We start from the raw sequence: 114025 nt of genomic DNA, 5'->3' as shown, positions 1-114025 counted from the left end.
GGATGGGGAATGGAAGAAGGTGTTTGGACTTTAGTTCTGCCGTATTTTAAAGAATATTCTGTTCAATGTATCAATTGGCGTAATGTGAAAGAACAAAGTGAATTTGCGGGGCGAATAATAGATGTAGCAAAAGATGAAAATGTAATTTTAGTTGGATGGTCACTAGGAGCGTTAGCAGCAGTTCAAGCTCATAAAAAGGTTAAGGCAAAAGGTATCGTACTAATTGGTGGTACTGCCAAATTTACAAGTACGAACGATTATACGAGTGGATGGAATACTCTGCATGTAGAACGGCTAAAAAAGAATTTAGTGAGAAAAAAAGAAGATACGCTCAAGCGGTTTTATGAAAATATGTTTACAAAAGATGAGCTGAAAGAGAATAAAAGGTTTGAAGATATGATAAAACGCTTTAAAGGTGATTCTATTCAGTCTTTGCAATTAGGTTTGGAGTATTTAATAGAAGCAGATATGAGAGAAGAACTGAAAGAAATTAAAGTCCCTATACTACTTATTCACGGAGAGCAGGATGTAATTTGTCCATTGTCTGCAGCGCGTAGTATGGCTGAGAATGAGACTGCCACGCTCAAGGTAGTAAGTGAGGCTGGACACGCATTATGTGTAACGAATTTCGAATATTGCGGAAATGAGATAATTCAATTTGTAGAGGGGATACGACATGATCAACAAAACGTTACTTCAAAAACGGTTTAACGCGGCATCTGTATCCTACGATCAATATGCAAATGTACAAAAAAAGATGGCACATTCATTACTGTCTACATTGAATCGGCGATATAGTGCAAATTCATCGATACGTATTTTAGAACTTGGATGCGGAACAGGATATGTTACAGAGCAATTATCAAACTTATTTCCGAAAGCACATATTACAGCCATTGATTTTGCTGAAAGTATGATTGCAGTTGCGAAAACTAGACAAAATGTGAAAAATGTAACGTTTTACTGTGAGGATATCGAAAGATTACGACTAGAAGAAACATATGATGTCATTATTTCAAATGCCACATTTCAATGGCTAAATGATTTAAAACAAGTGATAAGAAATTTATTTCATCATTTGTCTATAGATGGGATATTACTCTTTTCAACGTTTGGACATGAAACATTTCAAGAATTGCATGCTTCGTTCCAGCGGGCGAAAGAAGAAAAAAATATACAAAATGAAACATCGATTGGGCAACTTTTTTATTCGAAAAATCAGTTGCGCCATATGTGTGAAATAGAAACAGGGGATGTGCATGTTTCTGAAACATGTTACATAGAGAGATTTACAGAAGTTAGGGAGTTTCTACACTCTATTCGAAAAGTAGGAGCGACCAATAGTAATGAAGAATCATATTGTCAAAGTCCCTCACTCTTTCGTGCGATGCTTCGCATATACGAAAGAGACTTCACGGAAAATGAAGGGATAATGGCGACGTATCATGCTTTATTTATGCATATAACAAAAGAGGGGAAGAGATGAAATGAAACAAGTACAAACAAAAAGGGATTGGAAAAAACTTGCACATGACGTAGTAGAAGAGAAAATGATTACGAAAGAGGATGCAATTGCAATATTAGAAGCTGATGATACAGAAGTGTTAGAAATTATGAATGCAGCTTACATCATTCGCCATCATCACTTTGGTAAGAAAGTAAAATTGAATATGATTATTAATACGAAATCTGGATTATGTCCTGAAGATTGCGGATATTGTTCACAGTCTATTATTTCAGAGGCGCCGATTGATAAATATGCATGGCTAACGCAGGAAAAGATTGTAGAAGGAGCACACGAAGCAATTCGACGTAAAGCGGGTACATATTGTATTGTAGCATCTGGTCGTCGCCCGACGGATAAAGAGGTGAATCACGTAATTGGAGCAGTTAAGGAGATTCGTGAAACGACAGATTTGAAGATTTGTTGTTGTTTAGGTTTCTTAAACGAAGATCAAGCAGGACGTTTAGCAGAAGCGGGTGTACATCGTTATAACCACAACTTAAATACACATGCAAATAATTACGAAAGTATTTGCTCCACTCATACGTATGATGATCGTGTTGATACAGTTCAAAAAGCGAAACAAGCAGGCATTTCACCATGCTCTGGGGCGATTTTTGGAATGGGAGAGACAATAGAAGAACGTGCTGAAATTGCATTTGAATTACAACGTATAGATGCAGATTCAATTCCATGTAATTTTCTTGTTGCTGTAAAGGGTACGCCGCTTGAAGGACAAAAAGAATTAACGCCGATAGAATGTTTAAAAGTGCTGGCGATGATGCGTTTTGTAAACCCAACGAAAGAAATTCGCATTTCAGGGGGACGTGAAATCAATTTACGTTCTGTACAGCCAATTGGATTATTTGCAGCAAACTCTATTTTTGTTGGAGATTACTTAACGACAGCTGGACAAGAACCGACTGCAGACTGGGGTATGATTGAAGATTTAGGGTTTGAGATTGAAGAATGTGCATTATAAGATAGATAAAAAGCAAACTTGTAAAAGAGTTTGCTTTTTTTGTAAATAAAATGTAATAAATAGTTGTGAAAGCTTGATACTATTGGTTTTTGAGCGGAAAAAAGAGTTTTGGTGGACGAATTTTCCAAGCCCCAATTGTACATAGTAAATATGTAATTTATATTGGGTTGGAGGATTTTACATGCACAAATATATATTAGCGATTATGACTTGTCTAATTTTACTAAAAGCAATAAGTGCTGATCCAGTTAAGGCTACCGAAAATCCTGAACAAAAAGAAATGCAACAACGAATTGAACAACATTTTCGAACGAAAGCTGAACATTTTGGATTGAAAACAGAAGGGAAAGATTTAAAGGAAGTGCGAAAAGAAATTACTATTATAGAAGAAGCGAAGAAAAGAGAGAATGTATGGAGAACAGCACAAACGCTTCGTATACAAACAGAAGGAAAAACAATGGATGAATTAATAAAAGATGTACGGAAAAAAGTAAAAAAATAAAAAAGAGGCTACGGCCTCTTTTTTATTTTTTATGCCCATTGTTTTGATAAATGAGCCATTTCAATCGCAGCAACGGCGGATTCATAGCCTTTATTACCTGCTTTCGTGCCCGCGCGTTCAATCGCTTGCTCGATCGTTTCAGTCGTTAATACACCGAAAATAACTGGGATGTCTGTTTGTAGTGATAAAGATGCAACTCCTTTTGCTACTTCATTACAAACGTAATCGTAATGTGTTGTAGCACCACGAATTACAGTACCTAACGTAATTACAGCATCATACTTTCCGCTATTAGCCATCTTTTTAGCGATTAAAGGAATTTCGAATGCGCCAGGAACCCAAGCAACATCGATATCAGTCTCTTCTACACCGTGACGCTTTAATCCATCTAAAGCTCCGCCGAGTAACTTACTTGTAATAAATTCATTAAAACGTCCAACAACAACCCCAACTTTTAAGCCTGTACCAACTAAATGACCTTCGAATACCATAATAAATCTCTCCCTTAATTATAAGTTTAGTAAATGTCCTAATTTGTTTACTTTCGTTTGTAAATACGTTTTATTCTCTTCTTTTGTTGGCATTTGCAATGGTACACGCTCGATTACTTCTAAATCGTAACCTTGTAAGCCAGCAATTTTTCGTGGATTATTCGTTAATAATCGTAAATGTTGTAAACCTAAATCTTTTAAAATTTGAGCGCCAATACCGTAATCACGCAAATCAGCTGGGAACCCAAGTTTTTCGTTTGCTTCTACAGTATCGAATCCTTCTTCTTGTAACTTATAAGCGCGAAGCTTATTAAGAAGGCCAATGCCTCGTCCTTCTTGTCTCATATAGAGAAGAACGCCTTTTCCTTCACGCTCAATTTGAGCAAGTGCAGCATGGAGTTGTGGTCCGCAATCACAGCGGCACGAGCCAAATACATCTCCTGTTAAGCACTCTGAATGAACGCGTACAAGTACAGGCTCTCCTGTTGAAATATCACCTTTTACGAGTGCGATATGTTCTTTCGTATCTAATGAATTAGAATAGCCAATTGCATGGAAAGTACCGAAATCTGTAGGTAATGTAATTTCCACTTCTCTCGTCACTAGTGTTTCATGGTGGCGGCGATAAGCAATTAAATCTTCTATTGTAATCATTTTTATATCAAATTGTTTTGCGCACTGTAGTAAATCAGGTACGCGTGCCATCGTACCGTCCTCATTAATAATCTCGCAAATAACTCCAGCTGGTTCTGCTCCGCAAAGCTGTGCTAAATCGACGGCAGCTTCTGTATGACCAGCACGGCGCAAGACACCGCCTTCTTTCGCAATTAATGGAAAGATATGTCCAGGACGATTGAAATCAGCACCTTTTGATGCAGGGTTTAATAATTCTTGTATCGTAGTTGCCCGTTCGTGAGCGCTAATTCCTGTTGTTGTAGAAACATGATCAATACTCACTGTAAATGCAGTATGATGCGAATCTGTATTATGAGCTACCATTGGTTCTAATTGTAGACGTTCTGCGTATTCTTCCGTAATCGGTACACAAACGAGACCACGCCCATGTGTAATCATAAAGTTAATCGTTTCTGGCGTAATATACTCTGCTAAAGCGATAAAGTCGCCTTCATTTTCACGGTTTTCATCATCGCATACGATAACGACTTTTCCTTGTTTTAAATCTTCTAGAGCTTCTTCAATACGATGAAACATAATGCTTCCCCCTTATAGAAATCCGTTTTCTTGTAAAAAGCTTTCGCTCATTGAACCTGTTCGTTTTACAGGTTTAGAAATAAAGCGTTCGATATATTTACCGATCATGTCACACTCAATATTTACGATGTCACCGGCATTCTTTTCTCCGATAACAGATTCACTTACTGTGTGTGGGATGAGTGAGATTGTGATGGAAGATTCGTCTATATCAAATATCGTTAAACTCGTTCCATCAACAGCAACGGATCCTTTATGCAAACAATAGCGCAGCAATTTATCAGCAATAGCTATTTTGTAATAGACGGCATTATAGTGCTGTTTTTTGTTTAATATCGTTCCGATGCCATCAATATGTCCTGAAACGAAATGCCCACCGAATCGTCCGTTTGCAGCCATCGCCCGCTCTAAATTTACTTTAGAGTGTGGTTTAAGCATGCGAAGTGATGTTGATTGCATCGTTTCAGGCATTGCATCCACTGTGAATGAAGCTGTTGTGAAACTCGTTACAGTTAAGCAAATACCGTTAACCGCGATACTATCACCTAAGTGAACATCTGATAAAATTTTATTCGCATGGATCGTTAACTTCATCGCTTCTCCGCTTTGTTGCATGTTTGCAATCGTTCCTAACTCCTCTACAATTCCTGTAAACATTCCGTCACCTCACTTCGGGCATTCGCAACGATTTTTATATCATCACCAACTTGTTTCATCTCTTGAATTTCCAAGGAAAGTGCATCATGTAATGCTGCGAAACCATTTCCCCCAAATAAAGTAGGGGCATCTTTCCCGCCAATTAATTTGGGGCTTATATAAGTTACAATTTCATTGAGATGTTTTGTTTGTAAGAAGCTTGCATGAACTGTTTGACCACCTTCAACGAATAGAGAAAGAATTTGCTTCTCGCCAAGAAAGAAAAGGAGGTCCTTGATTTCTATATGTTTTGTTTTCATTTGGAATATAGCTATATTTTCAGATTCATAAGAAGCTATTTTCTCTTTATTTACATCCTTACCGACAATAATCCATGTCGGTGCTAAACCATCTGTTATGACATGAGAAGATGGTGGCGTTCGTAAATGAGTATCTAAAATAACACGAATAGGATTTTTACCCCCGTTAGGAATTCTTGTCGTTAAATGCGGATTATCAGCTATAACTGTATTCACTCCAACGAGAATCGCATCATGTGTATGACGATATTGGTGAACATCAGCTCGTGCTTCTTCACCTGTAATCCACTTACTTTCACCCGTGACAGTTGCTGTTTTTCCATCTAAGCTCATCGCTGTTTTTATTGTTACAAATGGACGCTTCGTTTTCATGTAGTGAAAAAAGAAACGATTTAATAAGGTGGCTTCTGTTTCAAGAACACCGGTAGCTACTTCGATGCCAGCTTCTTCTAATCTCCTTTTTCCAGTACCAGAAACGAGAGGATTGCAATCAAGAGTAGCAATTACAACCCGTTTGACTCCTTTTTTGATGAGCAATTCACAGCAAGGTGGTGTTTTTCCAAAATGGCTACACGGTTCAAGTGTTACATAAACGGTAGCTCCTTTTGCTTTTTCACCAGCCATATGAAGCGCGTGAACTTCTGCGTGTTCTTCACCAGCACGTAAATGAGCGCCAATACCGACGATGTTTCCTTCTTTTACAACAACAGCACCAACCATAGGATTTGGACTTGTTTGTCCAGATGTCCCTTCTGCTAACTGCAGGGCAATCCTCATATATTCTTGATCTGTCATTCTCTTCACCTCTCCTGAAAAAATCAAAAAACCCCAAGGATTTTATATCCTTGGGGTTTGGGAGACGTGATTTCTAGAAATATAGTTCGAATACGAAAGTACAGGAAAGAAACCTAACGATGATTGGTATTTTTGCATAAGGAAAAAACCTAGCAAAAATATCGAATTTTTCAAACGCTAGTCGTATCTTTTTATTTCAGTATAGAAACATAAGTATACAAAATAAAACATATATAAAGATTCAAAACGAAACTTTAAAAATATGCATACTGAAATAAAAGTGTATTCGCTATATAAAATTACTAGAAAACATATCCTTCTCCCATCCAGACTATACTGTCGGCTCTAGAGTTTCACTAGATCCACCGTTTTCGAGTTGAAAACGGGTCACGGACTTAGAAGTTTGCACTTCATCACCGCCGGTTGGGAATTTCACCCGACCCCGAAGGATGTTGTTTGCTCAAATTATAGCACAAAAAAAATAAAAGGCTAGAAAAAAATATTCGAATGTGAAGAATTGTGTGAAAATATATGTAAGTTGGAATGAGGACAAAAGTACGAGGAATGTTGTAAGGAAAAGGGGGACGAGAGTTAATGAAAAGAAAAAACATGCACAAAAAAATGTGCATGTCACATGTAAAATTATTCTGCCTCTGGTGCTCTAACGACAGACTCGAATTTCCCTTTATGCGAAGCATCGCAATAAGGCATATTTTTTGATAAACCACAACGGCATAAAGAAAATGCCGGTTTTGCTGGGAATACATTCCCTTGTGAATCGACTAATTCCACGTCCCCTGTAACGCGAAAAGAGCCATTATCATTTACTTTAATTTGTACTTTCGCCAACGCTATCCCTCCTTCCCAAACGCTTAATTTCATCATATAATTAAGAGAAGTACTTGACAATATAAAATGAGCACTTTCTTTGGGAGAGAAGAGAGTGTTATAATGTTTTTTATAACTGACTAGAGTAAGGTGACGAGAGATGGATAAACAATTACATACATTACGAAACATTGCAAATGAGCGCACGTGGGCATCATTTTTGAATGATAATCATCCATATAGTTTGTTACATTGGTCCATTGCAGGTGTAGGGCAAGAGGCAAAGGATGTTTGGTTACTTCAAGATGAAGTAACATTTCAAACGACAGAATTTCCAACGTTAGATGATGCAATGCAATGGATTTCTGTAAATATGGAACAAGTTACAGACGTTTTAGCGCAATAAAAAAACAGGCTTATGCAAGCCTGTTTTTTGTTTCTTTTACATATGAGTTTAAAAATTGATCAACGGCTGCTTCATACTCTTCTTTATTTTCGTTATAAGAGCAAGCGTGTGCACCGCGTTCTGCAATATAAAGTTGTTTATTGTTTTCTTTTGCTTCATATAGTGATTTCGTCATATCAGCTAAAATATAATCATCATCTTTACTATGAATAAAGAGGACGGGATTATTAATATTTTTTATACAATCGATTGGTGAAACTTCGCGAATCGTATAACCGTCACGTACTTTTAAAAAAGCATTTGCTAAAGGTAATAAAGGCCATTTAGGTAAATGGAATTCAACCTTTAAACGGTGTTGTAATTGCCCGTAGAAATCAGAAAAAGGACAATCTGCAATATAGAAATCAGCACCATCTTCTACAAGTCCTGCGTATTGAAGAAGTGTTGCAGCTCCCATAGATTCACCATGAATACCGAGTGTTATATTTGTTCCAAAGCGACTTTTTAGCCAGTCAACTACAGATTTTAAATCATGTTTTTCATAGTATCCATAGCTTGTTGTTTTTCCGCCAGTTTTACCATGACGACGATGATCATAAATAACGACATTATACCCTCTGTTTAAAAATAACCTTGCATATTTTACAGAGTTCATTTTATTTACAGTTACGCCGTGACAAAAAATCATAAACTTATTGGAATGACCAGCAGGAATGTAATATCCGTGAAGATCATATCCGAATTGCGAAGGAATATGAATTTCTTCTTTATGAAGAGCATCAAAATCCTCTAAACGAAAATGTTTTTTCGTTTCTCTTTCGAGTACTTCTTCCTCTGTTTTTTTCTTTAAGTACATCACTTTATTTGTAAAGAAAATCCCAAGGGCAGTTATCGCACCTAGTATAGTAAACAATGCTGCAAAAAAACGTTTCATACTTTACCTCATCCTCCAAATACCGTTACATGTGATACACTTACATTGTATCACAATGATAGAAAAGGGGAGAAATAGGAAATGGTGTATATACAAAAAATTACGCCAGCGATGAAAGAAACAATCCGAATGTTCATGTGTGAGAACTGGGGGAGTTCATTGATGGTTTCACGTGGTAAGGGGCATCAGTTAGAAGAGTTGCCAGGATTTGTTGCGCTCTCGGATGACAGAATAATCGGAATTATAACGTATGAAGTGACCGGAAATATGTGTGAAATTGTATCGTTAGATAGCTTTGAAGAAAGAAAAGGAATAGGGACGAAACTTGTAGATTGTGTATTACAAGTTGCAGAAGAAGAACGGTGCGGGCGGGTTTGGCTCATAACAACAAATGATAATATGAATGCGTTACGTTTTTACCAAAAACGTAATTTTGTGATGACTAATTTATATGTGAATGCAGTGGAAGAGGCACGAAAAATAAAGAAAGAAATTCCACGTATCGGATATGATAACATCCCAATTTTACATGAAATACAGTTGGAGTATCGTTTAATAAATTGATGTAACAATTTTCAGAAATATAAGTTATTAACCTTGACGAATATTGTAATTTAGGTTACCGTAAAATTGTAATCTATTACCATATTAAGGGGTGACGATGTGGCAACTATACGTGATGTTGCAAAATTGGCAGGTGTTTCAGTCGCAACCGTTTCACGAGTTATTAATGAAAAAGGATACGTTCATGAGGACACAGTAAAACAAGTAAAGGAAGCAATTGAGGAATTACGTTATAGGCCAAATAATGCAGCAAAGCCATTATTTAAAGAGAATTCAACGATAATTGCATTACTTGTAGATAATCTATATGACCCATCAAACATCACTTTGCTACATTGTATTGAGGAAATAGCATATAAAGAAGGATATCAAATCATTGTTTGTAATATAGAGAATAAAGATAGATACATATATATGTTGAAGGAAAATAACGTTGCAGGTGTTATTTTAACAAGATCCGTTTTTAAAAGTATAGGAGAAATTCCACTTCCGTTTGTTGTAATTGATGAAAAAAAATCCCATGCAAATTATTATGAAAGTGGACAAAGAACGGTTTCTTTATTAAAAGAAAAAGGCTGTCAATTTCTTGCTTATTTCGATGAGGGAGAAGATAGTGAAGAAATGGAAGAGCGCATATCAGGATTTTTAGACGCTGTTTGGGAGGAAGGGATCTCTTATCGAGAAGTATGTGTACAAGGGTATACGAATAAACAGTTTATTACATTCTTGCAAACCTACCCGTATATAGATGGAATTGTAACTTCAAGTGAAAAGGTTACTTTTGAGTTAATTCAAGCAGCGAAAAATTTCAATATCCGTATACCGGATAAGTTGAAAATTATTGGACCGAACGGGAGCATAGACAGTGAATGGATAGGCCCGTCACTCATGAAAATTGAAAGTTGCGCCGAAGAAAATGGGAAAATAGCTTTACAACAATTAAAAGAAAAAATAAAAAAGTAAAAGGTGCGTATAAAACGCACCTTTTATAATGTAATTGCGGCAATAAAGCCGAATATAAGTAACGGTATATTATAATGCAGAAAAGTTGGTACACATGTATCCCATATATGATGGTGTTGACCATCAGCATTTAAACCGGATGTTGGCCCAAGTGTACTATCTGATGCTGGAGATCCCGCATCGCCTAGCGCTCCAGCTGTACCGATAATTGCAATTGTGGCCATTGGACTAAATCCAAGCTGCATGCAAAGAGGCACAAAAATTGTTGTTAAAATAGGGATGGTTGAAAAGGATGAACCAATTCCCATCGTAACGAGAAGTCCAATCACAAGCATAAGAAATGCAGCGAGTGGTTTGTTATTTCCAATTATATGTGCACTCGTTTGCACAAGAGATTCAACATGTCCTGTTTTTCGAAGAACAGCGCCAAATCCAGCGGCAGCGATCATAACAAAACCGATAAAGGACATCATGCGCATTCCGCTTGTTAATATCGCATCTGCTTCTTTAAGAGGTAGACTACCACTTACTGATAAGACGATAATCCCCGCTAAAGCACCGAAAATCATTGATTCTGTTGCTAATTGAACAGTTAATGTGGCTATGATAGATAACAATCCGAAAGTAATGCTACGTTTTGTATAGGGAACGATTTCATTTGCGGTAGTATGAACTTGTTCTGTTTCATACGTACGAGGTTTCCGGTACGTAATGAATACCGCTACACATAATCCAATAATCATACCGATTGCTGGAATAGTCATTGCTTTTGGAATAAGTGCGACATCAAATGTAAGACCACTTTGCGCAGCATTTGTTTGCAATACGTCATGATAAATTTTTCCGAACCCTGCTGGAATCCACATATAAGGAGTAATCAATCCGAATGTAATAATACATGTAACAAGTCTGCGATCCACTTTCAGCTCATTTAATACTTTTAAAAGTGCTGGAATTAAGATGGGGATGAAAGCGATATGAACAGGAATCACATTTTGTGAGAAACAAGCCATTGTTAAAATGATGAATAAAATAAGTATTTTAGAATAAACTTGTTTTTTCGTGTCTTGTTCATTGCCAATCCATTTTAGTGCAGTTTGAATCATGGCATCTGGAAGTCCTGTTTTGGAAAGGGAAATAGCGAAACCGCCAAGCATTGCATAACTTAAAGCGATTGGAGCACTGTTTCCAAGGCCAGTTGTAAAAGTGTTAATAGTTTCTGAAATACCGAGTCCGCCGATAATTCCGCCTGTTAAAGCTCCAACAATGATGGCGACAATGACCTGGACACGTAACAAACTAAGCAATAGCATAACTGCTACTGCGACGAGTACAGCATTCATAATAAATGTAATCTCCCTAAAATTTTATTGTGCTAAGGCAAGTAAATATGAAGCACTTTGCTATATTTATACATAGTTGCGACATATTATTATAAATTGTTTTCTATGAAATGTAAAAGAGCCTTTTGTTACTAATGTTGAAAAGCTAGCTCTTGTTTAATTGATTGTAAAGAATTGGCGAATAATTCTGGTTCTTCTAAATCAGGAGAATGTGCTGAATTTGGGAACCAAATCATCTTTTTTATGGGGGCTTCTATTACATCACAATATTCCTGAACGAGTGCATAAGGAGTTTGATAATCATAGCGACCAGAACAAAAATAAACCGGAATAGATAAGCATGAAATAGAAGAAAAGAAATCGATTGTCAACATTTCTTCCCATAAAACGCCAGATTTTAAATTTCCTGCGAGAAACTTGAACCAATCGAATAGCGTATATTCAGGAGAAAAGAAGCCTTTTCGTATGAAAGAAAAGGAAGATCCGTTTTGGATTGCTCCGCCGAATGTGCCAAGCCACTTTCTTTGAATAATAAGGCGTCTCGTATCTAAAAATGGTGGTTTGCCTAATTTTAAAAGGGACGCTAATGCTTTTTTATGATCATGTTTTTTTGCAGAACGAATTAAATGCTGATATAGCAATTCTTCGTTTTGTTTCATATGTACAATCTGCCCAATACCGATGTAAGCCTCGATATACTGTGGATATTGATGTGCTATGTTAAGCCCAATAATGCTTCCCCAAGAATGACCAGCGAGAAATAGTTTCTGTTTATTGAACTTTTTAAGTACATATTGAATCACTTCTTTTGCATCGGAAACGAATTGTTCGATTGTAAAATTTGCTCCGAAATCTTTCATTGAAAAGGATTTACCTGCCCCGCGCTGATCCCAATTAATAACGATGAAGTGTTTCTCCAATTCTTTTTGAAAATGACGAATAAATCCAATTTGTGCCATGCCAGGTCCGCCATGACAGCATAATAAAATTGGCTGCTCTATGTTTTGCCCGCGCATAAGGAGAGTTTGTTTTCGATTATGAATCATAACGCTTTCCATCGTAGCAATACTATTAGGAATGAGTTGTTTATTTTCATTATAAAACTGTGGGGTATAGCTACGAAAAAGCATATGGAAATCCTCCTTTTCTGAAATCGTATGAATCGCACAGGCTATTCGTTTTGCATATACTGTTAGAAAATCATTGTAACATACCATACTAGTGTTATTTCAACACGGGAGGAGGGAAATTGTGACGATTGGAGAAATTATAGATTGCTTAAATAGACGTGAATCCATCGCTATTATAGCAAAACGTCTTGAAATAAGCCCATATACATTATCAAAGAAATTAAGATTGATTGGATACGAATATGATGGGGAACAGAAGAAACGTATTTTTGTAGGAGATGGAGAAGAACCGCGTCACTTACAACTCCAAGAAGCGACAGCCCTTCAATATGCGAAAACGGATTATCAATTATTAATTTATGAGCAATTACAAAGTATTTATGATTTATTAAGAAAGAGAGAAGAAGTAATTGTGCCCATTATGAGTATAAGTACAGAGAAAAAGAAACGTACCTTTACTATTAATAAAGAAATATTAGCAAAACTAGACGTTATATCAGAAGCGAAAGGAATTCAAAAATCTAAACTTGTAGAAGAGGCGTTACAACAATTTTTACAACAATATGATTTTAACAAAACATCATATTTTGATAACTAAAGAAAAGGATACTATGTTCATTGTAAGAACGAGTATCCTTTTTAGGTTTTACTAATATTGTGGATTAAGTATAAGTGCGTATCCTTTACAATAAAAATCTGGATCGCATATGAGGGAAATACTTAATTTATCTTTTGAATTCTTCCATCAATAACTGGCTGAATTGGTTCTTTTAATTGTTTTACATAATCGACTAGCGCTCCAAAGTCGTTTGGACCAGTTTCTGAATTCTTCCCATTTTTAAATGATACGAATCCGTCACCGCCAGAAGCTAAGAAAGCATTCGCAACTACGCTATACGTTTTAGATGGAGATAACTCTTCGCCATTTGTTAAGCGTATATTCGTAACCTTTTCACCGCTTGGTTTATTTGCATCCCACGTATATTGAATACCTGAAATTTGAAGCATTCTTGTTGTTCCTTTTTGCCATTGTTGATTTAAAATGTCGCGAATATCTTGACCTGTTAAATCTACTTTAATCAATTGGTTTCCAAAAGGCTGAATGCCATATAATTCGCCCCAAGTAATATCGCCAGCATCTAAGTCATTACGAATGCCACCAGGATTCATAAGTGCGATTTGAGCTTGCATCGTTTGACTCTGTGCGTCGGCAATTACATTCCCAAGAGTAGATTCACCAGCATCATTTTGTTTACGGTCGATAGGTGCTGTAGATTTTCCTACAACTTCATTTACAAGTGGTGCGATTGTTTCTTTATATTGATCTATTTTTTGTTTTACTTGTTTATCAGGTTCCACACCTTCATGATATGTTGTAATCACTTCAGCTTTTTTCTTTACAATATCTTTTGTTTTACGATCAATTGTTACATCTACGTCTGAGAAAGCTGTTCCATAAGAGTTCGCTTGGACGATTAGTTTATTATTTACAGTACCATTTACATACGTGTGACTATGTCCACCGAAAATAACATCAACTTCCGAGTCTGTTTCATTTGCAATTCGAGTAAGGTCTCCATTTGTCACGCCAGACTCATCAGTTGTTCCGCCGACATGGGCAAGGACGACGATGGATTTAACACCGAGACGCTTTAATTGTTGCGCTGATTTATTAATTGCTTCTACTTCGTCAGTGATCTGTACATTTTTAAGCATAGTAGGCATCACGACATTTGGCGTATCGGTTGTAACAACGCCAATGAATCCTACAGGAACACCATCTACCATTTTTACAGTAAATGGTGGTAAAAATAAGCGACCAGTTGATTTGTTATAGAAGTTAGCAGCGACATAAGGGAAGTTAGCACCTTTGAAATTACCTGTTTTCTCGTGATATCCACCGTAAATGAGGCGTTTCATTTCATCGATACCTTCATCAAATTCATGGTTTCCGATTGTACCAACATCGAATTTTAAGTCATTTAAAAATTCAATTGTTGGTTCATCTTGTAACAACGCTGAAACTGGTGGACTAGCTCCGACGATATCGCCAGCATGTACGAGAAGTGTATTAGGGTTTTGTTTTTTACGTTCTTTTAAATAAGTAGCTAAGTACTCAGCGCCACCAGCTTCTTTGTTATTAATTTTTTTAACAGTATCTAGTTGTCCATGGAAATCATTAATACCAAGCATTTGTACGTCTACGTAGCGGTTTTGTTCAGCTGGAGTCTGGGATGGGGGAGCGGCAAATACGCTTGAAAAAGTAATGGTGCTTAAAACGGCAACAGCAGGAATGATTTTTTTCCACATAATTTAATTCTCCTTTTTTATAATCTGACATCATACGACATAATTTTAATAGATTCATAGGATTATATCTATATAAAAATTTAGTTTTTTCGAAAAATTAACATATTTACAAAAAGTGAATAATAGAGTAACGAACCTTTTTTATTGTCGAGTTCATTGTGTATCTACTATAATGGAGAAAAAAGTAAAAGGTGAGTAGCATGAAGAAAAAGAAACAAAGACAAATGCAAAGACAATCGCAAGTGAATAGACCAGAGAAAGAGTCGCTTACATTAGGCGATCAATTAAATGATTCACTCATGCAGCAATTAAAGAATAAGAAGAAAGAATTGCAAGTGAGAGAAGAAGAAAAAGAGGCAGCTGAACTGGAAAGAAAGCGCCGAGAACAAAAAGAACGTGAAAAAAATAAATCATTTGAAGAACTGTTAAGTGAAAGTAGCCTTACTTGGAAAGACTTTAAATAATATAAAAAATGATCAGTGCATACCGCTGATCATTTTTTTGACGAGCTTGTAAGAAAAGGGGAGTTTTAATGAGAAAAATTGTAGTCGTTCCGCATGAAAATCATTGGAATGAAAAATTTCAAATAGAGGCCGAACGATTAAAATCGGCGATGCCAGAAATGGTGAAAGTCCATCATATTGGAAGTACATCAGTGCCAGGACTGGCAGCTAAACCAATTATAGATATGATTATGGAAGTAGAGTGTATCGACAGAGTAGATCATTGGAATGAACGTTTTGAAGAGCTTGGTTATATCGTAAAAGGGGAAAATGGTATTTCAAGACGTCGTTATTTTATTCATGGAACTGAGGAAAAACGCTCGTATCACTTACACGTTTTTGAAAAAGGAAATCCTGAGATAGTAAGGCATTTAGCGTTTCGTGATTATATGATGGCTCATTGTGAAGAAGCAGAGGCATATGCAACCTTAAAGAAAGAATTAGCCGAAAAATATACATATGATGGCACGTTATATACGGAAGGAAAAAATGAGTTTGTGCGTAGTGTTGATGAAAAAGCGAAAGAATGGAGAGAAGGAAATATGAATAATTGAGTTTGCGTTTTAGTGTATAAAATTATTATGTAAACTGTACATATGTTTTGACTTTTTGGTTGAATCTTGTTGAAATAAAGTGGTAGCTTATAAAAAATGTAAGAATGAAAGGGAGACGACTGTGCACATTCCAACAACTACACTTCATAATGGCGTAAAAATGCCGATGATTGGTCTAGGCGTTTATAAAGCGAAAGAAGGCGATGAAGTAAAACAAGCAGTAAAAACAGCGTTAGAAGTTGGATATCGTTCGATTGATACAGCAACTGTATATGAAAATGAAAGCGGTGTCGGAGAAGCGGTTCGTGAATCAGGGATTCCGAGAGAAGACATATTTATTACAACAAAAGTTTGGAACGACGATCAAGGATACGAGGAAACACTTGAGGCGTTTGAAAAAAGCTTAAAGAAATTACAAATGGACTATGTAGATTTATATTTAATACATTGGCCAATAAGAGGGAAGTATGTCGATACGTACCGAGCGCTAGAAAAACTGTATGAAGAAGGTAAAGTGCGCGCAATTGGTGTTTCAAATTTTCATAAACATCATTTAGAACTGTTATTACCAAATTGTAAAGTGAAGCCGATGGTCAACCAAGTGGAACTTCATCCGATGTTAGCGCAATTTGAATTGCGTAATTTCTGTCAAGGTGAGCAAATTCAAATGGAAGCATGGAGCCCATTAATGAGAGGCGGGGAAGTATTCGAGAACCCGATTATTCAGGCCATTGCTACGAAATATGAAAAAACACCTGCGCAAGTTATATTAAGATGGGATATTCAGAGCGGGGTAGTGACGATTCCTAAATCTGTTACACCATCTCGCATTAAGGAGAATTTTTCTATCTTTGATTTTTCATTAACGGAAGAAGAGATGACTCAAATTAATACGTTAAATCGTAATTTACATGTAGGAACGAATCCGGATAAATATGATACGCTATAAAAAGACGCTACCAGTATGGTAGCGTCTTTTTAACGATGTAAAGCGTAAGTATCACATTTAGCAATTTGCTGAAGTTGTATATATTGAGCTATTGTTAACTGTGTTTGTTTACTAGCCTGGGCATTTTCTTTCAATTGCCCAATAGAGCTTGCACCAGGTATAACAGCTGCAACAGTTTCGTTATGTAAGCAATATTGAATAGCTGTTCCTGTTAAAGAGCTTTCTCCGATTATTTCTTTTACATTCGCAAGTGTCGCATATAATTCATCGTAAGAATAAGAAAGATAATTCTTTTCTTTTACTCTTTCTATCTTTCTTGCATTATTATCAGTTAAAATTCCTTTTGCAAGTGGCCCACGAGCAATAATGCTAATTTGATGTTCACTTAGAAGTGGGAACCATTCTTCAGGGCGACGATTTAAAAGGCTATATTCCATTAGCACACTAACGATATTGGAACGTTTAGCATATTCACGGATAACATTTGGACGTATAGAAGAAATACCGTAATGACGAATAATACCTTCTTTTTTTAATTCTTCAAAGGCTTCAATTGTTTCATCTATTGGATCTTCAATCGTCCCGCCGTGAAGTTGATAAAGATCAATATAATCAGTTTGAAGTCTACGTAAACTTTCTTTCACTTCAGCCTTTATGTAACTTTTAGAAGGATCCCAAGACCACCCGTTTTTTTCTTCTGTCCATCGATTTCCAACTTTTGTTGTAAGAACAATTTGGTCTCGTTTCCCTTTTAAGGCTTTTCCAACAAATTCTTCGTTTAATCCATAAGCATATAAATCCGCTGTATCAAAAAAATTGATTCCTAAATCGATTGCTTCATCGATAATACGCATAGCTTCTGTTTCAGATGTACCGAGAGACATACAGCCAAGTCCCATTTCTGTCACAAACAAATCTGAGTTTCCTAATTGACGTTTTTTCATAGGTCAACCTCCTTACCTTTATTGTACGCAAGGGAAAAGAGGTTGACAAACGTTTACTTTTTATTTGCTGTAATCCACTCTTGTACAGTTGTATACTCTTTTCCATATTGTTTTAGCTTATGGCGAATTTGCCATGCTTTTCCGACTAAAGTGACGCGATTTGGTAAAATATAAACTTTCATTTCTATCACGCTCCTTTCAATGTGGTAAAATGTATGAGGAAAGAATAGGAAATAGAACAGGGAGATGAAGTAGTATGAGTAATCTTGCAGAGAGAACAGTAAAAACTGAACCGATTTTTGATGGTAGAGTTATAAAAGTTCGTGTTGATGATGTAGTATTACCAAATGGAGCAATGAGTAAACGTGAAATTGTAAATCACCCTGGTGCAGTTGCTATTATTGCTATTACTGATGAGGGGAAAATTGTGCTTGTCGAGCAGTATCGTAAAGCGCTTGAAAAGGCGATTATAGAAATTCCGGCCGGCAAGTTAGAACCTGGTGAAAAACCTGAGGTGACAGCAGTTCGTGAATTAGAAGAGGAAACAGGATATGTATGTGAAAATATGGAGCTTATTACTTCTTTCTATACATCTCCAGGATTTGCAGATGAAATTTTATATGTATATAAAGCGACAGGTTTGACGAAAAAAGAAAATAAAGCCGAGTTAGATGAAGATGAATTCGTAGAATTGATGGAAGTATCGTTAGAAGAAGCGATTATTCTTATGAAAGATCTTCGTATTCATGATGCGAAGACGATGTTTGCAGTACAATATTTACAACTACAAAAATAAACACTCGCCAAAGGCGAGTGTTTTTTAATTGATTTTTGCGTATACGCGTGCATTACGTAAGCTACCATCTGGTGCTATGAAATCATTTTCCATTGTACCTTCTAGAATAAATTCTAAACGTTCTGCTAGGTTACATGCATTTGCATTTGTTGCATCAGTACGAATTTCAATTCTTCTAGCACTTAGCTTATCAAAGGCAAATTGAATGGCACCTTTAATGGCTTCAGTCATATAGCCTTGTTTTGTATAAGCACTATGCAGCCAGAAGTGAAGTGAAAACTTTGGAATATCCCAGTTTTCAGGCTTGAGCGTTATAGCTCCGATGAATGTACCAGATACTTTATCGTATAAGTGAAAATCAAGTGTTTCACGAAGTAAAAACTGCCCGTGAGCGTTACGAACGATTTCTTCAGCACTTTCTTCTGTTTCAGCGTTAATTGGCATCCACGGTACTAAGTCTTCTAGAGAAGCTTGGATTGCTTCATACACTTCTGCACCATCACCTGGAAATGGCTTACGAACTTGTAAGCGTTCAGTTTGAAATAATGTTGGAAAATCTAATAATAATGGTTTCAAGAGAAATCCCTCCTATTCTCTACTTTTTAGTTTAGCAAAGTAGAGCGGAATTTCAATGTTAATTCGTCATACTTTTTTCTTTCTTTCATACATTTTTAGTAAGAGTGTGAACGGAGGGAAGAAAAATGTGGAGAAAAACTTGGCAAGACCGTGTAATGTCTCACATACAGGAAAACTCTTCATTATATATATTTAACGCTGTTTTATTATTGATGGGAGTAATATTTGGGGCCATTCTTGTAAATAGTTTACAATTAAATCAAAAACAAGATTTATCATTTTATTTACAACGTTTTTTTGGACAAGTTTCTAAAGGAGAATTTGCTATTGCAAGCGAAATGTTTCGAGAAAGTTACTTTTCACAATTAAAATACATTGGATTTATTTGGATTTTAGGGATTTCAATTATTGGATTGCCACTTATTTTTATTTTATTGTTTGTAAAAGGAGTAGTTGTCGGATTTACAGTAGGTTTTTTAGTAAGTCAGCATGGATGGAATGGATTATTATTAGCATTCGTTTCTGTATTGCCGCAAAATCTCATTATCATTCCAGTATTTCTCGTTATGACAACAATTGCTGCAAGCTTTTCCTTACGAATGATTAGACATCAATTTATACGGAAAATAACCGAGCCGCTATTCCCATTATTAATTCGTTATACATGCTTCTTTCTTATCATTGGAGCGGTGCTCGCTCTCGCTTCTAGTGTAGAAGCTTATGCATCACCAGTTTTAATGAAAGAAGTCGTTGAGGCTATTAATAAACAATAAATACTTTTTGAGAATAATTATCAATTTGTTTTTATTGTTTTTCTTTTGACAGAAGCCCTTCTTCTGATATAATGGTGTAAGAGTGGCGAGGAGGGAGTAGTACCGAATGGAAGAAAGAATTGAACGAATTAAGAAGCAATTACATGCAGCGAGCTACAAATTAACACCGCAACGTGAAGCAACAGTTCGTGTGCTGCTAGAAAATGAAGAAGATCATTTAAGCGCAGAAGATGTTTACCTCCTTGTAAAAGAAAAGTCGCCAGAGATCGGATTAGCAACCGTCTATCGAACTTTAGAACTATTATCTGAGTTAAAAGTTGTCGATAAGATTAACTTCGGAGACGGTGTTTCACGCTATGACTTACGCCAAGAAGGTGCGCAGCGTTTCCACCATCATTTGATTTGTACACAATGTGGTGCTGTACAAGAAATACAAGAAGATTTACTTGGTGAAGTGGAAAGGAAAGTAGAACATGACTGGAGCTTTAAGGTGAAGGATCATCGTTTAACATTCCATGGGATTTGTAAAAATTGTCAAGAAAATGAAACGGATGAAAAATAACCTTTTCCTATTTAACTAGGAAGAGGTTTTTTATTTGAATAAGGTATAAATTGGTGAAAGCTTGGCATATGTTGTAATAACTTATATTTTGGAGGAATTTACAATGCGCCGAGCTTTAAAATTAACTTTTGATGGGATAAAAGTATTTTTATTATTTACAAGTTGTACGATTTTGTTTTATTTCGCTATACTATGGATAAATGAAGAATATGAAAGCTATCATCGTTATGAAAAGCCAAAAGAAGAGACTGTAGAAAAAGTATCAGGGAATGAAGAGCCAGCAAAGGATGCTTTCGTAAATAGAATGATGTTTTTCTATGAAAATGGGGAGTAGTGTAGATTGGAAGATCAATTAAAAGATTTTATTCATTATATGGTTGTCGAAAAAGGGCTAGCGAAAAATACAGTAGTATCTTATGAACGTGATTTAAAAAGTTATGTAAAGTATTTGCAAAATGTAGAACAGGCGAAAAGCTTTCATGAAGTAACACGCTTGCACATTGTTAATTTTCTGCAGCACTTAAAAGAAAACGGAAAATCTTCGAAAACATTAGCACGTCATATTGCATCGATTCGTTCGTTTCACCAATTTTTACTTCGTGAACGGGCGGTAGAGCACGACCCATCCGTACATATTGAAACGCCGCAAGGAGAACGGAAATTACCGAAAGTACTATCAATCGATGAAGTAGAGGCGTTACTTCAGACACCAAAAATGACGAGTGCTTTTGGGGTTCGTGACAAAGCGATGCTAGAGTTATTGTATGCAACAGGACTTCGTGTTTCGGAATTAATTGCCTTAAATTTAGAAGATGTACATTTAACGATGGGATTTGTTCGTTGCATAGGGAAAGGGAATAAAGAAAGAATTATTCCACTAGGAAGTTTAGCGACGGAAGCGATTCAAAAGTATATTGAAAAGGGAAGAAGAGAATTGATGGGTAAAAAAGTAGTAGATGCACTCTTTTTAAACCATCATGGGAATCGATTATCAAGACAAGGATTTTGGAAAATTTTAAAACGATTGGCGAAAGAAGCAAATATTGAAAAAGAGCTTACACCGCATACGTTGCGCCATTCTTTTGCTACGCATTTATTAGAAAATGGGGCAGACTTGCGTGCTGTGCAAGAAATGCTTGGACATGCAGATATTTCAACGACGCAAATTTATACGCATGTTTCAAAAGCTAGATTAAAAGATGTATATAAACAGTTTCATCCGAGAGCATAGTTACTATGCTCTTTTTTCATAGATTCAAAAGGCTACAGTACTTCACAAAAACTTCACAAACATTTCGTACATTGTTTTCAGCAGAAGACTAGAATATTACAATGTATTTCCTCTATACTAAATAAGGTATGAAGGAGGAAATGATGATGAAAAAACTTATTATGACTGTATTTATCGCGATGCTAGCATTGGCTGGCTGTAATACAAACAAAGAAGAACCGAAAAAAGAACAGAAACTAGAAGCTGTAAAAGTAGCAGTTCAAACAAATCCGAAAGAAATTAAACCTGGTGAAAAAACAGAAGTACAAGCACTTGTTACACAAGGAAAAGAAAAAGTAACAGATGCTGATGATGTAAAGTTTGAAATTTGGAAAGCTGGCGACGAAAAGCACGAGATGTTAGATGGGAAGCATAAAGGAAAAGGTGTTTATGCAGTGGAGAAAACGTTCGAGACGGATGGAGTATACCATATTATCGCTCACACAAATGCACGTGAAATGCATGTTATGCCAGAAGTAAAAGTGGCTGTAGGAAATGCGAAAGTAGAAGATGCGAAAAAAGAAAATAGTGATCACGGTGCAGGGCATGGCGATCATAAAAGCGATACAATGATCCATCTTATGGCTGGTGATATAAAAGCAAATGCTGAATCGACTATGAAAGTTCATTTAAAACAAAAAGAAGAAGCGTTAACTGGTGCTGAAGTACAACTTGAGATTTGGAAAGATGGTGTTGAAAAACACGAATTTATTCCAGCGAAAGAAGGAAATAAAGGAGAGTATGAAACGAAACATACTTTCAAAGAAAATGGTTCTTACAAAGTGAAAGTTCATGTTAAAAAAGGCGAACTACATGAACATAAAGAAGAAACAGTAGAAGTAAAATAAAAAGCAGCTCTTTAGAGCTGCTTTTTATTTTTATTCCGTAAACGTCAAATTGATGAGGGCTTATAATCAGTGGAGAAGAACTAAACTCCTACTAATCAAAGTTTCACTTTATATGAAGAAATAAATCATAAAATAATTAGCACTTATTTGCATAATGGATTACAATAGAAGTGTGAAGAAAATGAGAAATTCTACGAAAATGTATTAAAAAGAAAGCGTAAACATGTTATGATATCTGTATCAGATGTCTGACATCTGACTTAGAAAAAACTAGAAATGTTTTTGAGTCGTTTCGAAGTAAACGAAATAGGTTAGAGAATCAATTAAAGAAGTACTGTTTGACAATGAGAACGAAAGAGAATTCTTATGGAGAACAGTTTCACTTTATAGCGTTTTGAACATACTACAAGAAGTAGAACTGAACTTATAGGAGGTCGCAGTTATGAATAAATATAAACGTATATTCCTAGTCGTAATGGATTCTGTTGGAATCGGTGAAGCACCAGATGCTGAACAATTTGGTGATTTAGGATCTGACACAATTGGTCACATTGCTGAACATATGAATGGGTTACAAATGCCTAACATGGTGAAATTAGGCCTTGGTAACATTCGTGAAATGAAAGGTATCTCTAAAGTAGAAAAACCGCTTGGATATTATACAAAAATGCAAGAAAAATCTACTGGTAAAGATACAATGACAGGACACTGGGAAATCATGGGCCTTTACATTGATACACCATTCCAAGTGTTCCCTGAAGGATTCCCGAAAGAATTACTTGATGAATTAGAAGAAAAAACAGGCCGTAAAATTATCGGTAATAAGCCAGCTTCTGGAACTGAAATTCTTGATGAACTTGGTCAAGAGCAAATGGAAACAGGATCTTTAATCGTTTACACTTCTGCTGATAGCGTATTACAAATCGCAGCACACGAAGAAGTAGTGCCGCTTGATGAGTTATATAAAATTTGTAAAATTGCACGTGAATTAACGTTAGATGAGAAATACATGGTAGGACGTGTTATCGCTCGTCCGTTCGTTGGAGAGCCAGGAAACTTCAAACGTACACCAAATCGTCATGACTATGCGTTAAAACCATTTGGTCGCACAGTAATGAATGAACTAAAAGATAGCGATTATGATGTAATTGCTATTGGTAAAATCTCTGACATTTATGATGGAGAAGGGGTAACTGAATCACTTCGTACGAAATCAAATATGGATGGAATGGACAAGCTTGTAGATACATTAAACATGGACTTTACAGGTCTTAGCTTCTTAAACTTAGTTGACTTTGATGCATTATTCGGTCACCGTCGTGATCCACAAGGATATGGAGAAGCTCTGCAAGAATATGATGCACGTCTTCCAGAAGTATTCGAAAAACTACAAGAAGATGATTTATTATTAATTACAGCAGACCATGGTAATGATCCAGTACATCCTGGTACTGATCATACACGTGAATATGTACCGTTATTAGCATATAGCCCAAGCATGAAAGATGGCGGACAAGAATTATCAATTCGCCAAACATTTGCTGATATTGGTGCAACGGTAGCAGAAAACTTCGGCGTGAAAATGCCAGAACACGGAACAAGCTTCTTAAACGAGCTAAAGAAATAGGGGGATAAACAAATGAATCGTGAACTTATTACAAAATCAGCTTCATACTTAAAAGAGAAATTTCAAGAAACGCCACAAGTAGGACTAATCCTTGGATCTGGACTAGGTGTATTAGCAGATGAAATCGAGAACGCAGTAACAGTACCTTACAGTGAAATCCCTGAATTCCCAGTATCAACTGTAGAAGGTCATGCAGGTCAACTAATATTCGGTACACTTCAAGGTGTAACAGTAGTAGCAATGCAAGGACGTTTCCACTTCTATGAAGGATACGACATGCAAAAAGTAACATTCCCAGTTCGTGTTATGAAAGAACTAGGTGTAGAAACAGTTGTTGTAACAAATGCAGCTGGTGGTGTAAATACATCATTTGAGCCAGGCGATCTTATGTTAATTTCAGACCACATTAACTTCATGGGTACAAATCCATTAATCGGACCGAATGATTCTGAAATGGGCGTACGTTTCCCTGATATGTCTACATCATATACGACAGAACTTCGTGAAATGGCGAAACAAGTTGCAGCGGACTTAAATATTAAAGTACAAGAAGGTGTATACGTTGGAATGACAGGTCCTGTATATGAAACACCTGCTGAAATTCGTATGCTTCGTACACTTGGCGGAGATGCAGTTGGTATGTCAACAGTACCTGAAGTAATTGTAGCGCGTCATGCTGGTATGAAAGTACTTGGTATTTCTTGTATTTCAAATATGGCAGCTGGTATTTTAGATCAGCCACTTCATCACGATGAAGTAATCGAAACGACAGAACGTGTTAAAGCTAACTTCTTAGCATTAGTAAAAGCAATCGTAAAACAAATGAAGGGGTGACCTCACAATGAGAATGGTGGACCTAATTGCAAAAAAACGTGACGGACATGCATTAACGACAGAAGAAATTAACTTTATTGTTGAAGGATATACGAATGGTGATATTCCTGATTACCAAGTAAGTTCACTTGCAATGGCAATTTTCTTCCAAGATATGAACGATCAAGAACGTGCTGATTTAACTATGGCAATGGTAAATAGCGGTGATACAATCGACTTATCAGCTATTGAAGGGGTAAAAGTAGATAAGCACTCAACAGGTGGTGTTGGTGATACAACAACACTTGTGTTAGGTCCATTAGTAGCCGCTTTAGGTGTACCGGTTGCAAAAATGTCTGGACGTGGGTTAGGACATACTGGTGGTACAATTGATAAATTAGAAGCAGTTCCAGGATTCCATGTTGAAATCGAAAATGATGAATTCATGCGACTTGTAAATGAAAACAAAATCGCAGTTATTGGTCAAAGTGGAAACTTAACACCTGCGGATAAAAAGTTATATGCACTTCGTGATGTAACGGCAACAGTAAACTCAATTCCGCTTATTGCAAGTTCGATTATGAGTAAAAAAATTGCTGCTGGTGCAGATGCAATTGTTCTTGATGTAAAAACTGGAGCAGGTGCATTTATGAAAACAGATGAAGATGCAAAACGTTTAGCAGAAGCAATGGTGCGCATTGGTAATAACGTTGGTCGTAATACGATGGCTGTTATTTCTGATATGAGTCAACCACTTGGTGAGGCGATTGGTAACGCACTTGAAGTACAAGAAGCAATTGATACATTACAAGGTAAGGGGCCGAAAGATTTAGAAGAGTTATGTTTAACACTTGGAAGTCAAATGGTATACCTTGCTGGACAAGCTTCATCTTTAGAAGATGCACGTGAGAAATTAATTGAAGTAATGAACAACGGTAAAGCGCTAGAATCATTTAAAACGTTCTTATCAGCGCAAGGCGGCGATGCTTCTGTTGTTGATGATCCTTCTAAATTACCACAAGCACAGTTTAAAATTGAAGTAGAAGCGAAGGAAGACGGTTATGTATCAGAAATCGTTGCAGATGAAATCGGAACAGCAGCAATGCTTTTAGGAGCAGGACGTGCGACGAAGGAATCTGAAATTGATTTAGCAGTTGGCTTAATGCTTCGCAAAAAAGTAGGGGACAGCGTGAAAAAAGGTGAATCCCTTGTTACAATTTACGCAAACCGTGAAAATGTGGACGATGTAAAAGCAAAAATTTATGAGAACATGAAGATTGCTAACGAACATGTAGATGCACCAACATTAGTGCACGGCATCGTTACCGAATAATAAAAAAGGGCCAAGGAGTATTTCTCCTTGGCTTTTTTTGCTATTTTTTGTTTATAATAATAATGGGTGAAATTATGATTAGAATTTGTGCAATAACAAAAACAGATGAAGTATTATATGATGTTTCGCTAGAAGAAACAACGAAAGACCATATTGTATGGTATTGGCTAGATTTATATAAGCCAACGAAAGAAGAGTATACATACATTTTGCAAGATCATTTTAAGTTCCATCCCCTTGCAATTGAAGACTGTATAGAATATGTACAGAGACCAAAAGTTGATTTTTATGATGGATATAACTTTTTAGTTCTTCATGCATTTGGTGAGGATGGATTAGAACCGCACGAGATTGATTTATTTATTAGTGATCGTTTTATTGTTTCTTTCCACTTTTCTCATAACAATGCAATCGAAAGAGTATGGAAAACACTTGGGGAAAAGAAGCGTATTAAAAATAGTCCTTTACACGTAGCGCATACAATTATCGACCAAATTGTAGATGACTATTTTGCGCCTGTATATTACATTGAGGATCATTTAAATGCAATTGATGATAATTTAACGGGTGAGACAGCAGGAAGTGTATTAGAAGAAGTATTTGATATACGTACAGATTTATCGAAGCTAAGGCGCACAATCATTCCGATGCGTGATTTATTGTATCGTATTTTAAATTCGACTCGTTTTTACGGTATAAGTGATCATGAGATTTACTTTAAAGATATACATGACCATTTGCTTAAACTGACAGAAATGATTGAAGCAAGCCGCGAGTTAACGGCAGATATTCGGGATAGCTATTTTTCATTAAACTCACATCATATGAATAACATTATGAAAACATTAACTGTATTCTCGACTATTTTCATGCCATTAACATTTATTGCGGGAGTATACGGAATGAACTTTACGCATATGCCAGAGCTTGGTGGACAATATAGTTATTTTATTTGTCTACTTCTTATGGCGCTAATTGGCGGTGGGATGATGGCTTGGTTTTATAAAAAAGGATGGTTTAAGTAAAAAAACACCGAGGAAAATTCCTCGGTGTTTTTACTTAACCAATAGCATGTAATACGAACATGGCTAAGAATAAGCATGTAACGATATACATAGACGGTGCGACTTCTTTACGCTTTCCAAGAGCAACTTTTAAGATAGGATAAGCAATAAATCCGAACGCAATGCCATCAGCGATACTATATGTGAGCGGGATCATGACGATAATTAAGAACGCTGGAAATCCTTCTGAAAAATCGTTCAGAGGAATTTGCTGAATGCTTGTAATCATCAGGCCGCCAATAATAATTAAGATTGGTGCAATGGCACTATCAGGAATTAGTTTCACAAACGGAAGTGCAAACAGTGATGCGAAGAATAACAATCCTGTAACGATAGACGTCAGACCTGTCTTTCCGCCTGCAGTAATACCTGCAGCACTCTCTACTGTTGATACGGTAGGGCTTGTGCCAAATAGACCACATGTCATTGCTGAAATTGCATTGGCTTGGTAAGCACGTGGGAATTTACGGTCATCTTCTAATAAACCGTGCAGAAGTCCCATGTTCTCAAAAATAAGCACCATGCTTAAGGAGAATGTTGCAATCCAAAACGGTAAGGAAGAAAGTTTGCCAAATGACATAGCTCCAAACACATCGCCGTAATTAGCGAATGAGAATGAACTATTTCTGATTTGACTTGTATCAACAAGACCAAATAGCCATGCAATACCAGTTCCTATTGCAATCGTCCATAAAAAGCTTCCACGTACGTTACGAATAAATAGTACAAGTGCAACGATAAGAGTAAGTAGTGTCGCAAGAACGACAGGGTTACTTAATTTACCCATTGCAACAGCAGTATTTGGATTCGAAACGACTAAACCACCTTTTTGCAATCCGATAAATGCTAAAAATAATCCGATGCCGACAGTAATAGCTTCCTTTAATGACTTTGGAATCGATACTGAAAGCAAGCGAGCGATTGGTGTAAACGCAGCAATTGCAAAAATAATACCAGAGATGAAGACAGCTGCTAATGCTTCCTGCCAAGCTAATCCGAGCGTATGCACAGCAGTGTACGTGAAGAATGCATTTACGCCCATACCAGGGACAAGAATAGCAGGTGCATTTGCCCAAAATGCCATGAGCAGACATCCGACAAATGAACTGAAAACAGTTGCTAAAATTCCAGCTTCAAGAGGAATGCCAGCATCCGATAAAATTGATGCATTTACAATCATAATATATACGATTGTGAAAAATGACGTAACTCCAGCTAAAACTTCTTGTTTTGGTGATGTTTCGTGTAAACCTAATTTAAATGTTCTTTCAAGTATTCCTTTCATGTTAAACCTTCTTTTTCATATCCCTCTCCCACCCGTGATATCTCTTTTGTAAGAGCTCACCGTCCTTTATTATATCAGAACATCATGTTTTTACAACAAGGAAAATGATAACGTTTACTTATAAAAGAAATTATTTATAAATACGTAAAAATGGCTCGTATTGTTGAAATGATTTCTAATTCTCCCGATTGAATGGGTGGAGCTGCTTGCGCATGTAAAGTAGCATAGGACGTCACTTCCCTTGGTAATTGGGCGGATTCTTCAACGAATGAGAGTGGAACTGGATTAATGTTTAAATTGTATGTACTCGCAATAGCACGAGCTTTTTCTACCGCTTGTTGCAGAGCTTGAATGAGAGCTTGCTCATAATATTTATTTGGATGAGATATTCGAAAACGTAACCCTTTTGCTAAGTTTGCTCCATTTGAAACGGCTATATCATATACTTCCCCTGCTTTTTGTACATTTAAAACGGTAATTTCATACAAATGTTCCACACGATATCCTTGTAGTAATGCTTTATCATTTACATATTCGTACTGGGGCGTAATCGTATATGAAATGGTTTCTATATTTTTGTCGGCAATACCTAGTTGTTTTAGTGCATCTAATAATTGTTTTGATTGCATTGCATTCTCTTCTTGTGCCTGTTTTACATTTTTATGATCTGTACGAATACCAATCGTTAATATAACAACATTTGGTTTTGCTTTTACAACGCCTTCACCTTGTACCGTAATGGTAGCTTCTTTACCAGTATTAGCTGTACGTACGTTGTGTAAATAAGGATTCATTCCACCTTGCATCTTCCATCACCATCCTTATTTATATGTATATGTGTGAACAAAAAAGAAATTTGTATGAAAAAGTTACATAAATGAGAATGTTAAAGGAAGAAAGCATATACAATAAGGGTATTTATAGATTATAATATGTGTAAATATGATAAAAAAGGGACGAGGCTAGTGAACGAAAAAAGAGAAACACTGATTTTAGAGTTATCCGGATCATTTCGAAAGATGATACGTTTATTACAAAATGATATTAATACACGTTTTGCAGAACATATGCCATACAATGAATTTTCTGTATTACGCGCGTTATTTTTAAAGAGTCCACAGATGGCTTCGCAAATTGCGAGTGAAGTAAACGTAACCTCTAGTCATATTACAGCTGTTACTGATCGTCTCGTACGAAAAGGGTTTGTAGAAAGAAAGCGTTCAAATTCAGACCGTCGTATCGTGTACCTAGAAATTACAGAACACGGAAGAGAAGTAACTGAAAAACTTGAAGCTGTGCGTAAAGAATATTATAAAGAGAAATTTAAAGGTTGGAGCGACCAAGAAATCGAAATGGTGTTAGAGCTATTTGGCCGCGTATTATAATAAATGAGGATAGGAAGCGAAAGCTTTCCTATCCTTTTTCTTTTGAATAAAAACATTTTGAAACTCCAATACTTTAATTAAAAAGAATCGGAGTGAAAAATTATGAAACGTATTTGTACGCTTTTCATTATGATTGGAAGTTTTTTCTGCTTTAATCAGTTCGCGGATGCGGCTACGCCTCTTCAAGTCGTTCAAAAAGAATTACAACATATTTCAAATAAGCAACCTGTTTTATATTCAAAGCTATGGATTCGTTCAATGCAGAATGCTATTTTATTTCATCATAGTGATAACATTCGGCATGAAGATACGATAAGCAATGTGACAAAGTCTTCTCTTATAAAAGTAAAACAGCTTCCACTTCAGAAAGCATCGCAGTATATCCCGAGATTATCGCAATATATTTCTAAGTTTGAAGCTGAGAATGTGCAAGTGTACTATGTTGCAGCTCGTTATGAAGTGAAAAAAGAAAATCCGTATCAGTTAAATGGAATGAATTATTTTATGCAAGTGTTTATTCAACAAGGGGGAGAATGGAGAATTGCTGAAAGCATAGTCGCTCCAACAGATCAAATTGTAGCAAATGGTGACGGGTTTGGAACGAAGCAAGAAAAAGAGTATGGGAAAAGAAGAGAGAATGTGAAATAACCTCCTCATCGAGAGGAGGTTATTTTATTTAAAATTCCAAGAGACTTTCCATTTTAATATTTTAGGTAGGAAGAAATACGTAATGAAACTAGTCACCAAAAATCCGATGTAAAAGCTGGACAATGAATGCGCGCGACTTAGCATTAAGCCTCCAACGATTCCACCAAAGAAAATCGCACAAGCCATAACTACTTTTTGTAGTTTCGGATATAATAAGTAGTTACCATTTCGCTCATTGACTGAACGGACATATAAATATATACCGAGTGATAATAAAATAATAATATGTGCAATAGGTGCAATCAATGTTTTTGCCGGCGGAATCTTTGTAAAGTTCGGTTCATTATGACGTACTCCATCCTCATCGGTATAAGCATTTTGAGGATCGTAATCAAAGCGAATAGTAAACTCTTCTGTTGGACCAGAAATACGTATGTTTTCCATAATATCATGTATACTGCCATTGTTTTCATGAAAGTCGGCATTCGAGTGAACAGCAATGACTCCTGAGATAAGTGATGGAAGTAAAGCTGGGAAGATTAATATAACTGCAGTGAGAAATCCTTGCGATATAATATTCCCTGCAATTGTACCTACACATAAGGTAAGTGTATAAATAGCGATTAATACAATTAACATGTATATAAAATAACTATGAAAGGGGGAAAATACTTGATATTTATTATGAAAAGTTACCTTTTTCATAATAGCAAATAGTCCCCAGTTTAAAACGACAACAGCGGCGATATTACAGATTCCAAACAACCACTTTGTTATATAAAGTTGTGAACGTTTAAAGGGCATAGACCATAACAAGTCGCTAGAGTTATTTTGTCTTTCCCATCCAATTAACGTACAAGCTAGAACGATCAGTACGCTACCTAACAGCATGACAGGATCTAGAAGTTTTAAATCAAAGTGATAATGATATACATAGTTCCATTTTTTATTGTCATTTAGAAAGTGTTGCTGTTGAATAGAAGTCATATAGTATTTATATGACAAAGTATAGAAGCTGACGAGCCAAAATAACCATACAACATATTTACTTTGTTGATATGTTCTTAGCCATAGTGCTTTTTGAAACATAGGATCTCTCCTTTAAAAAACTTTATAATTTGTTAGGCGTGATAATATAACATAAGTAATGATTCCAGTTAGAAACAAACCGATATAGTAGCTAGGTAAGAAATTAAAATTGTTTATTTTATAGCCGCCTAGTAATGCAAAGTAAATGGTTGTCCCCCATATCCATATTTTTAAATGCTTTTGGAAAATAAATATCTTTTGACCGTTTTCATTTGGCGATCGTGTATATAAATATGTCCCAAGTAGTAAATAAAATATCGTATAGAAAATAGGGACTAACATTGACTTGGCTGAATAATATATATGAGATGCTGGATCTCTTAAAGCAGTTGGATTGTTTTCGATCTTACGGGATTCCGGATCATAGTAATAAGTGATAGAAAAGTGATTAATTGGTGCAACTATATTTGTTTTTTGATTGATTTCATAAAGTTGTCGATATAAGTTTTCATTTTTAATATCTGCAGCGTACAAATGGTTTGTTGTAAAAGTGTATAGTAATGTAATAAATGTAACCCCTGCTAGTAACCACGGAATACAAAAAACAATCTGTGAAACAACACTGCCAGTAAAAGTACCGATACATAGAGCAGCTGTATAGACTGCAACATAAGAAACAATTGCATAAAGAAAGTATCGATGAAACGGACTGAATGATTGGTAATCAAAATGAATGGTTGTTCTATAAATAACATACATAAGAATCCAATTTATAAGTAACGAGCTTACAATACAAAAGGAACCGAAAGCCCATTTAGATAAGAAAACATGTTTTCTTTTAATCGGCATCGTCATAAGTAGTGTATTAGATTGGTTGCTACGTTCCCATCCTATCAATAAGCAGGCTAAAGCAATGATAAGAACAGTTAACAAAAAACTATTACCTTCTCCTGAAGAAAAGGTATAAAAATAATAATACTGTTTCCCTTTTTCTTGTAATTCGTAATATTTATCGAGTTCCATCTGAGCGCTTCTATAGTATCCGAAAGATAAAAGGTAAAGCGAACTAAAGAAGAATAGCAACACAGCATATTTCCCGCGCTTCCAATTCCACATCCACAACGCCTTATGAAACATACCCATCCTCCTCTAGTGTCGTAACGAAGACATCTTCAAGTGACATTGTTAATTCTTCAATGAGTATAGGTTGTTCTTTATAAAACTTCTCCAGTGTTGCAGCCACATTTCCCTCAATTAAGATTGTATATACTTTTCCTGTTTGATTTAATATTTTAATATTGCTTAAGTTTTCTAGTTTTTGAGGTAATGAACGTTCGTAAGCTACTTGTATTTTTGCAAATCGTGATTTGGCATCGTCTAGTGATGTAATAGAAGATATAGTATGGCCTTTTAATATAATAATTGTATCTGCAATTTGTTCCACTTCATCTAAATGGTGAGTTGAGATGAAAATGGTAATCTCTTTTTCTGCAACTTCTCCAACGAGAAACTGCAAAATCTGCCTTTTAACGATAGGATCAAGTCCGTTTGTCGGTTCATCCAAAATGATATATTCTGCTTTTGTAGAAACGGCTAAAATGATGGCAAGTAATGCTTTCATCCCTTTTGAATAACTACGAATTCGTTTGTTTGGTAAGTTAAAACGTTCTAACAGTTCATAGAAATATGCTTCATCAAATGCGGTATAAACTTCTTTATAAAACTTTACAATTTCTTTTACCGTATATCCGTTCAGTATGTTAGTAGAATCCGGAACATATACGATTTTTTGCTTTATTTCAGGACACTGATGAATGTTTGTATCCTCATATGTAACAGTCCCTGCATCAGGGTCTAAAATGCCGACCATCGTTCGTAATAAAGTTGTTTTCCCCGCACCGTTTCTTCCAAGTAATCCGATGATACTTCCTTTTTGTAATGTGAAAGAAACATCGTCTAAAATTGTTTGATTATCAATTGTTTTCTTGAGGCTTGTCACTTTCAGCATCCGTATTTCCTCCAATCTCTTTATAGTATGAATCTATCCAATCATGAATTTTATCTTTCGTAATACCAAGATAAGAGGCTTCTAATAGTAATTGATGAAATTGCTTTTCAACCATAGCGATTTTCCTTTCGTCTAATGTTGGGGTAATCGATTGGGATACAAATGTTCCTTTTCCTCGTAATGTTTCAATAATCCCTTGTCGCTCTAACTCTTGATACGCTTTACTTACTGTATTTGGATTTATAACGAGTAAAGAAGCGAGTTCGCGTACAGAAGGAAGTTTATCACTTGGAGCTAACATGTTTTTCAATACGAGTTCTTTTATATTTTGAACAATTTGTTCCCATATCGGAGTGTTGCTTCTTGGATCAAGTTGAATATGCAAGAGCAATGTCTCCTTTCTGACTTGTATTAAGTGTACTACTGTATGTAATACACTTAATACAATATAGGTGATGAATATATTTGTCAACTGAAAATATTAGAAAAATATGGTATTAAAAAATAATAAATTGGAAAAAATAGGTTTGATATAGAATGGAGGGTTAGTCATGAAGCGAGTTTTTGGAATACTTGTTTGTTTCATGTTATTGCTTTCTGGTACTTCAGTTAGTTTCGCACAATCTGAGAAGACGAAGCAGGAAAAAACAGAAGAAACAACGCCGAAGTTAGCGGAACAAGCGTCATCAGCAATTGTAATTGAACAAGATACAGGTAAAGTTTTGTTTGATAAAAATCCAAATGAGAAGTTACCACCTGCTAGTATGACGAAGATTATGACAATGCTATTAATTATGGAACAAGTTGAAAAAGGAAAACTAAAGCTGACCGATAAAGTTAGAGCAAGTGAGCATGCAGCTTCAATGGGTGGATCACAAATCTTTTTAGAGCCTGGAGAAGAGATGACTGTAAATGAAATGCTAAAAGGTATTGCTATTGCATCTGGAAATGATGCGTCTGTTGCAGTAGCGGAGCATATCGCGGGTTCAGAAGAAGGTTTTGTAAATATGATGAACAAAAAAGCGAAAGATTTAGGACTGAAAAATACTCATTTTCAAAATCCAACAGGTCTTCCGGCTAAAGACCATTATTCCACAGCAAATGATATGGCTATAATGGCAAAAGAATTGATGAAGTACCCACTTATTCGCAAATATACAGGTAAATACGAAGACTATTTACGTGAAGATACGGATAAGAAGTTTTGGCTTGTGAATACGAATAAGTTAGTACGTTTTTATCCTGGAGTAGATGGTGTGAAAACGGGCTTTACGACAGAAGCAAAATATTGTTTAACAGCATCGGCTGAAAAGAATGGGATGCGTGTTATTTCAGTTGTTATGGGAGCACCTACATCGAAAGAACGGAATAATCAAGTAACAAAGCTTCTTGACTATGCATTTGGACAATATATGACAAAGAAATTGTATACACGAGGAGAAAAAATTAAGACTGTACAAGTAGGAAAAGGGAAAAAAGAAAAAGTAGATTTAGTTGCGTCAGACAATGTGTCTCTTCTTATGAAGAAGGGTGAAAATATGGATAAAGTAAAGCAAGAAGTAATTGCTGAAAAGAAAGTGAAAGCGCCGATTAAAAAAGGTGACGCGCTTGGTACACTTGTTATTAAAAAAGATAAAGATGTTTTATTAAAACAAACAATTGTAGCAAAAGAAGATGTTGCTGCAGCAAGCTGGTGGGAGTTATTTAAAAGAAGTTTTGGGATGTTTTCAACATCAAAATAGCGGCAAATATTTTCCCGCTTTTCTATTCGTATGAAAGTAAATAATTGCCGAATGGTTTCACTTTATGGCGAAATAGTTCTTCTTTTGTCAGTAGGAAGGATTCTTATGTTGTATCACGAAAATCTTTATGTATGTAAATGAGTAAAGTTTGAGCATAAGGAGGAAATCGTGTGAGTCTTTCCATGCAATTAGAAGTAAAGCGTGACGTCCTATGTGTGAGACTAGCGGGTGAATTAGATCATCATACTGCTGAAGAGTTGCGAACGAAAGTAACAGATATGATTGAGACACATGGTGTTCATCATATTGTTTTGAGCCTAGAGAACTTATCGTTTATGGATAGTTCTGGTTTAGGTGTTATATTAGGCCGATATAAGCATGTAAAGGGATTAGGTGGAGAAATGGTTGTTTGTGCAATTTCACCGCCTGTTAAACGTTTATTTGAAATGTCGGGCTTATTTAAAATTGTTCGCTTAGAAGAAAGTGAAGCGCATGCGCTCGCGACGTTGGGGGTGGCATAAATGAGAAATGAAATGAACCTTCAATTTTCAGCATTAAGTCAAAATGAATCGTTCGCTCGCGTTACAGTAGCTGCTTTCATTGCGCAACTAGACCCAACGATGGAAGAACTTACGGAGATTAAAACGGTTGTGTCAGAAGCAGTTACGAATGCAATTATTCATGGGTACGAAGGAAATGCAGAAGGTGTTGTTTATATTTCTGTAATTTTGGAAGAAGCAATGGTGAAACTCACGATTCGAGATGAAGGGATTGGCATCTTTGATTTAGATGAAGCAAGACAACCCCTTTTTACAACTAAACCTGAATTAGAGCGTTCGGGAATGGGATTTACTATCATGGAAAATTTTATGGATGAAGTAGAAGTTATTTCAAACGAATCTTTCGGGACAACAATCCATTTGACAAAATACTTATCAAATAGTAACGCTCTATGCAATTAAGGAGAATAGCCTATGGACATAGAGGTCAAAAATGAGAAGAAGAAACCTCAGTTAAAGGACCACGAGCTAAAAGCGTTAATTCAACAAAGTCAAGATGGAGATCAACAAGCGAGAGATACAATCGTTCAAAGTAATATGCGTCTCGTATGGTCGGTTGTGCAGCGTTTTCTTAATCGAGGATACGAACCAGACGATTTATTTCAAATTGGATGTATTGGGCTCTTAAAATCGGTAGATAAATTTGATTTATCTTTCGACGTGAAATTTTCAACATATGCAGTTCCAATGATTATTGGAGAAATACAACGATTTTTACGTGATGATGGATCAGTGAAAGTAAGTAGATCTTTAAAAGAAACAGGAAATAAAATTCGAAAGATGAGAGACGAGCTTTCGAAAGAATTCGGAAGGGCACCAACGATTAACGAAGTAGCCGAAGCGTTAGAACTAACGCCAGAAGAAGTGGTTCTGGCGCAAGAAGCGAGTCGTGCTCCTTCATCCATACATGAAACGGTGTATGAAAACGATGGAGATCCAATCACTATTTTAGATCAAATTGCCGATCAATCTGAAACGAAATGGTTCGATAAAATTGCTTTAAAAGAAGCAATTAGAGAATTAGATGATCGAGAACGTTTAATTGTGTATTTACGCTACTATAAAGATCAAACCCAATCGGAAGTAGCGGAACGAATAGGCATTTCGCAAGTACAAGTTTCAAGACTTGAAAAGAAAATATTAAAACAGATGAAAGATCGAATAGATGAATAGCTATCTATTCGATTTTTTTTATGACTTTAATTAGGAGGGATTGTAAACTTTCATAAAAATTAACAGAATTTATTGATAATTTAGTAAATTTAAAATATAATCCAAGTATGAACTTGTCACAAAGGGGGAAGGAAATATGGAAACGAGGCAACAATGGGGAACGAGAGCTGGATTTATTTTCGCAGCGGTTGGTTCTGCCGTTGGATTAGGAAACATATGGCGTTTTCCTTATACAGCGTATGAAAATGGGGGAGGCGCCTTCTTTTTACCGTACTTATTCGCATTATTAACGACTGGTATTTCATTATTGGCGTTTGAATTTGCTCTTGGGCATCGTCACCGTGGCTCAGCGCCACTTACGTTCTTCCGTATTCATCCTCGTGCTGAATTTATCGGATGGTGGCAAATGTGTGTAACATTTATCGTTTCAACATATTATGCAGTAATTATTGCTTGGTCTATTTCGTATACGTACTTTGCAATTACTGGAGCATGGGGGAAGGACACACAATCATTTTTATTTAAAGAGTATTTGCATGTTGCAGATAAGCCTGGACAGTTTGGGGGGCTTGTGCCGGAAGTATTAATTCCATTAGCTCTCGTTTGGATTATCGTGCTCGGTGTAGCATTTAAAGGTGTTAAAAAAGGAATCGAAGTTGTTAACCGTATTTTCATTCCTTTATTAGTTGTTATGTTCCTTATTATCGTAGTTCGTGCAGTGACGATGGAAGGTGCGATGCAAGGATTAGATGCATTCTTTAAACCAGATTGGAGTCGTATTTTTGATGGAAAGGTATGGCTTGCTGCTTACGGTCAAATTTTCTTTAGCTTATCTTTAGCATTTGGAATTATGATTACGTATTCTAGTTATTTACCGAAAAACTCAGATACAACAAATAATGCTTTTATTACTGGCTTTGCAAACTCAGGATTTGAATTATTAGCTGGGATTGGAGTCTTTGCAGCTCTTGGATTTATGGCAAACAATATGGGAGTACCAGTTGATAAAGTAGCAAGTGCTGGTGTAGGACTTGCATTCGTAGTATTCCCGCAAATTATTAATGAATTACCGATGTCACCGTTATTTGGCGTATTATTTTTCTTATCATTAACGGTTGCTGGAATTACATCCCTCATTTCGCTTGCGGAAGTATGTTTTGCTGCCGTATCTGAAAAGTTCAGCTTAAGCCGCCAAAAAACAATTGGAATTATGGGAACGCTTCTCGTACTAGTTTCTCTTGTTTTTGCAACACGTGGCGGGCTTATGTTCTTAGATGTTGTTGATTATTTCGCTAATAACTTCGGATTAATTTCAATTGCATTAGTGGAAGTAGTTACGATAGGGCTCATTCTACGCCGTTTACCAGTTTATCAAAATCACGCAAACTTCGTATCTGATATTAAGTTAGGGACGTTTTGGAGAGTAAGTTTACTCGTTATTACCCCGCTTATGTTAGGATACATGTTAATTGATGGTACAATCCAAAATATTAAAAAGAACTACGGAGATTATCCAACGGAGTTTGTCGTAACATATGGTTGGTCAATTGCAGCAGCGTTCCTTATCGTTGCACTAATCATTAGTATAAAGAAATGGAATGCACAAATACATTCAGATTCTGTTAAGCTTGAAAAAGAATGGAAAGATCGGGGTGTTTCATAATGAGCGGATCAGCGATTATGATGATGGTTATTGGTATGGTAGTAATTTGGGGAGGACTCGCATTAAGTATTGCAAATTTATTTAAGAAAAAGGCATAAACTAAAAAACATCTGTACCGAAACGGTACAGATGTTTTTTTATGAAAAAATTGTATTAGAAAAAAATTCAATAACCATACTACAACTACGAGGAAGAGTGAAGAGGTGAATGGAAATTGGAACAAACAATTTATATTAAAATGCGTAATCGATTAAAAGTTTCTCCTACGTATGAAGTGAAACTACGTGATGTCGCTCAACTTGCCGGAGATACTGTGGTAGTTGAGTTGTTACAGGATGAGGTAGTTTACAAAATAACAGCGCATGATAAGACGCATGTTGTAATTGATGTTATGAAAATTATTGAGATTATTAGGCGAAAAGCGGCTCATATACAAATTAATTTACTCGGTTCTGGACAAACTCTTGTTGAAATTATATATGAAAAAAAGAAAGTACATCCGATTTTCTTCGGACTTGTATGGTTGTTACTTTTTATTGGAGCGGCTCTTGCGATCATTTATTTCCATGAAGATGTAAGCATGCAACAAGTGCACCAGCGGTTATATTACATGATTACGGGAGAATTTAAGGCACAACCACTTCTATTTCAAATTCCTTATTCAGTAGGTCTTGGGTTAGGTATGGTCTTATTTTTTAATCATGTATTTCAAAAGCGAATTAATGAAGAGCCGAGTCCGTTAGAAGTGGAGATGTTCCAATACCAGCAGTCACTTGACCAATATGTAATTGTTCATGAAAACAAGGACAATATGAAACAACTTGCCGATGATTGAGTCTGGGCTTGTTATTTTAATTGGTTTAGCGGGAGGAATTGCAGTAGGTAGCGGGTATGTCGCATTTTTAGCTGTACTTGGTATAATCCCCCGTCTAGCTCAATTAACGAGAAGTGGAAAGCACATTCAATATTTTGAGTGGGCAGTTATTGCAGGTACGTTAACAGGAGCTTGGTGTAGTTTGAAAAACATTACATTTCAAACGTCGCAATATTGGCTTGTTATATTAGGAATATTTTGTGGCACATTCATTGGAATGCTTGCAGCCGCATTAACAGAAGTGTTAAATGTTTTACCTATTTTAGCGAAACGAGTAGGGGTAGAAGGGAAAATCGTTGTTTTACTCGTTGCTCTTGTACTTGGCAAAGTAATAGGCTCATTGTTTCACTGGATTTATTTCGTAAAGTAGGAGGCAATATATAAATGACAGGGCGAAAACTAAAGGATGATTACATAAATAAAGTGAAGGAGTACCATCCAAAACCAAACTATTTTCTAAATTGTGTCAAGGCATTTCTTGTAGGTGGATTCATTTGTACTGTCGGAGAAGTATTGATGAAATTTTATATACATTATTTTCATTTCAGTGAACAAGAGGCAGGAAATCCGACAGTTGCAACGCTTGTATTATTATCGGCGATTTTAACAGGTTGTGGTGTATATGATAAAATCGGTCAATTTGCTGGAGCGGGATCGGCCGTACCTGTTACGGGATTTGCGAATTCTATGGCGAGCGCTGCGCTAGAACATAAGAGTGAAGGAATTGTGCTTGGGGTTGCTACAAATATGTTTAAGCTAGCGGGAAGTGTTATCGTTTTTGGGGTCGTTGGTGCATACGTTATTGGATTAATAAGATATACTTTTAACATTTTTATGTCTTAAAGGAGGGGCTAGTATGAGATTGACCGGAAAACAAACGTGGGTATTTCAAAATGATATTTATGTGAGTGCAACCGGTACTGCTGTCGGTCCAAAAGAAGCTGAGGGCCCTCTTGGGAAGGATTTTGATATTTCATATGATGATTTACATTGCGGAGAGGAAAACTGGGAACTTGCTGAACGAAGGTTAATGTCAGATTCAATTCAACAAGTCTTGCAAAAAGGAAATGTAAAAACATCACAAATTGATTTCTTTTTAGCGGGTGATTTATTAAATCAAACAGTGACAGCAAATTATGTTGCGCGTAGGTGGGGGATTCCCTTTTTAGGGATGTTTAGCGCTTGTGCAACCTCGATGGAGACTTTAGCGGTTGGATCAGCCTTTATAGATGGTGGATTCGCAAATCGTGTTTTAGCGACGGTAAGTAGTCATAATGCAACGGCTGAAAGACAGTTCCGTTATCCAACAGAGTATGGGGGACAAAAACCAGGAACAGCAAATTCCACTGTTACAGGTGCGGGATCCATATTAATTAGTAAAGAAAAAAGTGCTATTAAAATTACGGCAGCTACGATTGGAAAAGTGCAAGATTTAGGGATTGCGAATCCTTTAGATATGGGGTCGGCGATGGCACCTGCTGCTGCTCATACAATTCAACAACACTTTGAAGATTTGAAGAGAAGTGCAGCAGATTATGATTTGATTGTTACTGGTGATTTATCAGCTATTGGGACACCAATCGCAAAACAACTGTTACTGGAAGAAGGTTATGATCTTAGGCATATATATAATGATTGCGGATTAATGATTTATGATTCCGGTCAAGAAGAAGTATTTGCCGGTGGTAGTGGTTGTGCTTGTTCAGCTGTTGTCACATATGGTCATTTATTAAGCGAGATGCAAAAAGGGAATTTACAACGAATTTTTGTCGTTGCTACTGGCGCGTTATTAAGTCCGATGATGATGCAGCAGAAAGAAACCATTCCAACAATTGCACATGGTGTCGTATTTGAGAGAGTGAAGGGAGAGTGAATTGTGGATTTTATATATGCATTTCTTGTAGGAGGCGCCATTTGTGTAATTGGACAGGTATTGTTAGATTTCGCAAAGTTAACACCAGCCCACTTAATGGCTACCTTTGTAGTTATAGGAGCAGTTTTAGATGGATTCGGATTGTACGATAAGCTTATAAAGTTTGCTGGTGCTGGTGCGACAGTTCCTATTACAAGTTTTGGACATTCGCTATTACATGGGGCAATGCATGCGGCAGAAAAACACGGATATATTGGGATTGGTATGGGTATGTTTAGTTTAACGTCTGCAGGCATTTCTGCAGCGATATTATTTTCATTTTTTGTAGCACTTATATGTAAACCGAAAGGATAAATCAAATGAGACGAAGGGTTGTTTTGGTCACAGATGGAGATGAATATGCAAAGCGGACAATTGAGCTTTTAACGAAGGAATTTGGGGGAAGGTGTATTTCAGCATCACAAAGTAATCCAACCAAATTGACAGGGAAGAAAGTTGTTGAGCTTATTATGCAAACGCCATATGACCCTGTATTTGTCATGTTTGATGACAGTGGATTTATTGGAGAAGGATCTGGTGAAAAGGCTTTAAAATATGTAGCCACACATAAACAAATTGATGTACTGGGGATTTTGGCAGTAGCGTCTAATACACATCATTGGGAATGGGCACGTGTAGATGTCAGTGTAGATCGGAACGGGAATTTAACGGAATACGGTGTTGATAAATTTGGACTTCCAGATGGTGAAATTGGCAGAATTAGCGGAGATACAATTTATTGTTTAGATGATTTGAATGTTCCTGTCATTGTGGGAGTTGGTGATATTGGTAAGATGTGTGGAAACGATGAATGGGAGAGAGGATCACCTATTACTAGAAAAGCGATTCAATTAATTTTGGAAAGGAGTGGTTTTTATGACGAAACCTAAAAAAGTGGAAATCCCTATTTCATCTTTCATAAGTGATAATGAAAATTACTTAAAGCAAACAGCTGGACTGGGTGTTACATACGATGTTGGCATTCGTAAATTTCAAATTTTAAATAAAGAAATTGGTGTGTTATTTGTAAACGGACTTTGTGATACAAATTATATTATCCCTATTTTAGAAGAAGCGGTGGATACAAATGAGATAAGGGATGTAGAAGAAGATACAGTGAAGCTTTTAGAGAATCGTTTAATCCATCAACAAGTAAGCAAAGTGAAAACGATGGATGAGGTAATGCTTCAAGTATTATCAGGACTCATCGTTATATTTGTGGAAGGTGAAACGGAAGCGTTCGCAATAGATGTTCGTAGTTATCCGGGCCGGACGCCGACAGAACCAGATACAGAAAAGGTAGTACGTGGTGCAAGGGATGGATTTGTTGAAAATATCGTTGTAAATACAGCGTTAATTCGTAGAAGGATACGTGACCCACGTCTTCGAAATGAAATGATTCGAGTAGGAGATAGATCCCAAACGGATATTTGTATTACATATGTTCAAGATGTTGCAAATCCAGATTTAGTAAAGATTATAAAACAAGAATTAAATAACATTGATGTCGATGGAATTACGATGGCGGATAAAACAGTGGAAGAATTTGTTGTAAAGCAAAGCTATAATCCATTCCCGCTTATTCGATATACAGAAAGACCGGATGTAGCGGCGAATCATTTATTAGAAGGACATGTGTTAGTACTAGTTGATACATCACCGAGTGCTATGATTACTCCAACAACATATTTCCACCATTTACAGCATGCGGAAGAGTTTAGACAAAATCCAGCTGTCGGTACATTTTTACGTTGGGTACGCTTTTTAGGTGTCTTATTCTCCTTATTTTTACTACCATTTTGGTTAGTGTTTGTATTTGATCCAACTCTTTTACCAGAAAACCTTGCTTTCATTGGACCGACTAAGATGACACATTTACCAATTCTATTACAGGTGTTGATGGCCGAAATCGGACTTGAGTTTTTAAGGATGGCAGCCATTCATACGCCAACGCCGTTATCTTCTGCAGCAGGGTTAATTTCCGCTATATTAATTGGTCAAATAGCAATCGATGTAGGTTTGTTTGTACCAGAAGTTATTTTGTATGTAGCAGTTTCTATGATCGGTGCATATGCAACACCGAGTTATGAATTAGGATTAGGAAATAAAGTTGGAAAATTGTTTGTTATTATTTTAACAGGTCTCTTCCATGAGATGGGATTTGTAATTGGTATGACGATATTGATTTTATTTTTAACGTCTATAAAAAGTTTACAAACACCTTATTTATGGCCGTTTTTACCATTTGATTGGGGTGCATTAACAAAAATTCTACTTCGCCCGACGATGTCTAGTTTAAAAGTACGACCAAGTATTGTAAGACCTCAAAATGTAAAAAGACAAAAATAAACGGGATTATACACCCGTTTATTTTTTTAGCAAAAATTTATTGTTCTTTAACAAAAATCAAACATTTTTTGTGTACACTTAGAGTAGATATTGTGTATGGAAGGGGAAGAGGACATGATTAAATTATTTGTAAGTGATTTAGATGATACGCTCGTTTACAATGTGAATCATATGCAAAAAGAAGATGAACGTGCACTTTGTTGGTTAGCTGAAAAAGGGACAAATATTTGTTTTGCCTCTGGCCGCTTTACTCATCGAATTGATGAAGTCGTAAATAGGTTTGCATTCCCGTATTACACAACTAGTTTAAATGGAGCAACGATGTTACTGCCGGATGGGAAAATATTTCATGAATCAAGTTTTGAAGATGGGATTGCCCAGGAAATATATCGATATATCCATAAAAAGGGACTAGCAGATATTGTTTGTGCAAATGAGCAACGGTATACAAAAAGAAAGAATGAACATCATCATACTTTTGAAACGTATATGGGCGTGCATATTGCTGAGATAGAAGCATTAGAAGAGGAATTTGGTAAGACTGTACATCCTGCGAAATTGTTTGTTTTTGGGGAAGAAGAGACAATTGCAGCATTAGATCAAGAGTTACGAGATACATTTCAGAGCGAAGCGGAAGTTTTTATGTCTGGTAAACGCTATGTTGACATTATGCCAAGGGGAGTAAGTAAAGGGAGTGCTTTAAGGCGACTAATGGAACATTTGCAAATTGAAGCAAATGAAGTTGCATGCATTGGAGATTCTTTCAATGATATTTCTATGTTTGAAGTAACTCCGCATTCATTTACTCTACATCATGCTCATCCATATGTGAAGGAGAAGGCAAATCATATTGTTCGTTCGGTCGAAGAAGCTGTTATGAAATTGCCATTACTTGTATAAAAAAAGAAGCTCGTCAGTGACGAGCTTCTTTTTACTTGAATAACGATTTAACAAAATCAATGATACTTGAGAAGAAATCTTTAACTTTATCTAGGAAACCTTGCCCTTCTTCAGATCCTAAAAAGGCAGAAACGTGTTCTTTTGCTTTATTTAACTGACTGCCAACTTGATTCCAATCGATATTAAGATTTTTCATTTTATCAAATAGCGCAACTAAGTTATCTAACTGTTCATCCGTTAATGTAATACCAAGTTGATCCGCAATTTTTTTAATTAATGAACGTAAATCTTCAGTCGTTTTTGGCTGTTCTTTGGCAATTTCTTCTTTAATTTTTGCAACAAGTTGAACTGCTTTTTCTTCACCAATTTTATCGCCGAGCTGGGCTGTTTGTACCATTTCTTCATTGGCTACTTTTTTTACTTCCTCAGGAATTACTTTGTTCGATGTTGTTTCATAGGCTTTCATTAAACCGGTTAAAGCAGCAGTTCCTGAAACTTTAAATGGTGCAGTAATTTGAATTTCTGCATCTTTCACACCTGCTGTAATAAGTGCGTTTGTGTACATTGCATCTGTTATCGAATTAATGTTTTTTGAACGTACAATGAGACCAGATCCTGGCTTTGTGTATGTAATCATAGAAGAGGAAATTGCTCTCGTACCAATTTGCGCTTTTGGAACAATCCCTTCTAGAAATTTATGTTCTTCCGCATTAGACACAGTAATGATTGTAGCATCTTTTGGTGCTTTCATTTCTTTTAACAGATCTTGTTTTTGTTGTTCAGACAAGTTTTCTCCTAGTGTAACAATTGATTCTCCTTCGATGATGTCTGCAAACGAAGCTGTTGGCATCATAAATACCGTTACAGCCAATAGCAGAGCTAGTAATTTCGTTTTCACGAAAAATCGCTCCCTTTCTCTTTCTAAAATTTTCGGGCAACACAGTTATTATAGTATATATTTCTTATTTGTCACCTAGCTTTTTCCACATTTCGAAAAAGAAGTATCTAGATTGTCGGATTCTTTTTGTTTCTAGTCATGAATGTGGTAATATAGTGCTGAGATAGTTGAAAGGAGACATATACGTATGAAAACTTTAGGATACATATTAATGGAAAATGGTGAAAAAATCGAGTTAGAATTTTTCCCAGAAGAGGCACCAAAAACAGTAGAAAACTTTAAAAAACTAGCAGAGCAAGGATTTTATGATGGTGTGACATTCCACCGCGTTATTCCTGGCTTCGTAAGCCAAGGTGGAGATCCAACAGGAACAGGTGCAGGTGGCCCAGGTTACTCTATCCCATGTGAAACTGATGGAAATCCTCATAGACACCTTGTAGGTTCACTTTCTATGGCTCATGCTGGCCGTAATACAGGCGGTAGCCAATTCTTTGTTGTTCATGAGCCACAACCGCATTTAGATGGTGTACATACTGTATTCGGTAAAGCAACAAGCGGTATTGAAACAGTATTAAACATGCGTCAAGGCGATGTAATGAAAGAAGTTAAAGTTTGGGAAGAATAAGTTAATGGGAAAAGAGAGCTATGGCTCTCTTTTTTGTTTTTTAATAGGAACGGGTATTTCGTTTGCAGTACATGATACAAGTAGTACTGTTATTGTAGCGAAAATATGGCGCTTATAAGAACAAAATTTTAACAAATTACATAGAATACATTAGATTTCATGTTTCAATAAATATTTTTATTACATTAATTTTGCTAGAATTCATTTGCTCTCAGGTGATGAATATTGGAGTGGTAATGAGCGGTGGATGTTTCTTTTTACTTTCATATAACAGCGTTTCTTTGTTAATCTACTTAGAAAAAATAGTACTGAAACATATATTTGACTTTCTTCTTTTCGCTTTGTATGATTATCAAGTTGTTTTAGGCCCTTCTCACTCTGTTGAAAATATTGTAAAATGAATGTGATATGAAAAGAGTGGTTGAGGGGATTAATAGTTTGTAACTTTTGTAAGAAGGGATAAGGGTTATGTTAATTCGTTTTAAAAAAAGTTATGAAAAGATTGCAATGGGGCTTCTTTCATTTATGCCAACTGAAAAAGATGTGAAAACATTACAATTGACTATGAAAGATTATGAAGCAAAGGATGATTGGCAATTGTATTTGTGGAAACAAAACGAAGATTTTGTTGGGATAATGGGGATTGTAAAAAAAGAGAATCAAGTGTTGGAAATTCAGCATTTGAGTGTGAACCCGTCTCATCGTCATATGGGTATTGGAACGAAGATGGTTCAAGAGTTAAAGAGTAAATTTCTTGAGTTTACAATTTGCGGAAATGAGCAAACAGCAAGTTTTTGCAAAAAGTGTAAAGGGCTAGAACAAAATATACATTCGTAAAAGCAGAGATAAGTGGTTTATTATCTCTGCTTTCTTTTTTGTAATTGTTCGTTTCGTTCAGCGATAACCTCTGTTCGATCACGTAATGTGTGCTTATGTATTATATATTCATTAGAAGTAGCATTCACGTCTTTCCAAGGAAGGTTTTGTTTCTGGCATAATTCCATGCAGTGCTTTTCTAATGCTGTATCCGATAACGGTAAAAATAACGGTGTAAAACTCTCTTCTTTCTGTATAGATTGCAATCTATCCCGGAGTAAGCATAGAAGTTGTGTCTGATTTATTCCTAAACGTAGTAAAGGTGCACTGTTTTTTTCTAAAATCGTTATGGCGCTTTTCATCATCTTTTCTGAGCCATTCCAGTTAGAGCGTCTTTGATGGTATAAAGAAACTGCAATTTGAATAAGACCGACTAAATAATTATCACGATTTCCTCTCGGTTTTGTTTTCCAATATTCTTCCAGTGTTTCGTGGCATTCAAAATAATCATAATCTCCGTGAAAATGAATTAAAAATTGTATGTATTCGGTAGGATACATTTTCTTCACCCCTGTTTAACGGTTATAAATACAAGTGTATCATAGAAATATAAACAATAAACGACTAGGGAATTGTCCCTAGTCGTTATTGTTCATATTAGCAGAAGCAAGCTGCCCCTACAATAATTAGTAAAATAAACAATACAACAAGTAATGCGAACCCACCGCTAAAACCGCAATCAACGTGACCCATAGTTTTTTGACCTCCTACATTGTTCTTACTACACTGTTATCATATGAAGCGGTGGGCATGATGATATAGGCATAGGTCTATTTTTAATTAAATTTCTTAAAAAGGTTGGATAGAACATGAGTATGCTCTATACTTATGTTGTTATAGAAAAAATGTGGTGGGATGCTTTGTGCAGTATAATTTTAAAGTAGAGGCTTTTGAAGGGCCTTTAGATTTATTGTTACATTTAATACATCGTTATGAAATTGACATATATAATATTCCTGTAGCGGAAATTACAGAGCAATATTTATCTTATGTTCATACGATGAAAGAACTACAATTAGATGTTGCAAGTGAGTATTTAGTAATGGCTGCGACTTTATTACAAATTAAAAGTAAAATGTTGTTGCCGAAACATGAAGAAGATGTACTTGATAACGGTGATGACTTTATAGATGATCCTCGTCAAGAATTGATGGAGAGGTTAATTGAATATAAGAAATATAAGCAAGTTGCTACTGAGCTAAAAGAAAGAGAACAAGAAAGAGCACAGCTATATACACGTCCGCCAATTGATTTTACATCGTTACAACAAGAAGAGGAGACAAACTTGCCTCTTGATGTTACGTTATATGATATGCTAGCGGCATTTCAAAAATTAATGCGCCGTAAAAAAGCAAAGAAACCTGTAACAACACGTATTACTCGTCAAGAAATACCAATTGAAAAGCGCATGATTGATATTTTAAAACAGTTAGAAATACAAGGTGGTCGTCAAAGTTTTTATGATTTGTTTGTTGATGATGAACGGGAAATAATGGTTGTAACATTTTTAGCGGTTCTTGAGCTTATGAAAAATCAACAAATCATAATTGAACAAGAACATAATTTTGATGAAATTTTCGTATCAAGCTCTACTAAATCTGCATAGATTTAGTATGGAAAATGGGATGGGAATAATATATCTCATGCTAGGTTTGAATGTATCGTTTGGAACAAGAGAAAAAATATTGAACCGAACGCATTGATTGTGATTCGGTTTTTTGATGTGTATTTTTATGGAGAAAATTGGAGGGAGGAGCTCGTAAAATGGATAGAAAAGAACAGAAATCAATCATTGAAGGGCTTTTATTTGTTTCTGGTGATGAAGGGATTTATCCAGAACAAATAGCGAAAGTGCTTGAAATTGAAGGAAATGAAGTAATCGATATTTTAGAAGAAATGCAAAAAGAATGTGAAGGTGCACACCGCGGTTTGCAAATTGTACAGTATGCAAAAGTGTATCGTTTTGCTACAAAGAAAGAACATGCTTCGTACTATCAAAAATTAATAGATATCCCAACAGCTGCTTCACTTTCTCAGGCTGCTTTAGAAACGTTAGCGATTGTGGCATATCGTCAACCTATTACAAGGACTGAAATGGAAGAGATTAGAGGGGTGAAAACCGATAAGGCGTTACAAACGTTAGTTTCACACTTACTTATAAAAGAAATGGGAAGAGCAGAAGGGCCAGGGCGTCCTATTTTATATGGAACAACGAAAGAATTTTTGGATACATTTGGATTGAAAACATTAGAAGATTTACCGGCACTTTCTGAAGAGAATGAACAAATGAATGAAGCAGATTTATTCTTTGGTTCTTTACAGGAGATATCGAAATAAAAGCTTAGCATTTTGCTAAGCTTTTTTTGTATATCAATTATATACCGTGCCATACTAATTGAAAAAAGGAGACGAGTTATGAGAAGTATGCGAGGTATTTTATTGTTAGTTTCTGTTTTGTTATGCCTTTCTTTAAATAGTGCATCGGCTAAAAGATATATGATGTCTATTCATACCGCGTCTCCTTTACATATGCAGCGGCAACATTTTGGTAAAATGAAAGTGAGTTTTTTAAAAGTTGGACAAGGTGATGCGACACTTATTACATTGCCAAATGGACAAACGATGTTAATTGACGGGGGACCTTATGAAGCCGGAGAGGTTATCATTCAAAAACTAATCGAAAAAGGGATTAACCATTTAGATGCTATCGTCAGTACGCATCCTGATATGGATCACATTGGAGGACTCATTCCGATTGTAGAACAAATGCCGGTATCACTTATATTAGATAGTGGAAAAACATATAGTTCTTTTACGTATCACACATACCGGAATCATATTAAAAAAAGAGGAATTCCTTTCGTTTCAGTAAAAGAGGGACAATACATACCGCTAGATCCGCATGTTTCCATACAAGTATTAAACAATGGGAAATCAAAAGATGAAAATAATGAATCTTCAATTGTGTTAAAGGTACGATACGGAAAAGCGGATTTTTTACTAATGGGTGATGCTGATGTGCGGACGGAAACTGAAATATTAAAGCAATTTGATGTACATGCAGATGTGTTAAAGGTGGGACATCATGGCTCCTATACTTCAACAAGTGAAATGTTTATAAAGAAAGTAGAACCACAGTTTGCGATTCTTTCATATGGAAGCAGAAATCCATATGGACATCCGCATCAAAGTGTAGTGAGACGCTTAAAACAGCATGGTATAATGATATATGGAACAAATAAACGTACAGTAGAAATGGAAACAGACGGCGAGCATATTACAATAGGCTCTAGTGGATTAATGCCATTACTTAAGTGAGTAATATGATAGGGGATATTCTCCCTTTTTGGAAAACTGAATAACATATATTATAATTGCAAGAGACGTACTAAGTTTCCTTTTTGTTAAACAAAGAGGAAATTTCATTCGAATGTCTAGACAACTACTCGTGCATATATTAAGATGGAATTAGGCGAATAAGGTAATAATAACAAGTAGGTATTTCATGGGAAAGGATCGATGAAAATGAAAACGCAAGTTGTCATCAATGCCAAAATTTATACAGGTCAAGAAGTAGTGGAAAACGGATTTATTCGTTACGCAGAAACAATTAAAGAAATTGGTTTGATGGCTCAATATGTATCACAAGAAAATGAAGCGGTTTTAGATGCAGCAGGGAAGATTGTGATTCCAGGTATGATTGATGTTCATATTCATGGTGGATACGATATTGATGCGATGGATGCAAATAGCGATGGATTAGTAACTCTAGGTAAAGAAATGTTAAAAGAAGGAGTTACAACTTACTTTCCAACAACAATGACACAAGCTCCAGAAGCAATCGAAGCGGCACTACATGCTGCGAAGGAAGCGAAAGAAAAAGGAGCACATTTCGAATATATTCACTTAGAAGGACCGTATGTTTCAAAAAAACGTGCAGGTGCACAACCACTTGAACATATTGTTCCTGCGAATATTGAACAATTTAAACAATGGCAGGAAGCAAGCGGGAATCTAATTAAATTAGTAACATATGCACCTGAAGAAGAAGGTGCGTTAGAGTTTGAGCAGTATCTTGCTGAAACTGGTGTTGTTGGCACAATGGGGCATACAGATGCAATTGATGCGCAACTAAAAAATAGAAACATTACACATGCAACGCATTTATACAATCAAATGCGTGGATTACATCACCGAGAACCAGGAGTTGTTGGTCATGTGTTATTAAATCCAGATGTAATGGTTGAAGTAATTACAGATGGTATTCATATTCACCCTGATATGGTGAAATTAGCATATAAATTAAAAGGACCGAAAAAAGTAAGTGTTATTACTGACGCAATGCGTGCAAAAGGTCTTGAAGATGGATTATATGAGCTTGGCGGACAGCCAGTACATGTAAAAGATGGTAGTGCTCGATTAGAAGATGGAACGTTAGCTGGTAGTATTCTAAAAATGGATCAAGCTTTCCGAAATGTAATTGAATTTACAGGTTGTTCAATCGAAGATGCAGTACTGATGACATCAGTTAACCAAGCAGAAGAGTTTGGATTAAATCATAAAGGTGCATTAGCGGTAGGAAAAGATGCAGACTTTGTTGTGATGAATGAAGATTTACATGTATATGATACGGTTCGTTTAGGAATTCATATGAAGGAAGGGAAGTAATTAAATGAATATTCTTGTTGTAAAAACTCCAGAAGAACTAGCAGAAGCAGGATATAAATTAATTGAAGAAGTTGTAAAAACAAAAGAAAATCCAACATTAGGAATGGCTACAGGAAGCTCTCCATTAGGTATTTATGCAGAAATGCGAAAAAATAAACTTGATACAAGCCGTGTAACCACTGTAAACTTAGATGAGTACGTAAATTTACCACATGAAGATAAAAACAGCTATCACTATTTCATGCAAGAACAGTTGTTTGATCATCTTCCATTTAAACAAACTTATGTACCAAACGGGATGGCAAGTGATTTAGAGGAAGAGTGCAAACGTTACGAGGGCATTCTAGCTGCTAACCCAGTTGACCTACAGATTCTTGGAATCGGTGAAAACGGTCACATCGGATTTAACGAACCAGGAACACTGTTTAATTCTCCAACAAACATTGTTGAATTAACAGAATCTACACGCCAAGCAAACCTTCGCTTCTTCGAAAAAGAAGAAGATGTGCCAACGCATGCGATTACAATGGGAATTGGAAGCATTATGAAAGCGAAACAAATTCTACTTGTTGCTATGGGTTCTAAAAAGGCAGAAGCTGTGAAAGAATTATTGCAAGGTGAATATAGCGAAGCGTGTCCTGCTACAGTTTTACAACGTCATCCGAATGTAACCGTAATCGCTGATCAAGAAGCTCTATCTTTATGCAGTGAGGCGATTGCTGATGAACATCGACAAGTATTCACCATTTCCGATCTATTATCAGATTCAAGAGTGGGTGAAACAGCTAATTGAGGACGGCGAATGGAAGCCGGGAGATAAAATCCCATCTGAGAATGAACTTTGCGATAAGTTCGAAGTGAGTCGTATGACAATCAGACAGGCGATTAATAATTTAGTGGAACAAGGTTATTTATATCGGAAACGTGGAATCGGTACGTTTGTCCAACTTCCGAAAGTGGAACAAAAATTGCAAGGAATGACGGGATTCACAGAAGATATGATTTCTCGTGGGATGAACCCAAGTAGTCAATTACTTAGTTTCCGCCTAGTTCCAGCTACTGCGAAAATAGCAGACCGGTTGAGAATACAGGAGGGAGAGTCGGTTTATGAAGTGAGGCGTATACGTTTAGCTGATGATGAACCGATTGCTTTTGAGACGACATATTTGTCGCCAGCTCTTGTAAAAGATATTAACGAAGAAATATTGCAACAATCTTTATATGAACATTTAGAGAAAAAACTGGGCTTTAAACTTGTTAGCGCTACTCAATCAATTGAAGCTTCAATTGCAACGGATAATGAAGCTGAACATCTGCATATTCCTAAAAAGGCGCCAGTGCTTGTAATGCGTCAATGGTCATATTCAGAAGGTGAAGTACCGTTAGAGTATGTGAAATGTATTTATCGTGGGGATCGTTATAAGTTTATTACAAACATCGCACGTAACAAATAATATATTTCAGTTCGTGAAGTACAGTTAATGTCAAATTGTTTAACATGTAAAGAAAAAATACGACTCATCCTTACAAGGAGTGAGTCGTATTTTTATTATGAGTAATTACGTGGTTAACAGCATCTTTAACTGTATTTACTACATAGTGAGCGTGTTCTTTTACTGCTTCATCTGCTTGAGACATAGCAAAACTGTGAGGAGTTAAAGAAAACATCGGGATATCATTATAAGAATCCCCTATGCAAGCAACTTCCTCTGGTTGTAGTTGAAACTCTTTTAATAAAACAGAAATAGCAGCCCCTTTACTAATATTAGGTGGCATTACATCTAAACATTGTTCTGCTGAAATGAATGTACTAACTTTTCCGTGGAATTTTTCATCAATTTTTTTCTGAAGGAGTTGTAAGCTTTCCTTTGTTCCACCGACAGAGATTTTATTTGGGAAAATTGTATCATCAATTTTCTGTAATAGATGCGGTTCTTCAACAGAAGTCATCGTTACTTGTTGTTCAAGCTCTTGAATGAACGGTGTTTTCTCTTCAATGTAATAATTATGCTCATCACTTACATAACGAAAATAAGGATCTTCATTTGTCATTGCTAACAGATCAGGTAGAATACTCGAATCGAATGTTGCGGATAATAGTTGCTTGTTTTCATGTGTGTACACGAAAACACCATTTACACTAATACGATGGAAATTTGTATTTACAGTTTTCATTAAGTCTGCAATTTCATTATCCAATCGGCCAGAAGCGAAACAAAGAATAACATTTTGCTCAGCAAGACTACGAAGTGCTTCAATATCTTGTTCGTCAATTAACCCTCCGTGTTGCATCATTGTACCATCGATATCACTTACAAACATTTTAATCATGTTGTTATCTCCTTTCTATGTACAGTTGCTCTTACATTATACGCATCATATATAAACATGTCTAAAAAATGAATTTTTATAAAATGGTAGATGTTTTACATTGACGACAAAGAAGAATGTTCTGTAACATAAAAGCAGGCTATTTAAGTACGAGGGTGGTGTTATATGAATAATTATCTAGAAATTAAAAAAGTTTTAAATAATAATGTCATCATTGCTAGCCATCCTGAACATGAGGAAGTAGTAGTGATTGGTAAAGGAATTGGATTTGGGAAAAAAGCGAAAGATGTATTGGAGCAAGAACAAATTGAAAAAATGTTTGTTTTAAAAAATGAACGTGATCGTGAACAATACAAACTGTTAGTGCCGCATGTGAGTGAAAAACTAATTGAATTAATGAATGATATTATGTTCTACATTCAAGAAAAAGCAAAATCACCATTGAATGAACATATTCATATCGCTTTAACAGATCATATTTCTTTTGCGATTAAGCGGTTAAAACAAGGACTTACAATTGATAATCCTTTTTTAGTTGAAACGAAAATGCTCTATCCAGAGGAATATGAAATTGCTGAAGGTGTTGTAGACCTTTTAAATTCTCGTTTACAAATTACATTGCCAGAAGGAGAAATTGGTTTTATTGCACTCCATATTTACAGTTCGCTTACAAATTCAGATTTATCTTCAGTTAATCAAAACTCCCGTCTCATTGCACAGCTCGTATCTTTAATTGAGACAAACTTACAAATTACATTAGACCAAGAAAGTATCCATTATTTACGCCTTATCCGTCATTTACAATACGCAATTGAACGGGTAAAAAAAGGGGAAAAAGTAGAGGAATCACAAAGTTTTGCTGATTTATTAAAGGCAGAATATCCTGTCTGTTATAATTTAGCTTGGAAGCTAGTTAAGGTCATGCAAAAAGAATTGCAACTTCCTGTGTATGAAGCAGAGAGCATATATTTAACGATGCACCTGCAGCGCTTAGTGAAAGCAGAGCATGTGTAAAAAGACATATATTTTTGTCTAAAATGAAAACGTTAAAAAAAATCATTGAATCGCTTACAATAGTTATGTATAATAACTATTGCAAAGTTATACAAATTTCGACAAACACATTAAGGTAAGTAACGAAAACGTTTGCCTTAATTATAGTGAACTTATACGTAAACCTATTTTTGACACGTGTTACTGATTCGATCAGGCATGAGTGGAGAAAAGCAAGGAATGTAAGCTTGAGAAAGGGATATACTACCCTTTGTATAGCTATCGTTCTATCTTTTTTTCCTCATGTCTTTTTGGCGTTTGTCGGAAGGTATCAATATAGATAAGAGAGGAAGGGTTTCCATGTTTAAGAAGATCTTTGGTGTTCTTCAAAAAGTCGGAAAAGCGTTAATGCTTCCAGTTGCGATTTTACCGGCAGCAGGTATTTTACTTGGATTTGGTAATGCATTTCAAAATCCACAGTTAACAAATGTTATTCCTGCTTTAAAAGCAGATTGGTTCGTAATGGTAGCAAAAATTATGGAACAATCTGGTGATATTATTTTCGCTAACCTTGCATTATTATTCGCAGTTGGGGTAGCAATTGGTTTAGCTGGTGGAGACGGAGTAGCTGGATTAGCAGCGTTCGTCGGCTACTTAATTATGAACAAAACGATGAGTGTGTTCTTAGAAGTAGATAAGCTAGTGAAAGTAACAAGTTCTGGAGCAGACCCAGTAAAAATTGGATTTACAGATCCAGCATATGCAAACGTATTAGGAATTCCAACGCTACAAACGGGAGTGTTTGGTGGTATTATCGTCGGTATAGTAGCGGCATATTGCTACAATAAATACTTCAACATTGAATTACCATCATACTTAGGTTTCTTCGCAGGTAAGCGTTTCGTACCGATCGCAACTGCAACATTCTCTTTAGTAGTAGGTATAATCATGTGTTTCATTTGGCCATACATTCAAGGTGGCTTAAATACGTTCTCACATCAAATGATTGATGCAAATAGAACATTAGCAGCATTCATATTCGGTTTAATTGAACGTTCATTAATTCCATTTGGATTACATCATATTTTCTATTCACCGTTCTGGTTCGAATTCGGTCAGTATACAAATGCAGCTGGCGAATTAATCCGTGGTGACCAAAAAATCTTTATGGCACAGTTAAAAGACGGTGTAGAATTAACAGCAGGTACATTTACAACTGGTAAGTATCCGTTCATGATGTTCGGTCTTCCAGCAGCAGCATTAGCAATGTACCATGAAGCACGTCCAGAAAATAAAAAATTAGCAGCTGGTATTTTAGGTTCTGCTGCATTAACATCTTTCTTAACAGGTATTACAGAACCACTTGAATTTTCATTCTTATTCGTAGCACCAGTACTATTCGGAATTCACGCAGTATTCGCTGGTCTATCATTTATGACAATGCAAATTTTAGGTGTTAAAATTGGTATGACATTCTCTGGTGGTTTAATCGACTTTATGTTATTCGGTGTACTGCCAGGCCGTACAGCATGGTGGTGGGTAATTATTGTTGGTCTTGTACTAGCAGTTATTTACTACTTCGGATTCCGCTTTGCAATCCGTAAATGGGATTTAAAAACACCTGGTCGTGAAGTAGCAAATGCGAATGACGGCGCAGGTAAAACAGAAGCAGGAGAACTTCCACGTGAAGTATTAGTAGCACTTGGTGGTAAAGAAAACATTGCTTCTTTAGACGCTTGTATTACTCGTTTACGTGTTCAAGTTAACGAACAAAAGAATGTAAACAAAGATCGCTTAAAAGAGCTTGGAGCAGCTGGTGTACTTGAAGTTGGAAATAACATTCAAGCTATTTTTGGACCGAAATCTGACACGTTAAAATCACAAATTCATGATATTATGTCAGGTCGTACACCTCATGTTGAAAAAGAAGAGCCTGTAAAGGTAGAAGAAACTCCTAAACAAGTTGATGAAAACGAAACAATCGTATCACCAATTGAAGGGAAAATCTTACCGATTACAGAAGTACCTGATCAAGTATTCTCAGGAAAAATGATGGGAGACGGATTTGCAATCGAGCCAACAGAAGGAACAGTAGTTTCTCCAGTTAACGGTGAGATCGTCAACGTATTCCCTACAAAGCATGCAATTGGTATTCAATCTGAAGGCGGAAAAGAAATTTTAATCCACTTCGGTATTGATACTGTAAAATTAAATGGTGAAGGTTTTGAAGCACTTGTAGCACAAGGCGACAAAGTGAAACAAGGACAACCATTATTAAAAGTAGATCTTGCATTTGTAAAAGAAAATGCACCATCTATCATTACACCAATTGTCTTTACGAATTTACAACAAGGACAACAAGTCGAATTGAAAAAAGATGGAAATGTTAAGAAGGGCGAAAACGCTATTATTGACATTCAGTAGGAATTTGACGCAAAATGTTTATAATTATAATAGGCGATGTGGTTGACCGAACATCGCCTATTATATACAATAGATGATGTAGTACTCACGTCTATACAACTAAAAAATACTGTAATTTAAAGGAGATAAATTATCATGGAAAAAATCTTTAAAGTAACTAGCGACTCAGGAATTCATGCTCGTCCAGCAACTCTACTTGTAAACACTGCAAGCAAATTTGGTTCTGACATTAACTTAGAGTATAACGGAAAAAACGTTAACTTAAAATCAATCATGGGCGTTATGTCTTTAGGCATTCAACAAAACGCAGAAATTAAAATCACTGCAAATGGTGATGATGCAGCTCAAGCACTAGCAGCTATCGAAGAAACTATGAAAAACGAAGGATTAGGAGAATAATGACTCTTAATATTCAAGGGATCGCTGCATCAAGTGGGATTGCTATTGCAAAGGCTTTCAGACTTGAGAATCCTGAATTTAACATCGAAAAGAAATCAATTACAAACGAAGCTGCTGAAATTGCACGCTTAGACGCTGCGCTTGAAAAAGCAAAAACTGAATTAGAAGCAATTAAGGACCATGCTTTTGCTGAGCTGGGTGCTGATAAAGCTGCGATCTTTGAAGCACATTTATTAGTGTTAAATGATCCAGAACTAGTAAACCCAGTAAAAGATAAAGTAAATAGTGAAAAAGTAAATGCTGAATTTGCAATGGATGAAGTTGCATCAATGTTTATTTCTATGTTTGAAAACATGGATAACGAATATATGAAAGAACGTGCTGCGGACATTCGTGACGTAACAAAACGTGTTCTTGCACATTTACTAGGAATTAACTTCTCAAACCCTGGTACAATTTCTGAAGAAGTAATCATCATTGCTGAAGATTTAACACCATCTGATACAGCTCAGTTAAACCGCAAGTATGCAAAAGGTTTTACAACTGATATCGGTGGACGTACATCTCACTCTGCAATTATGGCTCGTTCTATGGAAATTCCTGCAGTTGTTGGTACGAAAGTTGTTATGGAGAAAATCCAAAACGGCGATATCGTAATCATCGACGGTTTAGATGGAGAAGTAATTGTAAATCCATCAGAAGAAACTCTTCGTTCTTTTGAAGAAAAGAAAGCGAAATTTGAAGAGCAAAAAACTGAATGGGCAAAATTAAAAGACCAAGCTACTGTAACAAGTGATGGACATCACGTTGAGCTTGTTGCAAATATCGGAACACCAAATGATGTACAAGGTATTATCGATAATGGCGGAGAAGGCGTTGGTTTATACCGTACAGAATTCTTATACATGGGCCGTGACAATCTTCCAACAGAAGAAGAGCAGTTCGAAGCGTATAAAGCAGTTCTTGAAGGTGTAAAAGAAGGTCAACCTGTTGTTGTTCGTACACTTGACATCGGTGGAGATAAAGAGCTTCCATACTTACATTTACCAAAAGAAATGAACCCATTCTTAGGATACCGTGCAATTCGCTTATGTCTTGATGAGCAAGATGTGTTCCGTACACAACTTCGTGCATTACTTCGTGCTAGCGTATACGGTAACTTAAAAATTATGTTCCCAATGATTGCAACTCTTGATGAGTTCCGTCAAGCGAAAGCAATCTTATTAGAAGAGAAAGCGAAACTTGTAGAAGCGGGGACAACTGTTTCTGATTCTATTGAAGTGGGTATGATGGTTGAAATCCCAGCTTCAGCAGTATTAGCAGATCAATTCGCAAAAGAAGTTGATTTCTTCTCTATCGGAACAAATGACTTAATCCAATACACAATGGCTGCAGACCGTATGAACGAACAAGTAGCTTACTTATACCAACCATATAACCCATCTATTTTACGTCTTGTAAAAATGGTTATCGATGCGGCTCATAAAGAAGGCAAATGGGCTGGTATGTGTGGTGAGATGGCGGGCGATTCACTTGCTATCCCATTATTATTAGGATTAGGTTTAGATGAGTTCAGTATGAGTGCAACATCTATTCTTCCTGCAAGAACACAACTAAGCAAGTTGTCAAAAGCAGAAATGGAAACATTAGCAGAAAAAGCATTAATGATGTCAACTGCTGAAGAAGTTGTTGAACTAGTTAAAAGCATATAATCAATAAAAAAACCTGAGTCGATTTGAAATCGGTCTCAGGTTTTTTCTATGAGAAAAGTAAATCTTATTTTCTTACTATAGAGGATAAGGAACGGAATTAGATAGCGATAGCAACGATATCAGTTGGGCATACACGTAAAATACCAGTAAAAGTATTTCGATTTTGATTGTTCTTATCGTCTTTATTATTATCTTTATCGTCTTTGTTATTACGAGCTAAAGCAGAGAAAAGAGCAACGCCGTTAGCGAAACCTTCAAAAATTACATTGTTGAATGTTCCGTTACCTCTAATGCTTAAAAGAGAAAGTTCTGTTCCAACTGAAATGCTAGCAAGTACGTTACATACAGCTGGTTGTTGTGGTTTTACCTCTCTCTCTTTCTCGCGATGGTCACGATGGTCGCACTCTCTTTCACGATGATGACAGTCTCTAAAGTTATCACAGCATCCAAATGATCCAAACATAATCCTCATCACCCCCTTCACACTTATAATCTATGTAAGTTCGGTAGTGAGTGACTGGACAGAGAGTGGAATTTTTTCTGGGGGATTTTCTCATTTTAAAAGACTAGCTGGGTGTTTAGTACGGAATGATGTTTAAAATAGGGGAAATATCACAAAAAAGTGTAAAGACCACCGAAATAAATGAAATAGGTAGGCTTTACACTTTTTTACTTTTATATAAAACGATGATATATACAGGGAGAGCTAAGAGTAGTGGTGCAATGGATCTTGCAGTATGTTTTTCTGCGTCTAATTTGAACGCTTCTTCTTTTGGGAATTGTAACACTGATATGTTTGTAGCATCGCCAATAAAATATAACAGCAGTACAGTTACTATGTAACTTAAAAGTGCGATAAAGCTTCCGTATGAACTCAATGAAAATCCCTCTCTTGTTATCTATTTGTTATCATTGTATCATAATTGTAACAAAAACACACGGTTATATTTCGATACTTTAACAAAATTCGACACGAAACGCCATTTATGTGTATGGGAATAGCATGAATTTTACTGTTTTTTTATGTATAGATGTCGAATAATACATTGTAATATTACGGATGTGTGACAGAATAAAAAAGAAACGAAGGTAATGAAATTACCTTCGTTTCTTTTTTATTCTGTATTAAAGAGCAGTAAGCCCCCCACCTCAAAATTCAGCGAAAGCAAAGAAGTTAGGCGGAGGATTAACTGTCCATAAAAACCGATTATAGTTTCACTTTATTATTTTGCCCATTCACTCACTTGTTCTACGCTCATTCGTGGTGCAGGATGACCTTTTAAAGTTGATTCACCAATTGTAATAAGCATAATTGGTACGTAACGAGATGAAACATTGAATTCTTCTGTAAGTGCTTGTGGGTTGAAACCACCAATAGCACAAGTATCCCAGCCAGTTGCTTTAGCCGCAAGCATAAGTTGCATTGCTGCTAAAGATGCATTTGAAAAGGCTGCATCTCTTGGGAATTGCTCACGAGCATATGCAGACTCAATATTTTTAGCTAAGCGCTCTTTTGCTTCTTCTTTCATAAATCCTTGTTCTACAATTGGACCATAAACTGGTTCAACGTTTTTATAAGCTTCTAAATCACCTAAAATAGCGACTACAGCAGAAGCATCAAGTATTTGTTGCTGGTTATAAGCAATTGGATGCAATCGTTTCTGTACATCTTCACCTTGGAATACAAGGAATTTCCAGTGCTGCAAGTTCCAAGCAGAAGGTGCTTGAGCAGCTCCCTTTAAAATCTCGTGTAACTCTGTAGATGAAATTTCTTTCTCTGGGTTGAATGCACGTGTAGATGTGCGTTCGTATAGAACATTAAAAAAGTTGTCGTTTGTCATTATATATCCTCCAAGTAACATATCAAATTATAAAAAAATACATGTAATATATTCTACTTACATTTTGTAAGTTGTCGAATTTAAGAATATAATATCTTTATTTTAATTGTCAAGTTTTAAAGAGGAAGCTAGGGCATTCATACAAACGATACAATTCCTATAATCATACACTAGAAAAGGAATTTATAGAGAAAAAGCGAAGAGAGCATTCTCAATTAGCTTGTTAATATGTATCCCTCACTCATTAAAGTATTTAGAGAACAGTCTTTTTATAAAATGTTTGTGAGGAATGCAGTAGAACAAGATATATGAAGTGAGTGAAGACTAGTGATGAACATACTACATTTTTTATTAGAGAATACGGTTTTCCAAAATGTATTACAAGATCTTCAGTTAAATGTCCTTTATATAGAAAATGGATGTACACATCAACAAACGATAGAAAATATTCATCCAAAATGTATGTTTATAGCAAATAGTTTTGAAGAAGGAGAATTATTGTTTCAGAGAACAAAACCACATATTGTAATTATGTATGTAACAGATTTTTCTCAAATAAAATATATAAAGAATATGTATAATCCACAGAGTACATTTATTGTCATTTGGGATCAACAGATAACAAGCGAGTTTGCAGAGGTGCTTACGTTAGGAATACGTAATATTGTGATAGCTCCTGTGACTCCACAAATGGTGTTAGAGGAAGTGAATAAGAGTTTGTATCAGCTTTCTTTAGTGCGGCAAGTAAGTTTGCAACAAGAATTACTTCAAACGATGTTTGATTTTCAAAATGATCTATTATTTATAGTAGAAGACGATGAGATTGTTGATTGTAATACAAATTTTTTAGAGTTTTTCGGATATGAAAATTTATTTGCCTATCGTGAGCAACATTTAGTATTTGCTGAACATTTTATTAGAGAAAACGGATACTATTCAACAACTCACGATATAACATGGTTAGATGATACATTATCATATGATAGAAGAATTAAGATGTCCAATTATGAAGGGGAAGTGTCAACTTTTTTATTGCGTGCGACACCACTGCCAGAAGATTTATCAAGATTTATTGTGAAGTGTACAGAGATTACAGAATTAGATGAAATCTATCAAGAACAAGAAAGGCTTGCTATGATAGATTCGTTAACAGAGATTTATAATCGTTTGAAGTTCCAACAAATACTAGAGGCAGAATGGGATAATGCAATGCGTAACGATGAAAAAATAGCACTTATTTTATTTGACATAGATAATTTTAAAATAGTAAATGACACGTATGGCCATGATTTTGGTGACTTAGCATTAATTCAGCTTGCAGAGCTTATGAAATCTAAAGTGGAGCAGCAACATGTATTTGCAAGGTGGGGAGGAGAAGAATTTATTATATTAGTAACGAATACAGTAGAAAAAGAAGCATTTCAGGTTGCGGAATCATTACGATTTTTCATTGAAACAAAGCAGTTCTCCGGAATTTCGAAATTAACAGCGAGTTTTGGAGTCGCGTTATATGAACAAGGGATTACAAGAGAAGAATTAATGCAACGAGCGGATATTGCATTATATGAAGCGAAAAAAAATGGTAAAAATCAAGTGTGTGTATATAGAAAAGAAAAAAAGTGATTTTTCGCAACAAATTGTTGCGATTTTTTTTTATTGTTTGATAATAGAATGTGGGGGGGGATTTTGAACGAAGGAATTATGGAGGAACAACATGATAAAAAAAATAATGACGATGGCTTCGCTGTCTGCTGTAGTTTGTGGTGGAGTATACTATTTTCTCTATAATCCCAATATAAAGGAAAGCACTGTATTAACAACTAAGGTGAATCCTACTATTGAATCAGAAGTACAGGGGAATATAGAAGAAAAAAAAGAACAACAAATTGATTATGCTAGTATATCTCGAAAGTTAGATCAATATTTAATAGGAAAGCAATTTAATGGGACAGTTTTAGTAACAGATAAAGAGCATGTTATATTGAATAAAGGATATGGATATGCTGATGTTCAATATAAGATAGAGAATACGTCTCAAACAAAATATCGTGTCGGTTCTATTACGAAAACCGTTGTGGCAACATCTATTTTACAGCTGCAGGAACAAGGGAAGTTAAATATTCAAGATAATGTAAATAAATATATTCCCTCTTTTCCAGTAGATAAAAATATTACTTTATATCATTTGTTAACACATACATCAGGTTTACCGGAAAGTGGAAAAGGGAAAGTGAATGCCGCTTCTCGTATAAATTTAGTAAATTGGATTGGAAGTCAAAAATTAGAATTTCCACCAGGCTCAGGTTGGAGATATACAGATTATAATTATATGGTGCTTGCCTATATTATAGAAAGTATATCAAAAAAACCTTTAGGAGATTACATAAAAGAAAATATATTTACTAAAGCAGAAATGCATGAATCTGGTATGGGAAATATGGTTCAGGGAGATCAGCATTTTACTAAAGGATATGTAAAGAAAGAGAATGTACTTGAACCTGCACAAAAATTGTTAATGGAGTGGTTATATGGATGCGGTGAGATGTATACGACAGTTGGTGATATGAAGAAGTTAGACGAAGCGATTATAAATGGGAAACTTCTTTCTGAACAAAGTAGACAAGCGATGTTTTCACCTTCAACAGAACGAAAATATGCATATAGTTTTTACATATATCCGGATTATTTTCATAATCATGGTGTACTATCTGGTTGGAACACTTTCAATAATTTTAATAAAGAAAAAGGCACTTTTGTTATATTATTTTCAAATGTGAAAAATAGTATAGATGATGATTTTAATAATGAGTTTCGAAAGATGGTAAGTGATTTATTAGAACAAAGGGGATGAGAAAATGGAACGTAAAAATGTATCAATAGGTTTCATCGGTATTGGTGTAATGGGAAAAAGTATGGTGCGTCATTTAATGCAAGACGGCTATAAAGTATATGTATATAATAGAACGAAAACGAAGACAGACTCTTTAGTGCAAGATGGTGCGAATTGGTGTGATACACCGAAAGAGTTAGTGAAGCAAGTTGATGTTGTAATGACTATGGTTGGATATCCACATGATGTAGAAGAAGTGTATTTTGGGATAGATGGAATTTTGGAGAATGCAAATGAAGGTACGATAGCAATTGATTTCACGACATCTACACCAACATTGGCAAAACGTATTAACGAAACCGGTAAAAGTAAGAATGTATATACGTTAGATGCGCCTGTATCTGGAGGAGACGTTGGTGCGAAAGAAGCAAGGCTCGCAATTATGGTCGGTGGCGAAAAAGAAATATATGAAAAATGTTTACCGTTATTTGAAAAACTAGGGACAAATATTCAGTTGCAAGGACCAGCTGGAAGTGGACAACATACAAAAATGTGCAATCAAATTGCGATTGCTTCTAACATGATTGGAGTATGTGAAGCTGTTGCTTATGCGAAAAAAGCTGGACTAGACCCAGATAAAGTATTAGAGAGTATTTCAACGGGAGCAGCAGGTAGCTGGTCATTGAGTAACTTAGCTCCCCGAATGTTAAAGGGAGATTTTGAACCAGGGTTTTATGTAAAGCATTTTATGAAAGATATGAAGATAGCTTTAGATGAGGCTGAAAAATTGCAATTGCCAGTGCCAGGTTTAAGTTTGGCGAAGGAATTGTATGAGGAGTTAATGAAAGATGGGGAAGAGAATAGCGGAACACAAGTTTTATACAAAAAATACATAAGGGGGTAAATGAGATGGATCTTCAAAAATTTGATGAGATGATTGATACTGTTCAGCGAACAACTTGTATACAAATTAGTGCAAAACAAAAAGAAGCTTTTAAACAAAAATATGATTTTGAGCCGGAATTCGAATATGGAAGAGATGAGAAGGGGCATTATGTTATTCGAGCTTCAAAAAAGATGTTAGAAGAAATGGATTTTTATTTGGCATTGAAATATGATCGAGATGGGGTTGATCTTTATATGCAAGCAGAGATTGACGGTATATGTCACGTATCTGTTAGCTATAGTGAAGATGTCCTACATTTACAAGAATTGTTTCAATTTCTAGAAGAAAATAAATAAAAGTCCTCATTTGAGGACTTTTATTTATTTAGGTATATTTAATTTTTATAATTATAAGCTAGAAGCTCGGCGGCATCGTTCAATTGGGAATGGAATAACTTGCGCGATGTGATTAGGACCAAATTGTTTTGCACGAGCATGGCGTACTATATAAAATGCACACAGAATTGAAACAGGAATAGCGCCGAATAAACCAAAAAATAAAGCGCTTACACAAGATGCGACAAAACCTAAAACACCAACTTCTAACTCTTCCATAATAGCTCCTAGAATAACAGGAAGTGCTCCACACGTAACCCCTAGTATAAGTGCGATAAGTAAACTCATGATTACCCCCCTCTGTTTGCGATATTCTTTTCCTTTTTATTTAATAGTAGTATACCATACGTAAAACAGAATTTTCAGAAAAAATTCAAAAAAAGTTCAATAAATGTTCAAAAAGTGTTCAGAAATACACTTAAAAAATAGAAGGGGGAGGTTGTTTTTTTGAACGAAAGGAATCGTATGGTTAGGTACATAAAAAATCAGGCTTATTTCATTTTTTGAAATAAGCCTGTTCCATAGGAGGATGTATATATGTAGAGTGAATAAAAGGTTGGAAAAGGGGATCCAAGTCCTTTTATTCAACTAACTACCTTAATAGATCGGAACCCAGCCTTCAGTTGTAACAAAAATACGAATAGCTACAACTTGACGATCATCTTGCAAGGTAAAATAGTGTCTTGCATTTTCTGGAACAGATATGAGATCGCCTGGCTCAAGTTCAACGTCAAAGAATTTGCCATCTTTTCCTTCAATGGCAAAGATGCCATGTCCACTAACAATAAAGCGAACTTCATCATCGGTATGATGGTGTTCTTTTTGGAAATTAATTAATAATTCGTCAAGGTTAGGTGTGCTATTTGAAAGTGAAATTACATCATGTGCTTTATAACCTCGGCGCGCTGAAACATCAGCGATTTCTTTTGAAAACACAGCTAATATTTCAGCCTTGTTTTCATCTGTTAACGAATAATTTTCATTTAAATAAGTAGGAAGTTTAGAGATGTTCCATTTCTCATATAAAACGCCTTCCTCTTGTAGAAATTTAGATACTTCTACTTCATTTTCTATGCGAGTATTTACTTCATGAATACGAATTTGCGCCATTAGAAACGCCTCCTTGAATTGATAATAGTTTTATATGAAATTGGAATAAAAACTCATAAGCTTCTAATCTTTTCTTTGCATCAAAGCTATCTCGGCCCCATACGGTAATACCGTGGTTACGAATTAATACTGCTCCCGAATCTCCTTGTATGTGCTTTCGGAAGTTTTCTCCAAGCGTTGGGATATGGGCATGGTTTTCGATAATAGGAATGTGAATTGTTGCACCCTCTTCCCAAATATCGAGAGCTTTAATAATTTCTTGATTTTGAAGGGTGACTGCATCACTATATAAATTTGTGATGACATTATTATCAGTTGTATGAACATGAAGTACGCACCCAGCATTCGTATTGTTATAAATATGTGTATGCAATATTGTTTCTGCTGAAGGGCGTAATTCAGTCTCTAATACGGGAAGCCCTAGATGATCTACTAATAGAAAATCATCTGGAGTTGTTTTTGTTTTATCTTTACCGCTTGCTGTAATAAGAAAAGTAAGTGGCTCATGACTAACCTTTATAGAAATATTACCACTCGTTGCTGGAAACCAATTTCGTGTTGTTAATTCTTTTTTTATCTCGCTTAAGTCATACCATTGACGAAAAAGTTGTTTCATGATTTCACCTCCAACAAATGTTTTAATTGGGTTTGAACATCGTGAAATGTTTCAAACGGTGTATAAGCAATATAATTCTCTTCACACTTTGTAATAAGGAAGTCGCGAGCAAATACTTTATCTGCTTGTTTCGCAGCTTGTAAATCAGTAATTGAATCTCCAATTACAATATGGAAGTCATTCGTATCACTTAATTTACGGATTAAAGATGATTTGCATAATCCGCAATGATTTTGACAATGATGATCACAAGGATGAGGCCACTTAACTGTAATGAATTCACTTGAAAAGTCTGTTTCATTACAGTAAATTTGCTCTTTTGGAATGATTCCTTGTAAGAGTGGATAGACGAAGAAATCCATTCCACCTGATATAACGTAAAAAGAAATGTTATTTTCATTTACAAATTGTATAAATTCATGAAAACCACTACGGATTTCAGCAGTTTTTATTAAAAATTGAATCATATCATCGTGTAGACTAGTAGGTATTAATTGAAATAATTGAGAAACACCTTCTTGAATAGACAGCTCTTGTGATAAAATTCTATTCTTTACTTCTTCGGCTTCTGGTGGTGCGAATTTTTCCATAATGGACATAATGTTATCGTTATTTGTAATCGTGCCATCGAAATCACAAAATACTTGAATACTCATAATTTCACCCCATGAGAGGGATTTCCCCATATTTGTAGTGCACTATGCAAATTTATGTCATCTACTTCGTGGAGTGGTGAATTTTGCAAAGTAGCATTAATTGCAGTACGGAAAGCTTTACCGCCCCCTTGCGCCCCACTTGGATGCCCATGTATCCCGCCGCCAGCATTAATAACAACATCTTTACCGAAATCTCGTAGAATAAAGGGAACGAAACCAGGATGAATACCAGCAGACGGAACAGAAAAACTCTTCTTGAAAAATGCATCGTCTTCAGTTAAATGTTTTGAGATGGCAAGAGCCTCCTCTTTTTCTAGTGCAACACTTCCGTATGGAGATGGGAATAATGAAAAGTCAGCCCCAGCATAACGTAGTAGCTTTCCTAGTAATAATGGAGAGGAAACTCCATATAACTTGGATGCTGAATAAGCACCACTTACAGCAGGGTGTGCCATAATAGGAACTGGGATTTCATCATCTTCTGCAAGTGATTGTAGTACATCTAGTCCGTAAGCAAATACATTAAATAATAGAATATCTGCCCCAGCTTGCACTGCGCGTTTCGCATTTTCTTTTAAATCAAAAGTTCGTCCTGTTAAATTTACGGCATATAACGTTTTATGTCCGTATGTTTCATATACGGATTCTAAAACTTCTTTTCCAGATACAATGCGTTTCGTAAGTGGTGTTAATGTATTCTCAAATAATATTTCATCATCTTTTACTATATCTACACCACCAATTGCTTGATCGCGTAATTGCGTTTTTAAATACCCAATATTTCGTCCAATCATTCCTTTAAAAATACTCATTAAAAGGGGACGCTCATGCACTTGTAAAAGATTTCGAATACCATCTATCCCGAATTTTGGACCAGGGAAATATTGTTTTAACTCGTCTGAAAATGTTAAGTCGATTAATTTCACTTCACCATCAAGTGATAGCTTTCCGAATGTAGTTGTTAAAATTGCTGGTAAGTCCGGACTGAAGTTTAATAACGGATATTCGATTTTAATAATTCCGCGTTTTACTTTTTTACGTAAATACGAATTGGTATGTTCTTGTTCAGCTAGTTCCTCAACATGAATGACGTTGCCTTTATGCTGTTTTAATTGTTCTTGCAATAAGTGTGGCAAATGAGTCCAAGAGCCAATTGTTAAACCGAGTGCAATTTGCTCGGCTTTTTTTTCTAAGTTATGTGAATCATCATGGATTAAATACGTTGCTATAATTCCGCTCATTGTTAAAACCTCCTAGTTAAATAAAAAAACCTCTCAGCTAAGGAGAGGTTTTTTTACAACCAGCTCCTTATCTGTCAGCATAATGCTGCGAGAATTAGCACCGTGTCTACAATTGTAGATCGGTTGCCGGGTTTCGTCGGGCTCGTCCCTCCACCTGCTCTTGATAAGAAGTATTTAGAAATGTTTAAATTTTTAAGATAACTGAATTTTGTCAGATATTTTTCATGTTGTCAATTACTTTTTGAAAAAATTTAATTTATCAATTCGATTAATGGCTTCTCGTAATCTATCTTCTGTATGCAAGAGACCAACACGGACATATCCTTCGCCATGTTCACCAAATCCAACACCAGGAGCAACTGCAACGTGTGCTTTTTCTAGTAAAATATTAGAAAATTGCTCAGATGTATATCCTTTCGGAACAGGAAGCCATGCAAAGAATGAGCCTGTTGGAATATCTACATTCCAACCAATTGAGTGACAAGCTGAAACAAGAGCGTTTCTTCGAGATTCGTAACTATTTACAAGGTCTATTACGCAAGATTGTGAACTTAATAGTGCTTCGCGGGCAGCATCTTGAACTGCACCAAAAATACTAACATACATATGATCTTGTAATAAGTTAATTGTCTCAATCACACTTTCATTCCCCACAGCAAAAGCGATGCGCCATCCAGCCATATTGAAAGTTTTCGATAGAGTGTAAATTTCAATACCTGTATTTTTAGCACCGTCTGCTTGCAAGAAACTAACAGGTTTTTGACCATCGAATCCAATAGCACCGTAAGCAAAATCATGAACGACTAATATATTATGTTTATTAGCAAAATGAATGGTTTCATCAAAGAAATCTTTTGATGCAGTAGCACCAGTAGGATTATTTGGATAGTTTAAAAACATTAACTTTGCACGCTTAGCGGTAGTGGCATCAATTTTTGTATAATCTGGTAAAAAATTATTTTCTGCAATAAGCGGCATTGTTACAAATTGTGCTTTTGCTAAAGCAACTCCTGATAAATAATCTGGATAGCCTGGATCTGGAACGAGAATAGTATCACCAGGGTTTGTAAAACAAACTGGTAATTCTACTAATCCAGCTTTTCCACCAAACAAAATAGCAACTTCTGTTTTTGGATTTACTACTACATCATATTCGCGTTGATAGAATGTTGCCACGGCTTCTTTTAAACTTTCGTGTCCGCGAAATGGCGGATATTTATGATGAATGGTCTTTTCAGCAGCATCTTGTAAAGCTTTTACGATATGCTGCGGTGTTGGTTGATCTGGATTACCTTGACCTAGATTAATAACATCGTGACCAGCTGCAACGACTTTGTTAACTTTTGCAACAAGTGAAGCAAAAAATTGTGTAGGCAATGATGTTACTATCTCAGAAGGTTGAAATAATTTCATACTTTCCACCTCTTTTGAAAGTTGTTACAATTCTAGTGACAAATGATATAATCTTTCCAGTATTTTGTAAAGAAAAAATTAAGAATGGGGCTGACAAAATGAAAGTCGCATGTATTCAAATGGATATTGTCTTTGGAGATGTAGAAAAAAATATTGAGAATGCTAAAAATAAAATAAGCGAAGCGATGAAGGAAAGACCAGATGTGATTGTCTTACCAGAACTATGGACAACGGGATATGATTTAACGAGGCTTACTGAAATTGCAGATAGGGATGGATTGCAAACGAAAGAAAAGCTGAAAGAATGGTCGAAGCAATATGGTGTACATATTGTCGGTGGTTCTATAGCGAAGCAAACAGAGCAAGGTGTTACAAATACAATGTATGTGGTAAACAAGGAAGGAGAACTAGTCAATGAATATAGTAAAGTGCACTTATTTCAGCTTATGGATGAACATAAATATTTAATCGCTGGAAATAGTACAGGTGAATTTAGGCTAGATGATGTAGAGTGCGCCGGCACAATTTGTTATGACATTCGTTTTCCAGAGTGGATGCGCGTTCATACTGCTAAAGGTGCAAAAGTTTTATTTGTTGTAGCAGAATGGCCATTGGTTCGTTTAGCGCATTGGCGTTTGTTACTGCAAGCAAGAGCAGTTGAAAATCAGTGTTATGTTGTTGCATGTAATAGGGCAGGAAAGGATCCGAATAATGAGTTTGCCGGTCATTCTTTAATTGTCGATCCTTGGGGCGAAGTTGTTGTAGAAGCGAATGAAGAAGAATCAATTTTATTTGGAGAGCTTCATTTTGAGAAAATTAAAGAAGTACGCAAAGGAATTCCAGTTTTTGCAGATCGTCGTCCAGAATTATACAAATAAAATGTTGACAAGTGATTTTTATTCTTGGTATAGTCTTCAACATAAAGTTAAAAATTCAAAAAATTATACAACTCTTATCAAGAGCAGGTGGAGGGATTTGGCCCGATGAAGCCCAGCAACCGACCGTAATACCATTGTGAAATGGGGCGTTTATTTACGCCAAAAGGCACGGTGCTAATTCCAGCAGAAAGTAAACCTTTCTGGCAGATAAGAGGGGAGAAGATAAACTTCAAACCTCTTTCTTTGTGGAAAGAGGTTTTTCTACGTGAGAAAAACCTCTGAATTAAAAAAAGGGGGAGAAGACGATGGGATATTATTCATTAACTGAAACGACAGCTATACAATATGCGAAAGAACATGGTTATTTTGAAAAGAAAGCAAATGTAGTTTGTCATGAAATTGGAGATGGAAATTTAAATTACGTGTTCAAATTAGATGATGGAGAGAAGTCTATTATAATCAAACAAGCACTGCCATATGCGAAAGTAGTTGGTGAGAGCTGGCCACTGTCTATAAAAAGAGCGACGATTGAAAGTAAAGCATTACAAATTTTTGCGAAGTATGTGCCGGAATATGTGCCGGTAGTGTACAGTCATGATGAAGAGTTAGCAGTAACGGTCATAGAAGACTTATCGAGGCTAACAATTACAAGAAAAGGATTAATAGATGGAGAGGAGTACCCGCTTTTATCCCAACATATTGGTCGTTTTCTAGCACATGTTTTGTTTTATACTTCAGATTTCGGGTTAGAGTCAGAAGAGAAAAGGGTACTAGAAGGTGCATTTGTAAACCCAGACCTTTGCAAAATTACAGAAGATTTAGTGTTTACAGATCCGTTTAGTCATTATGATACGAATGATTATGAACCAGAGTTACAACTAGCGGTGGATGAACTGTGGAGTGACAAAAATTTAAAATTAAAAGTAGCACAGTATAAATATAAGTTCTTAACGAGAAAAGAAGCGCTTATTCATGGTGATTTACATACTGGTAGTATTTTTTCATCACCTGCTGAAACGAAAGTAATTGATCCCGAATTTGCAACATATGGTCCATTTGGATTTGATCTTGGCCAATTTATTGCAAATTTATTATTAAATGCACTATCCCGTGAAGAGGAAAAAAGAAGTGTGCTATTTTTCCATATTGAGAAAACATGGAGTTATTTTGTAGAAGCTTTTACGAAGTTATGGATTGGAGAAGGTGTAGAAGCATATACGAAAGAGAAACAATGGTTGCCAATTATTTTGCAAAATATTTTTACAGATGCCGTTGGATTTGCCGGATGTGAGCTTATCCGTAGAACAATTGGCTTAGCGCATGTAGCTGATTTAGATGGAATAGCAAATAAAGAAACGAGGATTCAAGCTAAGAAACAAGCGTTATCCTTAGGTAAAGAACTAATAAAATATGAAGCTAAGAGTGCTGATATTCAACTGTTCCGAACATTATTTCAACAGACAGTTTCTGGAGGGATAAAAGCATGAGTACAATTGTTACGGTTCCGAGATCTGTCAGTTGGAAAGGTGATGCCATTGCAGTATTAAATCAAACAAAGTTGCCGCATAGTACAGAATACAAAACATTAACGACGATTGAAGAGGTATGGAAAAGTATTGTCATGCTAGAGGTACGAGGAGCACCTGCAATTGGAATTGTAGCTGCATTTGGCTTGGCACTTGCATCAAAAAAATATAATACTGTACATATGGAAGAATTTCAAAAGAAGTTTAATAGAGATTGTAATTATTTAGGAACGTCACGCCCGACAGCAGTCAATTTATTTTGGGCAATCGATCGTATGAGAGAATCCATTCGAGAAATTACTACAATAAAAGAAGCACAAAAAATATTAGAAGAAGAAGCGCTTCTCATTCAGCAAGAAGATGAAGCGGTATGCCGGAGTATTGGAGAACATGCATTAACATGCTTTAAAAACGGTGATAACATTTTAACAATTTGTAACGCTGGAAGTATTGCAACTGCTAGATATGGTACTGCATTAGCACCGTTTTATATTGGGAAAGAAAAAGGTGTACGTTTACATGCGTATGCGTGTGAAACGAGACCGGTTTTACAAGGCGGGCGTTTAACGACCTGGGAATTAAAACAGGCAAATATTGATGTAACACTTATTACAGATAATACGGCAGCGCATGCTATTCAAACGAAAGAAATAAACGCGATTATTGTAGGAGCGGACCGAATTGTCGCAAATGGAGATGCAGCAAATAAAATCGGAACAATGAATTTAGCTATATTAGCAAAGTATTTCGATATTCCATTTTACGTTGCAGCTCCGTTATCTACGTTTGATATTACGAAACAAACAGGTACAGAAATTGTTATTGAAGAAAGAGATGAAACCGAAGTTACGAAAATTTTTGGAAAACAAGTGGCACCAGTTGGAACTACTGTTTATAATCCAGCATTTGATGTAACACCGAATGAATTAATTACAGGTATTATTACTGAAAAAGGCATCATACACGGAGATTATAAATGGGAAATTGCATCGTTATTTGAAAGACAAGCTAATACATAATAGCTTGTTTTTTTTATCCCGCATTAACGGGCAGTAAGACCCCCACCTCAAAATTCAGCGGAAGCAAAGAAGTTGGTGGGGGTCAACTGCCCGTAAAAGCCCAATTGGTTCAACTAATAATCAGTGGGGGATGAAGAAAACCCCCACTGATTAAAGTTTCACTTTATGCCTAAATGTTTTCTTTTCTCTTATTTATATAATGGAAGGAGGCGGAAAAGATGGAAGAGTGGATCAGGATGATAGGTAATGTAGGGTTTCCGATTGTTGTAACATTATATTTACTCCATCGTATTGAAAGTAAATTAGATGGGGTAATTGTTGCAATCGAGAAACTTCCTAAACAATTACTAAAGTAGGAAGGTCCTCACGATAGAAAGTAAAATAAAGTTTGCTCTTCGTGAGCAAACTTTATTTTTATTGAGCAGTATAGCCACCATCGATAACAACTGCTTGACCAGTTATACCTCTTGCTTTTTCACTCGCTAAAAACATAGCATAATCAGAGATTTCTTGTACTTGCAATAAGCATTTTTGTGGTACAAGTGGATAAATAACATCTTCTAAAACATTTTCAAGTGGTACATTTCGTGTAGTAGCTAAATCTTGTAGTTGATTACGTACAAGTGGGGTATCGACATAACCAGGACAAAGCGCATTAACGGTAATTCCGTGAGTAGCGCCTTCTAAAGCGGCAACTTTTGTTAATCCGATTACGCCATGCTTCGCACTATTGTAGGCGGATTTTCCTGCAAATCCAACGAGGCCATTAATGGAGGCTACATTAATAATTCGGCCATACTTTTGTTTTTTCATGATTGGGAAGGCATGCTTAATTGCGATAAAAGGAGCGATTTGCATAATTTTAATAAGTAGTTCAAACTTTTCGGTTGGAAAATCTTCAATTGGTGAAACGTGCTGCATTCCTGCGTTGTTAATTAATATATGTAATGAACCGAAATGAGTAACGGTTTGAGAAATTGCGGCGGTAATTTCTTCTTCAGATGTAACATCACATTTTAAACCGATAGCTTGATAGCCTTCTTTTTGTAAATGATCAGCAGCTTCTTTTGCACGTTCTTCAAGACGATCGGTAATGACAACTTTTGCACCTTCTTTTGCGAAAGCGCTTCCCATTTCATAACCAATACCGCTTGCAGCACCTGTTAAAAAGACAACTCGATTTGTAACCATGGTGAAAAACATCCCTTCGTAATAAAGTTCTCATATTGCTCTATTTAGAGAGGGGATAATAAAAATCCTGCAAAGATTTGGAAAAATATTGTTAGCTATCTTGTTTTGCAAAATAGTCTCTGCTATACTATTTTGTAAAGCAAGATACTTACGCTTATCTATCTTGTAAAACAAGATAGTGGGAGGATTTAAATTATGTCGACAAGTCAAATGCTGAAAGGGATTTTAGAAGGATGCTTACTTGCTATTATTTCTGAAGGTGAAATATACGGTTATGAAATGAGTGAAAAGCTAGCGAAGTATGGCTTTACAATGGCGAGTGAGGGAAGTATTTATCCGTTATTAATACGAATGCAAAAGGAAGGATTAATAACAAGTGTAATGAAGGAATCTCCATCTGGCCCAAAGCGAAAATATTATACATTAACAGAAAAAGGCGAGGAAGCACTTCATGAATTTATGGATCGCTGGGAAGCGATGCAAAGTAGTGTAGAGCGTCTACTTGAGGGGAAGGGGAGAAAAAAATAATGATATCAAGTGAAGCACGAAAGTTTTTATTAGATATGAGATTATTTTTAGTGGCAAAGGGTGTGAAAGAAAGCGATATTGAAAATTTTATAGAAGATGCAGAACTTCATTTAATCGAGGGTGAGAGTGATGGGAAAAGTGTAGAAGATATTTTCGGAAGCTCACCGAAAGAATATGCAAATGAACTTGTAAAAGTAATGGAAAAGGATAGACAGGAAACGTGGAAGCAAATTGGTTTTACAGTAATGAATATCGTATCGTTTTGGATTATTGCTTCTATCCTAATAGTGAATAACGGATTATTACAGATGTCACTTATTCAGTGCATTGGCTATAGCTTTACATTGATTGTAGCTGTAATGGGTCCTAATTTTCTACTTCGCAAAATGACCTTCGTAACAAGTTTTACAAAAACGTGGTTTTCTATGTGGGCTTTAGTTATGATCGTACCAATGTTTCTAATAGGGGCTGTAACGATATTAGATGTGATATATCCTACCAAAATGTTTATATTCACTCAAACGCAAAGCTATATATTAGCTGGAGTTATTTTTATGATCACAGTAGCGATAAATATATATTTTGAAGGATGGTTTAAAAACTTATATTTAATTATTCCACTTTCGATTATGTTACTGTTTAAAACATTTACATCAGAAGATCTCGTGCCAATGTTATTTCAAATTATATGTTTATACGGAAGTTTGTTTATTTTAATTTTCCTTGAAATTATGATGAAGACGAATAGAAGAGTAACGGTTAAATAAGGGAGGGTTTATCATGCAGATTTCTAAAGAAGGAGAAAAGTTTTTAATCGATACGAAAGTGTATTTAATAACAAAAGGAATTAAAGAAGAAGATGTGGACGCTTTTATAGAGGATGCAGAACTTCATTTAATAGAAGGTGAGAAAGAGGGAAAGACGGTAAGCGATATATTCGGTGATTCACCAAAAGAATATGCGGAAGAATTAGCGAAAGAAATGGAGAAGGATAAAGGCGGGAGTATAAAGAGTATTCTTGCCATGATAATTGGTATTGGCGGGTATTGGATATTAACTCATATTTTATTTAATAATCCGAATCAGCAATTTACACTAACGAATATACAGTTAATTGGCTATCCTATCGTCTTAATCATTACGATTATTGGAACCATTGTTGCGTTTAGAATGTCTTCTTTTAAAAATAAATTTGTAGAGTTCGGGATTATTTACATAATAGTAATGGTTCCCATTTTATTATTAGTATTATTGATGTTTGTTGATAAATGGTACGGTACACCTATTTTGCAATTGTCGACAATGCAAACATATATATTAGCAGCAAGTATCTTTTTATTACTTTTTGTTGGAGAAGTGTATGTCCTTGGTTGGATGGGTGTTTTGGTGCTAATTGTTCCTTTAGCGATTATGTTTATATTTAAAGAATTAGAAGAAAAAAATGTATTTTGGGGAATTGCAAAGATATTACTTATGTATGGAAGTATATATGGATTAATGAGATGGTCTTTAAAAATTGAAGAGAGAAAAAGTGTAAACGAGTAGTTCAAAAAAAGTGGCTGCTCTGGATATACAAAAAATTATTTCCAAAGAAATACTATATTTTGATTTTTAGAGGGATTTGGTTTAGGTGTATAGTGTATCCTTTGCAGCCGGTATATCGTTTGTTAATTGGAATAAATTGTTTTAAACAGTAACATGACAGTTACTGTTTTTTTCTTTGTAATAAAGAGCTTTGTAAAGAGAGCTCTTTTTGTTCGTTTGTTAATAAGGAATGAATATGGACGTTTTCAGGACGAGGTACGATAGGGTACATAAGATTTGTTGGAGAAGGATGGTGCTCCGAGCCAGTTAGGGAATGAGGATCTGCGTGAGTAAGTTTTCCATGAACACGTCTTGTAAATAAAATATGACCGACTTCGTGAGCGAGCGTATATATATTTTTCATGGGAGCAGCCGAATTTGTTAAAACGATATAACCAGTAAGTTGCTGTTGTTTGGCTAAAGAGTAAGCGCAGGCAATTACGGCTGTTTCTTTGAAATAATCACTGCCAATATAACAAATGTAAAGGTCGCATTCAGGAGCTTCATTTACACATGTTTGGAAAAAGGATGCTAATTTTTCCTGACTTTGAATAGAATTTTTATAACTAATTTCACGGTCAGAAAAACGAAAAAGTTCATTTAAAATGATTACGTCTTTAATTTGAAATGTAATGGGGTACCAAATTGATTCTGCAACTGCTAAATCTTTTGCGATACGGTCATCAGAAATATCGGCGCCTGGAGTAATGCAAATACATATATTGACGTATGGATCCATAAGGAACACCTCAACTGAAAAAATTCTTTCTATAATATATGTTGGGAAAAGACCCTATGTATGGATAAAAGCCTTGTTTATTACAAGTCGAAAAAATTTCATAGTTCTATAACATGGTGTGGTCATCTTTTTGATATAGTAAAGAAAAGGGGGAGAATATATGTATACATTAAAAATCGTTTCAGACAGAGAAGCACTTTATCAATTTGCGAGTTATGTAAGAGTTGTACAAGGGGTTGAAGATGTATATGTAGAGGTAGGAGAACCTTTATATGAACATCCATTAATGAAGTTTTATGTACATATTAAGCTGGAGGAAACATATGAGCAACATAAAGCGTTACAAGAAATAGCAAGATTAGTAGAATTAGGGCGTTTTACATACGTTCATTATCGTAATGATGAAATTGAAGAAGCTTTTGAAGCTGTAAAATATGAAAGTTTTAAGAAATAAAATTGGAAAAAAGGAAGTGAAAGCTTCCTTTTTTTTCTTTGAAATTACATCAACAAAAGGAGAAAAATTTTGTTATGATAAGGAAGGGTGAGGAAAGGAGAGTTTACATATTGGGGTATATTGAAGAGTTACGCAAAGTCGTTGGGACAAGACCACTTATTCTTGTTGGATCAGCAATAATTATACTAAATGATAATCAAGAAGTATTGCTTCAATATCGGTCAGATACATATGATTGGGGTGTACCTGGCGGCGCGATGGAACTAGGAGAAACGACGGAAGAAACTGCTCGCCGAGAATTATTCGAGGAGACGGGATTAACTGCAAAAATCATGCAATTTCTAGGTGTCTTATCAGGAAAGGAAGTATATTTCCGTTATCCTAATGGGGATGAAATTTTTAATGTTATTCATCTGTATCAGGGGCATCATGTGAGTGGAGAATTAAGGCTTGATCATGAGGGATTGAAGCTTCAATATTTTCCGGTAGATAAGTTACCAAAATTGAATGAAACGACAGAGAAAATTTTACAAAAATTTTTATATGCATTAACAGAATAGAAGGTTAATTCCTTCTATTTTTATTATATTAAATATTTTGATTTTTTAGTATGTTTATAGTATGATAGATGTAGACATACATCTTATGGAATTTCACCTAAAAACTGACTAGGGTACATAAGAGAGGGGCAAGTGCAAAATGCATAATGTTGTTATTACAGCTGCAGTTCGTTCGCCAATTGGAACTTTTGGAGGAGCGCTAAAAAATGTAACGCCAGTAGAATTAGCGGTTCCTGTACTTCAGGAAGCTGTAAAACGAGGCGGGGTAGAACCACACGAAGTTGATGAAGTAATTTTAGGTCATTGTATTCAAAGAACTGATGAAGCAAATACTGCAAGAACAGCTGCATTAGCGGCAGGATTTCCTGACACAGTTACGGGTTATACAATCCAACGTCAATGTTCTTCAGGTATGCAAGCAATTATGTCAGCTGCAATGCAAATTCAATTAGGTGTAAGTGATGTTGTAATTGCAGGTGGAGTAGAAGCAATGAGCTCAAGCCCTTATGCATTAAAACAGCACCGCTGGGGACAACGTCTACAGCACGGAGAAATTCGTGATACGGTGTGGGAAGTACTAGAAGATCCGATTCACCATATTATGATGGGTGAAACGGCTGAAAATTTAGTTGACCAATATGAAATTACAAGAGAGGAACAAGATGAAGTTGCGCTTCGTAGTCATACATTGGCACTGCAAGCAATCGAGTCTGGATATTTTGACGAGCAAATTGTTCCTATTACGATAAAAGAACGTAGAAAAGAAATAGTATTTTCGAAGGATGAACATCCACGTGCAGATATTACAGCGGAAAAATTAGCAGGATTAAAACCAGCTTTCCGTAAAGATGGATCTGTAACGGCAGGGAATGCATCTGGCCTTAATGATGGAAGTGCGGTTCTAGTATTAATGAGCGAAGAAAAAGCGAAAGAAAAAGGCTTACAACCGTTAGCTAGAATTGTTGGATATTCAGTAGCTGGAGTAGATCCGAAAATTATGGGTATTGGACCAGCACCAGCAATTCGTAAAGGGTTAGAAAAAGTAGATTGGTCATTAGAAGATGCTGATTTACTGGAAATTAATGAAGCTTTCGCGGCTCAATACTTAGCTGTAGAGAAAGAATTAGGTTTAGACCGTGAAAAAGTGAATGTAAACGGTAGCGGTGTAGGACTTGGACATCCAATCGGTTGTACAGGAGCTCGTATTACTGTAAGTTTAATTCATGAATTGAAGAGACGCGGTTTAGAAAAAGGAATTGCCTCTCTATGCGTCGGTGGCGGTATTGGGGTAGCATTATTTATAGAAGCACTATAAAAAAGAAGCAGCAATCGCTGCTTCTTTTTTATTAAGAATCAAATAAATGATGAAATAATCGATCACGATTTTCAAAGAAAAGTTTTGTCGTTTGGTAATGCTCGGTTTCTTCTAATGTGGATTCATGAATCCCTTCTTGTGTTAAAGAATATATAGTGGATTCAGGATAAGCCATTAAAATAGGAGAGTGCGTCGCGATAACAAATTGTGAACCTTGTTCCGCTAGTTCGTGCATTCGAATAAGCATGGAAAGTTGCCTCATTGGTGATAGAGCGGCCTCAGGCTCATCTAAAATGTATAAACCTTGTCCTGAAAAACGGTTCATAAATAAGGAAAAGAATGATTCGCCGTGTGATTGTTTGTGTAGTGAGATACCACCATATGAGTCAATAACTGGATTCCCGCGTGCTTCTAGATCAGCATCCATCTCATCAATATAAGAAGCAACGTTATAAAATGATTCAGCACGAAGAAAGAAACCGTCGTTTGGTGTATTGAAACTTTTAGAAATTCGAAGGTATTCATATAAAGATGAATGTGAATCGTTTGTGCTAAAGCGGAAATTCTTCGTTCCACCTTCTGCATTAAATCCTAAAGCGATTGCAATTGCTTCGAGTAATGTTGATTTTCCCGTTCCGTTTTCTCCAATAATGAATGTTACATTTGGATGGAAGGCAAGTGATTGTAAAGTTCGGATAGCGGGTAGACAGTAAGGATATGCGGAAAAACTAGGGATATTTTCTTTTTTTAATGTGACATTTTTTAAAAAGGGTACGTCAATCAATATATAAACCTCAATTCATAACGGATTTTGATTCTAAAAAAGCAGCAAATACAAGGGTAAGACAGCTTGCAAATAGTATTGTATATTGAAGTGCGCCAAAGCCAATACCTTCCCAGCCTAAAGTCATTCTCTTCCATATGAAAATAAAAATAACGCTTATAAAACCAACGAGAGCAGGCATATATTTTATAATTTTTAAGTGCTTCCACAGAAAAAAGGCAAGTGTTAATGACACGTGAACCTCTCCTTATTTTCTGAATATTTTATGTGGATTATAACATGTAAACTATCATATTCCAATGTGAAAATAAATATTGCATCAAGATCAATTCTCTCGTTATGATAGATGGTATTCTATTGAAGATATGAAAAGGAGTTAAAACATGCCGTTTACATTTGCGCATCCAGCAGCAATTCTTCCTTTTGTGAAAAAGCGTTCTCAATATATTTCAGTAACGGCTCTTATATTAGGCAGTATGGCGCCTGATTTTGAATATTTTTTATACTTCAGACCGTATGGTGTTATTGGGCATACATGGATTGGATTCTTATATTTGAATTTACCACTTGTATTTCTGTTCGCATATATGTATCATTACATTTTAAAAAAGCCGTTTATAGCACATTTACCTAAACCATTTGCAGGCTACTATACATATGCAGTAGATAAGAGGTGGGGGCTTCATACATGGAAGGATTTCTTTGTATTTTGCTATTCTGCTTTATTCGGTATGCTCACGCATGTCGTTTGGGATGCGTTTACTCATAAGACAGGCTACTTCGTTATGGAAATACCATTGTTACAAAGGGAATTACATAGTATCCCGGTGTATAAATATATGCAACACGGGAGTACATGTGTTGGTTTCTTATTACTACTATACGTATTATGGAAGTATAAAGATGAAACAGGGAAAGATATTATGATAGATTCAGAAAAAAGGAAGTATTGGGTTTCGGCAATCATTGTCGCAGCTCTAGTATTTATCGTTCACGCGTTTGTAGATCCCTATTTTCATATTTTCCAAATAGGAGGTATAATGGTATCTGGACTGACAAGTTCGTTTTGTGGACTTCTCATTGTTTCTATAGTCTACAAAGCAAAGGACTAATTTATATTAATGAATGATAGTGTTAGGAGAAATTATATGATGAAAGCATGGAAAAATATTTTTGTTTTATGTAGTTTTCTTCTTATGTTAAGTGGTTGCTTCCATCAAGAAGAAAAGAAAGTTGAACCGAAGAAGAAAGAATCTATTCCTGAAACAAAAGAATATGGCGGGCGTGAGCTGATAAAAGTAGGACAAAAAGTGAAAGAAACAGGGTGGGGTACTTTTAAGTTAGAACAGATTCAATCTGTAAATCAAACATTTGAAGTAGCACCAATGAAAATTCACATACAAGATGTAAAAGTAATCTCTTTATCGCAGATGAGTAAAGATGCAAAAAATGCATTAAAAGTATTTACGGCATTAACTCCTGAAGAAGTAAAGCGTAGATTAGGAGATAAAGTAAGTCAAGAAGATGCGGAGTTATATGCATCGATAAGTGGTACAGAGATTAGTGATACGATTCGTTACGTTGAAATTACATATAAGGTGGAAAATAGCGGGAATAAAAATATGCAATTTTTCTCTATGAATGATGTTACGATTAATGATAAGCAACATTTTAAAGTAGCAACTCAAAACTTTTTATATGATGAAGATACGCTCGTTGGTACAAAAAATGTATCAAGGGAAGACTATAAGCCTGGTGAAACAAGAGATGGTATTATCGGCTTAATACTTGATGATGGAAAAGAAAAGGTAAAGGATATTAAGTTTACAACAGATAATGTAGTCGCAGCAGATACAGAAACGCAAGATGTTGTAAAAGAGGCACAAACTTTTAATATCTCACTTTCTGAGTAGGGGATTTTTAAAAACATAAAAGAAAAAACAGTCAGCGTTAAAAATATTATGCTGACTGTTTTTTCTTTTCTTTTATGTATGAATCTACATTTTGAAAAGGTACCTTAATTTTAAACGCATCTTTTTGTTCATTAAATTGCTTTTCATTATAAGGACCAAAACGTTTATTATGCTTTACGTCAATAATCCAATAATGCTCACTTTTTTTATTTGCAATTGCTCCGTCAGGGTTATTCGGATCTGACTTTTCCTCAATTTGTTTTGCAATAATGTATTTATCATCCCAAGCTATGTCTGTAATTTTTGCAGGAATGTATTGTGTGGCATATACAGCATCTTGCGATGGGAAAAGTTCAAATGCATTTCCAGAAGTACGTATGAGTTCGTATTCATCGTTAATCGTATAAGTTATATGATTTGTATTTCCAGCACAACCGGCTAATAGGAATGCGACGAATAGGATTATCCATTTTTTCAATATGGGAACCTCCTTTACAATGCTGTTGTAACACATTGTACAAGAAAAGTAAGAGAAACGCTAGTTTACAATGTTTTTTAGAAGTGGTACGATGAGACGGGTAAAGAAGGATATGAAGGAGTCGACATAAAATGAAGTTAAAGATGCATCGTCCAGCGCTTGTAATGAATCGCATAGGTGCTTCCCTAATTGACATGTTTTTAATCTCGGTTATGTATGGTGCAGTAGTAGCTATTATGACCGGAAATTATAGTGCTATTTTTAATCGCTTTAATATTAGTTTTGGTGATTATAGATATGATCTCGCAGTAGTTTTTATATTAATGGCGATATATTTTATTTTGGTACCCTTTATTTGGAACGGTGTTACACTTGGTAAAAAGGTAACGAGAATAAAATTAATTTCATTGAAGAGTGAAAAGTTAACATTACAAACATTAATTATAAGATTTTTTGTATTGTTATTACCGAACATATTGCTACTTGGAATTCCGATATTATGTAACGTATATATGATGTTATTCCGCAAAGATAATTGTGGTTTTCAAGATTTAATTACAAAAACAAAAGTGATAAGTCTTGTATAATAAAACAGAGACCTTTTTATACATAAAATAAGAAGGTCTTTTTTTATTATATAAATATATTTTAAAGGATATATAATAAGAAAAAGTTAATCCATATCATTTTTGATTTTAATAGATTGAAAATTAAGAAAATGTTATAATGATTAAAATAATATCTTTATATAATAAGGGGGAAATTGAAATGACTGGGGGTAGCGTAATCTTTTGGGGGATTTTAATTTTCATCGGTTTAGTTTTCGATCAGCGTAATAGTAAGAAAAAAGAAGGAGTAAAAAAGTAATCGCTTACAAATTAATAAGCAACTTTTCTTGCTTGCAGACTAATCTCATAAAGGAGTATACTGAATGACGGTAAGACTTATAGAAGGGGTAATGAAAATGAAGCTTGCAGGAAAAGTTGCTATCGTAACTGGCGGTGGCATCGGTATTGGACGTAATACAGCTCTTTTGTTGGCTAAACAAGGCGCAAAAGTAATTGTGACGGACATTGATCAAGAAAGTGGACAAGCAACAGTGGAGGAAATTACGAATCTAGGCGGAGAAGCACTTTTTGTATCCTATGATATGGGAAAGCAAGGAGATTGGCAACGCGTTATCAGTATTACTTTGAATGCATTTAGTCGCATTGATATGCTTTTTCAAAATGCTGGTTTATATAAAATAGATTCTATTTTTTCTCGCCAACAAGAGAACGATTCCAATGTACTTTGTATTAATGACGTTTGGATAGAGATAAAACAATTAACGTCATCTTTTATGAAACAGCAAGAAGAAGTGGTGCTGAGTGACTTACCGATTTTCGGTATTATTGGCACGAAAGGACAATCATTTCATACAGTAGAAGCCCTCGTATAATAATGAAAACCGCCCTCAAAGTATGTGGACGGTTTTTTTGTATGTTATACAGAGGAAAATTATTTTTTAACGAATACGTTGTTCAGTTTGACTATCAAAGAAATGCGCTTTATTCATATCAAATGCTAGTTTAATTTGATCTCCAGGTGAAAATGTATGTCTTGCATCAACACGTGCTGCAAAATCTTGATCTCCAAGTTTCATATATAAAATAGATTCAGCACCTAGTAACTCAGCAACTTCGATTTTTGTTGTGAAGGCAGTAGATTGTGAAGCTTCTAAAAATAATAGTTCATCATGAATGTCTTCAGGACGAATACCTAAAACAATTTCCTTATTTACATAGCCTTGTTCACGTAACATCTTCATTTTTCCTTCAGTTACTTTGACTTTTAATGAATTATCTATAACGAAATCGGTTTCAGTCAATTTACCACGGAAGAAATTCATTGCTGGAGAGCCAATAAATCCACCAACGAAAATATTTTCAGGTGTTTCATATACTTCTTTTGGAGTTCCGATTTGTTGAATCTTTCCGTCTTTCATAACAACGAGACGTGAAGCCATTGTCATTGCTTCTGTTTGATCATGTGTTACGTAAATTGTTGTCGTTCCAAGACGGTGATGTAATTTAGAAATTTCTGAGCGCATTGCAACACGTAATTTAGCGTCTAAGTTGGATAAAGGCTCATCCATTAAGAACACTTTCGCGTCTCGAACAATTGCTCTCCCTAACGCAACACGTTGACGTTGTCCACCAGATAACGCTTTCGGTTTTCTATCTAAATATTGTTCCAGTCCTAAAATTTTTGCTGCATCTTTCACACGACGATCGATTTCATCTTTTGGTATTTTTCTAAGTTTTAATCCAAATGCCATATTATCATACACACTCATATGTGGATATAAAGCATAGTTTTGGAAGACCATTGCGATATCGCGATCTTTTGGAGGGACATCATTCATTAGCTTACCATCAATTGAAAACTCTCCTTTTGAAATATCTTCAAGTCCAGCCACCATTCGTAATGTTGTAGATTTTCCGCATCCAGAAGGACCGACAAATACGATAAACTCTTTATCTTGAATGTGTAAATTAAAATTTGTTACAGCTGTTACATTATTATCATATATTTTATAAATGTTTTCTAATTTCAATTCTGCCATGGTATTGCCCCCTAGAAAAAATTATGCAAACGTTTTCTTTGAGTTCATTATAAACTAATAGATTCAAAAAATAAACAAAAAAATAAAACGTTTTCATTTATTAGAGGGATATTAGTAATTTGCGTATGTTTTCTTAGAAAAATAAGAATAAAAGTTGTAAGCGCTATTTTAAATTAAGATAGAATCTGTTATCATTCATTAATGAAAACGTTTGCGCCTTAAAAAAGAGAAAATCGAATTATTAATGAAATGGGGTAGCATAATGGAAAAACAGTGGTGGAAAGAAAGTGTAGTATATCAAATTTATCCTCGTAGCTTTATGGATAGTAACGGTGATGGTATTGGGGATCTTCGTGGGATTATTTCAAAGCTAGATTACTTAAAAGAATTAGGGATTGATGTCATTTGGTTATCACCGGTCTATGAATCTCCAAATGATGATAATGGTTATGATATAAGTGATTATTGTAAAATTATGAATGAGTTCGGAACAATGGAAGATTGGGATGAGCTACTACATGAAATGCATGAACGTAATATGAAACTTATGATGGACTTAGTTGTTAACCATACTTCTGATGAACATAATTGGTTTATTGAATCACGTAAATCAAAAGATAATAAATATAGAGATTACTATATATGGCGTCCTGGAAAAGAAGGAAAAGAGCCGAACAACTGGGGAGCAGCTTTTAGTGGATCTGCATGGAAATATGATGAAATGACAGATGAATATTATTTACATCTGTTTTCTAAAAAACAGCCAGATTTAAATTGGGATAATGAAAAGGTAAGACAAGATGTTTATGAAATGATGAAGTTTTGGTTAGAAAAAGGAATTGATGGCTTCCGTATGGATGTTATTAATTTTATTTCTAAAGAAGAGGGATTACCAGCTGTTGAAACCGAAGAAGAGGGGTATGTTTCAGGTCATAAGCATTTTATGAATGGTCCAAACATTCATAAATATTTACATGAAATGAATGAAGAAGTATTATCTCATTATGATATTATGACGGTTGGTGAAATGCCTGGTGTAACGACAGAAGAAGCGAAAATGTATACTGGGGAAGAACGAAAAGAACTGCAGATGGTATTCCAATTTGAACATATGGATTTAGATTCGGGAGAAGGCGGAAAATGGGATGTAAAACCATGCTCACTCCTTACTTTAAAAGAGAATTTAACGAAGTGGCAAAAAGCATTAGAGCATACAGGGTGGAATAGCCTGTATTGGAATAACCATGATCAGCCACGCGTTGTATCTCGTTTTGGTAATGATGGAATGTATCGCATTGAATCTGCGAAAATGTTAGCGACGGTGCTTCATATGATGAAAGGAACACCATATATTTATCAAGGAGAAGAAATCGGAATGACGAACGTTCGATTTGAATCGATTGATGAATATCGAGATATTGAAACATTAAATATGTATAAGGAAAAAGTGATAGAGCACGGTGAAGATATAGATAAAGTAATGCAGTCTATTTATATAAAAGGCCGAGATAATGCTAGAACACCGATGCAGTGGGATGATAAAGATCATGCTGGATTCACAACAGGTGAGCCTTGGATTACGGTAAACCCTAATTACAAAGAAATCAATGTGAAACAAGCGATCCAAAATAAAGATTCAATTTTTTATTACTATAAAAAATTAATTGACCTACGCAAAAATAATGAAATAGTTGTGTACGGATCATATGATTTAATATTAGATAATAATCCTTCTATTTTTGCATACGTAAGAACATATGAAGAAGAAAAACTTCTTGTTATTGCAAACTTTACGGCGGAAGAATGTGTATTTGAATTGCCTAAGGACATTAGTTATAGTGAATCAGAGTTATTAATACACAATTACGACGTAGAGAGTGGATCGATAGATAACATTGTATTACGTCCATATGAAGCGACGGTATTTAAATTAAAATAAGAAAAATCCTTATGCCACACCTTGGCATAAGGATTTTTTATTACCATTTTAAGATTGAGAATCCATATGGAGGAAGTGTAACTTGTAATACACTTGCTTCCGCTGAAAATTCTTCGTTTGTATAAATGTTAATGATTTTCTTTCCAGTAACATGGAGAGGGAGTGAAGCTATAACATCACTATTAGTCGGATTTAAAACGAAAAAGATAGTTTCATCTTCATATGTTTTCGTATAAGAAATATAATTATGTTCATCATTTGCTTCGATGAATTGGAAAGTACCATGTCCTCCAAATGCTTTATATTGCTTTCGTAATGAAATTAATGTTTGTATATGTGTAAATAATAGATGATCTTGTTCTTTCGTATCCCAAACCATACATTTGCGACAATCTGGGTCCATACCGCCGTCCATACCAATTTCGTCTCCATAATAAATACAAGGAGAGCCGATGAAGGAAAGATGGAATACATAAAGTAACTGTAACTTATTTTTATCTCCGTTACATGTTGTCAATATTCTTGGTGTATCATGACTGTCTAATAAATGAAACGCTGCTTCATTTACATTCATAGAGTAGGAATGGAGAGACTCTGTAATTTGTTTCATAAATTCATTTGCTTTAATGGAATCATTAGCAAAGTAAGACAGTAGAGCGTTTGTAACAGGATAGCTCATTACAGCATCAAATTGATCTCCTTGTAGCCATGGAAGTGCATCGTGCCAAATTTCTCCTAAAATATATACTTCAGGATTTAATGCCTTTATCTCGCTTCGGAATTCTCTCCAAAAGCTGTGGTCTACTTCATTTGCTACATCAAGGCGCCAACCGTCTATATTGAATTTTCTTACCCAATAACGCCCTACTTCAAGTAAGTATTCTTTTACATCTGGGTGTGCTGTATTTAATTTAGGCATATACGGTGTAAACGCGAAAGTATCATAATTCGGGAGTGGATCCGTTACAATTGGAAATTCATGAATATGGAACCACTCTTTATAAGCAGACTTCTCACCGTTTTCTAGTACGTCTTGGAATTTATCGAAAAAGTATCCACTATGATTAAACACGGCATCGAGCATTACTTTTATACCGTGTGTATGACATGCTTGAACGAGTTCTTTGAACGTTTCTTTCGTCCCGAATTGCGGATCGATTTCCATGTAGTCAATTGTGTCATATTTATGGTTTGAATGTGCTTTGAAAATAGGTGTGAAGTATATTCCCGAAATTCCAAGCTTAACAAGGTAATCGAGGTTTTGAATAATACCAGCAAAATCTCCGCCGAAAAAATTAGTTGGAGTTGGCTCAGCGCTTCCCCAAGGAAGAGTGTTTTCTGGATTTAGTGCACGATCTCCGTTAGCGAACCGTTCTGGGAAAATTTGATACCAAACAGTGTCTTTAATCCAAGAAGGTGCTTGAAACACATCATTTGCATGAATAAATGGCAAACAGAAAAAGTTACCAACGTCATCATTTGGAATACTGGAAAAAAATCCTCGCTCTGCATAAATAAGCGTTTCTGTATCATTTTTTAATTCGAATCCATAACGTAAGCGCTTAAATTTTGGCTCGATGGAAATGGACCAATAATCAAACAATGCAGTAGAACCAGTTTTTTTCATCGGTGTACTTGATGTAATCCATTTCCCTTCTTTCCATTCATAAGGATCACCGTAAATAAGAGTGGCGCTTTGAACATCTTCTCTTTTCGTACGTATTCGGATGTGAATCGTTTTTTCATCGTAAGCGTATGCGTAATTATCTTTTGGCCTATGATAAATAGCTTCTTTAAGCATATAGAAAATCCCCCTTTAATATCTCCATGCATATTGTTCCCTTACGTATAATAATAAAGTATATGTTGCAAACGATTGCTTTTTGCATAGCTTTAATATTGCTTATAAGAGTAGTATTCATTTCATATAAAGTCAATGTATAAAGAGTGTAGTAATAATATTTTAAAATTAATATTTGCAAAATAAATAAAAGACTGTATAATGATAGACAAATAGCGCAAACGTTTTCATAGATTGAGATATTGTTTGTGCTTCTATTAAACCATTTAATGCAAACGTTTTCAATCAGTAAGGTACATATACAATTTAGGGAGGTTTTTGGGATGAAGAAAGCATTATCATTATTAACGGTTTCAGCATTATCAATTGGTATGTTATCTGCATGTGGACCGAAAGATTCAGGGAAGAAAGAAGAAAGTAAAGCGAAGAAAGATTACGATCTTCTCGTTTGGGAAGATGATAAAAAAGGTGTTGGTTTAGAACCAGCAGTGAAAAGTTTTGAGGAAAAATATAAAGTAAAAGTAAAAGTCGTTGAAATGCAAATGACAGATCAAGTGAAGAAGTTACGCCTTGATGGACCAGCGGGGACGGGACCAGATGTTGTAACATTGCCACATGATCAAATTGGAAACGCAGTAACAGAAGGTTTACTTTCTGAAGTGAAAGCTGATGATGCTGTGAAGAGTAGATTTACTGAATCATCAATAGAAGCACAGACATATAACGGAAAATTATATGGTTTACCAAAAGCAATTGAGACACCAGTCTTTATTTACAATAAAAAATTAATGCCAAAAGCACCAGAAACGATGGACGAGCTGTTTAACTTCTCAAAAGAATTTACGAAGGATGGCAAGTATGGATTTTTAACACTAGGAGATAACTTCTACTTTGCTAATGCATTCATGGCAGGTATGGGTGGTTATGTGTTTGGTGAAAAAGATGGAAAGCCAAATGCAAGTGATGTTGGATTAAATAATAGTGGAGCAGTACAAGGTGCTGAATATCTTCAAAAATGGTACAAAGAAAAGTTATTCCCGAAAGGTATTATCGGTGAATCTGGTGGACCTGCTGCTGATGGACTATTTAACGAAGGAAAAGCAGCATCTATCATGAATGGTCCATGGGCGTTCCAAGCAATGGAAAAGAACGGAATTGATTATGGCGTTGCTCCAATGCCGAAATTACCAAACGGTCAACCAATGAAAACATTTGTTGGGGTTAAAGGGTGGCATGTAACAAGTTTCTCTAAACAAAATGATTTAGCTACAAAGTTCACTGAATGGGTAACAAATGAAGAGAACGCAAAAATTCGATTTGAGAAAACAAAAGAAATTCCTCCAGTAAAAGCAGTAATGGAAGATCCAATCATTAAAGATAATGAAGCTGCAAAAGCAGTTGCAACACAATCTGAAAATGGAATTCCAATGCCGAACATTCCAGAAATGCAAGAAGTATGGAAACCAGCTGGAGATGCGCTTCAATTAGTTGTTACGGAAAAAGAGGCACCAAAAGCAGCACTTGACAATGCAGTGAAGCAAATTAAAGGTAATATTGAGGCAAATCATAGTAAGAAAAAATAAGGTGAAATTCGTGCCTCTCATATGAGGGGCATGAATTCTCTCCCAGAAAAAAGGGGGAAGGAACATGCAAACATCTATGGAACCAGCAAACGGTTTAAACGGTTCAAAGCATAGGAAAATGGCAACCATGTTATCTATCATTCCAGGCGTGGGCCAAATGTATAATAAGCAATTTGTAAAAGGTCTTATTTTTCTAGTACTAACAGGTTCATTTATTGTAGCCTTTGCTGATTTATTAAATATGGGATTATGGGGAATTGTAACGCTAGGTACAGAAGTTCCACGTGATCATTCTGTCTTTCTATTAGTAGAAGGAATCTTGGCACTCATCGTCATCGTTTTTGGACTCGGAATATATGCATTTAATTTATATGATGCATACCAAAACGGGAAGAAACGTGATATAGGAACACCTTTAAACTCTGTAAAAGAGCAATACCGTAATTTACTAGATCAAGGTTTTCCATATTTAATGGTTTCACCAGGTTTTCTATTACTTATCTTTGTAGTTGTATTTCCAATCATCTTCGTAATTTTAATTGGATTTACGAATTATGATTTATACCACTCTCCTCCAGCTAAATTAGTAGATTGGGTGGGCTTCAAAAACTTTATTGATATCTTTACATTACCAATGTGGAGAGAGACATTTTTAAGCGTATTTTCTTGGACTGTCATTTGGACATTCGTTGCAACGACATTACAAGTTGCGCTTGGTATTTTCTTAGCGATTATCGTAAATCAGCCTGGTATTAAAGGGAAGGCAATTATTCGAACAATCTTCATTTTACCGTGGGCGGTTCCAGCATTCGTATCTATTCTTGTTTTCTCTGGTATGTTTAATGAGACATTTGGAGCAATTAACAATCAAGTATTAGCTTTATTTGGAATCGAAAAGATTGCTTGGATGACAGATCCATTTTGGGCAAAAATCGCTTTAATTATAATTCAAACGTGGCTTGGATTCCCGTTCGTCTTTGCAATGACAACAGGTATACTGCAATCGATTCCAGGGGAGTTATATGAAGCTGCTACAGTAGATGGAGCTACAGCTTGGCAACAGTTTCGTAAAATTACATTGCCACTTGTTCTATATGCAACAGCACCAATATTAATTACGCAATATACGTTTAACTTTAATAACTTTAGTATCATCTATCTATTTAACGGCGGAGGTCCTGCTGTAGCTGGACAAGACGCAGGTGGAACAGATATTTTAATTTCATGGATTTATAAGTTAACGATGACTTCGGCGCAGTACGGGAAAGCGGCAGCTCTTACAATGATCTTATCGTTAATCGTTATTACAGTTGCGTTATGGCAATTTAAGAGAACAAAATCATTCCAAGAAGAGGATATGATGTAAATGAATATTAAAAGACAAAAGATGTTACGTCTCTCATTAAGTTATCTCGTTATTTTCGTAATGTGTGCCATCATTTTCTATCCATTATTATGGATTATTGGCTCATCGTTTAATCCGGGTGATAGTTTATCTGGATCAAGTATTATTCCGCAAAATGCAACGTTAGATCATTATCGTAAGTTATTAGATTTAGAGAATAGTAATTATTTACTATGGTATAAAAACACATTAAAAGTAAGTGTTATAACGATGATTTTCTCAGTGTTAGCAATTAGTTTTACTGCTTATGCATTTTCAAGATACCGTTTTGTTGGAAGAAAAAATGGTTTATTAACATTTTTAATTCTGCAAATGATTCCAAACTTTGCGGCGCTAATCGCTCTATACGTATTAGCACAGTTAACAGGGTTAATCGATACGCACCTTGCATTAATTTTAATTTATGTAGGCGGGGCAATTCCAATGAATACATGGCTTATGAAAGGATATTTTGATACGATTCCGAAAGAATTGGATGAGTCAGCTCGTATGGATGGGGCAGGACATTTCCGTATTTTTTGGCAAATCATTATGCCACTTGCAAAGCCAATCGTAGCGGTTGTGGCGTTATTCACTTTCATCGGTCCATTTACAGATTTCATTTTAGCGAGTGTTATTTTGCGCACACCAGAAAATTATACGTTAGCAGTTGGGTTATATGAAATGGTAGCGAAGAAATTTGGTAATGAATTTACAACGTTCGCAGCGGGTTCAGTATTGATTGCAATCCCAATTTCAATTTTGTTCCTATCACTACAAAAATACTTTATCTCTGGTTTAACTGCTGGAGGTACGAAAGGATGAAAAATGGGACGTTACGTCCCATTTTTCTTTTCATCTCCCTATAAAAAATTTTATAGGGAGATGAAAAGAGATTTGACATCACATATGAAAAGAAGTGAAATAAATAGTATATTATTGTATAGGAAAAAAGAGATATATGACATCACATATGAAAAGAAGTGAAATAAATAGTATATTATAGTATAGGAAAAAAGAGCTATATCCCTTACAATACATGGAGAGGGAGAATATGATAGGTATTACAAGATAGAATCAATGAAAGTTTATGACTTCTCCTATTACTTGCAACGGGTGCAAGATTAAAATATATAACAAAATGGCAGAGAAGTGAGAGGAGGGGGATTTTTATGACAGTTACAATTAAAGATGTGGCGAAGAAGGCAAATGTAGCACCATCTACCGTTTCTCGTGTAATTGCTGATAATCCAAGTATAAGTGAAAAAACAAAACGTCGTGTTCGGAAAGTAATGAGTGAACTAGGGTATCATCCCAATTTAAACGCAAGAAATCTAGCTAACCAAACAACAAAAACACTTGGTCTTGTTATGCCAAGTTCTGCAAGTAAAGCTTTTCAAAATCCGTTTTTCCCAGAAGTTATAAGAGGGATTAGTTCATTTGCACATGTAGAAGGGTATGCGCTTTATATGTCGACAGGTGAAACGGAAGATGAAATTTTTAATGGTGTTGTAAAGATGGTACAGGGGCGCCAAATTGGTGGCATTATTCTTTTATATTCAAGAGAGAATGATCGGATTATTCAATATTTGCATAAACAAAATTTCCCGTTTGTTTTAATTGGGAAACCGTATGATCGAAAAGATGAAATTACATATGTAGATAATGACAATTATACAGCTGCAAGAGAAGTAGCAGAATATTTGATTTCATTAGGTCATAAACAAATCGCGTTCATCGGCGGTGGATCAGATTTACTTGTAACGAGAGATCGTTTGGCTGGTATGAGTGATGCTTTAAAATTAGCGGACATTGTATTACCAAAAGAGTATATTTTACATTTTGATTTTTCGAGGGAAAGTGGTCAACAAGCCGTTGAGGAGTTAATGGGACTACAGCAACCACCGACAGCAATTGTGGCAACGGATGATTTAATTGGACTTGGTGTGTTAAGTGCTCTTTCTAAAAAAGGATTCGTTGTACCAAAGGATGTTTCCATTATAAGCTTTAACAATGCTTTATTATCAGAAATTGCGAGTCCGCCACTTTCGACAGTTGATGTGAATATTTATCAACTAGGATATGAGGCAGCAAAAGCTTTAGTGGATAAAGTAGAGAATGCGGAGTCTACTGCAAAGTGTATTATTATTCCTCATAAATTACTAAAGCGCCAAACTTGCGATCATTATGCATAAAAAAGCTAAGAGTTTAACTCTTAGCTTTTTGTTGTAGAAAGGCCTCTAATCGATCACAGCCTTCTTTTAAAGTTTCAATACTATACGCATAGGACAAGCGAAGATAGCCTTCACCATATTCAGAAAATGCAGTTCCAGGAACGACAGCTAGTCCAGCTTCTTTGACAAGGTCAAGTGCAAAATCAAATGATGAAGATGTTAAATGACCAACATATGGGAATAAGTAAAATGCACCTGTTGGCTTTTCAACTGTTAAGCCCATTTGAATGAGTCGATTATATACATAATCGCGGCGTTTCTTGTATTGATGACGCATCATTTTTGGTGCATCTTTAGCAGCTGTTAATGCTTCAATTGCAGCATATTGAGCGATTGAAGTAGCACACGTTACGTTGTATTGATGAACTTTTAGTATATGTCCTGCTAAATAGCTTGGTGCGAATAATAGACCGATACGCCAGCCAGTCATAGAATGAGATTTTGATAAACCGTTAATGACGATAGTCTTTTCACGCATTTCTGGGAAATGAGCGATAGATGTATGCTTTTGTTCATATACAAGTTCGCTATAAATTTCATCAGAAAGGACGAAAATATTTTTATCTTTTAAAACAGTTACAATATCCTGTAATTCTTCTTTTGATAAAGTTACACCAGTTGGATTAGAAGGATACGGCAGTACGACGCATCTTGTTTTTTCTGTAATAGCATTTTCTAGCGCTTCGGCTGTTAAACGGAAGCCAGTTTCACGAACATCGATAAAAATAGGTGTAGCACCGCATAATCGAATAATTGGTTCGTATCCTGGATAAATAGGGGCAGGTAAAATAACTTCTGTTCCTGGCTCTAAAATCGTTCGGAATGTAATATCAATTGCTTCACTAGCACCGATTGTAACGATGGTTTCGTTTTCAGGTGAATACTGTAAATCGTAGTTATCTTTTACAAAATTACAAGCTGCCTTGCGTAATTCTAGTAAACCGGCGTTATGTGTATAGCTTGTATAATTTTCTGTAATAGCCCGTTTTGCCGCTTCTTTTACGAGAGAAGGCGTAGGGAAATCGGGTTGTCCAATTGTTAAAGAGATAAGATTATCATAGTTTTGAATCATGTTAGAGAATTGACGGATTCCAGAAATTTGGATGTCCTTCACTCTAGGGTTAATGAATTGTTCCATTGTATCTCCCTTTCTTCCGTTTGAAAATTAAGTTCATTTTAACATATTTTCTATGATTTCGCTTGCGTATATGTTATGTAGAAAGAGAGGGATAATAGAAAAAAAGCCGCTGTAAGCGACTTTTTAATATCCGTACTCCCAATCTATTTCATCTTCATTCCAAAGTACAGAGGATACTTTGCCAAGGTGAACAACTGATTCATTCACAGCACATGTGCAATTTTCTTCTCCGGTTTTATGCTGTAACTCTTCATATACTGATTTTTCAACATTTTCTAGAACGACCAAATTTTCTTCTTTTAAAACAAGCGTAGTACCCGCCATATTTATCTTCCTCCTACTAAAATAATGATCACTTATTTGTAAACATAGATAGTATGGATTATATGCTGTATTTTGCTATAGTTGTCCGTCTCATGAAGTATTTTTTATTTTCTTTGTAATCCGTATTCATTGTATACTGCCGGGCAGAAATTTGGTACAGGGTTTACATTCATTTCGAAAATCTGTAACAATTATTATGTGCTGTTAACAAAGAATTAACAAATATGTTAAGAAAAATCAAAATTTTAAAACAAATAAACCCGTAAAATGATATAATCATATCAAAATACATATAGGGGATGAGAGGCTATGGAGCTGATCCGTGATTTAATGATCCAAATTGCCATCATTATTTTGCCACTATTTTTATATGAAGCGATTCGTTTAAATCGTTATCAAGAAATGCCTCCGAAGCCGAACCGCTACTTTATTATGTTTTTATCCAGCATTACACTCATTCTCTCCATGACATACTCTATTTGTTTTGGTGACATTTGTGGGTATAATTTTCACCCAATCCCGATTGTTAGTGGTTTTTTATATGGTGGGATTGTTGGTTTGATCCCGGGCGTTATTTTTGTTGCATATGAATGGGCGCTAAAGGGAATGAGCCTTCTTCCGGTAATAGAAGTAATATTTCTATTGATAGTTCCATTATTTTTATCAAAGAAATGGTCTCTATTTTCAAGGGATAAGAAGCTAATTTTAGCATTTATGATTTCATCATTGTACGTACTTGTTTCTTTAGTAATTGGTATGATTAACGTTCTGTTAGAAACGGGGTTTACACCACACATTTCACACTTATATAGCGGATATATATTTGCTTCGCTTATTATGGTTATGACTATGGTATTTCAAGTGTACTTAACAGAATATTTAAACGAAAATGCAATATTACGTACAGAGATGCAAAAGTCAGAAAAGCTTAATATTGTAAGTGAGTTGGCAGCAAGTGTTGCACATGAGGTTCGAAATCCGCTCACTGTTGTTCGTGGTTTTATTCAATTGTTAGAAAGTACGGAAGATGTGAAGAATAAGGATTATATGCGTCTCGTATTAGCCGAATTGGATCGGGCAGAACAAATTATTTCAGATTATTTGAATTTAGCAAGGCCGCAAATTGAGAAAAAAGAACACATTTGCTTATCCGCTCAATTAATTGAAATGACAACTCTTATGTCATCATTTGCAGCGATGCAAGGTGTATATTTGCAAGTTGAGATATCTGAAAGTCTTTATACGATCGGTGATAAGACGAAATTGAAGCAAGCTATTATGAATGTTGTTAAAAATGGTATTGAAGCAATCCAAGGAAATAAAGGATATTTAAAAGTAACGGCTATGCAAAAAGATGAAACGATAGTAATAAGAGTTAAAGATAGTGGTGTTGGAATGACGAAAGAACAGTTAGTAAGACTGGGACAACCGTATTATTCTTTAAAAGAAAAAGGGACAGGATTAGGACTTATGGTAACATTTAGTATTTTACAAGCGCATAATGGTACGCTGGAATATAAAAGCGAAAGTGGGAAAGGAACTGAAGCAATTATTATATTGCCAGCTGTAAGAAATAAGGAATAAAAGTTACCGATGGCAGGTAACTTTTTATTTTATATAGGAAAAAATATTATTTTATTCAGATGTTTTTTCTTGTTTTGATCGGCTAAATAAACTTCTAAATGATTGAAAAAAACTTTGTTCTTTCGAAGCTGCGACTAATCTTTTTGTTTCTTGAATTTCGCGAATCACTTGCATAAGTTGTGCATCCCGGTTGCTGTCTTTATTATAAATTTGATTTACGAGTTTATTCATTTTTTCCTCTTGCTTGGATTCTCGTTTATACATATGATTCATTAATAAGTCCATCTTTTCTTTTTGCAGGGCATCTGTTTGAGCGGCATGATCTACTAACTCTTGTAGCATTTTTTCTTGAGAGCCTTCTTTTACATAAACTTGTTGCATCAATTCATCTAGCTTTTCATCTTTTAAACGATTTTGGGTAATAAGAGTAGAATTTTGATGAATAATTGCTTCATTTAATTGAGCGAGCATTTCAAGTTTTAACATGAACTCCTCAAAGTTACGCCCATCTTCTTTTTCTTTCGTTTGTATTTCTTGCTTATCTTGTATAGCGGGTACAGGCGGGGCCTCTTTTTCTTGTAAAATAATAGGTATCGTTTCTGAAATATCTTCTTGCAGTTTAGCAGCTCTTTCATGTATAGATTTCAATAGTTTTAAATCATCCAGTTTATAAATACGAGCATCAGCTGTTTTTGAAATGATATAACCATGTTCCTCTAACAGTTGGCTATATTTACGGACTATATGTTTTGGGATGCCTGTTTTATTCGTGACATCTTTCGTTTTATAGATAGCTTCCATGTTATTTCCTCCCCAAAAAGTATCGTATATATCATTTCAATCTTTTATGAGGACTTCCTTTAAAAAAGAATGTCGGAAGGTTATTAGTTTTCTACAGCATTAGTGAAAAGATGAAGAAAAATGAGAGTTTTTGGCGGAATGGCGAAGAAGAGCTAAAATAATGTCTGAAAACATATACAGGAGAAGTTTGTTATAATAACTGAGGAAAAGAAACTGGTAGAAGCATGGAGGTATACATGAAGCAATTAAAAGGTATTATCATTTCAATTATTGCAATTCTTTCTATTGTAGTAGCGGTTTATGAAGTACTTGTTCCAGAGGAAACAAGTATCAAAAAAACGAATGCATATGATCAAGTTCTAGAATTTCCGAAAGAGCGATATCCAGAGACAGGGAAACATATTACGGATGCTATAAAAGAAGGACATTCAGAAGTTTGTACAATCGACCGTGGTGGTGCTGCGGATAGAAGAAAATTATCGTTAGCTCCATACCCATCAAAAAAAGGGTATGATCGTGATGAATGGCCAATGGCGATGTGTAAAGAAGGCGGAAAAGGAGCACATATTGAATATATAAGTCCAGCAGATAACCGCGGAGCAGGGTCTTGGGTAGGAAATAAGTTAGATAAATACCCAGATGGTACGCGTGTGAAATTTGACGTAAAGTAGTAGTTGCATATTTCATAATGAAGGAGAAGGGGAACGATGGAGTTAACAATTTCTTATTCGCAATTAATGTTGATGAACTATGACGGTGATCAGCCTTACGTAGACTGGACGGATGAAGATTTTGAAAGAGGTTATGCGAAGGCGGATGGAACTGTTATTTTTGAAGCACTCTCTGATTATACTTGTGAAGTAAAAGTGACCCCTGGGAAACATATTGAGAAAGAAGAGGTGATTAGAACGGTTACAGTTCCTTTTACAGTTAAAAATGAATGTATCGTTGTAACAAGTATTCTTTCGAATAAATTCCAAATCCCTATTCCGAATGGTGAGTATACAGTTGTATTACAGGCAACTCCTCTTGAAGAACCAACGGATGATGAATTATATAAAATACAATACGAATTCTTTTTTGAAAGTAAAGAATAAAAAATGGGTTATCCTTTTTGAGGATAACCCATTTTTGTTATGCGTTTGTTTTTAGCAGGGAACGAGCATCTTTTGCTGCTTGCACCATGTGTTTTAGAGCCGGGATAACTTCTTCCGTTCTTCTCGTTTTTAAACCACAATCAGGATTAATCCAGAAATATTTAGGATCACATACTTCTAAAGATTGTTCTACGATTTTATACATTTCATCTTTACTCGGTACACGTGGGCTATGAATATCATATACACCTAGACCGATGCCTTTTTCGTATGTTGTATGTTTTAATGTGTCAATAAATTCACCGTGACTTCTTGATGTTTCGATAGAAATCACATCTGCATCTAATGCGCGAATCGCATCAACAATATCTTCGAAGTTACTGTAACACATATGCGTATGAATTTGTGTTTCATTTGCTACAGAAGAAGTTGCTAAAAGGAAGGATTGTACTGCCCATGTAATATAAGCGTCCCAATCTTTTTCTTTTAGTGGCATTCCTTCACGAAGTGCTGGCTCATCGACTTGGATTACTCGAATTCCGGAAGATTCAAGTAGTTCAATTTCGTGACGAAGAGCTAATGCAATTTGATATGAGACTTCTTTTTTTGGAATGTCATTTCGAACGAAGGACCAATTTAAAATCGTAACAGGTCCAGTTAACATTCCTTTTACAACTTTCTCTGTTAAGCTTTGTGCATAAACCGTTTCCTTAATAGTCATTCCGTTAATAAAGGCAACATCGCCATAAATAACAGGTGGTTTTACGCAGCGAGAACCGTATGATTGTACCCAACCGTTTTTAGTGAATGAGAAACCAGCAAGGCGCTCACCAAAATATTCGACCATGTCAGTTCTTTCGAATTCACCATGTACAAGAACATCAAGACCAATTTCTTCTTGGTAACGAATCCATTTTTCTGTCTCTTTTTCAATAAATTGTTCATATTGTTCATTTGAAATAACACCGTTACGCCATTCTTTTCGCGTTTGACGAACTTCAGTTGTTTGCGGGAAGCTACCAATAGTCGTTGTTGGTAATAACGGTAACTCCAGGGCAACTTGTTGTAATTCGTATCGTTTTTCAAATGGAAGAGGACGTGAAAAATCTTCTTCTTTTAGTGCTGTTCGTGCTGCTTTAACATCTTCTCGGTTACGTGCAGCAGATGAACGAATTGTATGATGTACATTTCGGTATGTTTCCAGCTCATTACTAATGCTTTCTGTACCTTGAATAAGAGCGGAATGAATAAGAACTAACTCTTCTAATTTTTGATTTGCAAATGCTAACGCATCGAATAGCTCAGTTGATAAGTGAGTTTCTTCTGTTTTATCAATTGGCGTATGCAATAAGCTACAAGAAGGCTGAACGATGAAATCTTTCGTTTGGACTTGTTTTTGTAACGTTGTAAATAACGTAATAATTTCATCAAGGTCAGCTCTCCAAATGTTACGGCCATCTATACAACCGACAGCTAAAGTTTTATCAGCTGGGAATCCATATTTTGAAATAGCATTTAGATTACCTTCTTTACCATGAACGAAATCTAATCCAATACCGGATACAGGGAATGTAATAATTTCTTCATAGTTTTCTTCTACACTATCAAAATATGTTTGTAAAAGAAGATTCGCATTTGGAACTTCTTTACGAATAGCTTCATAAATTTCTTTTGCTTGTTGAACTTCTTCTTTCGTTAAAGAAGCAAAAATCGGTTCATCAACTTGAATGACTTGTGCACCAACTGCATGTAGTTCTGAAAGCAGTTGTACGTAAGGTGCAACTAACTGTTTTAAAATCGTAGCAAATTGCTCTTGTGTGTAGCCTTTAGCTAATTTTAAGAAAGTATATGGTCCTAAAATAACAGGTTTTCCATCTACTCCTAATTCTTGTTTTGCCTCTTCGTATAAGCGAAGTGGACGATTATCTTTTAAAGAGATTTGTAATCCCTCTTCATATTCAGGAACGATATAATGATAGTTTGTGTTAAACCATTTTGTCATTTCAGAAGCTACGTGATCTTTAGAGCCACGCGCCATTGCGAAATATACATCAAGGTAAGATGTAAACTCAGAAAAACGTGATGGGATAAATCCTAGCATATAAGCAGTATCCAAAACGTGATCATAATATGTAAAGTCGCCAATTGGAATGAGTTCAATCCCTTTTTCTTGCTGTACTTTTACGTGTTGAAGGCGAATTGTTTTCATCTTTGTTAAAAATTGTTCTTCATCGATTTTATTGGACCAAAAAGCTTCCAATGTCTTTTTCCACTCTCGTTGTAGTCCGATACGTGGATAACCTAAGTTACTTGTTTGAATTGCCATTTTAAATTCCTCCCTAATTGAAAGTAAGCATTTCCGTTTACTAGGAAATACCTATAACAAAAAGCATAAAGGCATAGAAAATAAGCCTTCCTTTTTGTTTTAACACCTCATCATCATCCGTGAATCTATCAGTGTTGTTAAAACAGGCAGGTCTCCTGACTTATGCTTCATATAATCTCTTTTACCTTCCCGTTTTCACAGTGGCATAGAAAAGAAATCTCAGCATTTACAGTGGCGGGACCGTGTTGGAGTTTCACCAAGCTTCCCTTTTAAACACGAAACGAAATTTTCGTGTACCTATTTTCCTTTTGAAAGGAAGTTAACAAGCGATATGATATTGAAACAAATTCTAACACAATTTTTGGAATTTTGTCTACTGTTTTAAAATAAGAAAATTCTAAAGTTTTTTATTTTTATTATTCGGATTATTCTAGTTTTTGTAAGACGAAGAAAAGTAAGAGGAATTGAAAGTAATTACGATTAAACATACAAAGAAGTATGTACTTGTACAGAGATAAGATGCTAGTTATGTTATTTGAAAATTCATCCATATTCTGGAATGAGGAAGGGGATTGAATGGTTCATTTTGAAATAGTAAGTTATTACAAGAAAGAAAAAGGTTTCTGTATAAAGATACATATACTAAGTTTATAGAAATGGGGAATTTCAATTGGAACAAAGTACAAAAAATATTTATTCACCACCAAAACATATAGTTTCAGCAGCGACAATTGTAATTAATGAACAAAAAGAAATCTTATTAATTAAGGGACCTAGAAGAGGATGGGAAATGCCAGGTGGGCAAGTTGAAGAAGGAGAGTCTTTGAAAGATGCTGCAATAAGGGAGACTAAAGAGGAGACAGGTGTTGATATTGAAGTTTTAAAATTTTGTGGAGTATTCCAAAATGTGAACCATTCAATATGTAATACGTTGTTTTTAGCTAGACCAGTTGGAGGTAAATTAACGACTACACCAGAAAGTTTGGAAGTAGGGTTCTATCCTATTGAGCAGGCGTTAGAGATGGTGAATTTTATGAATTTCAGACAAAGAATTGAATACAGTTTGGATGAAAATCAACAACCTTTTTATATAGAATTTTAAGAAATAATCTTCTATTATGGGATACCGGTGATAAATAAATCTTTGTTATATTTTTGAGTGCAGTGAAATAAGTATCTTATAGCGAAACTAAAACAAGCACCCCCCGTCCTAAATTAGAACGGGGCTATGCTTGTTTTAGGGTTTAAAAAGAAATAACTTTATTGTCTTTTACAGTTTCTTCTTTATAAGTTTAATTTGTATCTATATCAATTTCTGACAGTCGCCCTGCAACTGCATCTGTAAGGAGGGTGTTTAACCATTGCAATTCAACTGTAATATGTTCAATAACGCTTTGTAAAATATATAGTTGTGCACGTGGAATTTGTCCTTTACTACAATCATATATAGTTTGCATTTTATGTAAATATTGAACGGTATCATTTTTCTTTTTTTCTAAAATAGGAATTAAATCTTGATCATCACCAAAATGAGCGAAAGAGAGTGCTGAATAAATTGGTTTATATATTTGATTTTGTGCCTCGAATTGTTTTAATAGTAACGTGTGAAATAACCGTTTACCTTCTTCTGTTATATGAAAGATTGTTTTATCGGGTCTATTCGTATCTCGAACAATCGTGGTAATACGAATTGCACCCTGCTTTTCTAATTGCTCGAAGGCGTAGTAAAGTGATCCTTTTGCATATTTAATATAACAATCCATTTGTCGTTCTTTCATGATGTGTTGCACTTCATATGGATGTTTATCTCCTTCGAGTAGCAAGCCGAGAATGACTAATTTCATGCTCATGCTGTCTCAACTCCTATAAATAAAAACTTTATACATATTATAAACGGCATATCCGTTTTCATAAAGGGATATGCCGTTTCTTTTCTCTATATTAACTTACTTGCTTTTGTTTTTGTTTCGTTTTTGGACCTGTAAAGAGGCGTTCATTTCCCATAAGTAAAATACAAATAACACTTAGTACAGCCGGGATCAGTGCCCAGAAGAATGTACTGGCAATAGAGGTAGCGAGAGCATCTTTAATACCAGTTAATATTTCAGCTGGAATCTTCTCGGTAGCACCTTGTGATAATAAGAAACTTGTGTCTCCGCCTTTTGGAACTAATTTAGCTAGTTCAGGAGGGAACACAGTGTTTAATTTAGTAGTAAAAATATGGTTTTGAATTGTACCAAAAATCGTTACACCAAGAGTCATACCGAGTGAACGGAAGAATGAGTTGGTTGATGTAGCAGAACCACGGTCTCGCATTTCTAACTTGTGGATAGAAGACATACTTAAAACTGAGAACGAGAAACCAACTCCAAGTCCAGTGAGAACCATAAATAGCGTTACAAGTAGACGAGGTGTATCCATTGTTAAAGTGCTTAGTAAATAAATACCAATTACGAAGAAAATGCCAGATACCATCATGATGTTACGATAGCTTGTTCGAGAAGCTAACTGTCCACCTGTTTGACTTCCAATTACAGAGCCAACCATCATAGGTGTTAAAATTAATCCAGCATTGGAGGCTGAACCACCGAGAACACCTTGAACGAAGATTGGGATATAAACTGTACAGATAATAAAAGCGGCACCATAGAAAAAGGCAACGCCTTGGCTAGCTGCGAATAAAGGTTTTTTAAATAGATGGAAAGAAATGATAGGCTCAGTTGCTTTTCGTTCTACGAAGAAGAAAATAATAAGCATAATAAAAACTGTTGTAAATAAACCGATAATTACAGTGGAATTCCATGCGTATTCTTTACCACCAAGTTCTAAGGCGAACATTAAGCAAACGATACTAATAACAAGTGTAATAGCGCCAGCCCAATCAATTTTTTGTTTTCTAAATTCTAGAGATTCACTGTAGTATTTAGTAATGAAGAAGAAGGAGATAATTCCTAATGGAATATTAATATAGAAGACCCAATGCCAACTTATATAGTCTGTAATATAAGCACCTAATAAAGGGCCAAATACACTAGATGTCCCGAAAACCGCACCAAATAGCCCTGTCATTTTCCCACGCTTTTCTGGTGGGAATATATCGTACATAATCGTGAAGGCGATAGGCATAAGAGCACCGCCACCGATCCCTTGAATTGCTCTATAAATACTTAGTTGCTCAATACTAGATGCTGTCCCGCAAAGTGCAGAACCGAATAAGAAAAGAATGAGACCACCAATATAAAAGCGTTTCCGTCCGTACATATCAGAAAGTTTTCCGAAGATAGGCATCCCTGCCATTGTTGCTACCATATATGCAGACGTGACCCAAACGAACTTGTCAAATCCTCCTAGGTCTCCAACAATCGTTGCCATTGCTGTTGCAACGATTGTATTATCCATTGCCGCCATTAAAATACCAAGTAATAAACCTGCAACAACAAATTTTGTATTGTTGGAGTCTTTTTTTGATAATTGAGATTCCAAATATAACCCTCCTTTAATAATAAGTAAACTATATGAAGTTTTGAGTGCAGCGCATAAAAATTTGAAATATAGTTTTTTAAATCAATTTACATAAGTGCACTGACAAAGCCATAAAGAATATTATAGTCAAATTTGACTAAAAGGCAAACTTTTTCTTCCGCCAAAATATTCTGTTGTATGGACAGAGAAAGAGTGAGCAATACTTAGTATTGGTGTAAAGTCAATGAAGGAAATTGTAAAAAAATATTTCAGTAAGAATACCTTCTGTTAACAGAGGAAAAATGGTTTTTTCTTTATATTGTCGAATAGGATAAAAGGAAGAGTAATAACTATATATCGTTTGTAACAAGCTTTATTAATATTGTATGGAGAGGCAGAATAAGGTCGTATGGATATGATGCATCTGAAATGGGGTGAATATTATTATGAAAATATGGAAACGAATTTCAGATCAAGGTAGGCGTTCAATGCCGCTACAACCGGTGTTATGGATTGATGGCTCAAAAAAGGAAAACGAATGTCCTAATGTAGCAGTTACATTGCAAATCCGTAGTATGTATAAAGAAAAATTTTCATATGAACTGACCTATGATGTAAATGACATACTTATTATTCGAATTGAAGTAGAAAATAAAGGAATGGAAATGATTTCACGAGTTGTAGTAAGTCATATGATTCGAGATTATTTTGCATATATCCCAAATTCATTAAAGGCTGATAAGGGGATGAGCGAGTTTTTGTTCCAGCTTGTAAGGTGGCGAATTGATAATTTATTACCGAATGAGAAAGTAGAACTAATTTGTAAAATAAAAGCAAATAAAGATAAAGCAATCAAAAACGCATTATTTCAGGCTACATATACATTTCAATATAAAGGAGTATCATATGGCCCGCTGCAAACAAATGAAGTTGTTGTGCGGCAATGATAAAAAGGAACCTGTAAGAAAGGTTCCTTTTTTAATGAAGATTGTGTTTTTTGAGTACTTTTTTTTGCTCGATTCCTTTTTTTCCTACATAATTATTTTTATAACCAAAATATAAAATGAAAAGAAAGGAAGCAACATTTACAATAGCATCAATTTGATCGTTTGTAATAAAGTTCACTCCGAAAGAATTAAACAGTAATTTTAATGATAATAGAAAACCTGCTAGTAAACGTATAATATCTGATAGATTCTCTTTTTGTAGCATATAAGTCACCTCTTTCTAAAACGATATATAGTATATATATGAAATAGAATAGAAATGGTAGACAAGCTTAAGCGGAAATGTACACTCAATATGTACATTTTTTATTTTGTAGAAAAACATAATTGTTATAGAAACATATATTGGTATAGAAAGGAGGAGAAGTATGAAACATAAAGGGAAAATTAGTGGGTTATTACTTGGGAATACAGTGGCAGTTACAGAATGGATTGCGCTTCAGGATGTAATTACAAAACTGGATTCGCGATCATTTTATACCGTCTTTATTATTTATATATTGCAAATGATACTCAGCTATTATTTTGGACATTGGTATGATAAAAGAGCGAGTGGGCGTATGGATACGGAAGTAGGGGGAATGGCAAGTAATGATTTTGTAGTTGATTTCTTTGAGAAAGTAGCTGCTTTATCAGAACGGGATTCTCATAATATTACAGTGTACATTCTTTCTGTAAAAGAATGGAAAGAACTAAAAGAAACAGTGCAAGAAAAAAAATTGGAGGTGTTAGTACAAAAATTGGAGAGTACGATTGTAAAGACAATTCGTAAAGGAGATGTCGTTACAAGGTGGGATGAAAATAAGTATGTTATTGTGGCGATTGATAACGGACATGAAAAGTCGACAATAACAAATCGATTAATGAAAAATATTGAAAGTGAAATAGAAAATGGTTTGTTAAGTATGACGCTATTATTTGGAGCTGCTAGTTATCCAATAGAAGGAAAAACTTTTGAAGAATTGTTAAGAAAGGCACAAAATCAATTGTACCAGCATAGGGGTTTGTAAGAAAATGAGTGAAACCTTGATTTGAAGAAATATGATATGAAGAAGTTTTGAATGTAACATTTTTTTGACTTTTATTACAAAAAGAACTTTTATTGTAATAAAAGTCTTTAAAAATATATGGAATAAGCATATAATTATGATGGATGTGTCAATGCATTTTGCACAATGTGTTTCATTTTAAAAGTGTAGAGGGAAGCATGCTCTACACTTTTCCTTTTTAGGGAATGACAAGAATAATTGTAAGTTGTTGCAAGATAGCATTTATACTGTGTAAAATGAACAAATAGATTATTTGATAGAAAGCCGGAAAGGGAATGATAGAATGATAGACGTGAGAGAACAACGATCATCTTTTATCAGGTGAATTATTATTACTGTTGTTCTTCAAATTATTATGGCTGTGATGAATTCCGTTGTACTTTTATGTAATACATAGTATGAACAGGCTTTAAAAAGTGCTAAGTAAAAGATGGATATGAAACTGCTAATTGGTTCAAAAAAGTAAAATGTAATTTTAAGTAATACAATTTGTATAAGCATTATAAACAATATCAATGATTTTCGTAGAAAAGGTGCGAGTATGGAGTTTATAGAAGGATATATAATTTTCATAGCTTTTTACACGATGATCGTATATAAGTAGGAGGAAGAAGATGTTGAAATATAGTAAATTAGCAATTGTAACTGCATTATCAATGACTTTATTAGCCGGTTGTTTCGGACCGAAACCAGAAGAGGAATTATATGTTGCATTTGAAAATGCTGCAAAGCAAGAAAAAACAATGTTTGAAGATGCAAAGAAACTTGAAACTTTAGAAAAAGAGGGACAAGAATTATATAACCAGATTGTTCAAGAAGGAAAAGATAATAATCAAACTGTTAAGGAAAAATTGAACCAAGCAGTGAAAAATACAGATGAACGAGACAAAGTGCTTAAAAAAGAAAAAGAATCTTTAAGTAAGGCACAAGAAGAAGTAAAATCAGCAGATAAATATGTGAAGAAAATTGAAGATAAGAAATTGAAAGATCAAGCGGATAAAGTGAAAAGCACATATGAGAAACGACAAGATTCATTTAACAAGATGTATGATAGCTATAATAAATCGTTAAAACAAGAAAAAGAATTATATACAATGTTACAAGATAAAGGTACAAAATTAAAAGATATTAGTGAAAAAGTAAAAGTAGTAAATCAATCTTATAAGGATATTGAATCAGAAAAAGACAAGTTTAATGAATTTACAAAATCTTATAATACAGAAAAAATAGCTTTTTATAAACAAGCAAATATTAAAATTAAAGAAGAGAAAAAATAAAACAGTTTGGCCTACAATTGGCCAAACTGTTTTATTTTTTTGTATAAGTACGACTATACCATGGGACAGGTTCACTTAATTTTTTTTCTTGTTTCAGTGCTTCAGGACCAATATAATCTTGAAGTGTTTTTTTTGCTACTGTTAAAGATAAGGTTGTTTTCGGATTTCGATAGGAGGATTCAAGATGACCAAGATGTGGTAGGATTCGAAAATCTTCTTTGGTAGGAGGAATATGGAAAAAATAATCACCTAAACGTATAAGAACATCAGATTGTTGTTGGCTAAAACGTGGATTTCTAGAAAAATGTAATCCTTCTTTAATAGCTTTTTTTTCAGCAATTAAGCGTTCTAAAGCCGTCTTTTTTAACCAGTATAAATACTTCGGATTAGTTGCAGCTTTAGCATGACGATTCACAACGAAAATAGATTGAGCTAGTCGATTAATAGAATGTTGGTTTTGTAATTGAGATTGTGGTTGTGAAGGTTTCATATTGAATCTCCTTTCAATTTTTCATTATTATAACATAAATAAAAGAGGTTTTTATTATATGCAAAAAGTGATTGTATATATTTTCAATATTAAAGCAATATTGTTACAAAAAACAACTATTTTGTATAATAGTAATAGAATGTGTTTTAGAAATTTGATAATGAAAGAGTGAGAAGTTTGAAAGAAATATTAAAACAGCAATATGCCATTATAGATATTGGATCTAATACAGTGCGTTTAGTTATTTATGAAAAGCAAAACGGAGGTTTTTATAAGGAGATTGAAAATACGAAAGTGGTTGCTCGGCTAAGGAATTACTTAATTGATGGTGTGTTGAATGAAGAAGGAATAGAGGTATTGTTACAAACGTTATTTCAATTTCAAGAAAGTACACGATTCCACCAGTTACATCATGTACTTTGTGTTGCAACAGCAACAATTAGACAGGCTGAGAATCAAGAGGCAATTAAAAAACTGGTTGAAGGACAAACAGACTTTACTCTTAGAGTCTTATCAGAATATGAAGAAGCACGTTACGGCTATTTAGCGGTTATGAATTCAACTTCGTTCTCTGAAGGAATTACAGTAGATATTGGTGGAGGAAGTACAGAAGTTACATACTTTCGAAATAGAGAGATTTTAGAGTACCATAGCTTTCCTTTTGGAGCACTTTCTTTAAAGCAACAATTTATTAAAGAGGATATACCTACTGAAGACGAGTTGGAAAAGATTCAAACGTACTTAGAATATCAATTTCGAACATTACCATGGTTAATTGATAAGAAATTGCCTCTTATTGCAATTGGTGGTAGTGCGAGGAACTTAGTGAAAATCCATCAAAATTTAATTTCTTATCCTATAGCAGGGGTACATTTATATAAAATGAAAGAAGAAGATATTAAAAATGTGAAAGAAGAATTGGAAGCATTGTCGTTCATAGAACTTCAAAAATTGGAAGGATTGGCAAAAGATCGAGCAGATACAATTATTCCAGCAGTCGAAGTTTTTCATACGCTTGTTAATGTTATAGAGGCACCAGCATTTGTGTTAAGTAGAAAAGGGTTACGAGAAGGTGTTTTCTATGAAGAGTTGACAAAAGATTTGGGGATTTCATATTATCCGAACGTAGTCGAAGAAAGTTTGTATTTATTATCACATGAATATGAAATGGATATGGAATTTGTAATGCAGCTTATTAAACATGGAAGACTCATTTGTCAACAACTTGAAGAAACAGGGCTGATTTCTATGTCAGTAAAAGACTGGGAAGTATTCCATCAAGCAGCGAAAGTATTTAATATAGGTAAATATATAGACGAAGAAGCGAGCCGCTTACATACGTTTTATTTATTAGCGAATAAAACAATTGATGGGATGATGCATAAAGAGCGAGTTAGATTAGCGCTTATTGCGTCTTATAAATCAAAAATGTTATTCAAACAACATTTGTCCCCATTTGAAGGATGGTTTGATAAAAATGAACAAAAAAAAATCCGTCTATTAGGGGCTGTTTTACAGTTTTCAGCAGCTCTGAATATAAGACAAAGATCGCTTGTTGAATCGATATCTATAACAGAAAGTAAAGAAGGATTAACATTTAAAATTGTATGTGAGCAATCGGCATTAGCGGAAAAAGTGCAAGCTGAAAAACAAAAAAAGCAGCTGGAAAGAGTGTTGAAAACGACTATTAATTTATCCTTCGAATCAAAACGTTAAGTTGTACGGATGTCTTTACAAAAAATTAACACCTTGGAATATTGTAATTTGCTAAAATAAAAGTAACTAAATTATAGTAAAAAAGTTTCAGGGGAAGTGTGAAGAGGATGGAAATGTTGATGGGGAATATAGTAAATTTAAATGATACAGCTTATTACAATAATCGAGAATTAAGTTGGTTAGCATTTAATGAACGTGTACTACAAGAAGCACAGGATGAAACAAATCCGCTCTTGGAAAGATTAAAGTTTATTAGCATTTTCAGTTCCAATTTAGATGAATTCTTTATGGTACGCGTAGCAGGATTGAAGGATCAAGTGAGTGCTGGGTTTAACCAACCAGAAAATAAGGCTGGCTTAACACCAAAAAAGCAATTAAATAAAATTGCGATAAAGGCCCATGAATTAATGACTGTACAATATGATACGTTTAAAAATTATGTGTTGCCAGCGCTGGAGTTAGAGGGGATTGAACGTTTAACATTCCACGATTTGACGAAAGAACAGAGGGAATTTATAGAAGAGTATTTTGATGAGCAGATTTTTCCAGTCTTAACACCTGTAGCTATTGATGCATATCGTCCATTTCCGATGTTATTAAATAAAAGTTTGAATTTAGCTACTCTTTTATATGATGAGAAACAAGTGGAGGAAGAAAACCGCACGAAGTTAGGAATTGTACAAGTTCCTTCATTACTTGAACGTTTCATATTTTTACCGAGTGAGGGGCAAAAGCATAAATTTATTTTATTAGAAGATGTAATTAGTGGTTTTACTCATAAATTATTTACAGGATATAAAGTATCGTCTGTTACTCGTTTCCGTATTACACGCAATGCGGATTTAACGATTCATGAAGAAGGTGCGAGGGATTTATTAAAGGTAATTGAAAAAGAATTAAAAAAGCGTAAGTGGGGAGCTGCTGTACGTTTAGAAGTTGGCAAAGAGCATATTGATGAAAGAGTATTAGCATTATTATATGAGGTGTTGGAAGTAAAAGATGAAGATGTGTATATAATGGATGGACCATTAGATTTAACATGTCTATTTTCTTTATATAAAAAACTAGCTCCTTTATATGAACATCTAGTATATCCGGCTCTTATTCCGCAACGGCCTCAAGACTTGGGGGATGCGGAAGATGTATTTGAAAAAGCAATTGAGCATGATATTTTATTACATCATCCTTTTGAATCATTTCAGCCAGTAGTTGATTTTGTCCGTGATGCGGCAGACGATCCGAATGTACTTGCAATCAAACAAACATTATATCGAGTAAGTGGGGATTCGCCGATTATTCAGGCGCTAAAGGTAGCAGCTGAAAAAGGGAAGCAAGTTACGGTATTAGTTGAATTGAAGGCAAGATTTGATGAAGAAAATAATGTGCATTGGGCTAAAGAATTAGAAAAGGCAGGCTGTCACGTTATTTACGGTGTAAGCCACTTGAAAACACATAGTAAAATTACGCTAGTTGTAAGAAGAAAAAACGGAAAAATCGAAAGGTTCGTACATCTCGGGACTGGAAATTATAATGACGCAACAGCAAAGTTATATACTGATTTCGGGTATATTACATCACGAAAAGACTTTGGGGTCGATGCAACAAATTTCTTTAATTATTTGAGTGGTTATACAACCAAGCCACATTTTCATCATTTATCGGTTGCACCATTTGATATAAGAGAGCAATTTATGGATTTAATAGATGAAGAAATCCGTTATCATAGGCAATATGGAAATGGATATATTATCGCTAAGATGAATTCATTAACAGATAAACCATTAATCAAAAAAATGTATGAAGCATCACAAGCTGGAGTAAAGGTAGAGCTCATCGTTCGAGGAACGTGTTGTTTAAGGCCTGGTATTCCAAATGTAAGTGAAAATATTCGGGTAGTTAGTGTTGTCGGGAGATATTTAGAACATAGCCGAATTTATTATTTCCATCATAATGGAGAAGAGAAAATACACTTATCTTCAGCTGACTGGATGACGCGGAATATGGAGAAGCGAGTAGAAATATCTTTCCCGATATTAGATATTGAAATGAAGGCGAGGATTAAGGCGATTTTACAACTTATATTAGCTGATAATGTGAAAACACGTGAACAGAATAAATCTGGTGAGTACTACTATGTTATTAATAGTAGTACAGAAGAAATTGATAGCCAAGTGAAGTTGTTTAAGATGGCGTATCAAAACACGGATGCTGAATAATGAGAACAAAGTAAAAAAACCTCTTTTTTTGAAGTGAACCCGAATA

128 protein-coding genes, 1 pseudogene and 4 riboswitches (1 of these 133 cut by a window edge) are annotated in these 114025 nt (G+C 35.3%); of the genes and pseudogenes, 83 read left to right on the top strand and 46 right to left on the bottom strand.

Annotated elements, in window-relative coordinates:
* The 4 genes from DN389_RS16040 to DN389_RS16025 all read left to right on the top strand — a co-directional run.
* Positions 1–711, top strand: partial view of an alpha/beta fold hydrolase gene (locus tag DN389_RS16040; RefSeq protein ID WP_046956392.1) — the 3' portion only. Its footprint begins 30 nt before the window's first position; only the last 711 of its 741 coding nucleotides appear in the window; the start codon falls outside the window, past its left edge; the stop codon is at positions 709–711.
* Entirely contained in the window at positions 677–1486 is an 810-nt protein-coding gene (gene bioC, locus DN389_RS16035; RefSeq protein WP_087985142.1) for a malonyl-ACP O-methyltransferase BioC, read from the top strand. Before DN389_RS16040 ends, bioC begins: the two co-directional genes overlap by 35 nt.
* A gap of 1 nt (position 1487) precedes the next feature.
* Complete coding sequence (gene bioB / locus DN389_RS16030; RefSeq protein WP_000815838.1) at positions 1488–2486, top strand: biotin synthase; 999 nt, start codon at positions 1488–1490, stop codon at positions 2484–2486.
* Between the two features lie 181 nt (positions 2487–2667).
* Complete coding sequence (locus DN389_RS16025) at positions 2668–2988, top strand: hypothetical protein (protein WP_000549786.1); 321 nt, start codon at positions 2668–2670, stop codon at positions 2986–2988.
* A gap of 29 nt (positions 2989–3017) precedes the next feature.
* Here the strand turns inward: DN389_RS16025 and ribH are convergent, their stop codons facing one another.
* The 5 genes from ribH to DN389_RS16000 form a co-directional block, all read right to left on the bottom strand.
* Positions 3018–3479 carry a 6,7-dimethyl-8-ribityllumazine synthase gene (gene ribH / locus DN389_RS16020; protein WP_000230900.1) on the bottom strand — a complete coding sequence of 154 codons (462 nt, stop codon included), beginning with the start codon at positions 3477–3479 and terminating at the stop codon, positions 3018–3020.
* A gap of 18 nt (positions 3480–3497) precedes the next feature.
* The gene (ribBA, locus tag DN389_RS16015) at positions 3498–4691 is read right to left on the bottom strand and encodes a bifunctional 3,4-dihydroxy-2-butanone 4-phosphate synthase/GTP cyclohydrolase II (protein ID WP_046956394.1); all 1194 of its coding nucleotides are present in this window, start codon (positions 4689–4691) and stop codon (positions 3498–3500) included.
* Between the two features lie 12 nt (positions 4692–4703).
* On the bottom strand, positions 4704–5348 hold the full coding sequence (ribE, locus tag DN389_RS16010) for a riboflavin synthase subunit alpha (RefSeq protein ID WP_088123358.1): 645 nt from the start codon (positions 5346–5348) through the stop codon (positions 4704–4706).
* The gene (gene ribD / locus DN389_RS16005) at positions 5330–6442 is read right to left on the bottom strand and encodes a bifunctional diaminohydroxyphosphoribosylaminopyrimidine deaminase/5-amino-6-(5-phosphoribosylamino)uracil reductase RibD (RefSeq protein ID WP_000131998.1); all 1113 of its coding nucleotides are present in this window, start codon (positions 6440–6442) and stop codon (positions 5330–5332) included. Before ribD ends, ribE begins: the two co-directional genes overlap by 19 nt.
* Before the next feature lie 310 nt (positions 6443–6752).
* Positions 6753–6896, bottom strand: a riboswitch (FMN riboswitch).
* A 188-nt stretch (positions 6897–7084) separates the two neighbouring features.
* The gene (locus DN389_RS16000; protein ID WP_001151582.1) at positions 7085–7291 is read right to left on the bottom strand and encodes a CDGSH iron-sulfur domain-containing protein; all 207 of its coding nucleotides are present in this window, start codon (positions 7289–7291) and stop codon (positions 7085–7087) included.
* 139 nt (positions 7292–7430) lie between these two features.
* Here DN389_RS16000 and DN389_RS15995 point away from each other — a divergent pair, with 139 nt between their 5' ends.
* The gene (locus DN389_RS15995; RefSeq protein WP_000360794.1) at positions 7431–7676 is read left to right on the top strand and encodes a DUF2552 family protein; all 246 of its coding nucleotides are present in this window, start codon (positions 7431–7433) and stop codon (positions 7674–7676) included.
* A gap of 10 nt (positions 7677–7686) precedes the next feature.
* Here the strand turns inward: DN389_RS15995 and DN389_RS15990 are convergent, their stop codons facing one another.
* Complete coding sequence (locus tag DN389_RS15990) at positions 7687–8610, bottom strand: alpha/beta hydrolase (RefSeq protein WP_000819238.1); 924 nt, start codon at positions 8608–8610, stop codon at positions 7687–7689.
* Positions 8611–8691: 81 nt separating this feature from the next.
* On the opposite strand from DN389_RS15990, the gene DN389_RS15985 reads away from it, so the two are divergent.
* Positions 8692–9174: a GNAT family N-acetyltransferase gene (locus DN389_RS15985; protein ID WP_088093467.1), complete on the top strand. Its 483-nt coding sequence runs from the start codon at positions 8692–8694 to the stop codon at positions 9172–9174.
* A 99-nt stretch (positions 9175–9273) separates the two neighbouring features.
* A complete protein-coding gene (locus DN389_RS15980; protein ID WP_000201338.1) occupies positions 9274–10137 on the top strand; it encodes a LacI family DNA-binding transcriptional regulator in 864 nt (287 codons plus the stop codon).
* Between the two features lie 23 nt (positions 10138–10160).
* On the opposite strand, the gene DN389_RS15975 is transcribed toward DN389_RS15980, so the two are convergent.
* Positions 10161–11480: a Na+/H+ antiporter family protein gene (locus DN389_RS15975; protein ID WP_000994830.1), complete on the bottom strand. Its 1320-nt coding sequence runs from the start codon at positions 11478–11480 to the stop codon at positions 10161–10163.
* Positions 11481–11611: 131 nt separating this feature from the next.
* Positions 11612–12610, bottom strand: coding sequence for an alpha/beta fold hydrolase (locus DN389_RS15970; RefSeq protein WP_088081531.1), 999 nt, complete (start codon positions 12608–12610; stop codon positions 11612–11614).
* A 121-nt stretch (positions 12611–12731) separates the two neighbouring features.
* On the opposite strand from DN389_RS15970, the gene DN389_RS15965 reads away from it, so the two are divergent.
* Positions 12732–13208 (top strand): ribbon-helix-helix domain-containing protein, encoded by a 477-nt coding sequence (locus DN389_RS15965; RefSeq protein ID WP_149237365.1) that lies wholly within the window; start codon positions 12732–12734, stop codon positions 13206–13208.
* A gap of 122 nt (positions 13209–13330) precedes the next feature.
* On the opposite strand, the gene DN389_RS15960 is transcribed toward DN389_RS15965, so the two are convergent.
* Complete coding sequence (locus DN389_RS15960) at positions 13331–14920, bottom strand: bifunctional metallophosphatase/5'-nucleotidase (protein WP_149237363.1); 1590 nt, start codon at positions 14918–14920, stop codon at positions 13331–13333.
* A gap of 200 nt (positions 14921–15120) precedes the next feature.
* Between DN389_RS15960 and DN389_RS15955 the strand changes: the two genes are divergently transcribed.
* The 3 genes from DN389_RS15955 (at position 15121) to DN389_RS15945 (ending at position 16926) form a co-directional block, all read left to right on the top strand.
* On the top strand, positions 15121–15384 hold the full coding sequence (locus DN389_RS15955; RefSeq protein WP_000727564.1) for a YqkE family protein: 264 nt from the start codon (positions 15121–15123) through the stop codon (positions 15382–15384).
* 68 nt (positions 15385–15452) lie between these two features.
* Entirely contained in the window at positions 15453–15977 is a 525-nt protein-coding gene (locus DN389_RS15950; RefSeq protein ID WP_001227178.1) for a GrpB family protein, read from the top strand.
* A gap of 121 nt (positions 15978–16098) precedes the next feature.
* Positions 16099–16926, top strand: coding sequence for an aldo/keto reductase (locus DN389_RS15945; protein WP_048546278.1), 828 nt, complete (start codon positions 16099–16101; stop codon positions 16924–16926).
* A gap of 29 nt (positions 16927–16955) precedes the next feature.
* Here DN389_RS15945 and lolS read toward each other — a convergent pair whose 3' ends face one another.
* Together lolS and mciZ are read right to left on the bottom strand one after the other, a co-directional pair.
* Positions 16956–17870, bottom strand: a complete 915-nt coding sequence (lolS, locus tag DN389_RS15940; RefSeq protein ID WP_149237361.1) for an aldo/keto reductase — start codon at positions 17868–17870, stop codon at positions 16956–16958.
* Positions 17871–17923: 53 nt separating this feature from the next.
* Positions 17924–18052 carry a Z-ring formation inhibitor MciZ gene (gene mciZ, locus DN389_RS15935; RefSeq protein WP_000870295.1) on the bottom strand — a complete coding sequence of 43 codons (129 nt, stop codon included), beginning with the start codon at positions 18050–18052 and terminating at the stop codon, positions 17924–17926.
* A gap of 74 nt (positions 18053–18126) precedes the next feature.
* On the opposite strand from mciZ, the gene DN389_RS15930 reads away from it, so the two are divergent.
* Positions 18127–18666, top strand: a complete 540-nt coding sequence (locus DN389_RS15930) for an NUDIX domain-containing protein (RefSeq protein WP_000067040.1) — start codon at positions 18127–18129, stop codon at positions 18664–18666.
* Between the two features lie 24 nt (positions 18667–18690).
* On the opposite strand, the gene DN389_RS15925 is transcribed toward DN389_RS15930, so the two are convergent.
* Entirely contained in the window at positions 18691–19242 is a 552-nt protein-coding gene (locus DN389_RS15925) for a GNAT family N-acetyltransferase (RefSeq protein ID WP_098189951.1), read from the bottom strand.
* A 155-nt stretch (positions 19243–19397) separates the two neighbouring features.
* Here DN389_RS15925 and spoIIM point away from each other — a divergent pair, with 155 nt between their 5' ends.
* From spoIIM to corA, 9 genes are all read left to right on the top strand, one after another.
* Positions 19398–20015, top strand: a complete 618-nt coding sequence (gene spoIIM, locus DN389_RS15920) for a stage II sporulation protein M (protein ID WP_242475614.1) — start codon at positions 19398–19400, stop codon at positions 20013–20015.
* A gap of 106 nt (positions 20016–20121) precedes the next feature.
* Positions 20122–20577, top strand: a complete 456-nt coding sequence (gene fur, locus DN389_RS15915) for a ferric iron uptake transcriptional regulator (RefSeq protein ID WP_000392655.1) — start codon at positions 20122–20124, stop codon at positions 20575–20577.
* A 103-nt stretch (positions 20578–20680) separates the two neighbouring features.
* Positions 20681–20911, top strand: a complete 231-nt coding sequence (locus tag DN389_RS15910) for a YqzK family protein (RefSeq protein ID WP_001250432.1) — start codon at positions 20681–20683, stop codon at positions 20909–20911.
* A 6-nt stretch (positions 20912–20917) separates the two neighbouring features.
* Positions 20918–21808 (top strand): site-specific tyrosine recombinase XerD, encoded by an 891-nt coding sequence (gene xerD, locus DN389_RS15905; protein ID WP_000390083.1) that lies wholly within the window; start codon positions 20918–20920, stop codon positions 21806–21808.
* 143 nt (positions 21809–21951) lie between these two features.
* Positions 21952–22695 carry a FixH family protein gene (locus DN389_RS15900; protein WP_060488351.1) on the top strand — a complete coding sequence of 248 codons (744 nt, stop codon included), beginning with the start codon at positions 21952–21954 and terminating at the stop codon, positions 22693–22695.
* 442 nt (positions 22696–23137) lie between these two features.
* Positions 23138–24322, top strand: coding sequence for a phosphopentomutase (gene deoB / locus DN389_RS15895; RefSeq protein ID WP_098189952.1), 1185 nt, complete (start codon positions 23138–23140; stop codon positions 24320–24322).
* Positions 24323–24334: 12 nt separating this feature from the next.
* Positions 24335–25156 (top strand): purine-nucleoside phosphorylase, encoded by an 822-nt coding sequence (locus DN389_RS15890; RefSeq protein ID WP_098189953.1) that lies wholly within the window; start codon positions 24335–24337, stop codon positions 25154–25156.
* Between the two features lie 7 nt (positions 25157–25163).
* Positions 25164–26468 (top strand): pyrimidine-nucleoside phosphorylase, encoded by a 1305-nt coding sequence (locus tag DN389_RS15885; protein ID WP_087985129.1) that lies wholly within the window; start codon positions 25164–25166, stop codon positions 26466–26468.
* A gap of 62 nt (positions 26469–26530) precedes the next feature.
* Entirely contained in the window at positions 26531–27493 is a 963-nt protein-coding gene (gene corA, locus DN389_RS15880) for a magnesium/cobalt transporter CorA (protein WP_060488448.1), read from the top strand.
* 34 nt (positions 27494–27527) lie between these two features.
* Here the strand turns inward: corA and DN389_RS15875 are convergent, their stop codons facing one another.
* Both DN389_RS15875 and DN389_RS15870 read right to left on the bottom strand, forming a co-directional pair.
* Positions 27528–28817, bottom strand: coding sequence for an NCS2 family permease (locus tag DN389_RS15875; RefSeq protein WP_149237360.1), 1290 nt, complete (start codon positions 28815–28817; stop codon positions 27528–27530).
* A gap of 134 nt (positions 28818–28951) precedes the next feature.
* A complete protein-coding gene (locus tag DN389_RS15870; protein WP_098189955.1) occupies positions 28952–29623 on the bottom strand; it encodes an SIMPL domain-containing protein in 672 nt (223 codons plus the stop codon).
* Positions 29624–29782: 159 nt separating this feature from the next.
* Between DN389_RS15870 and DN389_RS15865 the strand changes: the two genes are divergently transcribed.
* Both DN389_RS15865 and DN389_RS15855 read left to right on the top strand, forming a co-directional pair.
* The gene (locus tag DN389_RS15865) at positions 29783–30202 is read left to right on the top strand and encodes a MarR family winged helix-turn-helix transcriptional regulator (RefSeq protein WP_001003308.1); all 420 of its coding nucleotides are present in this window, start codon (positions 29783–29785) and stop codon (positions 30200–30202) included.
* Between the two features lie 102 nt (positions 30203–30304).
* Positions 30305–30850 (top strand): hypothetical protein, encoded by a 546-nt coding sequence (locus tag DN389_RS15855; RefSeq protein WP_000820923.1) that lies wholly within the window; start codon positions 30305–30307, stop codon positions 30848–30850.
* A 24-nt stretch (positions 30851–30874) separates the two neighbouring features.
* Here DN389_RS15855 and DN389_RS15850 read toward each other — a convergent pair whose 3' ends face one another.
* The 4 genes from DN389_RS15850 to DN389_RS15835 are packed head-to-tail and all read right to left on the bottom strand — an operon-like array spanning position 30875 to position 34272.
* Entirely contained in the window at positions 30875–31939 is a 1065-nt protein-coding gene (locus tag DN389_RS15850) for an ABC transporter permease subunit (RefSeq protein ID WP_098802310.1), read from the bottom strand.
* Between the two features lie 12 nt (positions 31940–31951).
* Positions 31952–33016, bottom strand: a complete 1065-nt coding sequence (locus tag DN389_RS15845; RefSeq protein WP_098189957.1) for an ABC transporter permease — start codon at positions 33014–33016, stop codon at positions 31952–31954.
* On the bottom strand, positions 33006–33887 hold the full coding sequence (locus DN389_RS15840; RefSeq protein WP_046957465.1) for an ABC transporter ATP-binding protein: 882 nt from the start codon (positions 33885–33887) through the stop codon (positions 33006–33008). The genes DN389_RS15845 and DN389_RS15840 overlap by 11 nt, the downstream gene beginning before the upstream one ends.
* On the bottom strand, positions 33853–34272 hold the full coding sequence (locus tag DN389_RS15835) for a GntR family transcriptional regulator (RefSeq protein ID WP_046957464.1): 420 nt from the start codon (positions 34270–34272) through the stop codon (positions 33853–33855). The genes DN389_RS15840 and DN389_RS15835 overlap by 35 nt, the downstream gene beginning before the upstream one ends.
* 166 nt (positions 34273–34438) lie before the next feature.
* Between DN389_RS15835 and dacF the strand changes: the two genes are divergently transcribed.
* From dacF to DN389_RS15760, 14 genes are all read left to right on the top strand, one after another.
* Complete coding sequence (dacF, locus tag DN389_RS15825) at positions 34439–35629, top strand: serine-type D-Ala-D-Ala carboxypeptidase DacF (protein WP_000831992.1); 1191 nt, start codon at positions 34439–34441, stop codon at positions 35627–35629.
* Between the two features lie 170 nt (positions 35630–35799).
* Positions 35800–36150 (top strand): anti-sigma F factor antagonist, encoded by a 351-nt coding sequence (gene spoIIAA / locus DN389_RS15820; protein WP_000059133.1) that lies wholly within the window; start codon positions 35800–35802, stop codon positions 36148–36150.
* Complete coding sequence (gene spoIIAB / locus DN389_RS15815; RefSeq protein ID WP_001243399.1) at positions 36151–36591, top strand: anti-sigma F factor; 441 nt, start codon at positions 36151–36153, stop codon at positions 36589–36591.
* Positions 36592–36603: 12 nt separating this feature from the next.
* Complete coding sequence (gene sigF, locus DN389_RS15810; RefSeq protein WP_000350733.1) at positions 36604–37362, top strand: RNA polymerase sporulation sigma factor SigF; 759 nt, start codon at positions 36604–36606, stop codon at positions 37360–37362.
* Between the two features lie 136 nt (positions 37363–37498).
* Positions 37499–39025 (top strand): sodium-dependent transporter, encoded by a 1527-nt coding sequence (locus DN389_RS15805; RefSeq protein ID WP_000450073.1) that lies wholly within the window; start codon positions 37499–37501, stop codon positions 39023–39025.
* Positions 39025–39123 (top strand): methionine/alanine import family NSS transporter small subunit, encoded by a 99-nt coding sequence (locus DN389_RS15800; RefSeq protein WP_000016829.1) that lies wholly within the window; start codon positions 39025–39027, stop codon positions 39121–39123. Before DN389_RS15805 ends, DN389_RS15800 begins: the two co-directional genes overlap by 1 nt.
* 116 nt (positions 39124–39239) lie before the next feature.
* On the top strand, positions 39240–39860 hold the full coding sequence (gene spoVAA / locus DN389_RS15795) for a stage V sporulation protein SpoVAA (protein WP_046956412.1): 621 nt from the start codon (positions 39240–39242) through the stop codon (positions 39858–39860).
* Positions 39853–40269: a stage V sporulation protein SpoVAB gene (spoVAB, locus tag DN389_RS15790; protein WP_000572948.1), complete on the top strand. Its 417-nt coding sequence runs from the start codon at positions 39853–39855 to the stop codon at positions 40267–40269. Before spoVAA ends, spoVAB begins: the two co-directional genes overlap by 8 nt.
* A 14-nt stretch (positions 40270–40283) precedes the next feature.
* Positions 40284–40742: a stage V sporulation protein AC gene (gene spoVAC, locus DN389_RS15785; RefSeq protein WP_000147730.1), complete on the top strand. Its 459-nt coding sequence runs from the start codon at positions 40284–40286 to the stop codon at positions 40740–40742.
* Positions 40743–40755: 13 nt separating this feature from the next.
* Positions 40756–41772: a stage V sporulation protein AD gene (spoVAD, locus tag DN389_RS15780; protein ID WP_098189958.1), complete on the top strand. Its 1017-nt coding sequence runs from the start codon at positions 40756–40758 to the stop codon at positions 41770–41772.
* Positions 41773–41775: 3 nt separating this feature from the next.
* Positions 41776–42126, top strand: coding sequence for a stage V sporulation protein AE (spoVAE, locus tag DN389_RS15775; RefSeq protein ID WP_000345909.1), 351 nt, complete (start codon positions 41776–41778; stop codon positions 42124–42126).
* Between the two features lie 5 nt (positions 42127–42131).
* Entirely contained in the window at positions 42132–42701 is a 570-nt protein-coding gene (spoVAEA, locus tag DN389_RS15770) for a stage V sporulation protein SpoVABEA (RefSeq protein ID WP_001254417.1), read from the top strand.
* Positions 42688–44160, top strand: coding sequence for a spore germination protein SpoVAF (spoVAF, locus tag DN389_RS15765; RefSeq protein ID WP_046956415.1), 1473 nt, complete (start codon positions 42688–42690; stop codon positions 44158–44160). Before spoVAEA ends, spoVAF begins: the two co-directional genes overlap by 14 nt.
* Before the next feature lie 96 nt (positions 44161–44256).
* Positions 44257–45060, top strand: a complete 804-nt coding sequence (locus DN389_RS15760; RefSeq protein WP_002096335.1) for a Cof-type HAD-IIB family hydrolase — start codon at positions 44257–44259, stop codon at positions 45058–45060.
* A gap of 31 nt (positions 45061–45091) precedes the next feature.
* Here the strand turns inward: DN389_RS15760 and DN389_RS15755 are convergent, their stop codons facing one another.
* Positions 45092–45958: a DUF1002 domain-containing protein gene (locus tag DN389_RS15755; protein WP_149237359.1), complete on the bottom strand. Its 867-nt coding sequence runs from the start codon at positions 45956–45958 to the stop codon at positions 45092–45094.
* A gap of 187 nt (positions 45959–46145) precedes the next feature.
* Here DN389_RS15755 and DN389_RS15750 point away from each other — a divergent pair, with 187 nt between their 5' ends.
* Both DN389_RS15750 and ribT read left to right on the top strand, forming a co-directional pair.
* Positions 46146–46583, top strand: a complete 438-nt coding sequence (locus DN389_RS15750; protein ID WP_000853789.1) for a peptidylprolyl isomerase — start codon at positions 46146–46148, stop codon at positions 46581–46583.
* Positions 46584–47051: 468 nt separating this feature from the next.
* Positions 47052–47420 (top strand): GNAT family N-acetyltransferase RibT, encoded by a 369-nt coding sequence (gene ribT, locus DN389_RS15740; protein ID WP_000908397.1) that lies wholly within the window; start codon positions 47052–47054, stop codon positions 47418–47420.
* Between the two features lie 20 nt (positions 47421–47440).
* On the opposite strand, the gene DN389_RS15735 is transcribed toward ribT, so the two are convergent.
* Together DN389_RS15735 and DN389_RS15730 are read right to left on the bottom strand one after the other, a co-directional pair.
* The gene (locus tag DN389_RS15735) at positions 47441–47959 is read right to left on the bottom strand and encodes a DUF309 domain-containing protein (protein WP_149237358.1); all 519 of its coding nucleotides are present in this window, start codon (positions 47957–47959) and stop codon (positions 47441–47443) included.
* Positions 47960–48056: 97 nt separating this feature from the next.
* Positions 48057–48152: a YjcZ family sporulation protein gene (locus DN389_RS15730; RefSeq protein ID WP_000510194.1), complete on the bottom strand. Its 96-nt coding sequence runs from the start codon at positions 48150–48152 to the stop codon at positions 48057–48059.
* Positions 48153–48321: 169 nt separating this feature from the next.
* On the opposite strand from DN389_RS15730, the gene scpA reads away from it, so the two are divergent.
* From scpA to phnF, 6 genes are all read left to right on the top strand, one after another.
* Positions 48322–49065, top strand: coding sequence for a segregation/condensation protein A (gene scpA / locus DN389_RS15725; RefSeq protein WP_001199757.1), 744 nt, complete (start codon positions 48322–48324; stop codon positions 49063–49065).
* 158 nt (positions 49066–49223) lie between these two features.
* Positions 49224–49796 carry a segregation/condensation protein ScpB gene (gene scpB, locus DN389_RS15715; RefSeq protein WP_149237357.1) on the top strand — a complete coding sequence of 191 codons (573 nt, stop codon included), beginning with the start codon at positions 49224–49226 and terminating at the stop codon, positions 49794–49796.
* A gap of 78 nt (positions 49797–49874) precedes the next feature.
* The gene (locus tag DN389_RS15710; protein WP_088608108.1) at positions 49875–50777 is read left to right on the top strand and encodes a ComEC/Rec2 family competence protein; all 903 of its coding nucleotides are present in this window, start codon (positions 49875–49877) and stop codon (positions 50775–50777) included.
* Between the two features lie 207 nt (positions 50778–50984).
* The gene (nagA, locus tag DN389_RS15705; RefSeq protein WP_002107769.1) at positions 50985–52127 is read left to right on the top strand and encodes an N-acetylglucosamine-6-phosphate deacetylase; all 1143 of its coding nucleotides are present in this window, start codon (positions 50985–50987) and stop codon (positions 52125–52127) included.
* Between the two features lie 4 nt (positions 52128–52131).
* Positions 52132–52920, top strand: a complete 789-nt coding sequence (gene nagB / locus DN389_RS15700) for a glucosamine-6-phosphate deaminase (RefSeq protein WP_001024205.1) — start codon at positions 52132–52134, stop codon at positions 52918–52920.
* Positions 52850–53581 (top strand): phosphonate metabolism transcriptional regulator PhnF, encoded by a 732-nt coding sequence (gene phnF / locus DN389_RS15695; protein ID WP_002194085.1) that lies wholly within the window; start codon positions 52850–52852, stop codon positions 53579–53581. Before nagB ends, phnF begins: the two co-directional genes overlap by 71 nt.
* A 70-nt stretch (positions 53582–53651) precedes the next feature.
* On the opposite strand, the gene DN389_RS15690 is transcribed toward phnF, so the two are convergent.
* A complete protein-coding gene (locus DN389_RS15690) occupies positions 53652–54458 on the bottom strand; it encodes a Cof-type HAD-IIB family hydrolase (protein WP_088608107.1) in 807 nt (268 codons plus the stop codon).
* 165 nt (positions 54459–54623) lie between these two features.
* Between DN389_RS15690 and glcT the strand changes: the two genes are divergently transcribed.
* The 4 genes from glcT to ptsP all read left to right on the top strand — a co-directional run bounded on the left by glcT (position 54624) and on the right by ptsP (position 59986).
* Complete coding sequence (gene glcT / locus DN389_RS15685) at positions 54624–55472, top strand: glucose PTS transporter transcription antiterminator GlcT (RefSeq protein WP_001067321.1); 849 nt, start codon at positions 54624–54626, stop codon at positions 55470–55472.
* A 339-nt stretch (positions 55473–55811) separates the two neighbouring features.
* Positions 55812–57875 carry a PTS glucose transporter subunit IIABC gene (ptsG, locus tag DN389_RS15680; RefSeq protein ID WP_000473194.1) on the top strand — a complete coding sequence of 688 codons (2064 nt, stop codon included), beginning with the start codon at positions 55812–55814 and terminating at the stop codon, positions 57873–57875.
* A 135-nt stretch (positions 57876–58010) separates the two neighbouring features.
* Positions 58011–58274, top strand: a complete 264-nt coding sequence (ptsH, locus tag DN389_RS15675; protein ID WP_000411080.1) for a phosphocarrier protein HPr — start codon at positions 58011–58013, stop codon at positions 58272–58274.
* Positions 58274–59986, top strand: a complete 1713-nt coding sequence (gene ptsP, locus DN389_RS15670) for a phosphoenolpyruvate--protein phosphotransferase (RefSeq protein ID WP_000174214.1) — start codon at positions 58274–58276, stop codon at positions 59984–59986. The genes ptsH and ptsP overlap by 1 nt, the downstream gene beginning before the upstream one ends.
* A 97-nt stretch (positions 59987–60083) precedes the next feature.
* Here the strand turns inward: ptsP and DN389_RS15665 are convergent, their stop codons facing one another.
* From DN389_RS15665 to DN389_RS15655, 3 genes are all read right to left on the bottom strand, one after another.
* Entirely contained in the window at positions 60084–60449 is a 366-nt protein-coding gene (locus DN389_RS15665) for a DUF3915 domain-containing protein (RefSeq protein WP_000468033.1), read from the bottom strand.
* A gap of 196 nt (positions 60450–60645) precedes the next feature.
* Positions 60646–60864 (bottom strand): hypothetical protein, encoded by a 219-nt coding sequence (locus tag DN389_RS15660; RefSeq protein ID WP_088064340.1) that lies wholly within the window; start codon positions 60862–60864, stop codon positions 60646–60648.
* Positions 60865–61209: 345 nt separating this feature from the next.
* Positions 61210–61827, bottom strand: a complete 618-nt coding sequence (locus tag DN389_RS15655) for a nitroreductase family protein (protein WP_000180385.1) — start codon at positions 61825–61827, stop codon at positions 61210–61212.
* Between the two features lie 330 nt (positions 61828–62157).
* Between DN389_RS15655 and DN389_RS15650 the strand changes: the two genes are divergently transcribed.
* From DN389_RS15650 to DN389_RS15635, 4 genes are all read left to right on the top strand, one after another.
* Positions 62158–63450, top strand: a complete 1293-nt coding sequence (locus DN389_RS15650) for a GGDEF domain-containing protein (protein WP_149237356.1) — start codon at positions 62158–62160, stop codon at positions 63448–63450.
* A 91-nt stretch (positions 63451–63541) separates the two neighbouring features.
* A complete protein-coding gene (locus DN389_RS15645; RefSeq protein WP_149237355.1) occupies positions 63542–64678 on the top strand; it encodes a serine hydrolase domain-containing protein in 1137 nt (378 codons plus the stop codon).
* 4 nt (positions 64679–64682) lie between these two features.
* Complete coding sequence (locus tag DN389_RS15640; protein ID WP_048546219.1) at positions 64683–65561, top strand: NAD(P)-dependent oxidoreductase; 879 nt, start codon at positions 64683–64685, stop codon at positions 65559–65561.
* A 5-nt stretch (positions 65562–65566) separates the two neighbouring features.
* Positions 65567–65899 carry a DUF3909 family protein gene (locus DN389_RS15635; RefSeq protein WP_087985115.1) on the top strand — a complete coding sequence of 111 codons (333 nt, stop codon included), beginning with the start codon at positions 65567–65569 and terminating at the stop codon, positions 65897–65899.
* 51 nt (positions 65900–65950) lie between these two features.
* On the opposite strand, the gene DN389_RS15630 is transcribed toward DN389_RS15635, so the two are convergent.
* The 6 genes from DN389_RS15630 to DN389_RS15605 form a co-directional block, all read right to left on the bottom strand.
* Positions 65951–66226, bottom strand: a complete 276-nt coding sequence (locus DN389_RS15630) for a hypothetical protein (protein WP_000054671.1) — start codon at positions 66224–66226, stop codon at positions 65951–65953.
* A gap of 309 nt (positions 66227–66535) precedes the next feature.
* Positions 66536–67048 (bottom strand): 1,2-dihydroxy-3-keto-5-methylthiopentene dioxygenase, encoded by a 513-nt coding sequence (locus tag DN389_RS15625; RefSeq protein WP_000057324.1) that lies wholly within the window; start codon positions 67046–67048, stop codon positions 66536–66538.
* On the bottom strand, positions 67026–67664 hold the full coding sequence (locus DN389_RS15620; protein ID WP_000811321.1) for a methylthioribulose 1-phosphate dehydratase: 639 nt from the start codon (positions 67662–67664) through the stop codon (positions 67026–67028). Before DN389_RS15620 ends, DN389_RS15625 begins: the two co-directional genes overlap by 23 nt.
* A complete protein-coding gene (locus DN389_RS15615; protein ID WP_000027484.1) occupies positions 67661–68320 on the bottom strand; it encodes a 2-hydroxy-3-keto-5-methylthiopentenyl-1-phosphate phosphatase in 660 nt (219 codons plus the stop codon). The genes DN389_RS15620 and DN389_RS15615 overlap by 4 nt, the downstream gene beginning before the upstream one ends.
* A complete protein-coding gene (mtnW, locus tag DN389_RS15610; RefSeq protein WP_088123342.1) occupies positions 68317–69561 on the bottom strand; it encodes a 2,3-diketo-5-methylthiopentyl-1-phosphate enolase in 1245 nt (414 codons plus the stop codon). The genes DN389_RS15615 and mtnW overlap by 4 nt, the downstream gene beginning before the upstream one ends.
* 64 nt (positions 69562–69625) lie before the next feature.
* A riboswitch (SAM riboswitch) is annotated at positions 69626–69731 on the bottom strand.
* Positions 69732–69795: 64 nt separating this feature from the next.
* Positions 69796–70974, bottom strand: a complete 1179-nt coding sequence (locus DN389_RS15605) for a pyridoxal phosphate-dependent aminotransferase (RefSeq protein WP_000765535.1) — start codon at positions 70972–70974, stop codon at positions 69796–69798.
* 14 nt (positions 70975–70988) lie between these two features.
* Here DN389_RS15605 and DN389_RS15600 point away from each other — a divergent pair, with 14 nt between their 5' ends.
* The 4 genes from DN389_RS15600 to DN389_RS15580 all read left to right on the top strand — a co-directional run bounded on the left by DN389_RS15600 (position 70989) and on the right by DN389_RS15580 (position 74753).
* Entirely contained in the window at positions 70989–71852 is an 864-nt protein-coding gene (locus DN389_RS15600) for a carbon-nitrogen family hydrolase (protein WP_002107779.1), read from the top strand.
* A 71-nt stretch (positions 71853–71923) separates the two neighbouring features.
* A riboswitch (SAM riboswitch) is annotated at positions 71924–72066 on the top strand.
* A gap of 91 nt (positions 72067–72157) precedes the next feature.
* Complete coding sequence (gene mtnK, locus DN389_RS15595; protein ID WP_088123341.1) at positions 72158–73339, top strand: S-methyl-5-thioribose kinase; 1182 nt, start codon at positions 72158–72160, stop codon at positions 73337–73339.
* Positions 73336–74397, top strand: coding sequence for an S-methyl-5-thioribose-1-phosphate isomerase (gene mtnA / locus DN389_RS15590; protein ID WP_060488373.1), 1062 nt, complete (start codon positions 73336–73338; stop codon positions 74395–74397). Before mtnK ends, mtnA begins: the two co-directional genes overlap by 4 nt.
* A gap of 218 nt (positions 74398–74615) precedes the next feature.
* Entirely contained in the window at positions 74616–74753 is a 138-nt protein-coding gene (locus DN389_RS15580) for a YvrJ family protein (protein ID WP_000393342.1), read from the top strand.
* Between the two features lie 58 nt (positions 74754–74811).
* Here the strand turns inward: DN389_RS15580 and DN389_RS15575 are convergent, their stop codons facing one another.
* Positions 74812–75588, bottom strand: a complete 777-nt coding sequence (locus DN389_RS15575; RefSeq protein WP_149237354.1) for a 3-hydroxybutyrate dehydrogenase — start codon at positions 75586–75588, stop codon at positions 74812–74814.
* 195 nt (positions 75589–75783) lie between these two features.
* On the opposite strand from DN389_RS15575, the gene DN389_RS15570 reads away from it, so the two are divergent.
* From DN389_RS15570 to DN389_RS28825, 4 genes and pseudogenes are all read left to right on the top strand, one after another.
* Positions 75784–76116 (top strand): PadR family transcriptional regulator, encoded by a 333-nt coding sequence (locus DN389_RS15570; protein ID WP_000107986.1) that lies wholly within the window; start codon positions 75784–75786, stop codon positions 76114–76116.
* Entirely contained in the window at positions 76116–76883 is a 768-nt protein-coding gene (locus tag DN389_RS15565; RefSeq protein ID WP_097857849.1) for a DUF1129 domain-containing protein, read from the top strand. Before DN389_RS15570 ends, DN389_RS15565 begins: the two co-directional genes overlap by 1 nt.
* A 13-nt stretch (positions 76884–76896) precedes the next feature.
* The gene (locus tag DN389_RS15560) at positions 76897–77661 is read left to right on the top strand and encodes a DUF1129 domain-containing protein (RefSeq protein WP_002143001.1); all 765 of its coding nucleotides are present in this window, start codon (positions 76897–76899) and stop codon (positions 77659–77661) included.
* A gap of 8 nt (positions 77662–77669) precedes the next feature.
* A pseudogene (locus tag DN389_RS28825) lies at positions 77670–77806 on the top strand (DNA-binding protein); the annotation flags it as partial.
* Between the two features lie 15 nt (positions 77807–77821).
* On the opposite strand, the gene DN389_RS15550 reads toward DN389_RS28825, so the two are convergent.
* Positions 77822–78439: a hypothetical protein gene (locus tag DN389_RS15550; RefSeq protein WP_060488377.1), complete on the bottom strand. Its 618-nt coding sequence runs from the start codon at positions 78437–78439 to the stop codon at positions 77822–77824.
* 160 nt (positions 78440–78599) lie between these two features.
* Between DN389_RS15550 and DN389_RS15545 the strand changes: the two genes are divergently transcribed.
* From DN389_RS15545 to DN389_RS15535, 3 genes are all read left to right on the top strand, one after another.
* Positions 78600–78893 (top strand): DUF3928 family protein, encoded by a 294-nt coding sequence (locus DN389_RS15545; protein ID WP_000288327.1) that lies wholly within the window; start codon positions 78600–78602, stop codon positions 78891–78893.
* Positions 78894–79003: 110 nt separating this feature from the next.
* Positions 79004–79453: an NUDIX hydrolase gene (locus tag DN389_RS15540; protein WP_000540530.1), complete on the top strand. Its 450-nt coding sequence runs from the start codon at positions 79004–79006 to the stop codon at positions 79451–79453.
* Between the two features lie 139 nt (positions 79454–79592).
* Entirely contained in the window at positions 79593–80768 is a 1176-nt protein-coding gene (locus tag DN389_RS15535) for an acetyl-CoA C-acetyltransferase (protein WP_000552069.1), read from the top strand.
* A 31-nt stretch (positions 80769–80799) separates the two neighbouring features.
* On the opposite strand, the gene DN389_RS15530 is transcribed toward DN389_RS15535, so the two are convergent.
* Together DN389_RS15530 and DN389_RS15525 are read right to left on the bottom strand one after the other, a co-directional pair.
* Complete coding sequence (locus DN389_RS15530) at positions 80800–81552, bottom strand: AAA family ATPase (RefSeq protein WP_000567981.1); 753 nt, start codon at positions 81550–81552, stop codon at positions 80800–80802.
* Positions 81553–81562: 10 nt separating this feature from the next.
* Positions 81563–81787: a hypothetical protein gene (locus tag DN389_RS15525; RefSeq protein WP_149237353.1), complete on the bottom strand. Its 225-nt coding sequence runs from the start codon at positions 81785–81787 to the stop codon at positions 81563–81565.
* 148 nt (positions 81788–81935) lie between these two features.
* Between DN389_RS15525 and DN389_RS15520 the strand changes: the two genes are divergently transcribed.
* On the top strand, positions 81936–82664 hold the full coding sequence (locus tag DN389_RS15520; RefSeq protein ID WP_098189969.1) for a DUF4184 family protein: 729 nt from the start codon (positions 81936–81938) through the stop codon (positions 82662–82664).
* 36 nt (positions 82665–82700) lie between these two features.
* Positions 82701–83465: a CREC-EF hand family protein gene (locus tag DN389_RS15515; RefSeq protein ID WP_000973878.1), complete on the top strand. Its 765-nt coding sequence runs from the start codon at positions 82701–82703 to the stop codon at positions 83463–83465.
* 46 nt (positions 83466–83511) lie between these two features.
* Here the strand turns inward: DN389_RS15515 and DN389_RS15510 are convergent, their stop codons facing one another.
* On the bottom strand, positions 83512–83943 hold the full coding sequence (locus tag DN389_RS15510; protein ID WP_000758773.1) for a DUF3997 domain-containing protein: 432 nt from the start codon (positions 83941–83943) through the stop codon (positions 83512–83514).
* Between the two features lie 131 nt (positions 83944–84074).
* Here DN389_RS15510 and DN389_RS15505 point away from each other — a divergent pair, with 131 nt between their 5' ends.
* From DN389_RS15505 to DN389_RS15495, 3 genes are all read left to right on the top strand, one after another.
* Entirely contained in the window at positions 84075–84530 is a 456-nt protein-coding gene (locus DN389_RS15505) for an RDD family protein (protein ID WP_000769076.1), read from the top strand.
* Between the two features lie 181 nt (positions 84531–84711).
* Positions 84712–84810, top strand: coding sequence for a hypothetical protein (locus DN389_RS15500; RefSeq protein ID WP_000145657.1), 99 nt, complete (start codon positions 84712–84714; stop codon positions 84808–84810).
* A 64-nt stretch (positions 84811–84874) separates the two neighbouring features.
* Complete coding sequence (locus DN389_RS15495) at positions 84875–85384, top strand: SDR family NAD(P)-dependent oxidoreductase (protein WP_000218424.1); 510 nt, start codon at positions 84875–84877, stop codon at positions 85382–85384.
* A 66-nt stretch (positions 85385–85450) separates the two neighbouring features.
* Here DN389_RS15495 and DN389_RS15490 read toward each other — a convergent pair whose 3' ends face one another.
* Positions 85451–86551 (bottom strand): ABC transporter ATP-binding protein, encoded by a 1101-nt coding sequence (locus tag DN389_RS15490; protein WP_149237352.1) that lies wholly within the window; start codon positions 86549–86551, stop codon positions 85451–85453.
* A gap of 262 nt (positions 86552–86813) precedes the next feature.
* Here DN389_RS15490 and malL point away from each other — a divergent pair, with 262 nt between their 5' ends.
* On the top strand, positions 86814–88490 hold the full coding sequence (gene malL / locus DN389_RS15485) for an oligo-1,6-glucosidase (protein ID WP_149237351.1): 1677 nt from the start codon (positions 86814–86816) through the stop codon (positions 88488–88490).
* 40 nt (positions 88491–88530) lie between these two features.
* Here malL and DN389_RS15480 read toward each other — a convergent pair whose 3' ends face one another.
* The gene (locus tag DN389_RS15480) at positions 88531–90291 is read right to left on the bottom strand and encodes an alpha-glycosidase (protein ID WP_149237350.1); all 1761 of its coding nucleotides are present in this window, start codon (positions 90289–90291) and stop codon (positions 88531–88533) included.
* A gap of 323 nt (positions 90292–90614) precedes the next feature.
* Between DN389_RS15480 and DN389_RS15475 the strand changes: the two genes are divergently transcribed.
* The 4 genes from DN389_RS15475 to malR all read left to right on the top strand — a co-directional run bounded on the left by DN389_RS15475 (position 90615) and on the right by malR (position 95453).
* A complete protein-coding gene (locus DN389_RS15475) occupies positions 90615–91874 on the top strand; it encodes an extracellular solute-binding protein (protein WP_000709925.1) in 1260 nt (419 codons plus the stop codon).
* 64 nt (positions 91875–91938) lie between these two features.
* A complete protein-coding gene (gene malC / locus DN389_RS15470) occupies positions 91939–93240 on the top strand; it encodes a maltosaccharide ABC transporter permease MalC (RefSeq protein WP_060488386.1) in 1302 nt (433 codons plus the stop codon).
* Positions 93241–94083 carry a maltosaccharide ABC transporter permease MalD gene (gene malD / locus DN389_RS15465; protein WP_001022607.1) on the top strand — a complete coding sequence of 281 codons (843 nt, stop codon included), beginning with the start codon at positions 93241–93243 and terminating at the stop codon, positions 94081–94083.
* Between the two features lie 347 nt (positions 94084–94430).
* Entirely contained in the window at positions 94431–95453 is a 1023-nt protein-coding gene (gene malR, locus DN389_RS15460; RefSeq protein ID WP_000219036.1) for a maltose operon transcriptional repressor MalR, read from the top strand.
* A 13-nt stretch (positions 95454–95466) separates the two neighbouring features.
* Here the strand turns inward: malR and DN389_RS15455 are convergent, their stop codons facing one another.
* Positions 95467–96630, bottom strand: coding sequence for an aminotransferase A (locus tag DN389_RS15455; RefSeq protein WP_088093453.1), 1164 nt, complete (start codon positions 96628–96630; stop codon positions 95467–95469).
* Between the two features lie 123 nt (positions 96631–96753).
* The gene (locus tag DN389_RS15450; RefSeq protein WP_000929285.1) at positions 96754–96954 is read right to left on the bottom strand and encodes a hypothetical protein; all 201 of its coding nucleotides are present in this window, start codon (positions 96952–96954) and stop codon (positions 96754–96756) included.
* Positions 96955–97263: 309 nt separating this feature from the next.
* Here DN389_RS15450 and kinB point away from each other — a divergent pair, with 309 nt between their 5' ends.
* Positions 97264–98538 carry a sporulation sensor histidine kinase KinB gene (gene kinB, locus DN389_RS15445; protein ID WP_098189971.1) on the top strand — a complete coding sequence of 425 codons (1275 nt, stop codon included), beginning with the start codon at positions 97264–97266 and terminating at the stop codon, positions 98536–98538.
* A 51-nt stretch (positions 98539–98589) separates the two neighbouring features.
* Here kinB and DN389_RS15440 read toward each other — a convergent pair whose 3' ends face one another.
* Positions 98590–99339 (bottom strand): DUF3967 domain-containing protein, encoded by a 750-nt coding sequence (locus DN389_RS15440; protein WP_046956436.1) that lies wholly within the window; start codon positions 99337–99339, stop codon positions 98590–98592.
* Between the two features lie 236 nt (positions 99340–99575).
* On the opposite strand from DN389_RS15440, the gene nucA reads away from it, so the two are divergent.
* Both nucA and comJ read left to right on the top strand, forming a co-directional pair.
* Positions 99576–100010 (top strand): DNA-entry nuclease, encoded by a 435-nt coding sequence (gene nucA, locus DN389_RS15435; protein WP_000811502.1) that lies wholly within the window; start codon positions 99576–99578, stop codon positions 100008–100010.
* A gap of 36 nt (positions 100011–100046) precedes the next feature.
* A complete protein-coding gene (gene comJ / locus DN389_RS15430) occupies positions 100047–100436 on the top strand; it encodes a competence protein ComJ (RefSeq protein WP_000424016.1) in 390 nt (129 codons plus the stop codon).
* A gap of 37 nt (positions 100437–100473) precedes the next feature.
* Here the strand turns inward: comJ and metE are convergent, their stop codons facing one another.
* Positions 100474–102762, bottom strand: a complete 2289-nt coding sequence (gene metE, locus DN389_RS15425; RefSeq protein ID WP_149237349.1) for a 5-methyltetrahydropteroyltriglutamate--homocysteine S-methyltransferase — start codon at positions 102760–102762, stop codon at positions 100474–100476.
* A gap of 128 nt (positions 102763–102890) precedes the next feature.
* A riboswitch (cobalamin riboswitch) is annotated at positions 102891–103078 on the bottom strand.
* Positions 103079–103432: 354 nt separating this feature from the next.
* Here metE and DN389_RS15420 point away from each other — a divergent pair.
* On the top strand, positions 103433–103864 hold the full coding sequence (locus DN389_RS15420) for an NUDIX hydrolase (protein ID WP_088123332.1): 432 nt from the start codon (positions 103433–103435) through the stop codon (positions 103862–103864).
* Between the two features lie 190 nt (positions 103865–104054).
* Here the strand turns inward: DN389_RS15420 and DN389_RS15415 are convergent, their stop codons facing one another.
* Positions 104055–104612, bottom strand: a complete 558-nt coding sequence (locus tag DN389_RS15415; protein ID WP_088123331.1) for a PadR family transcriptional regulator — start codon at positions 104610–104612, stop codon at positions 104055–104057.
* Positions 104613–104703: 91 nt separating this feature from the next.
* Positions 104704–106245 (bottom strand): MDR family MFS transporter, encoded by a 1542-nt coding sequence (locus DN389_RS15410; protein ID WP_088123330.1) that lies wholly within the window; start codon positions 106243–106245, stop codon positions 104704–104706.
* Between the two features lie 425 nt (positions 106246–106670).
* Here DN389_RS15410 and DN389_RS15405 point away from each other — a divergent pair, with 425 nt between their 5' ends.
* The gene (locus DN389_RS15405; protein ID WP_046957438.1) at positions 106671–107171 is read left to right on the top strand and encodes a hypothetical protein; all 501 of its coding nucleotides are present in this window, start codon (positions 106671–106673) and stop codon (positions 107169–107171) included.
* 31 nt (positions 107172–107202) lie between these two features.
* Here the strand turns inward: DN389_RS15405 and DN389_RS15400 are convergent, their stop codons facing one another.
* The gene (locus tag DN389_RS15400; RefSeq protein ID WP_000939452.1) at positions 107203–107436 is read right to left on the bottom strand and encodes an SPP1 phage holin family protein; all 234 of its coding nucleotides are present in this window, start codon (positions 107434–107436) and stop codon (positions 107203–107205) included.
* Between the two features lie 163 nt (positions 107437–107599).
* Between DN389_RS15400 and DN389_RS15395 the strand changes: the two genes are divergently transcribed.
* On the top strand, positions 107600–108241 hold the full coding sequence (locus DN389_RS15395; RefSeq protein ID WP_000680840.1) for a diguanylate cyclase domain-containing protein: 642 nt from the start codon (positions 107600–107602) through the stop codon (positions 108239–108241).
* Between the two features lie 653 nt (positions 108242–108894).
* Positions 108895–109557 (top strand): YkyA family protein, encoded by a 663-nt coding sequence (locus DN389_RS15390; protein WP_000922489.1) that lies wholly within the window; start codon positions 108895–108897, stop codon positions 109555–109557.
* A 31-nt stretch (positions 109558–109588) separates the two neighbouring features.
* Here the strand turns inward: DN389_RS15390 and DN389_RS15385 are convergent, their stop codons facing one another.
* Positions 109589–110047: a YkyB family protein gene (locus DN389_RS15385; protein WP_000804864.1), complete on the bottom strand. Its 459-nt coding sequence runs from the start codon at positions 110045–110047 to the stop codon at positions 109589–109591.
* A 177-nt stretch (positions 110048–110224) separates the two neighbouring features.
* On the opposite strand from DN389_RS15385, the gene ppx reads away from it, so the two are divergent.
* Positions 110225–111763, top strand: coding sequence for an exopolyphosphatase (gene ppx / locus DN389_RS15380; RefSeq protein ID WP_149237348.1), 1539 nt, complete (start codon positions 110225–110227; stop codon positions 111761–111763).
* Between the two features lie 107 nt (positions 111764–111870).
* Entirely contained in the window at positions 111871–113979 is a 2109-nt protein-coding gene (locus tag DN389_RS15375; RefSeq protein WP_098189974.1) for a polyphosphate kinase, read from the top strand.
* The last annotated feature ends 46 nt before the right edge of the window (positions 113980–114025 follow it).

The organism is Bacillus sp. AY3-1, assembly GCF_008368785.1.
Taxonomy (GTDB): Bacteria; Bacillota; Bacilli; order Bacillales; family Bacillaceae_G; genus Bacillus_A; species Bacillus_A wiedmannii.
This window is presented reverse-complemented; position numbering and strand designations above follow the sequence as displayed.

What these genes read in the sequence shown, in the direction of transcription:
- kinB (WP_098189971.1), top strand. Translation starts at nt 97,264, where the DNA reads ATGGAGCTGATCCGTGATTTAATGATCCAAATTGCCATCATTATTTTG.
- DN389_RS15545 (WP_000288327.1), top strand. Translation starts at nt 78,600, where the DNA reads ATGTATACATTAAAAATCGTTTCAGACAGAGAAGCACTTTATCAATTT.
- mtnW (WP_088123342.1), bottom strand. Translation starts at nt 69,561, where the DNA reads ATGAGCGGAATTATAGCAACGTATTTAATCCATGATGATTCACATAAC.
- comJ (WP_000424016.1), top strand. Translation starts at nt 100,047, where the DNA reads ATGGAGTTAACAATTTCTTATTCGCAATTAATGTTGATGAACTATGAC.
- DN389_RS15495 (WP_000218424.1), top strand. Translation starts at nt 84,875, where the DNA reads ATGACGGTAAGACTTATAGAAGGGGTAATGAAAATGAAGCTTGCAGGA.
- metE (WP_149237349.1), bottom strand. Translation starts at nt 102,762, where the DNA reads ATGGCAATTCAAACAAGTAACTTAGGTTATCCACGTATCGGACTACAA.
- ribE (WP_088123358.1), bottom strand. Translation starts at nt 5,348, where the DNA reads ATGTTTACAGGAATTGTAGAGGAGTTAGGAACGATTGCAAACATGCAA.
- mtnK (WP_088123341.1), top strand. Translation starts at nt 72,158, where the DNA reads ATGGGATATTATTCATTAACTGAAACGACAGCTATACAATATGCGAAA.
- spoVAC (WP_000147730.1), top strand. Translation starts at nt 40,284, where the DNA reads ATGACAGGGCGAAAACTAAAGGATGATTACATAAATAAAGTGAAGGAG.
- ribD (WP_000131998.1), bottom strand. Translation starts at nt 6,442, where the DNA reads ATGACAGATCAAGAATATATGAGGATTGCCCTGCAGTTAGCAGAAGGG.
- DN389_RS15575 (WP_149237354.1), bottom strand. Translation starts at nt 75,588, where the DNA reads ATGGTTACAAATCGAGTTGTCTTTTTAACAGGTGCTGCAAGCGGTATT.
- DN389_RS15390 (WP_000922489.1), top strand. Translation starts at nt 108,895, where the DNA reads ATGTTGAAATATAGTAAATTAGCAATTGTAACTGCATTATCAATGACT.
- fur (WP_000392655.1), top strand. Translation starts at nt 20,122, where the DNA reads ATGGAAGAAAGAATTGAACGAATTAAGAAGCAATTACATGCAGCGAGC.
- DN389_RS15930 (WP_000067040.1), top strand. Translation starts at nt 18,127, where the DNA reads ATGAGTAATCTTGCAGAGAGAACAGTAAAAACTGAACCGATTTTTGAT.
- DN389_RS15640 (WP_048546219.1), top strand. Translation starts at nt 64,683, where the DNA reads ATGGAACGTAAAAATGTATCAATAGGTTTCATCGGTATTGGTGTAATG.
- DN389_RS15990 (WP_000819238.1), bottom strand. Translation starts at nt 8,610, where the DNA reads ATGAAACGTTTTTTTGCAGCATTGTTTACTATACTAGGTGCGATAACT.
- DN389_RS15635 (WP_087985115.1), top strand. Translation starts at nt 65,567, where the DNA reads ATGGATCTTCAAAAATTTGATGAGATGATTGATACTGTTCAGCGAACA.
- DN389_RS15500 (WP_000145657.1), top strand. Translation starts at nt 84,712, where the DNA reads ATGACTGGGGGTAGCGTAATCTTTTGGGGGATTTTAATTTTCATCGGT.
- DN389_RS15875 (WP_149237360.1), bottom strand. Translation starts at nt 28,817, where the DNA reads ATGAAAGGAATACTTGAAAGAACATTTAAATTAGGTTTACACGAAACA.
- scpB (WP_149237357.1), top strand. Translation starts at nt 49,224, where the DNA reads ATGGATAGAAAAGAACAGAAATCAATCATTGAAGGGCTTTTATTTGTT.
- nagB (WP_001024205.1), top strand. Translation starts at nt 52,132, where the DNA reads ATGAATATTCTTGTTGTAAAAACTCCAGAAGAACTAGCAGAAGCAGGA.
- bioB (WP_000815838.1), top strand. Translation starts at nt 1,488, where the DNA reads ATGAAACAAGTACAAACAAAAAGGGATTGGAAAAAACTTGCACATGAC.
- DN389_RS15505 (WP_000769076.1), top strand. Translation starts at nt 84,075, where the DNA reads ATGAAGTTAAAGATGCATCGTCCAGCGCTTGTAATGAATCGCATAGGT.
- DN389_RS15805 (WP_000450073.1), top strand. Translation starts at nt 37,499, where the DNA reads ATGGAAACGAGGCAACAATGGGGAACGAGAGCTGGATTTATTTTCGCA.
- ribBA (WP_046956394.1), bottom strand. Translation starts at nt 4,691, where the DNA reads ATGTTTCATCGTATTGAAGAAGCTCTAGAAGATTTAAAACAAGGAAAA.
- ribT (WP_000908397.1), top strand. Translation starts at nt 47,052, where the DNA reads ATGTTAATTCGTTTTAAAAAAAGTTATGAAAAGATTGCAATGGGGCTT.
- DN389_RS15515 (WP_000973878.1), top strand. Translation starts at nt 82,701, where the DNA reads ATGATGAAAGCATGGAAAAATATTTTTGTTTTATGTAGTTTTCTTCTT.
- DN389_RS15570 (WP_000107986.1), top strand. Translation starts at nt 75,784, where the DNA reads ATGTCGACAAGTCAAATGCTGAAAGGGATTTTAGAAGGATGCTTACTT.
- malR (WP_000219036.1), top strand. Translation starts at nt 94,431, where the DNA reads ATGACAGTTACAATTAAAGATGTGGCGAAGAAGGCAAATGTAGCACCA.
- spoVAD (WP_098189958.1), top strand. Translation starts at nt 40,756, where the DNA reads ATGAGATTGACCGGAAAACAAACGTGGGTATTTCAAAATGATATTTAT.
- DN389_RS15975 (WP_000994830.1), bottom strand. Translation starts at nt 11,480, where the DNA reads ATGAATGCTGTACTCGTCGCAGTAGCAGTTATGCTATTGCTTAGTTTG.
- DN389_RS15385 (WP_000804864.1), bottom strand. Translation starts at nt 110,047, where the DNA reads ATGAAACCTTCACAACCACAATCTCAATTACAAAACCAACATTCTATT.
- malD (WP_001022607.1), top strand. Translation starts at nt 93,241, where the DNA reads ATGAATATTAAAAGACAAAAGATGTTACGTCTCTCATTAAGTTATCTC.
- DN389_RS15405 (WP_046957438.1), top strand. Translation starts at nt 106,671, where the DNA reads ATGAAAATATGGAAACGAATTTCAGATCAAGGTAGGCGTTCAATGCCG.
- DN389_RS15560 (WP_002143001.1), top strand. Translation starts at nt 76,897, where the DNA reads ATGCAGATTTCTAAAGAAGGAGAAAAGTTTTTAATCGATACGAAAGTG.
- spoIIAB (WP_001243399.1), top strand. Translation starts at nt 36,151, where the DNA reads ATGAGAAATGAAATGAACCTTCAATTTTCAGCATTAAGTCAAAATGAA.
- DN389_RS15655 (WP_000180385.1), bottom strand. Translation starts at nt 61,827, where the DNA reads ATGACAAACGACAACTTTTTTAATGTTCTATACGAACGCACATCTACA.
- phnF (WP_002194085.1), top strand. Translation starts at nt 52,850, where the DNA reads ATGAACATCGACAAGTATTCACCATTTCCGATCTATTATCAGATTCAA.
- DN389_RS15710 (WP_088608108.1), top strand. Translation starts at nt 49,875, where the DNA reads ATGAGAAGTATGCGAGGTATTTTATTGTTAGTTTCTGTTTTGTTATGC.
- spoVAB (WP_000572948.1), top strand. Translation starts at nt 39,853, where the DNA reads ATGATTGAGTCTGGGCTTGTTATTTTAATTGGTTTAGCGGGAGGAATT.
- DN389_RS15955 (WP_000727564.1), top strand. Translation starts at nt 15,121, where the DNA reads ATGAAGAAAAAGAAACAAAGACAAATGCAAAGACAATCGCAAGTGAAT.
- DN389_RS15645 (WP_149237355.1), top strand. Translation starts at nt 63,542, where the DNA reads ATGATAAAAAAAATAATGACGATGGCTTCGCTGTCTGCTGTAGTTTGT.
- DN389_RS15970 (WP_088081531.1), bottom strand. Translation starts at nt 12,610, where the DNA reads ATGCTTTTTCGTAGCTATACCCCACAGTTTTATAATGAAAATAAACAA.
- DN389_RS15750 (WP_000853789.1), top strand. Translation starts at nt 46,146, where the DNA reads ATGAAAACTTTAGGATACATATTAATGGAAAATGGTGAAAAAATCGAG.
- DN389_RS15490 (WP_149237352.1), bottom strand. Translation starts at nt 86,551, where the DNA reads ATGGCAGAATTGAAATTAGAAAACATTTATAAAATATATGATAATAAT.
- DN389_RS15665 (WP_000468033.1), bottom strand. Translation starts at nt 60,449, where the DNA reads ATGTTTGGATCATTTGGATGCTGTGATAACTTTAGAGACTGTCATCAT.
- DN389_RS15910 (WP_001250432.1), top strand. Translation starts at nt 20,681, where the DNA reads ATGCGCCGAGCTTTAAAATTAACTTTTGATGGGATAAAAGTATTTTTA.
- DN389_RS15950 (WP_001227178.1), top strand. Translation starts at nt 15,453, where the DNA reads ATGAGAAAAATTGTAGTCGTTCCGCATGAAAATCATTGGAATGAAAAA.
- DN389_RS15480 (WP_149237350.1), bottom strand. Translation starts at nt 90,291, where the DNA reads ATGCTTAAAGAAGCTATTTATCATAGGCCAAAAGATAATTACGCATAC.
- DN389_RS15520 (WP_098189969.1), top strand. Translation starts at nt 81,936, where the DNA reads ATGCCGTTTACATTTGCGCATCCAGCAGCAATTCTTCCTTTTGTGAAA.
- DN389_RS15630 (WP_000054671.1), bottom strand. Translation starts at nt 66,226, where the DNA reads ATGAGTTTACTTATCGCACTTATACTAGGGGTTACGTGTGGAGCACTT.
- glcT (WP_001067321.1), top strand. Translation starts at nt 54,624, where the DNA reads ATGAATAATTATCTAGAAATTAAAAAAGTTTTAAATAATAATGTCATC.
- ptsG (WP_000473194.1), top strand. Translation starts at nt 55,812, where the DNA reads ATGTTTAAGAAGATCTTTGGTGTTCTTCAAAAAGTCGGAAAAGCGTTA.
- DN389_RS15730 (WP_000510194.1), bottom strand. Translation starts at nt 48,152, where the DNA reads ATGGGTCACGTTGATTGCGGTTTTAGCGGTGGGTTCGCATTACTTGTT.
- DN389_RS15535 (WP_000552069.1), top strand. Translation starts at nt 79,593, where the DNA reads ATGCATAATGTTGTTATTACAGCTGCAGTTCGTTCGCCAATTGGAACT.
- DN389_RS15870 (WP_098189955.1), bottom strand. Translation starts at nt 29,623, where the DNA reads ATGCAAGGTGGAATGAATCCTTATTTACACAACGTACGTACAGCTAAT.
- deoB (WP_098189952.1), top strand. Translation starts at nt 23,138, where the DNA reads ATGAATAAATATAAACGTATATTCCTAGTCGTAATGGATTCTGTTGGA.
- spoVAF (WP_046956415.1), top strand. Translation starts at nt 42,688, where the DNA reads ATGACGAAACCTAAAAAAGTGGAAATCCCTATTTCATCTTTCATAAGT.
- spoIIM (WP_242475614.1), top strand. Translation starts at nt 19,398, where the DNA reads ATGTCTCACATACAGGAAAACTCTTCATTATATATATTTAACGCTGTT.
- DN389_RS15885 (WP_087985129.1), top strand. Translation starts at nt 25,164, where the DNA reads ATGAGAATGGTGGACCTAATTGCAAAAAAACGTGACGGACATGCATTA.
- mciZ (WP_000870295.1), bottom strand. Translation starts at nt 18,052, where the DNA reads ATGAAAGTTTATATTTTACCAAATCGCGTCACTTTAGTCGGAAAAGCA.
- spoVAEA (WP_001254417.1), top strand. Translation starts at nt 42,132, where the DNA reads ATGAGACGAAGGGTTGTTTTGGTCACAGATGGAGATGAATATGCAAAG.
- lolS (WP_149237361.1), bottom strand. Translation starts at nt 17,870, where the DNA reads ATGAAAAAACGTCAATTAGGAAACTCAGATTTGTTTGTGACAGAAATG.
- DN389_RS15845 (WP_098189957.1), bottom strand. Translation starts at nt 33,016, where the DNA reads ATGTTTCATAAGGCGTTGTGGATGTGGAATTGGAAGCGCGGGAAATAT.
- ribH (WP_000230900.1), bottom strand. Translation starts at nt 3,479, where the DNA reads ATGGTATTCGAAGGTCATTTAGTTGGTACAGGCTTAAAAGTTGGGGTT.
- DN389_RS15760 (WP_002096335.1), top strand. Translation starts at nt 44,257, where the DNA reads ATGGAAGGGGAAGAGGACATGATTAAATTATTTGTAAGTGATTTAGAT.
- DN389_RS15960 (WP_149237363.1), bottom strand. Translation starts at nt 14,920, where the DNA reads ATGTGGAAAAAAATCATTCCTGCTGTTGCCGTTTTAAGCACCATTACT.
- DN389_RS15475 (WP_000709925.1), top strand. Translation starts at nt 90,615, where the DNA reads ATGAAGAAAGCATTATCATTATTAACGGTTTCAGCATTATCAATTGGT.
- DN389_RS15395 (WP_000680840.1), top strand. Translation starts at nt 107,600, where the DNA reads ATGAAACATAAAGGGAAAATTAGTGGGTTATTACTTGGGAATACAGTG.
- nagA (WP_002107769.1), top strand. Translation starts at nt 50,985, where the DNA reads ATGAAAACGCAAGTTGTCATCAATGCCAAAATTTATACAGGTCAAGAA.
- DN389_RS15850 (WP_098802310.1), bottom strand. Translation starts at nt 31,939, where the DNA reads ATGTTTCAAAAAGCACTATGGCTAAGAACATATCAACAAAGTAAATAT.
- nucA (WP_000811502.1), top strand. Translation starts at nt 99,576, where the DNA reads ATGAAGCAATTAAAAGGTATTATCATTTCAATTATTGCAATTCTTTCT.
- DN389_RS15620 (WP_000811321.1), bottom strand. Translation starts at nt 67,664, where the DNA reads ATGAAACAACTTTTTCGTCAATGGTATGACTTAAGCGAGATAAAAAAA.
- DN389_RS15375 (WP_098189974.1), top strand. Translation starts at nt 111,871, where the DNA reads ATGGAAATGTTGATGGGGAATATAGTAAATTTAAATGATACAGCTTAT.
- DN389_RS15840 (WP_046957465.1), bottom strand. Translation starts at nt 33,887, where the DNA reads ATGCTGAAAGTGACAAGCCTCAAGAAAACAATTGATAATCAAACAATT.
- ptsP (WP_000174214.1), top strand. Translation starts at nt 58,274, where the DNA reads ATGACTCTTAATATTCAAGGGATCGCTGCATCAAGTGGGATTGCTATT.
- DN389_RS15800 (WP_000016829.1), top strand. Translation starts at nt 39,025, where the DNA reads ATGAGCGGATCAGCGATTATGATGATGGTTATTGGTATGGTAGTAATT.
- DN389_RS15690 (WP_088608107.1), bottom strand. Translation starts at nt 54,458, where the DNA reads ATGATTAAAATGTTTGTAAGTGATATCGATGGTACAATGATGCAACAC.
- DN389_RS15400 (WP_000939452.1), bottom strand. Translation starts at nt 107,436, where the DNA reads ATGCTACAAAAAGAGAATCTATCAGATATTATACGTTTACTAGCAGGT.
- malC (WP_060488386.1), top strand. Translation starts at nt 91,939, where the DNA reads ATGCAAACATCTATGGAACCAGCAAACGGTTTAAACGGTTCAAAGCAT.
- DN389_RS15455 (WP_088093453.1), bottom strand. Translation starts at nt 96,630, where the DNA reads ATGGAACAATTCATTAACCCTAGAGTGAAGGACATCCAAATTTCTGGA.
- DN389_RS15450 (WP_000929285.1), bottom strand. Translation starts at nt 96,954, where the DNA reads ATGGCGGGTACTACGCTTGTTTTAAAAGAAGAAAATTTGGTCGTTCTA.
- DN389_RS15615 (WP_000027484.1), bottom strand. Translation starts at nt 68,320, where the DNA reads ATGAGTATTCAAGTATTTTGTGATTTCGATGGCACGATTACAAATAAC.
- dacF (WP_000831992.1), top strand. Translation starts at nt 34,439, where the DNA reads ATGAAGCGAGTTTTTGGAATACTTGTTTGTTTCATGTTATTGCTTTCT.
- ptsH (WP_000411080.1), top strand. Translation starts at nt 58,011, where the DNA reads ATGGAAAAAATCTTTAAAGTAACTAGCGACTCAGGAATTCATGCTCGT.
- DN389_RS15890 (WP_098189953.1), top strand. Translation starts at nt 24,335, where the DNA reads ATGAATCGTGAACTTATTACAAAATCAGCTTCATACTTAAAAGAGAAA.
- malL (WP_149237351.1), top strand. Translation starts at nt 86,814, where the DNA reads ATGGAAAAACAGTGGTGGAAAGAAAGTGTAGTATATCAAATTTATCCT.
- bioC (WP_087985142.1), top strand. Translation starts at nt 677, where the DNA reads ATGATCAACAAAACGTTACTTCAAAAACGGTTTAACGCGGCATCTGTA.
- mtnA (WP_060488373.1), top strand. Translation starts at nt 73,336, where the DNA reads ATGAGTACAATTGTTACGGTTCCGAGATCTGTCAGTTGGAAAGGTGAT.
- DN389_RS16025 (WP_000549786.1), top strand. Translation starts at nt 2,668, where the DNA reads ATGCACAAATATATATTAGCGATTATGACTTGTCTAATTTTACTAAAA.
- DN389_RS15415 (WP_088123331.1), bottom strand. Translation starts at nt 104,612, where the DNA reads ATGAGCATGAAATTAGTCATTCTCGGCTTGCTACTCGAAGGAGATAAA.
- DN389_RS15550 (WP_060488377.1), bottom strand. Translation starts at nt 78,439, where the DNA reads ATGGATCCATACGTCAATATATGTATTTGCATTACTCCAGGCGCCGAT.
- DN389_RS15650 (WP_149237356.1), top strand. Translation starts at nt 62,158, where the DNA reads ATGAACATACTACATTTTTTATTAGAGAATACGGTTTTCCAAAATGTA.
- sigF (WP_000350733.1), top strand. Translation starts at nt 36,604, where the DNA reads ATGGACATAGAGGTCAAAAATGAGAAGAAGAAACCTCAGTTAAAGGAC.
- DN389_RS15625 (WP_000057324.1), bottom strand. Translation starts at nt 67,048, where the DNA reads ATGGCGCAAATTCGTATTCATGAAGTAAATACTCGCATAGAAAATGAA.
- DN389_RS15995 (WP_000360794.1), top strand. Translation starts at nt 7,431, where the DNA reads ATGGATAAACAATTACATACATTACGAAACATTGCAAATGAGCGCACG.
- DN389_RS15855 (WP_000820923.1), top strand. Translation starts at nt 30,305, where the DNA reads ATGAAACGTATTTGTACGCTTTTCATTATGATTGGAAGTTTTTTCTGC.
- corA (WP_060488448.1), top strand. Translation starts at nt 26,531, where the DNA reads ATGGGTGAAATTATGATTAGAATTTGTGCAATAACAAAAACAGATGAA.
- DN389_RS15605 (WP_000765535.1), bottom strand. Translation starts at nt 70,974, where the DNA reads ATGAAATTATTTCAACCTTCTGAGATAGTAACATCATTGCCTACACAA.
- DN389_RS15735 (WP_149237358.1), bottom strand. Translation starts at nt 47,959, where the DNA reads ATGTATCCTACCGAATACATACAATTTTTAATTCATTTTCACGGAGAT.
- DN389_RS15580 (WP_000393342.1), top strand. Translation starts at nt 74,616, where the DNA reads ATGGAAGAGTGGATCAGGATGATAGGTAATGTAGGGTTTCCGATTGTT.
- DN389_RS15565 (WP_097857849.1), top strand. Translation starts at nt 76,116, where the DNA reads ATGATATCAAGTGAAGCACGAAAGTTTTTATTAGATATGAGATTATTT.
- DN389_RS15985 (WP_088093467.1), top strand. Translation starts at nt 8,692, where the DNA reads ATGGTGTATATACAAAAAATTACGCCAGCGATGAAAGAAACAATCCGA.
- DN389_RS15440 (WP_046956436.1), bottom strand. Translation starts at nt 99,339, where the DNA reads ATGGAAGCTATCTATAAAACGAAAGATGTCACGAATAAAACAGGCATC.
- DN389_RS15900 (WP_060488351.1), top strand. Translation starts at nt 21,952, where the DNA reads ATGATGAAAAAACTTATTATGACTGTATTTATCGCGATGCTAGCATTG.